We start from the raw sequence: 115343 nt of genomic DNA, 5'->3' as shown, positions 1-115343 counted from the left end.
CTTCGGTAAATGATTTCAACATTGCCTCTTTTAAAGACATTCCATCACTGACGCGGATGACGATTTTAGCTGCTAAACATTCATCAATAATATCTTCCCCAATACCGGTACAACTTACCCCCGCATATTGAGTAGCATAGTTACCCGCTGGCATAGCAGAATCACTAACTCTACCAATTCTTTCAAAACCCTTACCACCAGTGGAAGTACCAGCAGCTAACTGACCAGAACTATCTAAAGCAACAACACCAATTGTACCCCGTCCGGCTTCGGAACTTTCCGCCATTTCCGGTTCTGCGACTACCCCAGCCATAGTGCTTTTAAAGTTGTCATCTCTTTCCTGCATCCATTCTTTGAGACGTAAGTCTGTTAAAGCATTGTAGCTAGGAACTTGCAATTCTCTGGCTAATTCCGCTGCACCATAGTCAGACAATACCCGATCTGGTGATTTTTGGAGAAAGAAAGCCATTTCAATCGGGTTTTTTACCCGTGCTACATTAATCACACCGCTAAACTTGCCTGATGTGCCATCCATTAGTGAAGCACTCATACGAATTTGACCATCAGACTGTAATACAGAACCAGTACCAGCATTAAAACGGGGATTATCTTCCAATAATTGACAACCCCTAACTACTGCATCAGCAGCACTGACACCATTAAGTAGTAGGGAATAAACTTCTTCAACTATTTTATTTAAGGAATTACGGACTGCGGCTAAACCTCCTTTACCTTGGAGAGAACTACCAGCGCCACCATGAATAATTAACTTAGGTTGTATTTGTAAGGTCATGTGATTTGGGATTTTACTATGATGAATGATTTTATCAGGAGAATTTAGAATTTAGAATTTAGAATGGGGAACGAAGAATTTAGAACTAACTTTTTACCTCTTCACCCTGTCACCTGTCACCTGTCACCTGTCACCTGTCACCTATTTCCAGGTACAATATTCTTCTATTTGTGAATCTGTAGTTAAAGGAATTGAGGGAATTATGGCGCGTCTAGCATTGCTGAGTGTATCTAATAAAACTGGTATCGTTGATTTAGCCCGGACTTTAGTAGAAGAGTTTGGCTTTGATATTATCAGCAGTGGGGGAACGGCTAAAACCCTCAAGGATGCGGGAATTCCTGTGACTAAGGTTTCTGACTATACAGGTTCACCGGAAATTTTAGGAGGTCGGGTAAAAACACTCCATCCCCGTATTCATGGCGGTATTTTAGCACAACGGGATTTAGATCAGCATATCCAAGATTTAGCAGATAATGATATTCGTCCTATTGATTTAGTGGTGGTGAATTTGTATCCTTTTGAGGAAACTATCGCTAAACCTGGTGTGACGTTGGCTGATGCGGTGGAAAATATTGATATCGGTGGCCCAGCAATGTTAAGGGCTTCTTCTAAGAATTTTGCTCATTTGACGGTGTTGTGTAATCCTGATCAGTATGATGAGTATTTACAAGAATTACGCCAAAATGGGTTAGCTTCTTTGGAGTTTCGTCAAAAATGTGCTTTGAAGGGATTTTTACACACTGCTAGTTATGATAATGCGATCGCAGCTTATTTAGCTGGTGCAGAAACTGAGAGTTTACCAGAAAATTACACTGTTTCGGGGACACAACTTCAATCTTTGCGTTATGGTGAAAACCCCCATCAACCTGCTGCTTGGTATCAAACCGGAACTAAACCTACTGGTTGGCCAGGGGCGAAGAAATTACAGGGTAAGGAACTCAGTTATAATAATTTGGTAGATTTGGAAGCTGCACGCCGCATTATTGCTGAGTTTACGGGATGTCCCGCAGCGACAGTTATTAAACACACTAACCCCTGTGGAACTGCGGAAGCGGATACCATTTTTGATGCTTATCAAAAGGCTTTTAATGCTGATTCTGTATCGGCTTTTGGTGGGATTGTGGCTTTAAACCGGGCGATTGATGCAGCGACAGCGACTGAGTTAACGAAGACATTTTTAGAATGCGTGGTTGCACCTGGTTGTGATCAGGAAGCACAGGAAATTTTAACTAAGAAGGGTAATGTCAGGGTTTTAACTTTGCCAGATTTGTTAACTGGACCCAAGGAAACTGTCAGGGCGATCGCCGGTGGGTTTTTAGTGCAAACTGCGGATGATATTGTTGCTGATACCAGTAAATGGCAAGTGGTTACAGAACGTCAACCCACACCTAGCGAATTAGCTGAGTTATTGTTTGCCTGGAAAGTTTGTAAACACGTAAAATCTAATGCTATTGTCCTCAGTAAAAACCGCACAACTTTGGGGGTAGGTGCTGGACAAATGAACCGTGTGGGTGCTGCGAAAATTGCCCTGGAACAAGCGGGAGAGAAAACCCAAGGGGCGTTTTTAGCTAGTGATGGATTTTTCCCCTTTGATGATACGGTGAGAACTGCTGCTGCTGCGGGAATTACAGCTATTGTGCAACCAGGTGGAAGTCTGCGAGATAAAGATTCTATCAAGGCTGCAAATGAACTGGGTTTATTGATGGTTTTGACTGGTGTAAGGCATTTCTTACATTAATTTAGGAGTCAGGAGTCAGGAGTCAGGAGTCAGAAGAATAAAGAACTAATTTTTCTCCCACTCTCCCACTCTCCCCAGGGTGTATTTATTAAATGTTTATTTTTTGATGACTTGATCAACTTGTTTTAGTAATGATTCTAAAGTGGAGGAATTGTCTAAAACTAAATCAGCACGGTTGATTTTTTCGGAAATAGATAACTGACTTTTAATTCTTGCTGCTGCTTGTTCACTTGTTAAGTTATTTCGCTGCATTAATCTTGTTTTTTGTTGTTCTTCTGAACAAGAAACCACCCAAATTTCGGTGACTAAATTTTCTAATTTGGCTTCAAATAATAAGGGAATTACTAATACTAAAGTATTTGCAGATGACTGTTCAATGGCTTGGGAAAAACGGTTTCTGACATAGGGATGAATTAAGTTTTCTAACCGTTGCTTTTCTTTTGGGTTGTTAAAAATAATTTCTCCCAGTTGAACACGATTGAGATTACCATCTGCTAGTAAAATTTCTTGTCCATAGTGTTGTGCTATTTGTGCCAAAATTGGTGAACCAAAGGATACTGCATCTCTAGCATAAATATCTGCATCTAAAATTGGTAATTTGTAAGCAGTTGCTAAATAATTTGCTACTGTACTTTTACCTGTAGCAATACCTCCAGTTAAACCAATTAGATATTTTTTCGCTTTAACCATGCGACCATTTTATAATTGCTTCAGTTAAACCATCTGCGGTGTATTCTTCTGCTTCTATATCAACACGGCCAAATAACCCTAAACAAGTTTTAGAAGTTTGGGGACCGATGGAAGCAATGCAGGTTTTATCTAAATAATTAATAATGCCTTCTGGAAATTTATTTGCTGTTAATAAACAGAAAAATTGTACAGTTTTAGAACTGGCAAAGGTAATCATATCTAAAGTATGATTTTTTAAGGCCATTTCTGCTTCTAGAGGAATATTTTGAGGACAGGAAGATTCATAAGCGGGAACTTCGATAACTTTTGCACCTTGATGTGTTAAGTCTTCAACTAAAACTTGTCTTCCTCCAGTTTCTACCCGTGGAAATAGAATCTTTTTACCTACTAATTTTTCAGGAAAATGAGCAACTAAAGAGTCAGCAATAAAATGGGGAGGAATAAAATCAGCTTTGATGTTATATTTGCTGAGAAATTGCGCCGTTTTTTTACCAACTACTGCAATTTTGATATGATTTAAAACAGTTCTATCTTTTCCTTGATTATCCAACCTATTTAAAAAATATTGTACGGCATTACTGGAGGTGAGAATTAACCAATTGAAGGTTGATAAATTGGAAATTGCTTGATCTAAAGGTTTCCAACTAGAAGGAGGTGTAATTTCTAAAGCTGGTAGTTCTATGACTGTAGCACCTGCTGCTATGAGGCGATCGCTAAATTGGCTAGACTGTCCAACTGAACGAGTAACTAATATGGTTTTACCTGCTAGGGGAGATTTAGAAGGATGGTAAGATTGGGAAACAGGAATATTGCTATGCACGATTTTATATTGACAAGAGATTTTACAACGAGAGTAATTGATATGATTTTATATTTTTCTATATTATAGGAACTTCCGTAATCCTACAACTCCACCGATAACAATTACCGCAGGGGAAAGGGATAAACCCTGAGTTTTTGTTAAAATATTACTTAGTTCACCTATCCATATTTCTTGATTTGGTGTTCCTGTCCAACGAATAATTGCTATAGGTGTAGAATGTAACTTTCCATATCTTAACAGCTGATGGACTATATGTTCTAAGTTTTTTGCTCCCATTAAAATTACTAAAGTTTCTAATCTTGACAGTGCTTCCCAGTTTAAAGCGTCTAATTCATGACCAGTAAATACTGCAAAGCAGCGACTCAGAACTGTATCTGTGAGGGGGATTCCTGCTAATAAAGGTGCAGCTAAAGCTGAAGATATTCCCGGTATAACTTCAAATTCACAACCTGCTGCTTTTAAGGCTTCTATTTCTGAAAGACAACGCCCAAAAATAAATGGATCTCCTGATTTTAGTCTGACAACTTGTTGGTTTTTTCGGCAATATTTTACCAATAAACTGTTAATTTCTCCTTGGGGTGTGCTGGGTTTACCACCACGTTTACCTACGTTTATTTTTAGACAGTTTCCAGGTACTAAATCTAGTAATTCAGCATCTACTAAGGCATCATAGATTAATACTTCGGCAGACGCTAAAAGACGATAGGCTTTAACTGTTAAATATTCTACATCTCCAGGCCCTGCACCAACCAAGTAAGCTTTTTTAGTCATTAGTTATTCACCTGTCAGCTATATCTTGGAGAATTTTGTCTATTGTTTGTACTTTTTGGGGTTGACGTTGTTTTTGAAATAGGGCTTTTGAAGTTTGTAGGTTTTTAATTGCTTCTGGTTTATTTTCTTCGATGAGTAAAATATTTGCTAATCTTAAATAAGCGTCGGCATTTTTGGAACTACGGTTAATTACATCAGTAAATAATTCTTTAGCTTCTTCTATTTTACCTTGATGGTTTAAAAGATCGCCTAATAATAGTCTGACTACGTCGTTAGTAGAATTAATGGCAATTACTTGGCGAAAAGCTGCTTCTGCACCTTGATAATCTTTAGCTTTAAATAGGTCAATACCTTTCTGAAATAAATTAGCAGTTATCAGTGTTTTCCAAGCTAAATAAATTAAAAATCCGATGGATGTAACTACTAAAATGATGGCGATGATGTTACTAATGGGTAAGTTTTCTGACATGATTTTTTGTCTTTTTTGAACTTTATTTCAACTAACTAAACCAAAATACAAGCGAGGGGAAAAATCACATATTCGATAAAAAATAGTTTCCAAATGAATTGATAAAAACCCGCGATAGCACTTTTATCTTGTAAATCTATTTTTCTACTTTCTCTCCACATTAAAATTAAGGGGATGATATGACTAATGAACAAAAATGTTTTGTTTGCTGCAACTAAATTTAACAAACCTGCAAAAATTATCCCTGAATAACAAACTGTTAACACCAACAGGGCCAGGTTAAACACTTTTTGTTGACCTAGTTGGAGAGTAAAAGTAGTAATATTATAAAGTTGATCGCCTTCCATATCAGGGATATCTTTAAAAATGGCGATCGCAAAGGTAAATACTAAAATGAATGCGGTTAAAACCCACATTGTATCGGGAATTTCTTGGCTGCTTTGGAATAACCAACTAAAATGTAAAAACAGTCCTAAATTAACAATTGTTCCCCGCACAGAAAAAATACATAAAGCTGCCCAAAATGGAAACTGTTTTAACCGTACAGGTGGCAATGAATAAGCAGTACCAATTATCAAACTTATTCCCACCATTCCTAATAAGTAAGGACTGTTAAACCAAGCAATAACTAAAGCTAAAATCCCAGTGATGATAACTATTAATTTTCCTTGTTCTCTGGTAAATTCTCCTGAAGCAAGGGGTAAGCTAGGTTTATTAATTTTGTCAATTTCTACATCTTCTAATTGATTTAAACCAACAATGTAAATATTACCAGATATACAGGCGAACCAAGTACCCAGAATTTGAGTAATATGTGTTATGGAAAAACTTGTAGAAGTTACGCCAAGAGTCAGTAAATATAAACCTAAGACACTTAAACTTGTACCAATAATTGTATGAGGTCGAGAAAACTTCCAAAAAGCATAAAGCCAATTCCTCTCAGAAATTGGAGAATTTTGTGGCAAAAAATGATTCATTGATTTTTAGGTAGATGGTTGTTAGAGTTGATCGCTAATGTTATGTTAAAAAGAATCTAAGAGGCAAAGGTTGTTTAATAAACGAAATTAGAAATTTCTATTTAAACCGACTCCTGACTCCTAGAACTCCTAAAAATTACTTTTTTCCACGCAATAACCCAAACCGAATTAAACCCCGTTCATAGCCTCTACGCATCAAACCAAGAGAAAGCGCCCCTTGAATTGTAGTCCAACCAGAGAATATTAACCCTAGAAATGCCTGGGGAGTAAAAGCCGAGTCAATAACTACATTCCAGAAAGGAGCGACAGCGGTTGACCAATCAGTGGTGCGAATGTTGTTTAATGGTAATTGGTGGGCGATCGCCTCATATTCAGGCAAAGAAATCACGTAAGGTAAACAGTAAACCCGATAGATGTCTTGTAAATGCCTTTGTTCATCTGGCGTGAGTGGTGATTGATCCGTAGGACGATGACACCATGTCACCATAATCAATGTACCACCAGGCTTTAAAACCCGATAACACTCTTGTAGAAACTTGGTTTTATCTGGCATATGTTCACCACTTTCTAAAGACCACACCAGATCAAAAGAATTGTCAGCAAAAGGCATTTCTTGGGCATTAGCTACCTGAAACTGACTACTTGCACTCAAATTAGCCTCCGCAGCCCTTTGGGTTGCTCTAGCAGCTTGTACAGGGCTGAGTGTGATTCCTGTAGACTTAGCATTAAACTTTTCAGCTAGGTATAAAGAACTGCCACCAATTCCACAACCGACATCAAGGATATTTTCTGCATCCCTTACCCCTGACCAGTTTAGTACCTCTTCAATTAAATCAATTTGTGCTTGACGACGTTCTTTTTGCTGTTTACCATCTGCACCGTAATAGCCGTGGTGCATATGTTCTCCCCAGACTTGTTCCCACAAACCAGAGGAAGTATCGTAAAATTCTTGAATTTGCTGATAAAGTGTTGTACTCATAAATCCATTAGATAAAGGCCAAGTAAAATTTTCAAAAACATATCGTTAGGCTACCATCTGTGTATTTAATTAGATAAGGCAATTTTGTGTTTTCAGAAAAATTTTTGAATTACTTATGACTGTTGCTCGCACAATATGTTTAGGATTTCTGGCTGTAATTCTGGCGGGAACATTCCTGTTAATGATGCCTTTTTCCACTAGCAATGGTACGTGGAATGACCCGATTGTAGCACTATTCACCTCAACTTCCGCTGTTTGCGTAACTGGGTTAGCGGTAGTTGATACTGGTAGTGATTTTTCCTTTGTTGGTCAGTTACTGATTTTGATGTTGGCTCAAATTGGTGGTTTAGGTTATATGACAACCACTACATTTTTAATTTTGTTAATTGGGAGAAGATTTGATCTGCGTCAAAAAATAGCTATTCAACAGGCTTTAGATCGTCCAGGGATGAGTGGTAGTACACAAATGATTCGCTCAATTGTGGCCACAACTTTGATATTTGAAATTACAGGAATATTTTTATTACTACCAACTTTTGTTAAAGATTTTGGTTGGAATCAAGGACTATGGTTAGCAATTTTTCATAGTATCAGTGCTTGGAATAATGCTGGTTTTAGTTTATTTAGTGATAGTTTAGTAAGTTATCAAAATTCTAGAATCGTAGTTTTCACAATTGCTGGATTAATTATCTTTGGCGGCATTGGTTATCAGGTAATATTAGATATATTCCTATGGGCGCGGGATAAACTTTTAAGAAAACCTAGTGTTATAGTCTTTTCATTAGATTTTAAAGTGGCAATAAGTACAACTTTAATGCTGTTATTGTTGGGAATAATCGCCTTCTTTTTGATAGAAGTTAGAAATCCGCAAACCTTTGGAAATTCAACTTTCTCCGATCAGTTATTGTTAGCTTGGTTTCAGTCTGTAACTACTAGAACTGCTGGCTTTAATAGTGTTGATATTGGCAGTATGACTGATGCTGGCTTATTTATCACGATTGCGATGATGTTTATTGGTGCTAGTCCCGGAGGAACTGGAGGCGGCATAAAAACCACCACATTAAGAGTTCTTACCAGTTGTACAAAAGCAATCTTACAAGGGAAAGAGGACGTTTTACTTTATGATCGTAAAATAGCTATATCACTAATTTTGAAAGCTGTAGGAGTAGTGATTGGTTCTTTAGCTACCGTGATTTTAGCAACTGTTTTAATTAGTTTGACTGACCCACAATTAGAGTTTATTCAAATTTTATTTGAAGTGGTATCAGCTTTTGCTACAGTTGGTTTATCTACAGGTATTACTAGTAGTGTTTCTATCGCTGCAAAATTAATTTTAATTGTCATTATGTACATTGGTAGGGTTGGCATTTTATTATTAATGTCGGCAGTATTAGGAGATCCTCGTCCTAGTAGAGTTCACTATCCTGAAGAAAATTTACTGGTTGGGTGATTGGTGATTGGTGATTGGGTAAAAATGACTAATGACTAATGACTAATAACTAATAACTAATAACTAATGACAAATTTATGAACCTTTCATCCTTAAAGTTTTTTCGCAGTTTACGTAAAGATAACAACCAATTTGCTGTTATTGGTTTGGGTCGTTTTGGTCGTTCTGTTTGTTCAACATTACATAGTTTAGGTTATCAAGTCCTAGCGACAGATGTTGATGAGAAACTGGTGTCTGAGGCTTTAAATGACGAAATTGTTAGTCATGCTGTACAGTTAGATTCTACTGAACCTGCTGCTCTTAAAGAAGCTGGTATTTTTGAATTTGATACGGTAATTGTGGCAATTGGTAACTATATTCAAGAAAGTATTATTACTACGTTGAATGTTAAGGAAGCGGGTGTTCCTCATGTAGTTGCTAAAGCTTCTAGTGAAGTTCACAGGAAGTTATTAAAAAGAGTGGGTGCAGATCATGTTGTGTTTCCAGAATATGAAGCTGGTTGTGCTTTAGCGAGAACATTAACTAAACCTTCTATTTTAGATAGGTTTGATCTTGATCCAGATCATAGTATTGTTGAGGTAATTGTCCCGGATGAATTTCATGGTAAAACTGTGGCAGAAATTCAACTGAGAAATCGTTATGGTTTAAATTTATTAGCTGTTAGTCAAAATGGCAAATTTAAAATTAATCCTGATGCTACTAAACGTTTAGAACGGGGTTCTGCAATGGTGGTTATTGGTTGTAATAAAGATATTAATCGTCTACCAATTTAAAATTTGGTAATTGGTAGTATAGCAGGTGACAGTTGACATCTGATAGAGTTGAGAATCTTTTGCTGTCTAGATTTCATCATCTGTTGTTGTATGAACTTACCCAATTACCAAATTTTCACTGATCATTAATAATCTACTTATCTGTAGTTTCAGTTAGTGTTTTTTCCTCTGTCTCCGAGTTATCTGTGGGGTTAATTGGTACTGCTGTTTCTGGTGGTGGTAACATTACATCACCATTATTTGTAGGAGTTGTTGCGGGTGCAACTGTGGGCGTTTTAGGTTCTGGTTTAGGTTCTAAAGATTGAGCAATTTTTTGGTTAATTTCATCAATTTTTGCCGCTTGCTCAGTGTTACCTTGTTGATTGTATTCTTGACGAGCGCGGTTTAATATTTGATTAGCTTGTTTTAGGTCTCCCTGATTATATAAAGTGACTCCTAAATTGTAGTAAGCTATGGCATTTTTAGGATTTTGGCGAATAGCTTCTTGGTAAACTTCTATAGCTTCTGAAGGTTGATCTTGAATAATTAATAAAACACCCAAATTGTTGTAGGCTAAGGTATTTTCTGGAGCAAGTTTGATGACTTGACGATAGTTAGAAATTGCCGATTCTATTTGTCCTTCTTGTTGAAAAACCAGTGCCAAATTTAAGTAAGCATTGGCATTACTATTATCTAATTTTATTGCTTCTTGGTAAGCGGCGATCGCCTCATCACGCAATTCCTGCTTATATAATGCTAGACCTAGATTATAATGGGCAACTGACATTTCTGGATTAATTACCAAAGCTTGTCTGTAAGCGGCGATCGCCTCTTCTGGTTTTTCTTGCTTTTGCAGTGCTAACCCTAAATTATAATAAGCTTCGGCAAAATTTGGATTAATTCTGACGGCTTCTCCGTATTCTTGTACAGCTAAATCTAAGCGATTTTGCTCCATCAAGATATTACCTAAATAATTATGTGCTAATCCAATATTTGGATCTCGTTGCAAAGCCTGACGAAAAGCAGATTCAGCCTTTTGTAAATCTTTGCGGTTATAACGTGTCACCCCCATTTGGTAAAACATCGCTGCATCCAAATCCTGAGAAACCACGCTTTCTTGAGCTAATACTTGAGTTAATAATCTATTACCTGGTAACTCAATAAATGTCGGTAAAGCCAACAATAAAAACGTCGAAACAGCAAACATAAATCCTAATCGCTGTCCAGAATTTTTGTAAATTTTGTCGAAACTTACATTAGCTAGACTGTGTAAACACTGATAAGAATGCAGCTTTTTAGACATAATTTGCAGCCCTGTATTTATAATTGATTTCCTTACTCAGTCATAGTACCCATAACTACATCAAAAATTCACAATTTGTCATTGGGCATTACCCATTATCAACATTGATAGTGGCTTCAGGTAAGATCAGCATGGCATCACCGAAGGAATAAAAGCGATATTGAGATGCGATCGCCTGTTGGTAAATTTTTAACAGTCGTTCTCTGCCAATTAAAGCACTAACTAGCATCAGTAAGCTAGAACGGGGTAAGTGAAAATTCGTAATTAATCCCTCTACCACTTGCCATTGATAACCAGGATAGATAAATAAATTTACCTTACCAACGTAAGGTTGTAAATCCCCAAATTGTGCCGCACCTTCCAAAGCCCGCACAACCGTAGTCCCAACGGCAATAATTCTCCCCCCAGCGGCTTTCGTAGCGCGGATTTGCTCTACTGTGGTATTACTGACTTCAATCCATTCTGCGTGCATTTCGTGGGTAGTTACATCTTCCACTTCTACTGGTCGAAAAGTACCGACACCGACGTGTAAAGTTACAAAAGCTTGATCAATACCGCGATCGCTTAATTTTTGTAAAAGTTCTGGTGTAAAATGTAATCCTGCGGTTGGTGCGGCGATCGCTCCCTGTGCTTGAGCATAAACAGTTTGATATTGTTCATCTGTAGAACTAGAAGCATTGATATAAGGAGGTAAGGGAATTTCTCCAAATTTCTCCAACACCTGCACCAAGGATTGATTTTCCGGTACATCAAACTGCAACAACCTTCCTCCAGTTGCTTCATCCCTTTCTATCACCGTAGCTACCAGTTCAGTCCCGAGAGTTTTATCCCCATCAAAAATAATCTCAGTTCCTAATTTGAAGTGTTTACCCGGTTTCACCAAAGCTAACCAACAATTATCCTGTCTTTCCTCTAACAGCAATACTTCCACTTCCGCACCCGTAGACTTGTGTCCATACAACCTAGCAGGGATAACTTTTGTGTTATTCATCACTAATAAGTCACCAGGTTTAAGTATATTCAACAAATCCCGGAAAATGTGGTTAAGTGCTGGTTTTTCCTCACCTGTATTGGGACTATCTATCACCAATAAACGAGAACTATCTCTAGGAACAGCCGGATTTTGGGCAATTAATTCCGGTGGCAGTTCGTAATCATAACCAGACAATGAACGGTCTAAATCTACACCTTGTATCTCTAAGTCAGACATTTCCTTAAAAGCTCAGTTAGAAACCACATATACACAGCAAAAACCCACCCAGGTGCCTTGGAAATCGTAAATTTTCCATGTTTTTTCGTAAAAAATAAGGGTTGAGCATTGCTAAACCCCTAGCTGATTTGTTTGTTAATCATTTTTACTTAATCCTATTATAGAATCTAGCTGCACAATAGCTTAACTCATGCACAGGCGCAAAGTTTAAGACTGAACATTTTGGCAATTTATATCCTCATTCGCTAATGCTAAAATTTCTTCCCACTGAGCATCAGAAAACGGTTCTACTGCCAACTGCATATTAAAACTATCACAAGCCGCATCAGTTAAAGCGTTGATGATAGTTTCTTGGTCTAAATTCTCAGGTAATTCAACGGCTTCAAGAGTATTTTCCCCGAAAACTTGCTCAAATAAGTCTGCATTTGACTGTAAAATTATCGAACCATGTTGTAATATCGCCTTTCCTCTTCGCAGTTGGGCGCTACCAATTAATTTACTACCATCTTCTAAAACTAAGTCTGCACCTGTAGCTGTTCCAAAACAGTTGGGGTTGTGAATATAACCACGGCCAGCTTGTCCATAATTTAACTCTACACCGAGCGATCGCCAGCCGGAAATCAAAAACTCACAAATTTTTGTATAAGCTTGTAAACGATTTTCCGCTATTCCTGAAGTAACCACAGCATAGGTTAAATCTCCTTGGTGTAAAACCGCTCTCCCACCACTAGGACGACGGACTAAATCTAGTTTATCACCTTGATAACTGAGATTTTGCCAATATTCTGGGTATTTTTTTTGATGATAACCCAGAGAAATCGCAGGTGGCGACCAAGTATAAAACCGCAGGGTGGAAGGATGTTTTCCTAACTCATGCTGTTTTAATAACCATCTGTCAACTGCCATTTGGATGTTACCAGCAGCCGCAAAACTAGGAATTAGTCGCCAAACCTGTTTTACCACAAATCCTCAAATCCTAAATTATAGTCACAGACAAGGCGATTAGGACATTAATTAACGGTAAAATCTATAAACAGACTTTCAACCCTGTCACCTGTCACCTGCTGTACCTACGCTACACCAAATTCTTCAATTAGCACGTCATCATTATCATCGGCGATGGTAGCAACAATGGTAATAATCCGAGAAATTTCTCCTGGTGATAATTCTGCGACTGTGCGTGTGGATATGACAACTACTTGATTATCAGTGATCCCAAAGCGAGCTTCAAAGGTGCTAGTACAGTTTAGTTCCAATAGATAACGCATTAATCTGGGTTCATCTTTGGCAGGTAGTTTTAATACCGATGACCACACTGTGATAGTATCTTCATCACTTAAACCAGTGAGTCTAATAAATACTTGCACACTCCCATATTTAAACTTCCACAGATAAACACCATCTGTGTGGCTCACCATCGCACTGTCATCTTGTTCTAAGGTGCTAATCACACTTTCAATTAATTCTACATGATTAGGTGCTGATGTTTCGCTAATGAGTTCATCAATAAATTCATCAGGGGTGAGAGTTTCTTGGTTACTTGTCATACAGATTTATTCCTGAATATAGTGACTGCTTTAATTTATAACTACTTTATCGTGAGAAGTTAAAGGAATGGATAACAGGGAATAAAACATAAAGGTTTATACCTAGCTTTACAAAAATCAAATATTATTTCTATACAACACCTTTAAATATACTTAATTTTTCACAAATCATGCAACAAATAATACCTGAGTCTAATTCTTCTCTAAACCAATTTGGACAAAAAAGTGTCCGTAAATTAGGAATTAATCCTCATCATTGGTATGTGGTAGCACGGAGTGATGAAGTTATCAATAAACCTTTATCAGTGACAATTTGGAAACAGGCGATCGCACTTTATCGAGACAGTAGCGGAAAAGTTCACGCTTTGGAAGATAGATGTCCCCATCGTCAAGTTAAGCTTAGTCATGGACAAGTAGTTGCTAATGAATTAGAATGTGCTTATCACGGTTGGCAGTTTAATAGTCAAGGTGAATGTGCAAAAGTTCCCTATTTAGCAGCAAATCAAAAATTACCAAGTTGTCAAATTCGCCATTATCCAGTCAAAGAACAAGATGGTTTTATTTGGTTATTTCCAGGAAATGAAACACCAAAAATAGAACCAATGGGTTTACCAGAATGGGATCATCTTAATTATATTGCCACAGTTTCTGTGATTAATACTCACGCCCATTATTCCTACTTAATAGAAAATTTGATGGATATGTATCACGGACATTTACATCAAGATTTACAAGCTTGGGCAGAAGCATCACTACAAAATATTGATGAAGATGAAAATAGCGTTCATGCCCATTATACAGCCCAAAGTTATTATAAAATAGATAAAATTTGGTCAATATCGCAATTATTTTTTCCGGCTTTGCGTCGCTTACATTCTGAACCTTTAGATGTGAGTTATGTTTATCCTCATTGGGTATCCACTCTGGGCCAAGACTTTAAAATTTACTGTTTATTGTGTCCCATCAATGAAACAGAAACCAAAGCATATTTAATTCATTTTACTTCCCTTAATGCTTTTTGGAGACTGCACAAATTACCTGTATGGTTTCGGAAATTTATCAAAGATAGCTTATTTGGTGCGGCCCAGAAATTACTTGATGGTTTAGTTATCCAAGACATAAAAATGATTGAAGAAGAACAACAAGCTTATTTACACAACCAAGAAATCAAAAACTATGAATTAAACCGAGCCTTAGTGAGTGTGCAAAAATTAATGAAAACACAAATTGAAAAATAGGGCATTGGCTGATTAATCTTCCCTTACTTTTAGTTGTCAATATCACATTCGGTTGGAGAACAGATGACAGGTTGTTGATAAAGAGGAACAGTAAAAGTGACAGTCGAACCAAGTCCTTCACCCAAACTATAAAAATGCACCTCACCACCCATGGCCTCAATCAGCTTTTGGGATATGGTTAATCCTAAACCCGTACCTCCATAATGACGAGTACGAGAACCATCAACCTGGGAGAATAATTGAAACAGCTTGTCTTGTTTATCTAGAGAAACACCAATACCAGTATCTGCCACTCTCACCTTCACCATACCCGGTGCTTGTGGCTTACTAGATTTACCTTTAGCCTTTTTGATCACTAAATCAGCACTAATGGTAACTCCACCTTCATGGGTAAACTTAATAGCATTACCAACCAAATTCAACATCACTTGTAACAACCGCTGATAGTTACCTTGAACGATAATTTCATCCGAAGTGACAGGCATTTGCATTTGTAAGCTTAGATGTTTCATTTCTGCCTGGGGACGGGTAAAGTTTTCTACGTCCGCAAATAACTCCTGGAGTTTAACTGGTGAACAGTCTAACTCCATTTTTCCGGCTTCAATTTTGGCAATATCTAAAATGTCATTGAGAATATTTAACAGATGAATTGATAATTGATGAGCTTCAGAGACAAACTGATTTTGTTCTTCGGGATCATCTGCCATTCCCTCTAAAATCAGCTTTAAGAAGCCGATCATCCCGTTTAAAGGAGTACGAATTTCATGGGATACATTGGCGAGAAATTCACTTTTTAACCGGGATGCTTCCTCAGCCTTTAGTCGTGCATCTTCTAACTCTTTGTACAGAGTTGCATGGGCGATCGCTGTACCTAACTGATCTGCCAACTCTTTAGTTAATTCTAATTCAGTTTCTGTTAATAATTTGTATTCTGGACTTAAACTTAAAGCCACTAAACCATTGGGTTTATCTTGATAATTAGTAGCAAACAGTAAGAACTTTTGGGGCTGAGAGTCATTTAAGATAGATATCTCTGTCACTATTGGTTTTAAAGTTTTCACAGCCTGAGCAAAGGCAGGTGTAGCAGATATATCTATTTCTAGCCCTAGTAATGGCTTTAATTCGGGCTGATGATATTCTGCAATTACCTGGACTTTTTCATTTTTAGACTGATAAGGAAAAATAATACAACGCTTCAGTTTGAGAATTTTGCCTAAACTATCAACTGTACATTGCCAAATAATATCTATATCCAGAGTCCGTCGGATATTTCTGGTAATTCTATTTAACAGTTTTTGATATCGTAGTGATACTTGCTGGACACTGCGACCACCCAAACTCAACTCTATTTTAGAAGCTGTTTTAACCGCTTGATTTGTTTCTTGACCATTTACTGGAGATGGCAACAACCTACCCATTACCAAAACAGTAGTTGCAAGTTGACCCCATCGCGGCATAATGGGGGTAATTGTCAACTCCAACTCTATTAACTGCTGACTGCATTTAAACCAGCACTGCAACTTTTCTGGGACTAACGTTGTTAAAATTCGCTGCAAGCTTTCCAGATAAGCAACCTTATCTACTGGCACAAAAATTTCACGTTGATTGAGATCATCAACTATTTTCTCGGTCTCCAAATCTAGGAGTTCATCATACTGCCAATCAAACGTCAGATAACGCCCTGTTTCATCCTGGGTGTATATTAACTCACAACCAATAGTTGGTAACGAGTCATCTGTACTGCGGTTGGTAGACTCCAAGTTTTGAGAAAATAAATTTGGGAATTGGTTTTTCGCAGTAATAGTCATTAATCGAGTTGGATAGACAAATTGCTTTCCACCGTGCTTATACTAAAGCTGTTTAAATTTTGGCATAAACTTTTACAGCTTTCACACTTTCGATTATGTATTTTTGACTTTTCTGCGATTGAGAGCCTGAAAATTTACATTTTGTATCATTAAGGAAGGAACAGCAGTTCAGAAGGAAGAAAAAAGCAAGGGACAAGAATTATTAATTTTGACTTTTAATTTTTAACTTTTAACTTTTCCCCTTGCCTTTTAATCTCAATCATTCCATTCTCCTCTAGGGGGAACAGGTATGCGTCTTGGCGTGCGTGTTAACTCATCATCTCTGGGTACATCACCCCGCAACCACTGACGGATGGCAACTTCAATTACTTTACTGGGATCGTTGGTCAGATGCTGAATTTGATCCATTAACTCAGGATCGAGACTGACAGAGACTTCTACCTTTTTAGTGTGTACTGTCTCACTATTGTTGGGTTCTGGTTGCATATTCATAGGTTTAGATTTTCTAAAATGTTTTTATCCAAAAGTTTGTCAAGCAGTTAGATTAACGGTTGGAGCTATTTCGCTGATAAATGAAAAAGTGCAGTTAGATAGCTATGGCAAATAGTAGCAAACTAAGAGGAGCAAGTCTTAAATGTCTCTTTGAATATAACTGGCTAGACACTAGCTCCCTCTCTAGAAGTTATGTTGAGTAAAATTTATCTTGATTGTATGCCTCCTAATTTATCAATACCAATACCGATAGATATAAATAGAGTTGCATGATCTTATCAAATATTCACCTGTCCATAGAATCAGTAAATTACCGTCTTGGCTGAGAAAGCATTAAAATACATGAAGTAAATAGTTTTAACTTTTGGTTGCTGCTCAAGCAAAGATAGTATATGACTGACGTTCCCGCAGTTCGCATTCGTAATTTCTGTATTATTGCTCACATTGACCACGGGAAATCTACTCTCGCTGATCGCTTACTACAAGCCACTGGAACTGTAGAAAACCGACAGATGAAAGAGCAGTTTCTTGACAACATGGATCTGGAACGGGAGCGCGGTATTACAATTAAGCTGCAAGCTGCCCGGATGAACTATACCGCTAAAGATGGTCAGCAATATGTTCTCAACCTAATTGATACTCCCGGACACGTGGATTTTTCCTATGAAGTGTCCCGTAGTTTGGCAGCTTGTGAAGGTGCTTTATTGGTTGTGGATGCCTCCCAAGGTGTAGAAGCCCAAACCTTGGCCAATGTGTACTTGGCACTGGAGCATGATTTAGAAATTATTCCAGTGTTAAATAAAATTGATTTACCAGGAGCAGAACCAGATCGAGTAGTTGGTGAAATTGAAGAAATTATCGGTTTAGATTGCAGTGGGGCAATTTTGGCTTCTGCTAAGGAAGGAATTGGAATTCCTGAAATTTTAGAGGCGATCGTCGAGCGAGTACCCCCAGCAGCTAATACGGTTGATGAACGCTTACGAGCATTAATTTTTGATAGTTATTATGACAGCTACCGGGGAGTAATTGTTTATTTCCGGGTGATGGATGGAACGGTTAAAAAAGGCGATCGCGTTTATTTAATGGCATCGGGTAAAGAATACGAAATTGATGAGTTAGGTGTTCTCTCTCCTAACCAGAAACAAGTAGAAGAACTCCACGCTGGAGAGGTAGGTTATTTCGCCGCATCTATTAAAGCTGTAGCTGATGCCAGGGTAGGTGATACTATCACCTTATCTAAAGCCAAAGCCGCTGAACCTTTACCTGGCTACACCGAAGCTAACCCCATGGTATTTTGTGGGATGTTTCCCATAGATGCAGATCAGTTTGAAGATTTGCGGGAAGCATTGGAAAAGTTGAGTCTTAATGATGCAGCTTTACATTATGAACCAGAAACTTCTAGCGCTATGGGTTTTGGTTTCCGTTGCGGTTTCTTGGGTTTACTGCACATGGAAATCGTCCAAGAACGCTTGGAACGAGAATATAACCTGGATTTAATTATTACCGCCCCTTCCGTGGTTTATAAGGTGATTACGAACAAGGGTGAAGAACTGTACATAGATAATCCTAGTCATTTACCCGCACCTAATGACCGGGAAAGAATAGAAGAACCCTATGTCAAGGTAGAAATGATTACTCCAGAAACCTACGTTGGGACTTTGATGGAGTTGTCTCAAACTCGTCGGGGTGTGTTCAAAGATATGAAATATCTCACCCAAGGACGGACTACCCTTACCTATGAATTACCTTTGGCAGAGGTTGTTACGGACTTTTTTGACCAAATGAAATCCCGTTCTCGTGGTTATGCGAGTATGGAATATCATCTGATTGGCTATCGTGAGAATCATTTGGTGAAGTTGGATATTATGATTAACGGTGATCCGGTAGATTCTTTAGCAATGATTGTCCATCGAGATAAAGCTTACAATGTTGGCAGGGCAATGGCTGAAAAGCTCAAAGAACTAATTCCTCGGCATCAATTTAAAGTTCCCATTCAAGCTTCCATTGGTAGTAAAGTTATTGCCAGTGAACATATTCCAGCTTTACGGAAGGATGTACTTGCAAAGTGTTACGGTGGTGATATTAGCCGGAAGAAGAAATTGTTGCAGAAACAAGCCAAAGGTAAAAAGCGGATGAAATCTGTAGGTACGGTGGATGTACCCCAAGAGGCTTTTATGGCGGTGTTGAAGTTAGATCAGAATTAGTGCAGGAGGTGCAGGTGAAAACTCATTCTTGATCCTGCACGCCATCAAATAGGAATTTTCACAGAATAAATATGAAAGCATTACAGGGAAAAGATTTGAGCTTATTTAAAGTTGAAAAAGTGCCAGATTTGATGAGGTGAGAACTGAAAAACCTTACATTTAATTCCTGCTGAAAGGAAAATATCATTCTCATTCAACTCTTGAAACTGTCACCTGTCACCTGTCTTCACGACAACACTTTTTCCGCAAACCCTAGTTAACTACTGAGAGCTAGAAATGATCAACCCGGTTTCATCAAGAAATCGGGTTTTTTATGCAGCTATTAATCATAAGTCAATATGATAAGCTTGATGCAAAAAACTCTTAAAAAATTATAAAGTTTTTCTGATCTCTCTGATGGGAATGATCTTAGTTCATTATTTTGAGATAAAAATAGTCTTTTCTGGTGTTTTTAAATTTTTGTAATTGGGGAGTCAAGTTCATGAAAATACTGGTGCTGTGTTGGGAATTTCCACCAAGGATAGTAGGGGGAATTGCCCGTCATGTAGCGGAATTATACCCTGAACTGGTAAAGCTAGGACATGACATTCACTTGATTACACCAGAAGTTCCATCTGCATCTTTATATGAAGTTGTTGAAGGTATTCATGTACATCGAGTACCAGTAGCCCAGAGTAATGACTTTTTTCATTGGGTAGTTAATTTAAATGAAAGTATGGGAGATCACGGAGGAAAATTAATTCAGGAAGAAGGAGATTTTGATCTGATTCATGCCCATGATTGGTTAGTGGGTGATGGGGCGATCGCCCTGAAGCATACTTTTAAAATTCCCTTAATTGCTACCCTTCACGCCACAGAACATGGGCGATGTAATGGCATCCATAATGATACCCAACGCTACATTTATGGTAAGGAAAATTTACTAGCTTATAATGCTTGGCGTGTCATTGTTTGTACTGAATATATGCGGAGTGAAGTAGTTCGCACTTTACATATTCCTGGGAATAAAATTGATGTTATTTATAATGGTATTCGGCCTGAAAAAAAACAGCATCACCAAGATTTTCATGCTCAAGATTTTCGTCGTCAATTTGCCACCGATCATGAAAAAATTGTTTATTATGTGGGCAGAATGGCCTATGAAAAAGGTGTCCAAGTATTAATTAATGCTGCTCCCAGGGTACTGTGGGAAATGGGAGATGATGTTAAATTTGTCATTGTTGGTGGTGGTAATACTGACCATTTAAAACAACAAGTTTGGGATTTAGGACTTTGGCATAAATTTTATTTTACTGGTTTCCTCTCTGATGAATACTTAGACAAATTTCAAACAGTTGCTGACTGTGCAGTTTTTCCTAGTCTTTATGAACCTTTTGGTATCGTGGCTTTAGAAAGTTTTGCTTCGAGAGTTCCTGTAGTGGTTTCCGACTCCTGTGGTTTACCGGAAGTGGTACAACATACAAAAACAGGGATTGTCACTAAAGTCAATAATTCTGATTCTTTAGCCTGGGGAATTTTGGAAGTTTTAAAAAATCCAGGTTATCGGCAATGGTTGATAGATAACGCCTATCAAGATTTAGAACGCAGGTTTAGATGGCCAAAATTAGCTAAAAGAACGGAAACTGTCTATGCCAGAGTTATAAAAGAGCGATCGCTAATTGATTGGTAAAATAAAACCTCCTAAAAATGTGGTTTTTGCAGATAAGTTCAGAGAATGATTAATTACTCTGGGTTTTTGGCGTAAAAAAACAGTACAAAGCTTATACGCTGGGAATTTTACCCCTATTGATGCGAGAGTTAGGGTGATTGCTGTTTGCGCCAAAAGATAACTATGACAAAGGCATTCCCCCATCTAGCCAGGCGTTTAAAGAATGCAAAAACTCTCCTCTCCAGGATAGTAAACCGGATTATCAACCATCTGAAAACCAACTTGAGGCGATTCTTTACAGATATCACTAGGGATGTTCGTCCTTCCTCACCGAAAACTGTCTATAAATATAAACTGCCTACCTTAGCTGGCCCTGTCCATAATTTAGGCGGTGGCGGTCCAGATGTTGATGACGCTATTCAGTGGATGATCGATCAAGTTAGAGGTGGTTACAATTCAGACAAAAAAATTAATGTTTTAGTAATTCGTGCTGCTGGTAATGATGATTACAACCAATTAATTTATCGGATGAGAGGTGTAAATTATGTGGAAACTTTAATCATCAGAAACAAACAAGAAGCAAACAGAACTGATATCTTTGATAAGGTCAGAAATGCTGGGGTAATTTTCTTTGCTGGTGGTGATCAATGTCAATATATCCGCAACTGGAAAAATACTAAGTTAGAAGCTGCAATTAAATCAGTTTATGATAAAGGGGGAGCTATTGGTGGTACAAGTGCAGGGGCAATGATTCAAAGTGAATTTGTTTATGATTCCTGTGCCTGTGAGGATAGTATTGAAACCAATGAAGCAGTAGAAGATCCCTATCGGAATATTACCTTTACCTATAACTTTTTTCAGTGGAAACATTTACGGAGAACTGTAATTGATACCCATTTTGATGAACGCAAACGAATGGGGAGAATTATGGTTTTTATTGCTAGGCAAATTCAAGATGGTGTGTCTCCAACTGCTTTGGGTATAGCTATTAGTGAAGAAACTTCTTTACTGGTTGATAAATATGGTATTGCTAAGGTTATGGGTCGGGGTTCTGTCTATTTTGTATTTGGAGATCACCCCCCAGAAGTTTGCAAACCTGGTCAACCTCTTACATATTATGACTATAAAATTTGGCGCGTTCCTAGAGGTGATTCTTTTGATTTGAATAAATTACCTGCACGGGGTTATTATCTCAGAAGTATCAAGCGAGGTAGATTTGATTCTGATCCTTATTGAAAAATTTCTCACAAACCAAATCCTAGTCCCCCTTTTCAAGGGGGTTGGGGTGAGCATTTCTTTAATTTTTACCTAGTAAAGATTCAAATTCTGCTTGTAACGATTTGATGTCTGCTAATCTCGCTACTAATAAGTTATCTTCACCTGCATCTTGTAATCTAGTTTTCCAATATTGGATAGTCTCTGCATTGTTTAACCAAAATTCAATTACGGTGTCTACAACTTTATCTAAATGCCAGTTTCCAGTGTCAGGAACTGATTCTACAGACGCTAAAAACGCATCTAGAGTACAAATTTGAGTACCTAAATATTCTACACCTTGCGATTGGGGTTTTTGTAGGTTTTCCTGTTCATGATTGAAAAAATGCAATACTGGAGATACTCCGACAATATCAAAAGTATATTTCATTCCAATCCTCCAAGTTAGTTATTACTGATTAGCCATTGGTCATTACTCATTAGTTTTTAAGTTAATTAAGTTAATAATTATGAGTTTTGATTTTTGGCTTTCTATTTCGTGGTCAGCTATTTAATTTGTCATGGATAATTGCAGAATTAATGATTATTCCTATGTATTTCACTATAACCACAAAAACACATAAATTACAACTCTATTTACTGGTTTTAAAATTTCTTAAAAATTTAGCACTTGTTTTGTTAGAGTGCTAATTTTAATTCGCCTAATTTGATGTATTATGAAATAGTTTTTATCCCAAAGTAAGGAGAATCAATAATTTTTAATAGTTTATTAATTGTTCCCTTTAGCAATGCAGGAGGAGAACTAGCAGCCTTGTCTGCGGCTGGTTTGTGGGCGATCGCCTCTGTAGTATATGGAGTATTAGGGCAACGTATCCCCCCATTACAGCTAAACTTAATCAAAGGTGTAATTGCGATCGCTCTCTTACTAATTACCATTGTCATAACTGGGGATTTTTTACCTACCCTTGCACCTTTACCTTTATTATTGATTTTCCTCAGTGGTGCAGTAGGTATTGGTTTTGGAGATACAGCTTTTTTCGCAGTTATTAACAAACTTGGACCCCGTCGCGCTTTGCTGATAGAAACTTTAGCACCACCCATGAGTGCGATCGCTGCTAATATTTTTCTAGGTGAAATTCTCAATCCTAGTGCATGGTGTGGTATTTTACTCACTATTTTAGGTGTTGCTTGGGTAGTAACAGAAAGGGTTAGCGGTGGTAACAATACTTCTACAACCCAGCTATGGAAGGGAATTAGTTTAGGGGTATTAGCCGCAGCAGCTAATTCTACTGGTGCGATTTTATCTCGCGCTGCATTTAGTCAGATCAACATTTCCCCCTTATGGGCAGCATTATTAAGATTAACTGCGGGATTTTTTGTAACCATAATTTGGGCATTGTTACCCAATCAAAGCAATCATATTTTTATAAATGTTGTTAAGCTGTCAAAACGAGTTATTTTTTATTGTTTTTTAGCCGCCTTTTTAGGTACATATTTAGCGATTTGGTTACAGCAGACAGCAATCAAATTAACTGATGTCGGTATTGCTGCCACTCTCATGCAAACAAGCCCAATTTTTATTATTCCCCTAGCTGTTCTCATGGGTGAAAAGGTCACGAGGAGAGCAATAATTGGGGTAATAGTAGCAATTTTGGGGATTAGTTTATTATTTTATGGTAGGTAAAATAAGGTAAGGGAAATAGGGGGAAAATTAATAATAATAACCTCATGCCTAATAACTAATCACCAATTAAAAAATAAGTAGTCATCATCCCTCTACCCTTAACTTTTATTTCTCCTCGCTTTTCTAATTTATAATCCTCTTTAATGTGTAAATAAGTAGTTTCAGAAACCTGAATTTTACCAACAACTCCATGAGATTCCATGCGACTAGCGACATTAACCGCATCACCCCATAAATCATAACTAAACTTTTTTAAACCAATTACCCCAGCCACAACAGAACCTGTATTAATCCCAATTCTTAATTGAAATGATTTCCCTGTAGGTGTTTTAAATTGAGATATACTTTTTTGCATATCTAAAGCCATTTTTGCCACTGCACTAGCATGATCCGATCTAGCAGTAGGTAAACCACCAACCAACATATAAGCATCACCAATAGTCTTAATTTTTTCTAATCCATAAAATTCCGCTAATCTATCAAAATTAGAAAAGATTTCATTGAGAGAGTTGACTAATTCTATCGGGGATATTTGAGCAGATAAACCAGTAAAATTAACAATGTCAGCAAATAGAATTGTTACTTCATCAAAACGATTAGCGATCGCACTTTCTTCTTGCTTTAATTGTTGGGCAATTTCTGCTGGTAAAATATTCAGTAATAAACGATCTGATTTTTGCTTTTCATCCCGCAAACAAGCTTCTACTTTTTGGCGCTCGCGGATTTCTTTTCTCACTCTTGCAAACATTTGTCGAAAAGCTGCAATTACCTCTCCCATTTCATCCTGTTTAGACATAGATAAAGTAGCAAAAATTGGATCATCCCAATCTTCACTAATAGCTTCACCCGCAGCTAATAAATCATCTCTTAATAACAAAATTGGTCTAATAACGGTTACTCCCAAAGTTAACATTGTGGTGAAAGTAACAAAAATAGATATTAATAAAACCAATCCTGCAATTCTTACTGAAAAAGCGTATAATTCTCCTTGCACATTAGCAGAATTATGACGGACAATTAGGATATATTTTGTTTGCTGTTTAGGCATAAACCAAACAACATCGTAATATTGTTTATCTTTGCTTCTTAGCCGTGAAATCTGAGACTTAGCTACATCATTATAGGAAATATCAGGTTTTTCACCGAATTTTTTGATTAACTGACCATCAGCTTGGTAAAGCACTCCTCCGCGAATTGCAGAATCTGGTTTGAGTTTTCTAGTGGTCATATTCAACATTTCTTGAGGATTTTCTCCCTGTTCAACTTTGTAAACAAGAGCAGAAAACACTTCATTGGAAACATTTTCTAGTTTTGATAGTAGTTCATTTTCACGTCGCCAATAAGATGGAATTAATATTGCTATTTCTACAGCTACAATGCTAGTAAATACCCAAGTGACAATATACCTCGATAGTTTGGCTTGAAAAAGCTCTATCCAGACCTGAAAATGGGTGAACATCTGGTTTTATGCCCAAGAAAAATTATACAATTATTTCTAAGTATAGAGTTTAAACAGAAGAATTGTCATTCACTCAGTATTATAAGCTACGAAATTTTTTATAGATAAGCTTTTCCTCAAATCCCTGACTTTTCAATTTAGTCAGGGAGATTACGGTTTATCCTGTATAATCTAATTTTCTGTTAAGGGCAAAATAAAGACTCTCTGGTATCTCTACCAGTAATAGGATTAGTACCCTGAGCTACTTTACATAATTTAGCCTGTTCATCCCGACGCAATAATACATCGGTAAAATCTGCACCATCAATGATAGCACCGTCAAATTTGGCATTGGCCGCAAATGCACCTTCTAAAACAGCGTTAGTTAAGTTAGTCTTGATTAAACGTGAAGAATCTAGAGTGGCATTTGTTAAATCCGCACCTGTTAAATTTGCAGATTCGAGATTTGCTGCAAAAAACCTTACACCACGCAAGTTAGCATGACTAAAATTGCTATAACGAAGATTAGCATGATCAAAGCTAGAATCTGTGAGATCCCTACCAGAAAAGTCTGCTTCAATTAAGTTTTGTTTATTGTATTCTAGTGCTAAAGCCGTTGATGTTAAACCAAATAATGCTGTTAAGGGAATAATTGCCCAAAGCAGTCCACTGAGTATGAGTGAGAAAATACGATACTTGATATTCATGGTATTTTTGGAGTATTTTGAGTATTTTTAATTCATGCCTAAACTGCCTCCATTTCATTATGCTGATATTGGTGACTTAGGTGAAGACCTAGTTACCCAATGGCTAAAATCCACAGGTTGGAAAATTCTGCATCGTCGCTTTTCTTGTCGCTGGGGAGAAATAGATATTATTGCGGAATATGTTGATCAAAAAGTTACTGATGTTAGTCAGCAACCTCAAAATCCTGAAAATTCAATATTGGCATTTATAGAAGTAAAAACCCGTAGCACTGGAAACTGGGATGCAGGAGGTAGAAATTCTATTACTATCAAAAAGCAAAAAAAGCTCTGTCAAACAGCAGGGATATTTTTAGCTAAGTATCCCGAAAAAGCTCATTACTCCTGTCGTTTTGATGTAGCTTTGGTTTTTTCTCAACCTCTGTCAAAACAACTTGAGCAAAAAACTGCCTTACCATATCTTGCTAAGGTATCAACAGGCACGTATTATTTAACGCTACTAGAATATATTCCAGCAGCTTTTGATGTGCCAACTGAGTTATAATTCCTACTCATCTCCTTTTAACTTTCACCTGTTGTTAAGCAAGAGTTTCGGGACAATAGCCTAAACCCCGGACAAATTGTTGTTTAAATGCTTCAATTTCTTCTTGTTCTGGGCTACCATGAGATACAATTGCTACTTGATAGCGACGCATTACATCTACGGGAGACTGTCCAGCTTCTAAACTCCACAGTGCCATTTGTACTCTCATGGGTGGTTCGTAACTAATTCCTAGTTCATTCAAAAACGCTCGAAAGTCTCCGTCATCTTGTGTTGAAATAGGTTCTCTAAATTTTATTCTCACTATCCAACCATCAATTTGATGAATTACTGTGATAAAGGCAAGAGGGTTTTGAGGCTGATGATGCAGGTGTTGAACCACCCTAAGCGTTAAACTAGCATTGGCCAGGTAATATAAATATTCCATAATAGTCTTGGGATCACATTTAGTCTTACATTTATATTTTCCTCAATCAAGGATAGTTCCCGCTAGGGTAAAAGTCCCCGTTTTTGTATGGGGAGATTTACCCAATTTTGTGATTAGTCATTAGTGACAAGTAAGTTCACAAGGCAGTTATAAAGCGCATTGCCACAAAAGCTGTATCTAAAAGCGAACGCAAATCATAACTGATAAATCCCAATGATCCAAAAAATGTTAAATTAATATATCTGTATTAGTCCAACATCAGCAGAAATGACTCACTTACTTATTAAAGTTCTATCAACATCTTTGGTGGAACAAGATTTTTGGTTGGAATCACCGACTGAATAACTTACGGTTGCTGCTCCAACCATACATTTATTATTGCTTAATTAAACCTTGGATAACACTATTCCACAATCGCTATTTACAACTAGGATTTCAATGGCTAATTCAGATTATGAATGAGTTCATTGGGTGTGTTTTTTATGATGTACAACTTGAGGATTTATTTTTTCTTCTGCCTAGAGTCATGGAAGAGGGTTATTTGCACTAAAATTTGATTTCTTTATTTCATGCAAAAAGCGTCTGGGAGTGTTGCCGTGTTTCCACCCCAAACGCTTTTTGAACTTTGCTCCTCACACACTATTAGACTATATCACTGGTTAAATAGAATGGCAATAGTTTTCCTGTGAATCTTATATTAGTAAATTAAATATATCGTTTACAGCCAGAATAAAAAACGCTTGGGAGTGTTGCCGTGTTTCCACCCCAAGCGTTTTTTAGCTTAAACTTACTCCTCACACAATAGTAATTTTATCAACAAGGGTTAAAAATTCAGTGTCTTGAGTGCCACTTTCTTGACTGTACTAAAGCAAAATTACAGATAAGTATAAAAAAAGTTTTTTGTATAAAACCAATCAAGACTAAATACTGACAATAAAATATTTAATCTTATCCGGCTAATTACTGATAAAATTTATAATTATGTATAATGCAATTATTTACACTGACATAAATTAATGATTGTTATTTTTAGCGGTGCAGGACTTTCGGCTGAAAGTGGTATTCCCACTTACAGAGATACTGGAGGAGTTTGGGAAAAATATAACATGGAAGAAGTAGCCACTCCTTTGGCTTGGATGCAAAATCGAAAATTAGTTTTAGATTTCCACGCTGAAGATTTTGAATATATGCAGAAATGTCAACCAAACGCGGCACATTTAGCCATTGCTGAATTAGCTAATCATGTTGATGTGGTTTGTATTACTCAAAATATTGATACTCTGTTAGAAAAAGCAGGAGTAAAAGATATTTGGCATATTCATGGGAGAATAGATTATCAAAAATGTGAATGGCATTTTGATATTCCTCCTATGTATTCTGACTGGCAATGTGATTATAAATCACTAATAAATGAACCTGTAAAATTAGGTGATTTATGTCCTAAATGTGGTAAACATTTACGTCCTGATGTAGTGTGGTTTGGTGAAGCGGTAGATATGCACGTTGATGATTTATATAGAATTCAAAATCAGGTAGATGTGTTTATTGTTGTTGGTACTTCTGCCCAAGTTTATCCCGCTGCGAATTTATTAAAGTTCTTTCAAAATGTACCGAGAAAATATTTTATAGATCCTGATCCTAATACTGAGTTATTAGATGGCTTTACTCTCCTTAAAGGTAAGGCTACAAAATATTTACCTGCATTAGTAGAATCTTTGAAGGAGGAACTTGCTTAATTCCCGAAAATATATCTAAAAATAGTTACTCATGACATTTGTGTTTTCACAAATTAATAGATATTTTAAGGAAGTGCCAACGTACTACCAGAGAAATATCTATGAACATAGATGTGATGAATTTTTTCTTGCCAGCGGTTGTTTCTGCCCCCATTAAAGAACCTGTACCCGTATTTTTGACGATTTTAGGGATAATGCTGGTTGCACCCCTTCTATTTGAAAAAATCCGCTTACCGGGGATTGTGGGCTTAATTCTGGCTGGGGTGATAGTTGGACCAAATGGTTTAGGACTGTTAGCTAGAGATAGCACTATCGAGCTTTTAGGTACTGTTGGCTTGTTGTTTTTGATGTTTATGGCTGGTTTAGAAACTAGCCTAGATGATATGAAATATAACGCTGATAAGGCGTTAATTTTTGGGGTTCTCACATTTGCTGTACCGATGGTTTTGGGTACGGGGGCAATGTTGGCTATAGGTTACGAGTTTCTACCTTCTGTGTTGGTAGCTTCTTGTTTTGCTTCCCATACATTATTAGCTTTACCTGTGGTGAGTAAATTGGGAATAATGCGATCGCAAGTTTTAACTACGACTCTGGGTGGGACATTAATTACTAATATTTTGGCACTGTTAGTATTAGCTGTAGTTGTAAGAGCGCATCAAGGTAATTTAACCTTACAATTCTGGTTATTTTTAATCCCTTCTTTGATTATTTATACCTTCCTGACTCTTTGGGGTGTTCCCCGTGTAGGTAAGTGGTTTTTTCGGAAGTTTGGACATGACGAAGGGGCAGAATTTACTTTTGTTTTAGCTACTTTATTTGTAGTTTCCTATGGTGCTGATGTAGTCCAAATTGAACCAATTATTGGGGCATTTTTAGCAGGAGTTGCCATTACTCAAATAATTCCCCAACTTAGCCCTTTAATGAACAGAATTCAATTTATTGGCAATACTTTATTTGTGCCATTTTTCCTGATTTCTGTGGGAATGTTAGTCAACCCCATGATTTTAATTCAAGAACCAAAGTCATTAATAGTATCTGGGGTAATGGTGACAGTTGCTATTATTTCTAAGTATATACCTGCTTGGGGTGCGGGTAAATTATTTGGTTTTAATAAAAATAGAATTATGGTCATGTTTGGGTTATCTGTTGCCCAAGCTGCTTCTACTTTGGCGGCAATTACTGTTGCTTATAACATCAAATTGGTAGATCAATTAACAGTTAATGGTACAATTGCTATGATTTTAGTTACCTGCATTGCTTCCCCTTGGGTGACAGCAAGATGGGGAGAAAAAATGAAACCGGAAGATGCTAATACTCAAAAAACAGAAGTTGGAAAATTAGGCGATCGCGTGTTAATTCCTGTTGCTAATCCTAACACAGAAGATAATCTTTTACAATTAGCAATTATCCTGACTAAATCATCAGCCGGAACTTTATTACCTCTACATATTTTAATAGAAGAAGGTGAACCAATTTCTCCCGCTGATAAAACCAGACAAAATCAATTATTAGATAATGCCGAAATGATCGCTCATGCTGCTGTCACCAAAGTTTTACCAATTGGGAGAATAGATGAATCCATTGATAAAGGCATTGCTAGGGTAGCAGCAGAACAACAAGCTAGTGTGATAGTTTGTGGTTGGAAAGGTTACTCAACTTATGAAGAAAATTTATTTGGTGGTGTAATTGACAAAATTGTTCAGCGCAGTTCTGTACCTGTTTTAGTCAGTCGTTTTCCCCTACCTATTGAACACACATCAAGAGTATTTTTAGCTTTCACCGCACAACAAGCTAAAGCTAGTACCTTTCCTCAAAGTATTAAATTAGCGAAAACTTTAGCCATAGAATTAAAAGCATCTTTGCAACTTTTACAGGTGGTTTCTAATAAAAGATTAGATGTTGATTTAATTGCAGCAGGTTTAATTCCAGAGGATATGTCAATTCAAAAACTGCGGGGAAACTTTGTTAAAGAAGTTTCAAGATTACTACAAAGCAATGATTTATTGTTATTAAATGGTTCTGTAGTCCAAAAAGGTCAAATGTTTTCACTTTTAGGTCATGTTCCTGAAGCGATCGCTCATAATCATCCCAAAGTTGCGATGATGATTGTTTATTTTCCCCAATCTTAGGACATTGAGAATACTTTCATGATTTTTTCACGCAGAGGCGCAGAGAGTAAGAATTTATGTTTCTTATATATAAATTATAAGATTTCTATCTGCGTCCATCCGCGTTTATCTGCGTTCCCTTATTTCGAGTGATTTTAAATTTTAGACATATAACCCCCTTGGATTATTTTCAAACCTATCATAACATGACCCGGAAAGAAGTCAAGACCCTTGAAATTGCGTTGAGCTATTCTCAGCTATTCTCAATAATTTGGGGTGAAAAATGCTTGGTTAAACTTTTTTGGGGAAATTGAGTTAAGAATTGTTAAGGTAACTGACGCAAAGGTGAAGAGAACAAGAAATATGAGATAGTTTATTCCCTTACCTAGTTGCGTAATTAGCAAGTATATTTATTCTTCATTTGTCTGAATCAGGATGTCCAGGATTCGAGGATTTACAGGATGATTGTTTTGTTTGAGTTGGATAAACAAGAAAATAGACCTGAATTTCTCTTCATTACCCCAAAGTTGCTATGATGATTCTTTATTTATCAAAGTAAAATCAAACTTACACAAAATATATCTCAAACCCTAATTCCTCCGTGTTCTCTGTGTCTCTGTGGTTCGTTTACGTAAGTTCCATAAAAGATGGGGAGGATGAATAACCCAATCACCAATCACCAAATTATGCTTTATCCCGTTGTTTGGCAAAATAACTCAGTATTACTCATAGATCAGACTCGTTTACCCGGTGAATATGCTGTGGTGGAAATTCATCGCAGTGCAGACATGGCCGAAGCAATTAGAACTATGATTGTCAGAGGTGCGCCGGCTATTGGTGTCGCTGCTGCTTATGGAATGTATTTGGGTGCAAGAGAAATTGAAACTAGCGATCGCACAGAATTTTTAAACGGTTTAGAAAAGGTTGCCCAATTATTACGTTCTACCCGTCCCACTGCGGTAAACTTATTTTGGGCAATTGGCAGAATGATGCAAACTGCCTATGAAACTTTAGGGACAATCACAGAAATTCAACAGACTCTATTAGAAACCGCCCAAACTATCAACGCCGAAGATATCCAAACCTGTCAAGCTATCGGTGATCACGGTTTCAGAGCTTTACCCAAAACCCCAGAAAAATTAATCATCCTTACCCACTGTAACGCTGGTGCTTTAGCTACAGCTGGTTATGGTACAGCATTAGGTGTAGTTCGTTCTGCTTGGAGAGAAGGAAGATTAGCCAGAGTATTTGCAGACGAAACCCGTCCTCGTTTACAAGGTGCAAAACTCACCGCTTGGGAATGTGTTCAAGAAGGTATCCCCGTCACAGTCATTACTGATAATATGGCTGCTCACTGCATGAAACAAGGTTTAATTGATGCAGTAGTAGTTGGTGCAGATAGGATAGCCGCAAATGGTGATACTGCTAATAAAATCGGTACTTACAGTTTAGCAATTGTTGCTAAAGCCCATAATGTTCCTTTCTTTGTGGCTGCACCAGTTTCTACCATTGATTTTACCCTCGCTGAAGGTAGTCAAATTCCCATTGAAGAACGTCATCCCTCAGAAATTTATCAAGTTGGGGAGACTATTATTACACCTTCAGGTGTGGAGTATTATAATCCTGCTTTTGATGTGACTCCTGCGAATTTAATCACTGCAATTATCACAGAAAATGGTGCTTTTTCTCCCGGTGATTTAGTCAAATGTCAAAATAATTCGTAATTCGTAGTTATTCAATATTGCCATGAAAAAAGTAGTCCCCAGCATATCTTTAATTTTTTGTTGTCTTTCTCTAATTAGTTGTAGCAATACACCTACAAATACAACAACAGAAATAGCAAATAATCCTACTCCACAATCTCAACCAACAACTTCACCAATTACAACACCGACAACTTTTGAAAGTACCAATGAAAGTACCAAAAATATAACCCAACAACCAAAAATAGGTACAGTTAAAGAATTAGTTAATGGCGATTTACTTTGTTATCTTACCTTGGTAGATGAACAAGGTAAAGAACATCAAGTTGGTGCAAGTTTTGATATTTGTGCAGAAGAAGGAAAATATTTAAATAAAAAAGTCCGCGCTACTTATACCATCGAATCAATTAATGATTGTGAAAGTGCTGAACCTTGCGGTAAAACTCGTCAAGAATCTATAATTACTAAAATGGAACTTGTCGAAAATCAAAAATCATCCAATTCTCAAAATAATAAATCCCCATCTACTAAGAATAATAACCAAACTATTAGTAATGGTGAATGGACAATTACCACGTCTAATCACAACTCTTGGACAGGTGTTAACAACACAGGAAACCTCAGTTACAAAGGATGTGATAGCAAAGGTCAATGTCTTGAATTAACCGGTGGTAAAATCTCCTGTCGTGATGGTAAATGTGTAACAGGATGGACTAACGGAGATTATATTTACATTTTAGAACAACCTATCACCGAAGATGGAAATGACTTCCCTACTTTGATAGTGAGAAAAGGTACAGAAGAAATCCTCAAAGCTACAGGATTTAAACTTATCAGTACAAATTAAATTATTTAGGGTTTGCTTAAATCAAAATAAGGCTTGATGGTTACTAACCAACAAACCCTGTTTACTATACGCAGAAGAGTTTGGATCAAATATCGAAAAAATTTATGTATCTTGATATTTCTTCCTGATTGAGCATACTCCCAGATGGAAGTACATATACCTTAATTGATCAACAGCCCTCAGGTGGAACTGGGGGTTTAACTAAAAAACATTTTTCGATTATACACAAAAAAATATTGAGATAACCTAAGCCTTCCGGATCTGGTGATAAACCAAGCGGATAGGAAAATAGTAGATGCACCTTAATTAGATTATTTCCCTCAGTTTCTAGCTGGGGGTTTTATTTCTATAGGAGTTCAGTTTAGATACTCAACTGTTGTTTTGATGCTTGGCTTACTATTTTTAAGTTTGGAACTAAATTATAACACTGACTTTCGAGAATTGCCTGGATTTTTATAAAAAATTCCAATTTTTCCACAATATTATTCTATCGCCCTATTTTCCTATTTTATCCCCATTCATGCAAGTATGGCCATTGTCCTGTGGATGGGTATTGTTATCGTTGTCCAAAGTTTCACCGCTACACCCTCTCACCACGCGCCAGCGGTAGTTGTAGGCCTTTTACCGGGAATTGCGGGATGGGGGGCATTAATAGCCAAAAACGCCTTGAGAGCAGCAGGTTTAGGCACACCAGAACAGCCATTTACACCTGCATTAATTGAGAAATCCGGGTTAAGTGATACCTTTATTGATGGTGCATTTGCCTTAGGGCAGGGGTTTATTTTTTCGGCGATGATCTTAGCAGCTATCACCGTTTTTATCATCGAAAGAGATTTTTAAAAAGCCGCATTTTGGTCATTAGGTGGTGCTGTTTTATCGTGGGTTGGTTTAATGCACAGTTATCAATGGACAATAGCCGATACTGTGGTTAATTTAGGTTGGGGAACTGGTGGTAGTTGGGCAGTGGGTTATGTATGATTAGGAATTTTATGCTTTTATGTTGCTTGGCAAGAAAGATATAAAAAAGAATAATTTGGTAATTGATGATTGGTGAAAAATAAGATAAATTCAAGTGACATCAATACCAATTTTATGTGAATAATTTTGGTATTATAACTTAAATAAAAAAGAATGACAACTTTCCGTAAAAATACCATTGGTTTTTGGATAAACTAAAAAGCTCAGTCCATCCCCAGGATAAAATCAAAGAGCTTATTTGATGTCAAACTTATTTTTTAACCTCTGAGGAAATTAGTAAAATGACCCAAGTCAACGGCGTAATGATGCAATATTTCCACTGGTATATTGATCCAAATTTAATCCTGTGGAATGATCTAAAAAACAAAGCCCAAGAAATAGCAAAAGCAGGTTTTACAGCATTGTGGTTACCACCAGCATACAAAGGAATGTCCGGTGGTTATGATGTGGGATATGGCGTATATGATATGTACGACTTGGGAGAATTTGATCAAAAAGGTTCGATTCGTACCAAATATGGCGATCGCCAACAGTATCTAGATGCAATTAAAGAAGTACAAAAAAACGGTTTACAAGTCTACGCCGATGCAGTCCTCAACCACAGAATGGGAGGAGATGAAAAAGAAATTGCCAAAGCCACGCCATACTCCCAAAATGATCGTTTAAACCCCGTTGGTTGGCAACAGGATATTAATGCCTATACCCATTTTAAATTTCCTGGTCGTCAAGGTAAACATTCAGATTTTCAATGGCATTGGTGGCACTTTGACGCTGTAGATTATGATGATTATTCCCAAGCAAGAAATACGATCTATTTATTTGATGGTAAACGTTTTGATGATTATGTAGCCTTAGAAAAAGGCAACTTTGCTTATTTAATGGGATGTGATTTAGACTTTCAAAATGCTGAAGTTAGAGAAGAAGTAACCCGTTGGGGTGAATGGTATCTTGAAAATACGGAAGTTAATGGTTTTCGGATAGATGCTGTAAAACATATTTCTACTTGGTTCTTTCCTCAATGGTTAGATCAAATGGAAAGATATGTTGAAAAAGATTTATTTATGGTAGGAGAATATTGGTATAACGACATTAACACCTTACATTGGTATCTTGATGCTGTACAAGGCAAAATGTCTTTATTTGATGTTCCCTTACATTACAACTTCCACTATGCCAGTAAAGCAGGTGGTAATTATGATATGCGACGTATTTTAGATGGAACATTAATGCAGCAACGACCAACTCATGCTGTTACCTTTGTAGAAAATCACGATTCCCAACCATTACAAGCCTTAGAAGCACCGGTTGAACCTTGGTTTAAACCCCTAGCTTATGCCTTAATTTTGCTGCGTGCAGAAGGTTATCCCTGTGTATTTTATGCCGATTATTATGGTGCAGAATATGAAGATTGGGGAAGAGATGGCAACCGATATAATATTTATCTTCCTTCCCATCGTTGGTTAATTGACAAGTTCCTCTATGCCCGTCAAAATTTTGCCTATGGTTCTCAATATGATTATTTTGATCATTGGAATATCATCGGTTGGACGAGGTTAGGAAATGCAGAACATCCCCAAGCAATGGCTGTATTAATGAGTGATGGGCCCGGTGGTAGTAAATGGATGGAAGTTGGTAAACCTAACGCCAAATTTTACGATTTAACAGAACATATTCAAGAACCAGTTTACAGCAATGAATGGGGCTGGGCTGAGTTCCGTTGTCAAGGTGGTTCGGTTTCTGTTTGGATTCAGGAGTAAGCATAAAAACAGCGTAACGCACCAAACCTTTGATCATGGTGTGTTACGTGTTATTCTGTAGCTGGTGGTCAATTAAGTATTTAATCTAGATATCATATAAAATAAATTACCTGTAATTATTTTAAAATCGTGTTTTACTTCCTGCTCTGCTTTTTAATAAAATCCCCAACTTCTAGGATAAAGTATCAAATAAATTGGGGACATGGATATTATAAATAAACCTTAATTAAGATTTATTTTTATTTTTAGAAACTAATCCAGCACTTCAAACTTATCTACATTCAGATATAATTCCTCATCTGCTTGCTGTTGACTATAGTCAATACTAATTTGCGTTGGATAACCCGCCTTGGGTTCATAATTGACATTCAGGCTGTCTGCTTTACGCGCAATACCATCACGAATTAGACTAAAAAGTTTAGGTACTCTATCATATTGATTGAATAACTCTCTATCCACAGGTTGACCGGTTTCTACAGAGGTGACAGAAACTGTTTTCCCATTGCGGACTTCAATCAATACTGGTTGTCTAGCTGATGGTATACAAAAGCAACTTCTAGTTAGTTGATAACGATAGTTTGCTATGTTTGCTTTCTTCCATAAAACAGTATTCTTTTTCAAAATTTTGAGATTTGATTGATTAGATTTTACTTGTGAAGCTGGAGTAGGAGGTTTTGCAATTAGTTGTGATTGCATCCCTAAAGCAATTATTAGTCCTGTTCCAACGGTCAAAAATAAACGACGCATAAACATTATTTAAACATTATTGAAGTCACTGCATTTTGGTAGACGATATTAATAGACATTTGGTTTCCTGATCAGAGTTAGGAAATAGGATTTCTAGAATTGCATTTATGAAAATATTGCTTTACTCTGAAATAAGTGCGTTCTGGAGTTATTAAATAATGGACATAGATACTGGTACTTTGGATTTGATAACGGGAATTTTAGGAGTTTCAATTCTTGTTGGTGGGATGGTGATGATGTTTACTACTGTTTTTACTACGAAAAGATAGATTATTTCACCCAGAAAACTGGGTGTTTTTTGATTTTTATAAATTACCTACGAGTTCTTGAATAACGAACCACAGAGACACAGAGTACACAGAGTTAAGATTGTTTTTTATGCACGCCATTTTAAAAGTATACTTTTGACAGGGTTGATAAATTCTCTTTTTTCTGATGTGGCTTTGGCAAATTCCCGTTTTAATTGATAATACCATTGTGCTTGCATATCTGAATCTTTGATTAGTCGTAAAATAGGATTGTATTTAAGTCCTATTTGTTGTTTTTCTACTACTGCTCGATCTTGTCCTAAAAATTGTCTGGCGAGAATATGAATTAATGGTTTAAATATTTTAATCCAATTCGGCATTCCATAGAGAACAAAGTTGACTTCTGTTTCGGTTTCCGAAATTGGTGTGACTGCGGTTAAGTTAGTAACTCGATGTTTACCAAATTCAATTTCTTCTATTCTTACTCCTGGTAAACGAAAGGATATTTCTACTTCGGGAATACCACCACCGACTAACCAATATAGACGACTCATATTTTCATCATTACTTGATATTTTATGTTTCCTCACTGTAAACCCTAAATATGAAGGATCAAATTGTTTGACTTCTTCGTGTAATTCTCCGGTTCTCCACCACCAAACCCTGTGTACATAGGGAGAATGAGCAGGATCCATTAATCCTGTAACTGCATGATCTATGAAACAAGAAAAGGGTATTATTTCCACTAAATCCGGTTGCTTTTCGGTAAAACTTTTAACTATAGGAACTTGTTTTTTTATCTCTTCTAAATCATAATTATTACCATCACTCATGTAAATCCAAATGTTTCCTTGAATTTCATAAATTGGATAGGATTTGACATCGTAACGACTTAAATCTGTGTTTTGTTCTGGTAATAATGAGGGGATTTCTACACAGTTCCCTTGGGGGTTGAAACGCCATCCATGATAACAACATTCTACTTCTTGACCATTAAATCTACCACAACTTAAAGGTACTGCTCGATGGGGACAAATATCATGAACTGCGGAAACTTCACCCTGTTTGTTTCTCATCAGTAATACGGGTTCATCAAGGATAGTTTTTGCTACCATTTTACTGGGTTTGAGTAGGTGACTAGGTAGAGCATAGTACCAAAGATTACGCAGTAATAAATTATCTTTATCTATCATATCTATTTAATTTATGGTTGATGGAGATATCCGAAAAATATCATAAACAAATTAGTGTCATTATGAACTAACTCGGTATTTTAGGGTAGGAATTTTCACAGGGGGAAGCATTGAAGATATGAACGGTAAATTAATTGTTTTTGAGGGTGTGGAAGGTTGCGGTAAAACTACCCAAATGCAACTATGTAGTCAATGGTTAGAAAGTTTGGGTGTATCGGTGGTGTTGACGCGTGAACCGGGGGGAACTGAGTTAGGAAAGGATTTAAGAAGGTTGTTATTAGAAAAGTCTGAGGATAAGCCTGTTGGTGAGGTTACAGAGTTGTTGCTATATGCTGCTGATCGAGCGCAACACATTGAACAGGAATTAAAGCCGAATTTAGCATTGGGTAAATATATTTTATGCGATCGCTACACTGATTCTACTATTGCTTATCAAGGTTATGGTAGGGGTTTAAATATGAGTTTAATTAATCAATTAAATGATATTGCTACTGGTGGTTTGCAAAGTGATTTAACTATTTGGTTAGATGTTGATGTGGAGGTGGGACTTGCGCGAAAACGTGGTCAAAGTAAGTTAGATAGAATTGAACAGGAAAAGATTGATTTTCATCGTCGTGTACAACAAGGATATACGGAATTAGCTGCTAATTTTCCATCTCGAATTTTTCGGGTTGATGGGAGTTTGAGTCAGGAATTGGTACATGAAAATATTAGAGAAATTTTAATTCGTAATTCTGTGATTTTTAAAGATAATTAAAAATGAGTAGTAAGGATTTTTTTGTATCGAACCGCAGAGACGCAGAGGACGCAGAGGAATATGATTTGATGATATTTTTGTAACTTTTTATTATTCTGATTCCTGTACGGGTGAACGGCCGTTCACCCCTCCTGACTCCTTATAAATTATGTTTCAAGAATTAGTAGGACAACAACAAGCAATAGATTTATTAACTCAGTCTGTTAAACAAAACCGTATCGCACCAGCTTATTTGTTTGTCGGTGCTGATGGTGTGGGTAGGAGTTTAGCAGCTAAATGTTTTATTGAGTTGGTTTTTTCTATTTCTGTAAAACCTGAACAATTATCTATTTTAAAAAATCGTATTCGTCAAGGAAACCACCCCGCTTTATTGTGGGTTGAACCAACTTATCAATATCAAGGACAAAGGTTAACCGCAGCGGAAGCAGCAGAGAAAGGTGTTAAAAGGAAAGCACCGCCGGTAATTCGGTTGGAACAAGTTCGAGAAATTACTCAATTTTTATCCCGTCCACCGTTAGAAGCTCCTAGAAATATGGTAGTTTTAGAACAGGCTGAAACTATGGCGGAATCTGCTGCAAATGCTTTATTGAAAACTTTAGAAGAACCAGGTAAAGCAACTTTAATTTTAATTGCTCCTTCCCCAGATGCGATTTTACCTACTTTGGTTTCTCGCTGTCAAAAAATACCTTTTTATCGTCTAGATACTGCTGCTGTAACTCAGGTTTTAACTAACACAGGTAATGCAGAAATTTTACAACATCCAGAAGTTTTAAGTTTAGCTGCTGGAAGTCCAGGAAGTGCAATTTCAGCTTATCAACAATTACAAAATATTAATAGTGAATTATTGCAAGATGTGAGAAAAAAACCTACATCTTTTCGTCATGCTTTGGAATTAGCTAAGAAAATTAATAAGGAATTAGATACAGAAGCACAATTATGGTTAATTGATTATTTACAACAATATTACTGGCAACAAATACAAAATCCTAGTATAATTAAACAATTAGAAAAAACTCGCAAGAATTTATTATCTTATGCTCAACCTCGTCTAGTTTGGGAATGTACATTTTTGGCAATATTACAAATTAGGTAATGGGTAATGGGTAATAATATTTTTGATAACTTATTGATAATTACTATATTTTATCGGCATCTAATTTACAATAATTCTTAATTACATCCAATTACTAACATATAAATTTGGGCATATAGCATAAATTATCTAGGTTTTCTGTTATTTAAAAAACAAAGTAATAATTCGTAAATGTACACTACTAGACATCAAAATCTTTTCATTTTATTTCATAATATCTACAGAAAGCCGGGGTAGTCAGATTCTTATATTTCCCCGCTTGCTATCTACTATTCTAAAAGTTCTACTTTTAGTTTTTTTGACAATTAATAAAAATTTACTTAGCCTCAAATCATCGGTCTAGTAAATAAAAGCCTCAACAGCACCCCAGCGGCAATTTAATTTACCTACATCACAAATTGCTGTGTACTGCTGTTTTCATGAGTATATGAATTGCACTCAAATCATTTCCTATAAATCGCTGACAAATCATCTATTAATCTGATGCCATATTAACAGAATAATATCACAAAAATGTTCTACAAAATATGGTTAGACGTGATTGATATTTGTAATGTCAAGGAAGATATTGAGTAATTATGCAAGTTTGTCTGAGGAGTAGTAAATAAATCTAGGAGAACTAAATCTAGGAGAACTAAATGCTAGAATCTTTAACCAAGTTGAATGATCATAATTTACCATATCCAGATCCATTGCATCCCATCATCGTCCACTTTGTAATTGCGATGATATTGTTTGCATTTGTCTGTGATTTAATTGGCTTTTTAACTGGTAAAACTCGCTTCTTTGAAGTAGGTTTTTGGAATTTATTTGTAGCTACTGTTTCCATTTTTATTGCCATTATTTTTGGTCAATTTGAAGCAGGTTTAGCCAAACCTTACAACATCGTTAAATCTGTCTTAAATTACCATACCTTAATTGGTTGGTCATTGTCAGGAATTCTCGCTGCCATAACAGCTTGGCGGTATGTACTCCGCAGTCGTGACCCCCAAAGATTACCAATTCATTATTTAGCAATTGGGTTAATTGTCACCATAATTGTTGGTTTTCAAGTTTATCTTGGTGATGAATTAGTGTGGGTTTATGGAATACACACAGTACCAGTTGTGGAAGCCGTAAAGGATGGACTTTTACCATGAATTCAGAATTAATTGATCAAGTCAGTTCCCACATGGGAGCAAATGGACTACCTTATACAATTCCCATTCATCCTAACTTAGTTCACCTCACATTAGGATTATTCATTATTGGGATTATTTTCGATTTAGTTGCTGTACTTTTTCCCATAGAAGAATGGTTGTTTAAATCTTTGGGTTTAACAGTAGAACGCGCCCAATTATTTGAAGTTGGTTGGTACAACATGGTAGCTGCGGCAGTAGTTACATTCTTCACAGTTGCGGCTGGTTTTTATGAAATGTTGTTAGCAACTCCCCCAGCAAACTTAAAAAGTTCTTGGGGTTTGCAAGCAATGGAAACCATGATGTGGCATGGTGTAGGCGGTGTTTTCCTCTTAGCTTTAATGATAGGAATGACATTTTGGCGAGGATGGCAGCGTTATATTTCTTGTAAAGAATCAGATATGCAAGTGCGCTGGAGTTATATCTTTGCCGGAGTTTTTATCATGGCATTGTTATATTTACACGGCACATTAGGAGCGCAATTAGCAGCAGAATTTGGTGTACATAACACAGCAGATAATTTGCTGAGAATGGGACAAGATATCAATGAGGTATTGAAGTAGGTGATTGGTAATAGGTAATGGGTAAGAGCTTTTCACCCATAACTAATAACCAATAACTAATAACCAATGACTAATGAATAACTATGAACATTCGGTTGATTTTTAATCTTTTCTTGTTGATGATAGGGGGATTTGTCATCACCATTACAAGTATTTTCATTGGTAAACAGGCTTATTTCTGGCTTCCCCCCCAAGCTGCGGCTGAATCACATTTGATTGATGATTTGTTTAGCTTTTTAGTAACAATTGGGGCATTTATTTTCTTAGGTGTCACCGCTGTTATTTTGTATTCTGTTCTCTTCCACCGTGCCAACAATTATGACTTTAGTGATGGACCACACATTGAAGGTAACATCACCTTAGAAGTTATTTGGACTGCTATTCCTATCATGTTGGTATTGTGGATAGCTAGTTACAGTTATGAAGTGTATGAACAAATGGGAATTCAAGGGCCATCCCATTTACTACATTTACATAACCCCATTCATATTCAAGCTGCTTTTGCAGAAGCAACAGAAACACCAGCAGCAACAGAAATAGAAATAGAAACAGAAAACGAACCCATAGAACTAGAAAAAATTAACGTTATTGCCAAACAATGGGCGTGGGTATTCCAATATCCCGAAACAGGAATTAGCAGTACAGAATTGCACTTACCAAGCGATCGCCGAGTGCATTTAGCCCTACAATCAGAAGATGTACTCCACGGATTTTACATCCCTGCATTTCGCCTCAAACAAGACATCGTACCTGGTAAAACCATAGACTTTGAATTTACCCCCATTCGTCCCGGTAAATATAGCCTCACCGACTCCCAATACAGCGGCACATACTTTGCAACCATGCAAGCCGACGTAGTAGTAGAAACCCCAGAAGAATATCACACCTGGTTAGAAACCGCAGCAACTCAAACCCCTAGTCCCGCCAAGAATCAAGCCGCTACCGAATACGCCCAAAACCATAACGAAAAAATCCAAACTGGTTGGGAAACCGTCAAACCCGCAGCACCACCAATAGTCAACTTTTCCGGTTAACAGGTGACTGGGAATAGACAATAAACTTTCCTTTCTTCCTTTGCGCCTTTGCTTCTTTGCCTCTTTGCGCGAAACTTCCATTTTCTCTGAATCAGGATGTCCAGGATTTCAGGATTTACAGGATTTTTTAAATCTAAAACCTAAAATCTAAAATCCAAAATCTAAAATCTAAAATCCCATGACAAACATTTCTCTAAACATTGGCAGTGAATCACATCACGAACCGCCAACCAACTGGAAAACATATTTTACCTTCAGTACAGACCACAAAGTAATCGGTATTCAATACCTCGTTACTTCCTTTATGTTCTTCCTCGTTGGTGGCATTTTCGCCATGATACTACGGGGAGAACTCATCACCCCCGAATCTGACTTAGTAGACCGCACATTTTATAACGGAATGTTCACCATGCACGGAACAGTCATGTTGTTCCTGTGGACATTTCCCTCCCTCGTTGGTTTAGCCAACTACCTCGTACCCATCATGATAGGGGCGCGAGACATGGCATTTCCTCGCCTCAACGCCGCCGCCTTTTGGATGGTGCCAGTGGTGGGAATTCTCCTCATGTCCAGCTTTTTCGTCCCCGGTGGCCCCGCACAAGCAGGTTGGTGGGCTTACCCTCCCGTCAGTACCCAAAACCCCACAGGTAACTTAATTAACGGGCAAGTTCTCTGGTTATTAGCAGTAGCTATTTCCGGTGTTTCCTCCATCATGGGTGCAGTTAACTTTGTTACCACCATCGTCAAAATGCGAGCGCCCGGCATGGGCTTTTTCAGAATGCCCCTATTTGTCTGGGCAGTATTCAGCGCTCAAATTATCCAATTATTTGGACTTCCTGCCTTAACCGCTGGTGCGGTCATGTTGCTGTTGGACATCACAGTGGGAACAGCATTTTTTGACCCCACCCAAGGCGGAAACCCCGTCATGTTCCAGCATTATTTCTGGTTTTATTCCCACCCGGCAGTTTACGTAATTATCCTGCCCATCTTCGGAATTTTCTCGGAAATCTTCCCAGTTTATGCCCGTAAACCATTTTTTGGTTATAAAGTAGTTGCAGTTTCTTCCATGTTAATTGCTATGGTGAGTGCCATTGTTTGGGTACACCATATGTATGTGAGTGGAACACCTGGTTGGATGCGCTTACTATTCATGGTAACAACCATGTTTGTATCAGTTCCCACAGGCATTAAAGTCTTCGCTTGGGTAGCCACAATTTGGGGTGGAAAAATCCGATTAACTACACCAATGTTATTTGCATTAGGTGCTTTAATCATGTTTGTTTTTGCTGGAATTACAGGAATAATGCTTTCCTCTGTCCCAGTAGATGTTCATGTTAATAACACCTATTTTGTCGTCGGACATTTCCATTATGTTCTCTACGGAACAGTAACAATGGGAATGTATGCAGCTATCTATCATTGGTTTCCCAAAATGACAGGGAGAATGTTTAACGAAGGTTGGGGAAAAGTACACTTTTGGTTAGCATTCATCGGTACAAACTTAAACTTTTTACCCATGCACCCATTAGGTTTGCAAGGGATGTTACGCCGAGTCGCTTCCTATGCACCAGAATATACCTTCTGGAATGTACTAGCAAGCTTAGGTTCATTCTTATTAGGAATGTCCACCTTACCCTTCATTTTCAACATCTTAATTTCCTGGATGCAAGGTGAAAAAGCCCCTGCAAATCCTTGGCGGGCAATTGGTTTAGAATGGTTAATTTCTTCACCACCTCCTGTAGAAAACTTTGAAGAAATTCCCATCATTATTAACGGACCCTACGGTTACGGACAATCTGAACCATTAACAGCCAACCTCGAAAACCAAGCCATAAAAACAGCCGAATAAAAACAATACAGTTCAGTTAAGAAAATACATTTTTTTCTTACCTCAGCGTCCTCTGCGCCTCTGCGGTTCGTTTAAAAAACCATCCTTAACTGAACAGTATTGCCCAATCAAAAGGAGAAAAACACCAATGGATAGTTCCATTAAACCAGAAGAATTACATCATGTTTCCCATGAACATGAACACGACGAAGAAGGCAATAAAATGTTTGGTTTTATTGTCTTTCTCTTATCAGAAAGCGTCATCTTTTTAAGTTTCTTCGCTGGTTATATCGTCTACAAAACCACCAGTGAAAATTGGCTACCTGCTGGTGTGGAAGGATTAGAAGTATTAGCACCATCAATAAATACAGTAATTCTGGTTGCTAGTAGTTTTGTAATTTACTTTGCCGAAAAGAACCTAGAACAGAAAAATCTAGTAGGATTTCGCATATTTTTGTTAGCTACAATGTTAATGGGTAGCTACTTTTTATATGGTCAAGCTGTGGAATGGAGTCAATTAGAATTTGGCTTTACTTCCGGTACTTATGGCGGGATGTTTTACCTGTTAACTGGTTTTCACGGTTTGCACGTTTTTACCGGAATTTTATTACAGTTAATCATTTTCATTCGTTCTTTTCTGCCCGGTAATTACGATAATGGTCACTTTGGTGTTAATTCAACTTCGTTGTTTTGGCACTTTGTTGATGTTATCTGGATTATTTTGTTTATCCTTATCTACGTTTGGCAGTAGGTTTTTTAGTCTGCAAAAATCAATCAATTTTGTAGGGTGCGTTAGCGACAGTTTAACGCATCTTTATCAATGATTTACTAAGATTTTGTTTCACGCAAAGGCGCAAAGGAGCAAAGGAAGAAAAGATAATAATTGATTTATTTAAAGTTTGATATTTGACTTGATTAAACTTCCTATGTTAATTAGGATCACATCTAATTTCTACCATAAACCCATCGGGATCATAAAAGTAAATTCCTCTACCTGTGGGACGGGTAACGGGGCCATGTGCAATGACTAAGTTATTATTTTTAATTACATTTACAGCTTGTTCAAATAATTGTGGATCAATATCAAATGCTAAATGATATGCTCTTGTAAATGATTTACTGGGGTCTGAGTCTGGTGGTAATAATTCCGGTTCTCCAAATAAGTCTAATATTGTTCCATCTGGGGTAATGAAATTAGCGACTTTTCCCTTAGCAACGAGTTCTTTTAATGTTTCTGGTATTTCTTCTCCTTGGAGTTCGTGTAAGCCTAAAATATGACCATAAAAATGGCGAGAAGTTTGCATATCGGCGACGTTTAAAGCGATATGATGAATTTTGCGGAGGTAGCCGGTGGGGATTGTTTTTTGGGAAGTCATGAGGTTTGAATTTATAATCTATGGATTTAAAATTATTTGTAAGTCTAGTATAAAACCTGGTAAGATTTCTTCTCCAGAAAGTTTTGGTGGGTTGTGAAAATCAAAGTTGATAATTTCTACATTTTTTCCGGGACGGTAAATTTCTACTAAGGGTGTTTGGGGGTCAATTAACCATCCTAAAAGTGCGCCATTATTTTGATATTCTTGCATTTTAATTTTTAATTTTTCTAAGTTGTCGGTTTCAGAACGCAATTCAATTACAAAGTCAGGACAAAGGGGAGGAAAACGTTTTTTATCTTTTGGACTTAAAGCCTCCCAACGTGATAATTTCACCCAAGCTGCATCAGGACAGCGATAAGCACCATTGGGTAATTTAAATTCGGTGGAGGAGTCAAATACTTTACCTAGTTTCGTTTGCCGATTCCATACACCCAGTTCTATGTTAATATCTGAGTTTCTAATCCCACTTTCTCCTCCTGTGGGGGACATAATTATTAATTCTCCTGTTTGAGAAAGTTCTAATTGCCAAGGTTCGTTAGCGATGCAAAGTTGATAAAACTGTTCATCTGTTAAACCTACTGCGGGAGGTATGTTTAAGGTGAGGGTTTCCATAGGGTTTATTCAAATAGGTTAGTTTTATTATCAGCTAATTTTAGCTAAAGTCTAAATCTTCGTATTTCACGCTAATATGACTCTATATAATAAATGGGAAGCACTGGCAAATGTTCATCATTCTCAAGAAATAACTTATGATCAACTGTACCGGGGTTTATTATTTAATCGTTGTATTTTACAATATCATTATCTAGAATCAAATGGAGAAAGTAGAGTTTGGTATGATATTCATCATCTGATTAAAGGAATAACAACATTTCAGGATAACTATAATCAATTATATCCTGGATAAAAATAGCCTTAGAAAATTGATTGTAGGTTGGGTAGAACGCAGTGAAACCCAACAGAATGACAGAAATTTTGGGTTTCGTATCTCAACCCAACCTACATTATTATCTAAATAAAATTATGCCTCTTAAATTAAGTAATTGGGATCAAGATTTACCAAGAGAACAAGATGAAGAATATCAAGTATTTCTTCGTACACTCCAGTTTACAGAAGGCTTTGGTATATTATTTGTGCGCTGTTCTCCCGCTGGAGGTGAACAATTAATTAGTAAAGTAAAAACAGATATTCATGATCAAAATATAGAAGTTCTCAATTTAGATAAAAACGTTACTAACTTATATAAAAAAGTTGAAAACTTAGAATATAAAAACCAGATAAATATTTTATTTATTACAGGTTTAGAGTCCACTTTATATGAATATGAAGAATCTAAAAAATTAGCAGGTTGGAGTAGTCGAGAAACCCATCACTACAGTGGGGAAGATGTACCACCGATTTTAATTAATATCAACCAACAGCGAGAACAGTTTCGGGATAGTTTTAATATTTGTTTTGTTTTCTTATTACCGCAGTTTGCTATTAAATATTTTATTCACCTCGCCCCCGATTTCTTTGATTGGCGGTCTGGTTTATTTGATTTGCCTTTAGATTCCACAACTCTAGAACCAGAAGCAACACGGATTATTCAGGAAGGAACTTATGAACAATATGTAAGTTTAACGAATGAAGAAATAAATCAGGAAATTTTAGAACTTGTAGATATTATTGAACATGAAATAGATGATGAACAAAAAGCTGAATTATTTTTTAGATTAGGTTATTTACAAAGAGTTATAAAAAATCATGAAGAAGCGATATCTTCCTACGATAAAGCTCTGGAATTTAAACCTGATTACCACTACGCTTGGTACAATCGGGGTATTTCCCTACATGATTTAGGCAGGGATGAAGAAGCAATATCTTCTTACGATAAAGCTCTGGAATTAACAACTGTCAACATAGATACTTTGTCCAAAGAATATGAACAGGTTTTAGAAACATATCCTTTAACTCAACGAGAATTAGAAATTTTAGAGTTAATCGTGAATGGTAATAGTAATAGACAAATTGCGGAGAAACTATATATTACAGTGGGAACTGTCCTAACTCATGTTCGTAATATTTTAGATAAACTCTGTGCTGATGATAAGAAACAAGCTGCGATTCTTGCTTTGAGAATGAAAGATAATAAAACAAAAGCTGTGATTCTTCATTTAAAATTTCAACTTAATCAACATGAAATTTGGAATAAGCGGGGGATTTCCCTAGATAATTTAGGCAAGTATGAAGAAGCGATATCTTCTTACGATAAAGCTGTGGAAATTAAATCTGATTTTCACCAAGTTTGGAACAACCGTGGCATTTCCCTCAATAATTTAGGCAAGTATGAAGAAGCAATATCTTCTTACGACAAAGCTGTGGAAATTAAACCTGATTTACACCTAGCTTGGTACAACCGTGGCATTTCCCTACACAAATTAGGCAGGTATGAAGAAGCTATATTTTCCTACGACAAAGCTGTGGAAATTAAACCTAATTTACACCTAGTTTGGTACAATTTAGGCAGGGATAAAGAAGCCATATCTTCCTTCGGCAAAGCTGTGGAAATTAAACCTGATTTACACCTAGCTTGGAACAACCGTGGCATTTCCCTCAATAATTTAGGCAAGTATGAAGAAGCAATATCTTCTTACGACAAAGCTGTGGAAATTAAACCTGATTATCACCTAGCTTGGTACAATAAATCCCGTATTTATGCCCTACAAAGTAATCTTAAACAAGCAATTAAAAATCTACAAACAGCAATTAATATACATCCTGAAGAAGTTAAAGAATGGGCAAAAACTAACTCTGATTTTGATGCTATTCGGGAAGATGAAAGTTTTCAAGCATTAATTAATTGAATAAATTAGGTATCAGAAGCATATACTTTATTTTCTTAATTATGAGGCAATAAATATGCAACAAATTAATATAATTGAACATTTAAAATATTTTAGTTAATTAGTATAGTTATTTATTTGGCGAAATCTACACAGCAAAACACAATTTCCAGTAGACTACTTGATGTAGCATTAATAAACCAATAGTGGAAGTACAACCAAGAGAAATACAAAACTACATCACACCAAAAGGTAAAATTTCTTTTGAAGAATGGCTTAATTCTTTGCGAGACAGAACCGCAAGAGCTAAAATAAGGAATAGATTAAAAAGAGTTGAATTAGGTAATTTAGGAAACTACCGCGCAGTTGGTCAAGGAGTCTGTGAACTAAAAATAGACTATAGACCTGGATACCGGATTTATTTTGGACAAATTGGGTTAGAAATAATACTTTTGTTCTGTGGTGGAAATAAAAGTACGCAAGAACAAGATATATTGACAGCTAAAGAATATTGGAGAGATTATGACAGAAGTAAAAGCAGAAGTTACCATGATTATTTGATTTCGTCTCTCATAGACATAGAAGAAGCTACAGCTTATCTAGAAACATTTTTAGAATTAAATGAAGAAGGACGTGAACCAGAAATACTGCTTTCAGCATTAAAAGATATTATTGAAGCAAGAATATTAAGTAATAATCTCTCAGAAAGAGCAAAACAAAGTTATGACCAACTTGATAAATTATTATCAGAAAATGCTGGTAATGAAATTTACACCTTAATTGAATTTTTAGATGCTTTGGGTTATCGAATTGCTTTATTACCCAAAAAGTAAAACCCTATATCCCCGACTTCTAATATCAATTCATAATTTATTTACTAAATAACAAAGAAGTTGAGGATATTGATTATTCAATTACTTTCTATACTCATCTCCACAATCACCAATTACCTCATATAAATTCCGCGACTGCTGACAAACCCCATCAATTTTATCCACATCTTCAGCATCCAAACTAAACCCAAACACCCGCGCATTATCTTGTAAATGTTCTGCAATTCCTAACCTTGCACCCACAATTACACCTCCTACCGCTGGCTGATTTAAAATGTAATTTACAGCCACATTTGCCATACTGACTTGATGTTTATCAGCAATTGTTTTTAAAGTGTTTAGTAACTCTTGAAATAATCTCCAACCACCCCAAGCATTAATCATATTTTTGTATTTCTTCAAACTGGTAGTATTCAAATCAAAACCCCGTGGTTCATCTTGACCTAAATATTTCTCTGACAACAAACCACCGCACAAACTACCATAACTAAACAATTTAATATCATGTTCCTGACAGAAATTCACCATATTTACCTGTGGTCTTCTATCTACCAAAGAAAACTGCACCTGGTTAGAAACAATCTTAATTCCCGCTTCCGTGATAATTTGCAAATGTTCCGTATCAAAATTAGTCAAAGCTAAATGTTTGATTTTCCCTTCCGTTTGCAATTCTGCCATATATTTGAGAGCATCTAAATAATTAGAGTCTTTATATTCCCACCAATGAAACTGCATCAAATCCAAAGATTTAACATCCATTCTTCTCAAAGAAATGTTGATGTTTTCCTCCACAATTTGTTTTGTCATCTTCCCAGGACGGGGAACCCATTTTGTCAAAGCTTGAATATTATTAACAGCTTCCTCACCACGAGTTGCAATTAACTGACGACGAAATTCACCAATAAAATCCTCCGCAGGGCCATAATGGTCTGCTAAATCCCAAGTAGTAAAACCCGCATCCACATAATTAAACATAGACTCAATTGCAGGTTTTTGATTTATCCGTCCATGTCCTCCAGAAACCTGCCACATACCATTTAAAATTCGGCAAATTTTTAAATCAGGAGTAAATTGTAAATAACTTGATTCAGGTAACATGATATTTTTGATATTATTATTACTTTGATTATTTCCAGTTGTTTTCCGCTTGTTCCAAAACATAAGCTGCGACATTTTCAATTTCTTCATTTGTCAACCTTTCTTGATAAGCCGACATATTATTTTTACCATTAGTGACAATATTTATAATCGCATCCAAAGAATCCATTTTATATCTTTTCAAAGCATTCTTTCTTAAATTCTTACCTCTTCTAATAATGTTACCACCATTAATATGACATCCAGCACAATTAGCACTAAAAACTTCTGCCCCATTTTGCGTATCTAAAGCATGAACAGGAGAAGTAAAATTAATTATCCACAAACAAAAAGTGAATAATATCAAAGTCATGAGTTTTTTCATAATTACAAAGCTTCAAAATCAGCTGTAAACCCAGAGAAATTAGCGCATCTTTCTTGAAATTCCTCCGCATCACTAACATCTTCAATTTTATAAGCCATGATGCGAGTTCCATCCGGCAATTTTTTAGAAGATATCACCTCAGTTTGATAATTTTCTGCCATTGCTTTAAATTCAGCACCGTGAATTTTCCAAGCATCTCCAGAACAAGTAATATTAACACACCACATAGATAATTTCCAATTACTAACATTACTAACAGTAGGAGTTGAGAATTTCTGAACCCCTAACTATTCATCATCTCACAAATTGGTAATTTTACACAAATCTAACCTTTGATTCTGTACTTTATATCTAAAGTTAGTGGATGGATAAAAAAACTACTTCATAATAGAGATGTAGCATTATGATTATTCTCAAGGTTAACAATGACTAACAATATTAAAGAAAAAATCACTGTAGATTTACAAGAAGCTAGAGATGCAGGAAGATTAAGAACTGAAACTATTAGGGAAATTGTTAAAACCGCAGTTTCCGAAGTTGCTGATGAATTTCAAGCAGGTTCTAGTGATTTAAATAACTTAGTTAAAGATGCTGTTTCCGCTGTAGTTGAAAATTGCCAAGATAAAGGTGGTGAAATTAAAGAAGAAGTAACAGTTGCTATTGAAGGTGCATTAGAAGCAGTGAATAGTAAAAGACATGAAATGATTGTTAAAACTCAATCAGAACTCAAACAAATTCAAGTAAAACTAGAGCATGAAGAGGAAGAACTACAACAAGAAGTTGATGGGATTTTAGCAGACATCAAACAAACAAGTCAAGAAAAATCTGACTTCATTAAAGATGCGATATCCTCAGCAATTAATACTATCCAAAATAGTGAAGAAGTCACTTTATTAAAAAAAAGATATGCTCAATTGCAAGCACAAGTAGCTGTCATTCGCGCTAATTTAGCTGCACGTTATGGTGGACGTTCGGGAGAAATTCAAGATTATTTAGATGAGGCTAAAACCTGGTATAATCAAGCTTTACCGCAACCTGAAACCGTAGTTACACAAGTAAAAGAAAAACATTCACAAATCGAAAATAAACTCAGTGCAGCAGGTGTAGCAATAGCTAAAAAAGAAGATGAACTAAGACAAAGTTTGAGAGAGCTATTATTAGCAACTGCTGATTTATTTAAAAATCAGGAATCAGCAAGTAAAGAAACCGAAGTTAAATAAATTTTTTGGCTCTGTTTTATGGGTTAAATCCCAACTACTAGCTTTTATTTATGGGTGGTAAAATCTGAATTAATTGATAGTCTTTAATACTACCAATCACATGATATTTTTGATTTAATTCACCAGCATTAGGCGTATAAATCCAAGCATAACTCAATGCTGGTAATTCAGAAATTTCATTGACATTTTGACCAGAAATAGGAGTATAAAAATAAATTAATTCAGCGTATTTACTAGCCCATCTGACAAAATTAATAGGATGATTTTGGATAATGCTTGCAATTGATTCTTGTCTAAAAAATGTCATAAATCCAGGATTAAAATCACTCAATAATCCCAAATTTCCAGCCGTAGCTATAGATATCCACGCAGAAATTAACCAAGCACCTATCCAGTAGGAAGCAGTCAAATATTGTTGATGAAAATGATCACGACTAATCCAAACTACAGGGATAATTAAACAGCTTAAACCAGCAGTCATACCTAAAATAACATACTTTTGAATATTTTGAATATCTAAGAATAAAGCGATTAACCCAGCCAGGAAAAATATTAAGCCTAAAATACCAAAGCCATAACTAATATTTCTGGGTAAATGTGCTGGAAAATTGACTGATTTTCTAGATTGATAAATTTTCCCTAACCAGTCTAAACCCACAGATGCAAACATAGCAATAAAAGGATAAATTCCTAGAGCATAGTGAGAAAACCGAGTTGAAAATAAACTAATTTCTACAAATAGAGTTATAGGAAAACCAACCAAAAGTAATTGATAGCGAGAAATAGGTTTACGAATAATAAGAAATAGTCCTAAAATACTGAAAAAAGACCAAGGGAAAGATTTTAAGGGAATATTCCAAAAATAGAACAGGATATTATTTCCATGTTGTTCACGACTACCAAGATTGACAACAAATTGTAACAACTGTTCTACACTATTACCACCATAACTTAGCCAACTAAACCACAACCAGACAAAAGTAGGAATCAACCCAACTAAAAAACCTACATATAACATTGGGTTTGTGAGATGATGATGACGACGATGTTCTCCGATTAAATAAGGTAATAAAGCCACCATTGGCAAAAAAATCATAAAGCTTCTCATCAAGAAACCGAAACCAAACATTGCACCAATAAAAAAACCATAAGCAAGGCGATATTGAGATTTTTTTTCAGATTTTAATAAACATAAAATCGCCGTAAATACTAATAAAAATGTAGGTATATCGGGAGCAACTAAACGACTATATTGTAACCAGAGAAATTCTACGCTTAAAATAGCAACTGAAAGGTAAGCTAATCTTTTACCTAATAAAATTTTGCCTAATTCATAGACAACCAATGTCATCAAAATTCCTGCTATCATCCCCGGTATTCTAGCAGTGATCTCACTAACGCCAAAAAACCGATAAAAAATAGCAATTAGCCAATAAAAACCGGGGGTTTTATGATGGGCATTTTCCCAAGGTGCTACCCAATTTCCAGAATCAAACATCAACCTCGCTCTAGCTGCATAAAGAGATTCATCATGGGCCATTAAGCTATTTTCTCCAGAATTAAATAGCAATAAAGGAATTAGCCAAACTAACAAACTAACTTGAGGAAATTTAATAATCTGCCGTTGAATATTGAGAAATAAAGGTGATTTATAAAGCATTGTTTTACTAAAAAAATCCTAATTTATCTGTGTATTTTTTGTTGGGAGTGGTTTATTTTTTCATCTTCATACATAAAATTTATTGACATCTAAAGCCTCAGTTTACTTTTATAGGCAAAATAACTTAGATTAGTATACAAAATGAGTACCAGTTAGTGAATAATTGTTTCCATTAGATACCTATGCTATTACGTGCAGATCACAGAATCAAGTTAGATGACACAGATGATAAATTATTTTATGACTATCCCCGCTTTGTCACTCATGTTGATGAAGGTTTTATTCAACAGTTAACAGATTTATATCTTCAGCGACTAAAACCCAATACCCGCATTTTTGATATGATGAGTAGTTGGGTGTCTCATCTACCAGAGATGGAATTTGATCATGTAGAGGGACATGGGTTAAATGCAGAAGAATTAGCACGAAACCCGCGATTAAACCATTATTTTGTCCAAAATATCAATACAAAACCGCAACTACCCTTAGCGGATCAAAGTTTTGATGCAGTTATCAACTGTGTTTCCGTTCAATACATCCAATATCCAGAAGCTGTATTTTCGGAAATTCACCGCATTCTTAAACCAGGTGGTGTAGCTATAATCAGCTTTTCCAACCGGATGTTTTATCAAAAAGCTATTCAAATTTGGCGGGATGCCTCAGAATCGTCTAGAGTCGAGTTAGTCAAGGGTTACTTTGCTTCCATGAATGGTTTTACAACTCCTGAAGTTGTTGTTAATCGTCCAACAGCACCAAATTTTTTACAGTGGTTGGGTTTACCAGGGGGAGATCCTTTTTATGCGGTGATAGCTCATCGTCTTGAATGATACATTTACTAAAAAGTTAGTAACTCTTAATACCAATCATGATCAAAAGGTAAATTTTCCAGTTGAAAGACTCAAGTCTCAAGTATTGAAGGAGAAAAAAGAAGTGATTTTATTTCGTGGACGTAGAGTTTTAGCGAGTTTATTACTGTGTATTTTATTACTGACCACTGCTTGTGCGACAAAACCACCTAGTCGTTTTGATCAAGTACAACAGGAAAGCACAAAGCAAAAAACAGGTCAGGCCGTTGCTAAAAATGCTACACAGGGTAGTAAATTAAACAAGTTCTTTCCAGAGGGAGATGATGGTTATGATCGAGTTTACACCCAAGAGAAAAAAGGCTTCTCAGAAGCTAATTTAAAAAAAGACGGTAAAGTTGTGGCTCAGTTGGCTATTTCCGATACAACTAGCACCCCAACAGTAGCTTCTAAGTATTCTAACAGCACCAAGGAAATTGATGGTTATCCAGCGGTAGAACTAGGTAAAACCCAAACTTCTATTTTGGTGGGTAAATATCAAGTGAAGGTGATTTCTAAAGATCCTTTATTTAACGCCAGCGATCGCGAAGATTGGATTGAAAAGTTTGATCTTGATGGTTTAGAAAAGTTGAAGTAATTGGCACTTTAAACTGCAAGTAACAAAATATTGATGGAGAGAATTTTATGAGTAAACCCATTTTTGAGTTAGTTGATGAACTACCAACCAGCGGTTTAACAGTGTCTATGTTAAACGCCTTAGATTTTATCGTTCCCGGTGAATGGCAAAATACAGTTGGTTTTGTCAATACTATTAAAACTGTCACTGGTGAAGATGATGAAGATTTAATTCAGCAAATTGGGGAACGGGCAATTTACCTTTTTAATGATAAATCCCAAGGTTATCAAACCGCCTTATGGTTATATCAAACTGTTGATAGTGCAGATTATGCTTTAGGTGCAGCAGCTTTAGCTAATAAAGTTGGTGACACTATCCCCCTGTTAGGTTTCTTAAATAATCTCACTCCCAAACCCGATAAAGCTCAAACCATTGATTTAAGCTTAAAAGTAGTAGCTGAATTAGTGGCTTTTTGTCAAATTAATGGTATTCCTGGTGATAGTATTGGGGATTTTGTCAGTGCTTTGGGTGAATACAGCGGAGAATCAATCATTCGCATGGCAGCATTAATTTCTGTTGATGGTTTAATTCCCCTCGGCCCCGATTTTATCGAAAAATCTCTATCCATGATCAGTAATATGAATCCTGGAGAATTAGAGGGAAATTCCACTTTTAGAACCATGCAAGATGCAATTCCTGGTGATAATACAGGTGGAAAACTTGACTTTATTGGCAATAGCTTGGATGGTGTTAAAGGTTGGATGAATGGCATGATTGCTGCTAATGCTTTAACTGCTGAAAAAGTCCTGAATCATTTGAGCGGGTTTCTGGAATTTACCGATGACAAATTAGACTATGTAGCCGCATTTATAGATGTTTCCACCAATTACTATGAACACACTGGCACTCAAACTTTAGCGAAACGACTCATAGAACGAGCTATCGCCGAAATATAATCCATTTATATTGACACTCCCCCTGGCTTCTGGCTGTGGGGAGTCTCCACCCCTACATCATTAAAAGTCAAATTGAGATTGTCTAATTACAGTAAGCTATTTGAGTGCGTTTCTTCAAAATCTCAGATGGCTACTGTTAACGACAACTATCTCAAACTCAAAGCTGGTTATTTATTCCCCGAAATTGCCAGAAGGGTAAACGCTTTTGTAGAAGCTAACCCCGATGCGAAAATCATTAAATTGGGTATTGGTGATGTTACCGAACCCTTGCCAGAAGCTTGCCGGACTGCGATGATTAAGGCAGTAGAAGATATGGGCGATCGCTCATCTTTTAAAGGATATGGCCCAGAACAAGGTTATGCTTGGTTAAGGGAAAAAATCGCCACTCAAGATTTCCAAGCCAGAGGCGCAAAAATAGAAGCCGATGAAATCTTTATTTCCGATGGTTCTAAGTGCGATACAGGCAACATTTTAGAGATTTTTGGTAAAAATAACAAAATTGCGGTTACTGACCCTGTATACCCGGTTTACGTTGATACTAACGTTATGGCGGGTAACACCGGAGATGCTAACGAAAAAGGCGAATATGGTGGTTTAGTTTATCTCCCTGTCACTGCTGAAAACAACTTTACCGCAGAAATACCTAAAGAAAAAGTAGATTTAATTTATCTCTGCTTCCCCAACAACCCCACCGGTGCAACCGCAACCGAAGAACATTTACAAGAGTGGGTAAACTACGCAAAAGCTAACGGTTCAATTATTTTCTTTGATGCTGCTTACGAAGCATTTATTACAGATCCCAGCTTACCTCGTTCTATCTATGAAATTGAAGGTGCTAGAGACTGTGCGATCGAGTTTCGTTCCTTCTCCAAAAATGCGGGTTTCACCGGTACACGTTGCGCGTTAACCGTCGTTCCCAAAAACCTGACCGCAAAAGCCGCAGATGGTACTGATGTAGAATTGTGGAAATTATGGAATCGTCGTCAGTCTACCAAATTTAACGGTGTTTCCTACATTGTCCAAAAAGGTGCGGAAGCGGTTTATTCCGAAGAAGGAAAAGCACAAACCAAAGCTTTAGTCAGTTTCTACTTAGAAAACGCCAAAATTATCCGTGAACAACTCAGCAATGCCGGTTTACAGGTTTATGGTGGAGTTAATGCACCTTACGTATGGGTGAAAACACCTCATGGTTTAAGCAGTTGGGAATTTTTCGATAAGTTGCTGCAAACTGTGAATGTTGTGGGAACACCTGGTTCTGGTTTTGGTGCTGCGGGTGAGGGTTATTTCCGTATTTCTGCATTTAACAGTCGGGAAAATGTGGAAGAAGCAATGAAACGGATCACTGAGAAATTTAAGGTTTAGTAGGTTGTAAAAACCTTTAAAATCTGATGGTGGGCAATGCCCACCTTTCATAAGGTATGCTAGAAATTAGCAACAATTCGCTATTAATAAAGTAATTCTAAGATGTAATCTTTATCAAGGAAGTAAACTCAAATGAAGTTACTAAGAATTAGAGTACCAGATTTCCGAATTTTAAAAGATGTTGATATTCAGTTTGATAAAAATTTCTCACCTAATATTTTTCCTTTAGGAAGTCAAAATGGCGGCGGCAAAAGTACACTTTTACAATTGATTTTTATTTTATTACATTGCTGTACAAATCCAGAAAGAAAGGTTTTTATCAAAAACTTACTTCAAGGTTTTGTTGTTAATGATGATAGTAGTGAAAGAGAATTAGCAACTATAAATATCTGGGATGATGAGAAGGAAGTTGAACTCAGATTTTTAGTTTGTAAAAATAATTATATTGAAAAACAGCAAGATAACGGCTATAAAGATAATGATGATTTGGGATTATCTAATTTTCAGGAAATAGAAAATATTATAAATAAAATATACAAAACAGAACAAGATATAGAACAAATCGAAAAAGCAATTAACAAACTAGAAATTGACCAAAAAATTGCCAGTGATTCCATTAAGGATAAGCGACTAATGGAAGTTATGAGTGATTTAATTAGTGCTGATATTATTAAGCCAAGAAAATTCTCAACTATTGAAGAATTGAAACAAAGATTGGAAAATATACTAGAAATATATAAAATTAACCTTGATGAATTTTATAAAAATATAGCGAAATTAAAAGTTGTAATTCAAAAACTATCTGGTCTTTTATCTGATAAAAATTTGTTATATATCTGTAATTATTCTTCAGGTTTAAGTAAAGATGAAGATGAAGTTTTACTTTGTCAAATAAATAATAACTTAGATATAAAACAAGCAAAGCAATGGTTAAGGAAACTTGAGCAAAAAATATTTTTAGCTGCTCCTATTAGTCAAGTATTTTTATTTACTTCTCAAACATCAAGAAGATTATTATTTGAACAAAATAGTCATAGAGATTACGATTTAGATTTACAAAATTCTAAATCTAAATTACCAGGACTTTTCACTTATGATTTTTTTCCAGTAGATTTATTAATTAAAGCATTTACAACCGCTAGAGATGAAGATTTTAGAGATGCTATTGATACGGAAGGTCATTATGGTAATAGATACAAAAACTTATTAAATGAGCTAAATTTAATTTTAGTTAATAAGAAAGTCACTATTGCCAAAGACTTTTCTAAGGTAAAATTTAAACTAGATAAAGGTGATAGTAGTATAGAAATTTATCCCGAAGATTTAAGTCATGGTGAATTGAAAAGATTAAGTATTTATATGTGGATAAAATATAATAAAATCGAAGATGCTATTGTTTTAATGGATGAAATTGAAATTGCATTACATCCAGATTGGCAGTATCAAATAATAGCAGATTTAGAACAATGGTCTCCTAATAATCAATATATTCTAGCAACTCATTCTTATGAATTATGTCAAGCTCTTACACCTGCTCATGTTAGAGAACTTGAACCAAAACTAATTAAATCAAATAATCAATAATATATCAGATTTGCTCAGGTTGATCTATGAATAGTTATCAAGAAATACTTGTAAAACACTGTAATAAAATCCTCACAGACAGGAGAATTTTTAATAAAATCGTTGTGCTTTGTGAAGGTCAAGGTAGTATTTTAGATAATAAAACAGTGGTAAATTATGGGAAGATGGAAAGAATGCCAGATGCCAATTTTTACAGAAAATGCGTTCCTAGAAGTTGGAGTCAGGGTATACCAGTATTTTTTAACTGTAAAGGTCGGACAGGAGTTATAGATACTTATTTTAAACTTTTAGAATTAAATGAAGAAGATAGTAAAAATTCATATTTAACTCCTGATAAGTTATTTGCTATTGTTGATTTAGATTTACAGTCACAGAATATTGAGAATTATCTGTTTTCTAACACAGAAGAAATATTTTCTAATCTTTATCAGCAAGGTCAAGTAAATGAAGAAAATGTCAATAATCATCGTATTTGGGTAACAGGGTTAATTCATAAAGAAGCATATTTTATCATCCCAGAACTACAAGATACATTTCATAATCATATCAATATTCCTATGTATAATGGTCAACCAATTGTTTTAGAAGATATATATATTACTATGGCAGACGCTATGATTAATAGTGAAGAATTAAAAAATCTATTACCAGCATTATCTAATCGCATTAGTTATTGTACTGGTTTAGATTGTTCTGATTTAGAAAAATTACATGATTCTTGGAAAGCAGAGTTTGAAAATGCTCAAGATGAGAACCGGAAGAATGAATTAATTAGAGCTTTATTAATGATTAAAAAAGTTAAAAATAAAACGACTCAAGAGGATTACTGGCAACAAATTAAACCACCTATTGATTGGACAAACTCAGAAGAATCTTTTAGAGATGAATTGTTATTGCAAATAGCTCAATTTTATTCAGAACAGAGCAATTACGCCAAATATCATATTCCTTATTTCATCCAATTTCTTAGGCAATTTATATGAAAAAATTCACCAGATTGATGTAAAAAAAATCAAACTAAATTGAAGGCCTATATTGGGGTTGTAAATATTTCCCCCCATCACCCCACCTTCTCACTTACTTCCCCTCAATACCTGCAAACTACCACCAGCATATAAACTGGGTGTATCCACCACAAAACCATACTCCCTTAACAAACCAGGTAAATCAGTTTTCAACAACTCCCAAGCAGTTTCCGTTTCAAACAACCAGAAAAACACCGCAATACCAGGCCAAAAAATCGGATTTGTGGGAGGATGAAAATCTACCAACGTAAATACACCACCAGGTTTCAACACCCGATAAACCTCTGCAATGATTTTTCGTAATTGTTGCGGCTGCATTTCATGTAAAGCCGCGCTAGTATGGACTATATCAAAGGAATTATCTGCAAACGGCATATCCTCCGCAAAAGCTTCCACATAATTAGCACTAGGTACATTTTTTTTCGCCCTTTTGAGAGATAAAGGCGAAGCATCCAATCCTGTAACATAGTGTGATAATTTCACCAAAAATTCCGTAGTTTGACCACTACCACAACATAAATCCAGAATTTTACTCTCTGAATTTAGTGTTAAACCTTGTAGAGCAAGTTGGCGAAAACGTCCTTCACCACCGACGCTTACAGCAGCTAAACGAGAAATACCATCATATAACCACTGGTAGCGGTAACTCAAATCTCTAAAAATTGTTGCCATTGTATCTTTACCTGGACATTAAGCTTTATATTTAATTAAGGATATATTGTTAACATTAGTAAAAAAATTGTAAGGATTGGGGGAAAGTAACTGCTATGGGTCGTGTAGGCGTATTATTACTCAATCTTGGTGGACCAGACAAATTAGAAGATGTGGGTCCATTCTTATATAACCTATTTTCTGATCCTGAAATTATCCGTCTACCATTTCGTTGGATGCAAAAACCATTAGCTTGGTTTATTGCCACACGGCGAGAAAAAACTTCTCAGGAGAATTATAAACATATTGGTGGTGGTTCTCCACTACGGCGCATTACCGAAGAACAGGGAGATGCTTTAAAAGCCAAACTGGAAGAGATGGGGAAAGCAGCGGATATCTATGTAGGAATGCGTTATTGGCATCCTTACACAGAAGAGGCGATCGCTCAACTAGCAGAAGATAAAATTGACAAGTTGGTAATTTTGCCACTTTATCCCCAATTTTCTATTAGTACCAGTGGTTCTAGTTTTCGACTGTTAGAAAAACTGTGGCAAGAAACCCCCAAACTTCAGCCTTTGGAATACACCGTTATTCCTTCCTGGTACAAACAACCAGGTTATCTGCAAGCAATGGCAGAACTCATAATTGAGCAACTAAATAAATTCCCTCACCCAGATCAAGCACACATCTTTTTTAGCGCCCACGGTGTCCCAAAAAGCTATGTTATCGAAGCTGGTGATCCCTATCAGCAGGAAATTGAGGAATGTACTCAATTAATTATGCAAACCCTCAATCGTCCCAATGATCACACCTTAGCTTATCAAAGTCGGGTTGGGCCTGTGGAATGGTTGCAACCTTACACTGAGGATGCTCTCAAAGAACTAGGTGCAAAAGGTGTAAAAGACTTGGTAGTTGTGCCAATAAGTTTTGTTTCCGAACACATCGAAACCCTGCAAGAAATTGACATTGAATATCGGGAAATAGCCGAAGAAGCCGGAATTGAAAACTTTCGTCGTGCTGCTGCACCCAACACCCATCCGGTATTTATTCAAGCCCTAGCAGACTTAGTAGTTGAATCTTTAGAAAAACCTGATTTGAAACTCTCTCAAGTTACCCAGATGAAAAAAAGGGTAAGAATGTATCCCCAAGAACGTTGGGAATGGGGAATGACAACTAGCGCTGAAGTCTGGAATGGCCGTATAGCTATGCTAGGTTTTATCGCCTTAGTGATCGAAATGCTGACCGGCAGAGGTTTACTCCACGCCATAGGGCTTTTATAGTAGGTGAGAGGTGAGAGGTGAGAGGTGAGAGGTTACAGGTAGTAATTTATTCTCCCCATCACCTTACTCCCTCTGTTGGCTATTTTCCCAGTACCACTGATACCATTGTTTAGCACTGTGAATGGCAAACCAAAGTAATACTAAAGCAATTAGTCCACCTTGTTGGGGAGCGTCAACAGCAAAAAGTACCAAAATTACACATAAACTATCTTGTAGGAATACAGCCCACATTGGTAAACCGCGCAAGCGATAAAACCAACCTAACTGAACAAGTTGTAGTACCAAAGCCAATAAACCACCAACACAGGCAATAATCCAACTTGGTAATTCTGCGGCTGATGCTACAGCTAACCCCATAATAGCCCCTACAATGGGAGATAAAAATAACTGGATCATTTGTATGATTCTTTGCCCACGTAGCCTTTTGGAAGCAAATAGTTCAAATAGTGACCAACTGGTTAATAGTCCAACTAAAACATAAGGTGAAATACGCGATAAAACTGGCACTTGAGACCATAGGTTTGCGCCTTGTAGTAAACCAATAATCAACAAGGGTATACCTAATCTTAGTCCTGCCGCTGCTCCGGCAGATAGTGTGGCGAGAATTTCAATCATATAAATATCCTCCCAGTTACTACACTACGAAAGGAAGATTATAAACACTGGGTATATTGAAAAACTGTGGTTTGACAAAATTAATATTAATTATTTTGTTCATAAGACTGAACGCTGTATTTATGTTTTATATGAACAGTTGTAATATATTTTTTTCGTATTTGCATCGGTATCATAATCACTTTCTATAGGCAATTTTTGGTAACAAGTAATTTATATCTTGTCCGGTGAAATACTTATAATTCAGGTAATAAAAGGATGTTTTCTAATTAGTAATAATGTAACGCACCATTTAAAATATAAATTTTTGGTGCGGTTTTGGTGCGGTTTTGGTGCGGGTTTTCCGCTACTTGTTTACCTCTGACTGCTGACTGTTGAAAACTACGTTTCTTCAATCATTGCGAACGATAAGCAACCCGCAAACTCTGTACTAAGATCACTAAAGAAAGTACAGCCATCAAACCACCCCAAAACCAATAAGGTAAAAATAAATATCTTTGCATTTGTGCTGTATCGGAAAGTCCCAACGGTCCAGCACGATAACTAAATAAATAATTTAATTGATGGTAGGTACTCACACAAGCTTGCACCCCTAAAAATTGAATTGTAAAACCTTGTACCCCACGAGAAGTTTTCAAAGCTACTGCCAAAATAGCGATACCCAACAAGGGAACTGCGATCAATCCAAATCCAGAACGTACCCAAACCAAGGTAGAAAATAATAAAAAACCTCCCAAAATTTTCAAACTCAGGGAAGCGGTTTTAAAACTACGAGAGGCCAGAATTAAGGCTGCACCAGCAATAGGTGGACCCATTGGCCCAGCAGCAGCAACTAAAGCCGGACCTATTGGGCCTAAACCTGAGCGCATAGTATAGCTGGCTACACCAGAACCATTACTGAAAATCAGTAACTTCTGAAAATTTCCCCCTAACATCAAGGCCATCAAACCATGTCCCATTTCATGAAACCAAGTCGCTAGGATGGTAAATGGGTATAAAATATAATCACCAGCGGGAAATTGCCAGAGAATAGCAGTAGCAACTGCTGCTCCCACCAGCCAGTTTAAACCCATCTTTTCAAATTCTGGGGGTGCTTCTGCAAAAGGTGGAAAATCTTTTAGATTCTTGGGGTCTCTCATAGATAAAATTCTTGATAATATAATTCGTAACCCGTAATTTATAACTACCCATTATGAATTACGAATTACGAATTATCAATTACGAATTATCGGAAATTATTTCTCTAAGAGAGTTGAAATAAGAAAGTTACCAAATCTCCCTTACCTAAACTGATGCGATCGCCAGGACGCAAACGGTGTCTATTTCCTGGTAACAGCGGTAGATTATTAATGTAAGTACCGTTGGAACTACCCACATCTTCTATATAGTGAGAACCCCCTTCAATCCGAATATCTGCATGAACCCGTGAGACAATTTCTGAATTAGAAAATCCCGCCACATCAATATCTGGAGGAATACGATCATTAGGCTTGCCTATATGAATTACAGACAGGTTTTGTGGTAATTCAATTTCTTGATTACTTTGTACATGGAATAACCGTGCTACAACTTGTTGTAATTGGGTTCTAGATGCACCTACTGGTTCTGCTTCTGATACAGGTGTAGGTACTGGAGGTGGTGGAGGTGTAACTGCTTCCGGTGCAGGTGTAGGTACTGGAGGTGGTGGAGGTGTAACTGCTTCCGGTGCAGGTGTAGGTACTGGAGGTGGTGGAGGTGTAACTGCTTCCGGTGCAGGTATAGGTACTGGAGGTGGTGGAGGTGCAACCGCTTCCGGTGCAGGTGTAGGTACTGGAGGTGGTGGAGTTTGTATAGGTTGTGGTGCTGGTGAGACTACTGTGGGTGGTAGATTAGAAGCAGCGGCAGGAGTAGCAGGAGCAGCTACCCCTAAAGGATCAGATTGTAAAAGTTCTAACATTGGATCAGGTGCAACCAAAGGTGGTACTTCCACGGGAGCATTAGCAGTAATTGTTTCTGCCACCACTGTTGGTTCTACTGAGGCTGGGGCTGCATGAGAATGTAAATTGTAGCCACACTGACCACAAAAAGCAGCATCTGCCTGTACAGTTGCCCCACAACTAGGGCAGCTAGTAGTTGCTGGTAAAGGCGTGTAACAAGCTTCGCATTGCACAGCGCCATCTGGATTAGGATGATTGCAATTTGGGCAGACGATCATGAATCTAAGCCTTTTTCAAGATTATTGTAAAATATATCACTCACAAGAAAGGGTCAGTTGTCAGTTCTTAGACTCTTCACTGTCACCTGTTTCCTGTGAACTAATTTATGGTTTGAGTTCCAAACCTGCTGCTTGATCTAGCAGCCATATCAATTCTCCTTGAGGTTTAATCAAGCGGGATGGATAGGCAAAATCATCAGCTGCTGGAGCAAAAACTTGGGCTAACGCAGGTCTTTTATTTGCACCAGCTGCCAAAAAAATTACACTTCTGGCAGCATTGATAAATGGGTAGGTGAAAGTAATGCGGGGATTACCATCTTTGTTACCTACAGTAACCAAGCGATCGCTTACACTTAAAGCTTCTGTGTGGGGAAAAAGAGATGCAGTGTGAGCATCATCACCCATTCCCAATAAAACTACATCTAATTGAGGAAATTTTCCTGGAGCAGAACCGAAAAATGCTTGCAGATGCTTTTCATGTTCAGCCGCATCTACTGTTGGATTTCCTGATAAAGTTGGCACGGCATGAATATTAGCTGCTGGAATAGCAACCCGATCTAACCATGCACGACGTGCCATTAGTTCATTGCTATCAGGGTGATCTGCTGGAACATAACGTTCATCACCCCAAAAAACATGAATTTTATCCCAAGGTAGGTTTTGATTACCTATTGCTTCATATAAAGGTTTAGGTGTGCTACCACCAGATAAAGCAATGCTAAATTGCCCCCTTTCTTGAATGGCAGTTGCCAACTTGGATAGAATTAAATCTAGTCCCCGTGCTACTAATGCCGGTAAATCCGGTAAAATTTCAACCGTTTTGTTCATGACTTTATCATTACATAGCCTACTTCCAGCAATAGAATATCTAACTTCTGACAATTTATCTTTTTAGTTTTTGAAACTTTTAACATCATCAGGAGTCAGTAGGCGAAAGTTGTTTTTCTTCCTCACATCCTCAGCCTCTTTCTTGCTTATCACTGTTATAACCAGTAACTTGGTTTATTATCTAATAACTGTTATCTGATAACTGTTATCTGATAACCGTCTTGGGAGAGTAGGATATTCAGAAATCAGGATATCAAGGATATCGGGGAACTAGAAGAAATTTCAGTATTTTCCAGAGTGATCAACAACCCAAAAAAGTATTAAATTTTTCCGAGTACCACTATTTCTTATTTTTATTTTATCCCCTGCTGATAACTCTCAATTCCTTGATTTATAAAGGTTCTCGGTTGATTCAGTCACCCCTACTTAATCTCAGATATCTTGTTCTAAACTTAATAAAAATTTTTATTTTTTCAAATTACATAACGTTAAGATTTTGGATACAACTTTTTGGGTGAGTATGATTATATGCACTTTGATTTACTACAATTAATTAAATCACTGGGTTATTTTGGAATCTGGGGAATTATTTTTGCAGAATCGGGCTTACTATTTGGTTTTTTTCTGCCTGGTGACAGTCTACTTTTTACGGCTGGATTTGTTGCTTCTCAGCATTTATTGAATATTTGGATTTTAATTGTTGGTGCTTTTATCTGTGCTGTTTTAGGCGATACGGTTGGCTATATCACTGGCAACAAATTGGGTAAAAAACTATTTCAAAAAGAAGATTCATTATTTTTTCATAAAAAACATATTATTAAAACACAAAATTTTTATCAAAAACATGGTATAAAAACTATCGTTTTCGCCAGATTTGTTCCTATTGTTCGGACTTTTGCACCCATTGTTGCTGGTATTGGTTCTATGAACTACCGCCAATTTTTTTCTTACAACCTCATTGGCGGTTTTTTCTGGACATTTGGCATAACTTTTTTAGGTTTTTTCCTGGGTAGATATTTACCCGCAGAACAGCTAGATAAGTATCTGTTACCAATAATAGGTTTAATTATTGTGATTTCTTTATTGCCGTCAATTCTGCATCTAATCAAAGAAAATAGAGTTAAAAAAGGTTAGAATTTCTGTCTTAGTAATCAACAAAATCATTAAAATCATTTATGGCTAAACTTTCCCAGGAATTACAACGCTATTTTTTTGAAGAAGAAAGACCAGAAAAGGTAAGTTTAGCAGATATTTTACTGCTGGCTAAGGAGAGAATTTTTGGGTTTTTGTTAATTATTCTGTCTCTACCTTCGGCTTTACCAGTCCCTGCACCTGGTTATTCTATTCCTTTTGGGATTCTCATTTTTATTTTAGCAGTACAGTTAATTGCAGGTGCAAAAACTCCCTGGCTACCGTCAAAAATGCTTAATCATCAAATGCAACTTTCTACTGTACAGGGGTTTATGAAAGCGGGACTTCCTTGGTTGCGAAGAATTGAAGGGATCGCTCGTCCTCGTTTATCCTACATTTGTACTGGTTTAGCCGGTAGAATCATTATTGGCTGTATGATTGCTCTGATGGCTATTTCTATGATGATTCCTATCCCTGGGACTAATACTTTACCAGCAATAGGTGTTTTTGTGACTGCCTTTGGCTTGTCGGAGGATGATGGTGCTATTAGTTTGGGTGGTTTAGTTCTATGTTTAATAGGTGGAATTTTAACTACATCAATTTTATTCGCTTTTATCTGGGGTGGTTCTAGTCTGCTAGATATAATCAAGACTTGGTTAGGTAGGTAGAAGATGGGAAGATGGGGAGGTAAATAACCCAATGACTAATAACTAATGACTAATAACTAATGATTAATAACTAATAAAATAACTAATGACTAATGACTCTTTGAAAACACGTTCTAATTATTGGTTACTATTACCCTACATCCGTAAGCAGTGGGAAAATGTCGCTAAGGGGTTTGTTGGTATTATTGGCTATGTGCTGGCTACCTTAACGCTGATTAATGTGGCGGGTAAATTGGCTGTTCCCTTTGGTGAGGGGAATGTGGTGGCGATCGCCCAATTAACGGGTATCTGTGCTTTAGTATTTCTTGTCCGTGGTTTTTTTCAATCTGTACAAGATTTATATATGGCACGGACAGCTTTAAGGGTTGCTTTTTATCTCCGTCAACAGGTTTACGCACATTTACAAAAACTCAATCTTAGCTATTTTGAAACTGCAAAAGCTGGTGATTTATCCTATCGTCTCACGGAAGATGTAGACAGAGTTGGGGAAGTTGTCAATAAGCTTTTTCATGATTTTATTCCCTGTGTTTTGCAGTTAATAGCAATTCCCATTTACATGATTTATTTAAATTGGCAACTAACCTTAGCTACTGTGATTGTTGCCCCAATTATGGGAGTTTTAATTGGTTGGTTTGGGGAACGTTTACGGAAATATTCGCTCAAAAGTCAAAATCGAATTTCTGATTTATCTGCTATTTTAACAGAAGTTTTTAGTGGCATTCGTTTAATTCAAGCTTTTGCCGCCGAAAATTATGAAATTGCTAGATTTAGTCATGAAGCAGAAAGAACTTTAAAGGCTAAATATTCAGCCGAAAAATTAAAAGCCATTCAAATTCCCATTGTGGGATTTTTAGAAGCTGTGAGTGCTTTATCTTTATTAATGGTGGGAACTTGGCAGATTTCCCAAAATAATTTAACCGTAGGAGAATTTTTTAGTTATTTAGCAGCAGCAGCCTTGTTAATTGATCCGATCGGTCATACTACCAATAATTATAATGAATTTAAACAAGGTGAAGCTTCCGTTGATCGGGTATTTGAATTATTAGCTATTCAGCCAACAGTATTAGAAAATCCTATTGCCATTACTCTCCCATCTGTGAATGGTAAAGTGGAATATCGTCATGTTACCTTTGCTTATAAACCAGGAGAGTTAGTATTAAATAATATTAGTTTAGTAGTAAATCCTGGAGAAGCGATCGCCTTAGTTGGTGCTTCCGGTGCTGGTAAAACCACATTTGTGAATCTGTTACCCAGATTTTATGATCCCGAAATTGGCGAGATTTTTATAGATGATGTCAATATTCGGGATGTCACCTTAAATAGCTTAAGAAAAAACATTGGTATAGTTCCCCAAGAAACAATTATGTTTTCCGGAACTATTGCCCAAAATATTGCCTTTGGACAAAATACTTTTGAGATGGCCGCAGTGGAAGCAGCGGCTGAAATTGCTAACGCCCATAAATTTATTATGGAACTACCAGAAGGTTATCAAACTTGGGTAGGTGAGCGTGGTGTCAACTTATCAGGAGGACAAAGACAAAGAATAGCGATCGCCCGTGCTGTACTATTAAACCCACAAATTTTAATACTTGATGAAGCAACATCAGCCTTAGATTCAGAATCAGAAGCCTTAGTACAAGAGGCTTTAGAAAGATTAATGGCAAATCGAACCGTGTTAATTATCGCACATAGATTATCCACAGTCAGAAAATGCGATCGCATTTTAGTCTTAGAAAAAGGGCAAATAGTCGAATCAGGAAATCACCAAGAATTATTAAATCTAGCAGGGAGATATGCACGATTTTATGCCCAACAATTTAGTTAATTTAACTATGACAAACTCGTAAATGATTAGGGACTTCTGCCAGAGTTTGCATCCAATTTTCTCAAGCTATCACCATATGTTAAACTAAAGCAGCATTGTGGGAAAAATATTCAAAAAAAGAATAAATAAACTAAACGCAACTTCTGGGTTTGATCATGAAATCTGCAAATCCTCTACCAAATCAGCACGTTAACAAATTTATTCAGCGTCATTTTGCAACAGTCGGCCCCAATGCCAGTTTACTGGAAGTATTACAAATTATGAGTTTAGTGGTTGACGCTGCTACCAGTGGATCCCCACGCCCTACTTGCGTTTTAGTCGTGGACAACCAGCAACTTGTTGGTCTGTTAACAGAACGAGATTTAGTGAAATTATCAGCACAACAACGTAATTTTCGAGAAACGAAAGTTCACGAAGTCATGACTAGGGAGTTGATCACCTGTCAAGAATCAGCAGTGCAAGAAATAATGACAGCGCTTAACCTCCTACATAAACATAAAATTCGTCATTTACCAGTTATCAACTCACAGAAGCAACCAGTAGGTTTAGTCACACCATCAAGTATTCACAGTGTCCTACAACCAGCAGATTTACTCAAGTGTTGTTATGTCAGAGAAGTAATGGCAGAAAATGTCATTCATGCTCCTCCCACAGCTACGGTACTGGAATTAGCACAAATTATGGCTTCTCATCATGTAAGTTGTGTAGTTATTGGTAATGAATGTAAACCTGGAAATAAACCTGGAAACATCCAGCCTGTAGGAATTATTACAGAACAGGATATTGTTAAATTCCAACATTTACAAATTAACTTGAGGGAACTAAAAGCCGGACAAGTAATGAGTTCCCCTGTGCTTTTTGTTAATCTTGATGATTCTCTCTGGGAAACCCATCAAAAAATGCAGCAACAAAATGTGCGGCAATTGGTAGTGACTAACAAAGAGGGTAATTTAGTCGGAATTTTAACCCAGACAAATATTTTACGGGCTGTAGATATTAAAGAACTACACCAAATTATTGACATCTTGCAACAGCAGGTAGAAAGACTAGAAAATGAAAAAATACATTTACTTCAACGCCTCAATTCTGATTTGCAAGCACAAGTAAGCGACAATAACAGCAAATTACAAACCCAAAGTCAAAGTAACCAACTTTTAGCCGATAGTGAACAACAGTACAGAATTTTAGTCACTCATGCACCCGTCGGTATTTTCCAAGCAGACGAACAGAGTAAATGCTTATATGTTAATCCTCATTGGTCAGAATTAACTGGAATTTCTGCCCTAGAAGCCATGGATGAAGGATGGGAAAAAACACTTCATCCCGATGATCGGGAAAACATTTTGACTGAGTGGAATAATTCTACTCAAAAAAGTGGTTATTTCTCAATGGAATACCGTGTCTGTAGGCCTGATGGAGAAATAGTTTGGGTATCTGCTCAAGCAGTGGCTGCACAAAATCCAGCAGGTGAAGTTGTTCATTACTTCGGGACTTTGATGGATATCACAGCGCGCAAACAAGCTGAACAGGAACTAAACTTGAAAAATTTAGCTCTAGAGCAGGCAAAACAGGAAGCGGAAACAGCTAACCAAGCTAAAAGCGAATTTCTGGCTAATATGAGTCACGAAATCCGCACACCGATGAATGCTATTTTGGGTTTTGCCGATTTATTAAAATCGGAGGTCATAAAACCGGATATAGTTTCTTATATTCAAGCTATTACCTCCAGTGGTAAAACTTTACTGGCATTAATTAATGATATTCTTGACCTATCTAAAATTGAAGCAGGTAAACTAGAACTTTACTATGAACCTGTTAATTTACGAGAATTAATTGCAGAAATATTACAAATATTTAGTCTCAATGCTATAGAAAAAAATATCATTTTGCAATCAAATATTGAGGAGGAAATCCCTCAATTTATTTATATTGATCAAGTCCGTTTACGACAGATTCTCTTTAATGTTGTTGGGAATGCTATCAAATTTACAGAATCAGGCTATATTAAAATACATATTCGTTGCCAATTTTATTTGACAGACACAGAAGAAAAAGTTTGGTTAGAAATTGCTGTTGAGGATACAGGTATTGGTATTGCTCGTGAACAACAACAAAGTATTTTTGAGGCATTTTTTCAAAGTTCAAGTAAGAGCAATCGCAAATATGGGGGTACAGGTTTAGGACTAGCGATAACTAAGCGATTAATGAATATGATGGGGGGAATAATTACACTCCAAAGTGAATTAGGACAAGGTAGTATTTTCACTTTTGTTTTTCCCGCAGTTTCACCTACCACTGAGTTAAAAGAAATAGTTACACAATCATCACTTGACTATGATTTAAACCAGTTTACCCCCAGTACAATTTTAGCTGTAGATGATGTGGTATCAAATCGGAACTTAATTCAGGCATATTTTCATCAAACACATCACCAAATTTTATTAGCAGAAGATGGAAAACAAGCCATTGATTTATTAGAAATATATAATCCAGATTTGATTTTACTAGATTTAAGAATGCCTGTAATAGATGGAAAAGAAGCTGCACAGTATCTCAAGCAAAATGAAAAAACTAAACGTATTCCTATCATTATTTTGACTGCTTCCTCTCAACCTGAAGATAAATATGAACTTGAGCAAATTTGCGAAGGATTTTTATATAAACCTGTTAGTTGTGTCCAACTTGTTAAAGAACTCAAGAAACATTTAGCACCGATAGTAAATATTGAAACTGAGCATCACTTCAATAGCTTAAATAATAGTCAGAAAAAATTACAATCATTAAATATTTATGTGAATGTAGATGAATTATTACTCAAGTTAAAACAGCAAGAAGAAACAACATGGCAGAATGTACGTAAAACCTTTAAAATCCGTGAAATGAAGCAGTTTATCCAGTTGCTAAAAACTTGGGGAAAAGAACATCAGTGTGATTTATTATCAGATTATGCAGAGAATTTGCAAACTAAGTTAGATACTTTTGATATAGACGAAATACCTGGGATTGTAGAGCAGTTTCCATCAGTACGACAAGCCATAGAATCTCTGATATAGCAGTCAGCAATTTGTAAGAATTCAGGAGTCAGCATATTTGATTAACTAGTAGATTATCATCTAATAGATTTTCGTATAATTGCTCAAAAGCTAACAGTAATTTAATCAATATGATGTATAATTACTCGGTTACGTCCTTGATTTTTTGCTTGATAAAGTGCCTGATCTGCTCGTTGAATCATAGTGTCAATGGTCTTATCTCCCAAATGATAACCAGACACACCAATACTGATCGTTATTGACACTTGTTTATCTTCAACAGTGATAGATTGATTTTGAATACTGGTTCTAATTCTTTCAGCTACTATTAAAGCTTCATCTGTATCTGTTTCTGGTAGTAATACGACAAATTCCTCACCACCAAATCTGCCAAAACAATCTGGTTTACGTAAATTATTAATGACTATTTGAGTCATAAAAATAATTACTTCATCACCTACATTATGTCCGTAGGTATCATTGATTTTTTTAAACTTATCAATATCTATTAAGAGTACGGAAAAGGAAAAATTATATCTCTGACTACGTTTTATTTCTTGTTCTGCTACTATTAAAAGATAACGACGATTCCAAATTCCTGTTAACGTATCTGTATTAGCTAACTTCTCTAATTGTTGAACTAATGCTACTTGTTCTTCTAGTAGTTTTTTTAATTTTTGTCGCGAATATTTTAATTCCAAGTGCATTTTTACCCTAGCCAAAAGTTCGCCAGTATTAAAAGGTTTTGTCAGATAATCAACTGCTCCTTTCTCAAAGGCTTTAAGTAAATGATCTTGCTCTTGACTTGCAGAAAGAAAAATAATGGGAATATCTGCTAATTCTGGATTACATTGAATTTTTTCACATACTTCTAAACCATTTATTTCTGGCATCATCAAATCTAGTAAAATTAAATCTGGTTGGGCCGAATAAACACGCTCTAAGGCTTGATAACCATTAGAAGCTAAAGTTACCTCATAACCTTCTTTATCTAAAATGTTGGCCATGATTTGTAAATTCATTTTCACATCATCAACTACTAAAATTAAGCAGTCTTCCGGATTAAAAAGCTTCATCAATTAATCAATCCTATTCAAAGATTACCGGAGATTAAACCTATCATTATTCCAGGTTTGGGTAATATTCCCGTAATTAGTAATATTTTATTTCAGTAAGATATTCTATTTTATTTATTGTTGTTACTAATTGTATTAACTACATACACAATATTTAACACCAGCTTGAATATGGATTTATGGGATGGAATTATGGGCTGATTTAGCTCTGAACTTAATCAATCTCAAGCCTCATAAACGCCTATTTTTTTAACCCGGCTTTCAGGCTCTATCCCTTATGAAAGAACCTGTTTAGCACCCTTGTCACCCCCTGAACTTTTTTAGTAAGCCCGAATTATGAATCATCAACCTCTTCATGTTTACATTCAAGGTCGAGGATTTCCTATACTTGCTTTACATGGTCATCCTGGCAGTGGACGTAATGTTTCTGTTTTTACTGATCATTTATCAAAACGCTTTCAAACCCTTGCTCCAGATTTGCGTGGCTATGGCAAAAGTCACTGTAACGAAGATTTTAATATGCACGACCATTTAGAGGACTTAGAAGCCCTCCTAGATAGCTTGGAGATAGAAAAATGTTTAGTGGTTGGTTGGTCATTGGGGGGAATTTTGGCAATGGAATTAGCATTGCGTTTACCCGAACGAGTCACAGGGCTAATTTTAGTTGCAACCTCCGCTAAACCCTGGGGAAGTCATCCGCCTATCTCTTGGCAGGATAATGTTTATACTGGTGTGGCAGGAATATTAAACTATATTAAACCTGGTTGGTTTTGGAATATTGAAACCTTTGGCAAGCGATCGCTATTTCGTTATTTGATTCAACAGCATACACCCACAGCTTACAGTTATATTGCTAAGGAAGCTGTACCAGCTTATTTACAAACTTCTAACTATGCCACTCGCGCTCTCTACAGTGCCATTAAAACCGGATATAACCGATTACCAGACCTAGAAAAAATCCCATGTCCGAGTTTGGTACTAGCTGGGGATGAAGATCGTCACATTACAGCTGCTTCTAGTTTAGAAACAGCAAAACATCTAAAAAACTCCCAATGGCAATCTTACCCCAACACAGCCCATCTCTTCCCTTGGGAAATACCCCAACAGTTACTAGGCGATATTGACCATTGGTTAGAAGCACATCCAGAAGTAATTTTTGACATACCTCCTCGTCCTAAAGGAGCGAGGATTCCTTGACACTTCGCTGGGATGCGCCACAAGTGGTCTTACCGTCCCTCCATGTCCGTTTAGAGTCTCCCAATGCCCTATGGCGACTATACCTAAATTTTACCATAAAGCCGTCCTAGAAGGACGGGGCTTGTATCCCATTCTTTTGGTCATTCGTAATTAGGCTTCTTGTTACCTGTCACTTAAAAATTTGGGAAAAATTTGGGATGTTGTTTATCGTTCCCAGAATTAACTAAAAATCAACCCAGGAACGATGACAGCCTATGGATTTATCTTACATTTGACCGCTAAAGGCAGGCTTTACTTTACGGTCAATCCTTTCCCCCAGGTCTTCAGCAATTGTTAAAACATAAGGTTTACAACGCTTGACATTGACTATAATGCCTTGCGCTCCTTCAGTTTCTAAATCCTCCACATACCCTTTGCTAGCCAAGTTTGCATCTACCGAGCTGATAAATGGGCCAAAGTAGTATGTGCAACTAGGACTTTGGGTGACAATCTCCACCCACCAAGCGAAGCCAAGACCGTTAGATAAGCTAATTAGCCCTTCTTTAAGATTATGCCAAATAGTTTGCATGGTTTTCACCAATTTATAAACGTTTTCTGGGTGTTAAAGAATATGTGAAATTGATTCTGTTTTACCTTCTTTATACTCTTTTAGGTTTATTTTTTGCAGGAAAATGTGTGTAATCTATCAAGATAATGAGTATTTAGCAACCTTTGGCGATAAATTTCATAAAGAGCCATACCTGATGCTACGGAGGCATTAAGGCTAGGAGTCTTACCCTGTAAGGGAATGGAGACTAAAACATCACAGGAACGTTGTGTCAACATACTCAGACCTTCGCCTTCACCACCGATGACTAAAACAATCGGCCCACTAAATTTGACTGTATGTATGGGTTCACTACCTGTAACCGCTGTTCCATAAATCCAAAAACCAGCTTCTTTGAGTTGTTCTAAAGAACGGCTAAGATTTACGACTCTAGAAACAGAAAAGTTTTCTAAAGCACCTGCTGCCACTTTGACAACAGAAGAAGTGATTCCCGCAGCCCTTCTTTGGGGAATTACTAATCCTTGCGCGCCTATTGCTTCGGCGGTGCGGATAATTGCCCCCAAGTTATGAGGATCAGTGATCCCATCAGCAACTACAATCACGGGATCAGTGACGGTTTTTGCTTGTGTAATTAAATCTTCTAATTCTAAATAAGCATAGGGAGCAACCTGAGCTGCTATACCTTGATGATTTGCCCCATCAGTAATTTGATCTAAACGCTTAGGTTCAACTTCATCAATGACTGTGCCATTATCCTTAGCTTGGAGAATCAAATGATGAAAGCGAGGATCATAACGCAGACGAGAAGTAATCCAAATTCGGTTGAGATTACGTTGATTTTCTAGGGCTGTTAAGACCGGGTGACGGCCATAAATCATATCATTATCTTCAGGGGGTTTAATTTCTGAAGATGGTTGGGAGGAATGGTGAGATAGCCGAGGTTTGCGAGAAATCGGCTTGACTTCGGCGTTACTGTGATTACGAATGGGATTGATAACGCGCTTACCTTTGATTTTTATAGGTTGGCTACGTTTTGGTTTGTCTGGGTGATTGATTTTTTTCGGTTGGTTAGTCATGGGATTATTGAATTGATAAAATTGGTGAGCATCACAATTACCTCAATTTAGTGAACCACTACAGATGATTTTCCTATCGGGAGATTGAGCTACTGACTATTTCTCTAGATGGAGTTTTTGTAATAGTTCTTGTAAACGGGGATAATCGGTGAGATATAGATAGCCAACTAAGGTTTCTAGACTTGTGGCTTGTTGGTAAATTTCAGGATTAAGTCGCTTAGGGCGGCCTGTGGCAGCATTACGACCACGGCGGATAATTTCTAGCTCGTTACTCCTTAAATGGGGAGTTAGCAATCGCAATTGTAGGGCTTGTGTTTCTGCTCTGACCTGGGCTACTACCAATTTGTGGTATATTTCTGGCCTTTGCTGTGGCCACAGAAAAAACATTCTAACATATAGTTCATAAATTGCATCCCCCAAATAAGCTAGGGCAGAAGGAGAGATTTGTCGTACTTGTGCCTGTGATAAAGATTGGGGTGGTTGATTTATGTTTACCAACAATGCTGGAATGTCTGATGAATTCTGAATGGCAGTTTCATCTCCTACATTCTTAGGTTCTTCCTCCTTGGGGTTCACCAGTTCATCATTCCTTAACCTAATAATAATGGCAAGATTATTTGTAAGCATTCAGCTATCAGCTTGCAGCAGTCAGCTTTTTAACAATTACGTCAAAAACCAGTATTTGATTATCTACTGATTGATTAAATATTCTAACTAACTTTTGTGCGGGGAAAATGGGCAAGGTTTATTGCTAAACTCTTACTGTTTCCTGACTTCTGAATTCTTACGATTAATTTTACGAACATTTATTTTTTGTGCAGCATTTTAGTATATCATACCTAGCACATTCAACACTAATAAATATTACTTAAACTAAACTATATATTCTACCTTTGGAGTAAAAGTTATGATTTCACAGAGATGAGGGAGGATGAAGAAGTAATACGATACTTTGCTCTCATCTTCCCCTTTCTCATCAGAATAGTCGCATTGATTTTCTTTGCTCAAGCAATCAAGACGACTTTACGTTGTCCAGAGCCGTTTCTACTGTGTTTTGCAGGGAGAGAAATTTCTCCAAGCGAACAAGCTTAACTGTTTGTGTTACACGGGCGTTTGTGACAATTTGCAAAGAGCCACTTGCGGTTTGAGCTTGCTTGGCTAGTTGTACCAGCGCACCTAAACCAGAGCTATCAATAAAGTCTATTTGAGAGAGATCCAAAATAATATTTTTTGGGCCTTCATCAATTTTATTGCTCAGTACCTTACGAAATGTCGGCTCTGAAAAAGCGTCTAACAAACCTGTGAGGCGGAATAGTTGACAGTTATCCCGGACTTCGCGAGTACCTCTCAGGCTCACGGTGATATTCAGTGGTTCAGCAATAACTCCCTCCTCATCCTCTTAACTGAAAGTAAACGCTCAAGTATATATGGTTTTGACATAAGTTGTCTAGGTTGGTAATCGGTGACTGGTGACTGGTGATTGGAAAAGACTTTTACCCATTACCCATTACCCATTACCCATTACCCATTACCCATTACCCATTACCCATTTTTTCTGTGATTAACTTAAGTGATCGCTGTTTGACGTGCTGTTTGCATTTCTAGCACAAATTGCTCAAATAAGTAATCAGCATCATGGGGTCCCGGACTAGCCTCTGGGTGATACTGTACTGAAAATACAGGTAGAGACTTGTGACGTACCCCAGCGACAGTATGATCATTTAAGTTCAGATGACTAACCTCTACAACTGTAGATGGTAATGAATCCGGATCAATAGCAAAACTGTGATTTTGGCTGGTGATTTCTACCCTTTGTTGTAAACCTGCCGGTTGATTTAAACCGCGATGTCCAAATTTAAGTTTAAAGGTTTTTGCTCCTAAAGCGTGACCCAAAATTTGGTGTCCCATGCAAATACCAAACATGGGTTTTTTGCTTTCTAATAATGCTTTGGCGGTGTTAATTCCTGCTGTTACTGCGGCGGGATCACCAGGCCCATTGGAAAGAAATATTCCGTCTGGATTATATTTAAGAATTTCCTCCGCTGGTGTATTGGCAGGAACAACTATCACCCGACAACCATAACTAGCTAAACGCTTGAGAATATTCCGTTTCACACCAAAGTCTAAAGCAACAACGGTGAAACTTGCGCCGATTTTAGCTATAGCTTCTGGGTTAAATTCCCAATCATTTGTGGTAGCCTCTGACCATTCATACATACTTGGGGTAGTGACTTCCTGGACAAGATTCAAACCTTTCATGTTGGGGGCAGCTTGTACCATTGCCAGTAATTCATTTTCATCTAAAATAGATGTGGAAATACCACCATTCATAGCTCCGTACATCCGAATTTTCCGGGTGAGAGCGCGGGTATCAATACCAAAAATACCAGGAATTTCATACTGCTTGAGGTAATCTGGTAAGGATTGTGTAGAGCGCCAGTTACTGGGCTGATGACAGATATTTCGAGCGATCGCACCTTTCACATGGGGTTTAACTGACTCTTCGTCTTCTGGATTAACTCCCGTATTTCCCAATTCTGGATAGGTAAAAATAACAATTTGACCTGTATAACTAGGATCTGTTAATACTTCTTGATATCCAGTCATTCCAGTATTAAATACCACTTCGCCAATGGTCGTTCCCAAAGCACCAAATGACCATCCACGATAAGCAGTGCCATCTGCTAATACAAGTAAAGCTGGTATTGCGTTAGATAGAGACATAAATTATAGGAGTTAGGGATTTTGGCAGTTTCAGGATTTGAGAAGTCAGAAGTTATTCAATTTCAACTTTTGACTGGATTTATCTGCTACTGTGACTGTTCATTATCCCACGATTTTCAATTCTTTGAAAGGAGTTCAGAAGACAGGAGAGTTGACACTCCATCATGAATTACATCTCCACTCTACACCCGATGAAATTTGCTCAGGTTATTGGCTGACTGATGATAGCTGATTACTAATAATTACTGCTTCTTCACCAAAATGCTTATCTACTAAAATAGCAACTTGTGAAGGTTTAACCTGCGTATAACGGGTTTTATCAGGCATAACTATATTTGGTCCAGCCTTGCATTTTTTCATACAACCAGTCCCTTTGATATCAACTGTATCTTGTAAACCGCGATCGCTTAACTCAGATGCCAATACCTGGCACAATGTCTTCCCACCACGCTTCATACAATCTGACTTTTGACACATTAATATGGTCTGCTTTTTCTGTACTTTAGATTGGTTTGGAGATGGTGCAGCTACTGTTACCTGAGAACTGGCAGCCATGATTCGTTCAGCTTTAAGCGTTACCTGATCCTTTTTGTAGTGATGCTTTTTTGTACCTATAACTTGTAACCAAGTCCCACGGGGTAAACGCAAATCAAAAGCTGTCCGTAAATGTTTAGCTAATTTTATATAGTGTTCACCATCCGCAGTGGATAGTAACAAGCCTTTTAACTTATAACCATCTTTGATCACAAAATCTAAAAATCTACCTTCAAGGCAAAATTCGGATACTTCTACACTGGGATACATACTCATTGTTTCACCACAGATAAACTAACCGCAAAGAAAGAAAACAACATTATAAATCAAAACGTTTGGTAACGAATACGCCAACAATGTTCCAATCTGCAAATTAAGTCTTGACGAGAAGCTGTAAAATGTCGCATCACACTCCAAAATTGAACAGCTATTTGAGGGTTTGTAACTTCTACTTGCAATGGCTGGTTAGTTTCACAGCAACAAGGAATATCTAACTCGTTTAAGCGTTGATAAACTTGCCAACGGTCTGCCCAATTCACCTCAACAATTTGCCTGATTCCTGTTTCTGAACCCCAAGATTTCAAGATAATTAACCCCAAAGTGCAACAAAATTGCAGTAAGCACAACAAACTTACCTCTGTAATTCAGGAGCTTGTCGGACTTGAACCTTACAAATCAGGATAGCGCAAGTGCAAATTATTGTCATTAAATTTGCAAAAGATTTGCAGGAAAGTTTTACCAGTTCTGCTTCATATTTTGTAGATATAGTCAAGATATAAAGAATACCAATACAGATAAATTGTCAGGATTGAGGAGTTTTAAGATTCAAAAAGAACACTCATAACAATTAAAATTTTCAAATTGTCTCAAATTTAATTGTGTTGCATAGAATTTTTTAAATGTTAAGATATAAAAAATTAGCAGCTAAAAATCACAACTGCTAAAAAACGAGGAGAACCATGTCTGATACTCAAACTATTTTACAAAACTTCGGTCAAGTATATGACAATCCTGTATTACTAGATCATAGTGTTACTGCGCCAGTAGTAGAAGGATTTAACGTTGCATTGGCTAGTTTTCAAGCACTATATTTACAGTACCAAAAGCATCATTTTGTAGTTGAAGGTGCGGAATTTTATTCACTCCATGAATTTTTTAACGCCAGTTACCAAGAAATTCAAGATCACATCCATGAAATTGGCGAACGTTTAAATGGTTTAGGCGGTGTACCCGTAGCCAGTTTCAGCAAATTAGCCGAATTATGCTGCTTTGAACCAGAAGTAGATGGTACATTTTCTTCCCGGAAGATGGTAGAAAATGACCTAGTAGCAGAACAAGCCATGATTCAATTAATTCGTCGTCAAGCCACTCAAGCTGAGAGTTTAGGCGACCGTGGTACAAGATATCTTTATGAAAAAATCCTGCTAAAGACTGAAGAAAGAGCGTACCATTTAGCACATTTCTTGGCTAAAGATAGTTTAACATTGGGTTTTGTTCAACCTGCCACAAACTAAACTTAACCTAAGCTTAAATTACTGCTTTTAGAAAGATGCAAAATTTAGCTTAATTAGCTATCAGAAAATAATTTTTTTACTTAGGCGGATAGGATTTTTTATACCTATCTGCCGTTTTTAATTTTTGGGCAAAAAGATAACTTGTGATTAAGTAAAATTCCCAATAATTACTAACTGAAAATCTTGAGCATTTTTGGATGAGAAAAAATTGCAATAACAATCTGTCCAGATTTTATAAATAGGTCTAAATTCAAACATCAAAAAATCCAATCAAGCTCTTATTAAGAATAAATTCCCAAAAAACTTATCACCCAGAACCCAGATAGAAATAATTGCTAAAAAACAGCCAATAAATATGATGATTATGAAATAAACATTCGTATAATTGCAAAACAATCAGGAAAAATATCATCCTCTAACATCTGCGTTTAATTGCGTGCATCTGCGTTTAATTACTTAAACCTAATTTTTGCGTGATTTGCATACTTGAGTGGTTCATTCCTTCACACCCAGTGATTAGAACCCAGAACACTGGATAATAAATAGAAAGACTAGGTGAAAGACCCGTAAAATAGTCAAGATTTGTATTGTCTTAATCTAAAGTAAAAACTATGCCTCGTCGCCAAGATATCCGCAAAATTCTCCTGTTAGGTTCTGGTCCAATTGTCATTGGCCAAGCCTGTGAATTCGACTACTCTGGAACTCAAGCCTGTAAAGCCTTACGGGAAGAAGGCTATGAAGTGGTGCTGGTTAACTCTAACCCAGCCACAATTATGACTGATCCAGAAACAGCTGATCGCACCTATATTGAACCACTGACACCAGAAATAGTTGCAAAAGTTATTGCTAAAGAACGTCCTGATGCCCTTTTACCGACAATGGGTGGACAAACCGCTTTAAATATTGCCGTAGCTTTAGCAAAAAACGGCGTTTTAGATGAGTATAACGTTGAGTTAATTGGTGCGAAATTACCGGCTATTGAAAAAGCCGAAGACAGGAAACTGTTTAACGAAGCGATGGAGAAAATCGGGGTGAACGTCTGTCCTAGTGGTACAGCTTCCACCTTAGCAGAAGCCAAAGCGATCGCAGATCGGATCGGATCATATCCTTTAATTATCCGTCCAGCCTTCACTATGGGTGGTACAGGAGGCGGTATTGCCTATAACAAAGAAGAATTTGAAATCATGTCCCAAGTGGGGATTGATGCTAGTCCTGTTTCTCAAATTCTCATAGATCAATCTTTGTTAGGTTGGAAAGAATATGAATTAGAAGTAATGCGGGACTTAGCAGATAACGTCGTCATTATCTGTTCCATCGAAAACTTAGATCCGATGGGCATACATACAGGAGATTCTATCACCGTTGCCCCTGCCCAAACCCTCACCGATAAAGAATATCAACGGTTGCGGGATATGGCGATTAAAATTATCCGAGAAATTGGGGTAGAAACCGGCGGTTCTAATATTCAGTTTGCGGTTAATCCCACCAACGGGGATGTGGTAGTAATTGAAATGAACCCCCGTGTGTCTCGTAGTTCGGCTTTAGCTTCTAAAGCAACAGGTTTTCCGATAGCGAAAATAGCCGCTAAATTAGCCGTGGGTTATACCTTAGATGAAATTAAAAACGACATCACCAAAAAAACCCCCGCTTCCTTTGAACCAACTATTGACTATGTAGTCACCAAAATTCCCCGCTTTGCCTTTGAAAAATTCCCTGGTTCTGATCCGGTGTTGACAACACAGATGAAGTCTGTAGGGGAAGCTATGGCTATTGGTAGGACTTTTAATGAGTCTTTCCAAAAAGCCCTGCGTTCCTTAGAAACAGGACGTGCTGGCTGGGGTGCAGACAAACCGGAAAAATTACCCAGTGGTGAACAAATTCGCGCCCAGTTACGGACACCAAACCCAGAACGGATCTTTGCGTTGCGTCATGCGATGCAGTTGGGAATTACAAATGATGAGATTTACGAACTGACAGCTATTGATCCTTGGTTTTTGGATAAGTTACAGCAAATTTTGGAAATTGAGAAGTTCTTAAAACGCACTCCTTTACAGGAGTTGACAAAAGAACAAATGTATGAGGTGAAGCGGAATGGATTTAGCGATCGCCAAATTGCCTACTGTGCCAAAACCAAGGAAGATGAAGTTAGAGCCTATCGTCAACAATTAAGTGTGATCCCTGTTTACAAAACTGTGGATACCTGCGCGGCGGAGTTTGAAGCCTTCACACCTTACTATTATTCTACCTACGAAGAGGAAACGGAAGTTTTACCCACCGATAAACCCAAGGTGATGATTTTGGGTGGTGGTCCCAACCGCATCGGTCAGGGGATTGAGTTTGACTATTGTTGCTGTCATGCGGCCTATGCTTTAAAAGCTGCTGGTTATGAGACGATCATGGTGAACTCTAACCCAGAGACAGTTTCTACAGATTACGATACCAGCGATCGCCTCTATTTTGAACCCCTAACTAAAGAAGACGTTCTCAACATCATTGAAGCCGAAAACCCTGTTGGTATCATCATCCAATTTGGTGGACAAACCCCTTTAAAATTAGCCGTTCCCCTACAACAGTATTTACAAGAATTAGGGAACAGGGAACAGGGAACAGGGAACAGAAGTACCCAAATTTGGGGTACATCTCCCGATTCTATTGATATGGCAGAAAACCGGGAACGGTTTGAGAAGATTTTGCAAAAGTTGAATATTGCCCAACCGCCTAATGGTATTGCTAGAAGTTATGAAGATGCGTTAATAGTGGCTAAACGGATTGGTTATCCTGTGGTTGTGCGTCCTAGCTATGTGTTAGGTGGTCGGGCCATGGAAATTGTCTATTCTGACGCAGATTTAGAAAGATACATGACCTTTGCCGTACAGGTAGAACCAGAACACCCAATTTTAATTGATAAGTTCCTAGAAAATGCCATTGAAGTTGATGTAGATGCGATCGCTGACCATACGGGTAAAGTTGTGATTGGTGGCATTATGGAACACATCGAGCAAGCGGGTATTCACTCAGGAGATTCGGCCTGTTCGTTACCTTCTATTTCCCTCTCCCCAGCCGTACTTAGTCAAATTAGAACTTGGACAGTAGAACTAGCACAGGCTTTATCTGTCGTCGGTTTAATGAATATTCAATTTGCCGTCGTCGGTGCCAGTAGTTATTCTCCCCAAGTCTACATTTTAGAAGCTAATCCCCGTGCCTCTCGTACCGTTCCCTTTGTTTCTAAAGCTACAGGTGTACCTCTGGCAAAATTGGCATCCCTAATTATGTCTGGTAAAACCTTGGAGGAATTAAACTTTACCCAAGAAGTCATCCCTAGCCATATTGCAGTCAAAGAAGCTGTTTTACCTTTTAATAAATTCTCTGGTACAGATACTATTCTGGGGCCGGAAATGCGTTCTACTGGGGAAGTAATGGGTATTGATGCTGATTTTGGTCGGGCGTTTGCAAAAGCAGAAATGGGCGCTGGGGAAAAATTACCCCTGCAAGGAACTGTATTTGTATCTATGAGTGATAGAGATAAAGCCCTGTGTGTAGATGTAGTCAGAGAGTTTATCAAGCTTGGTTTTAAAGTTATTGCCACCCAAGGTACACGCCAATTCCTGCATGAACAAGGTTTACAGATTGAGTCTATCCTTAAACTTCATGAAGGCCGTCCCCATGTTCTGGATGCGATCAAAAATCAACAAATTCAACTAATCATTAATACACCGTCTGGGGAAGAAGCCCAAACTGATGCCCGGTTAATTCGTCGTACAGCTTTAGCGTACAAAATCCCCATTATTACTACTATCGCCGGTGCTAGAGCAACTGTAGCCGCTATCCGTTCTCTACAGAATACAACTTTGGATGTCAAGGTGATCCAGGAATATTGTCCTATGGGGTAATGGGTAATGGGTAACGGGTGATGGGGAGGCAGGGGAGGTAGGGGAAGAAAAAATTTTTACCAATTAATTCCCCATTCTTCATTCTTCATGCCCCATGCCCCATAACTAAAACATTAAGCAATTATTATGGAAGGAATATTATAGTTATCGTTGAGATATTTTAACAAATATGAGGAATTAATTATCTGCTCTAAGAATTTGGTCTAAAAACAGCAAATATATAATTTCAAATATGATTATCCCATGATCTGACCCAGTAGAACTAGGAAATTTTGGGTCGGTGGGTGGTCAAATCTTTTCATAAATGTTACAATTGTTTACAATCTCATAGATGATCAATATTGAACAATGCTTAATGTGCTACCTCATACTTAGAGCAAAGTATTTTTAGCCACCTAAATTAACTGTACCGTCTAGCAGTTAAGAAGCCTAAATTAACTAAATATCAATACCCCTGTTAGTTGGGTATGTAAATTGTAAACCCTAGTATGGTTGCCCAGTTTACCTGGATAGAACTCTCCCAAGGCATCAACTAATGACACTACCAACAAAATTATCATCCCCAAAAAGTAGCGCCATGAAGACGGCTCAGAAACCCACAGACCTCGTGAGGACTTACCTACGGGAGATTGGCCGTGTCCCACTTCTCACCCATGAGGAGGAAATTCGTTATGGTAAGCAAGTACAAAGATGTACAGCTTTGTATGAAGTGAGAAACAATCTCACAGAACAGTTAGATCGTCAGCCAAGCTTAGAAGAGTGGGCAGCATCTGTACACCTAGATGAAAAGGAATTAAAACAGGCGATCGCTGAAGGTGAAACTGCTAAACGCAAAATGGTAGAAGCCAATCTACGCTTAGTAGTATCTGTTGCTAAAAAATATATTAAACGTAATGTTGACCTGCTTGATTTAATTCAAGAGGGCAGTATTGGAATGCAACGGGGTGTAGAAAAATTTGACCCCACAAAAGGTTATAGATTTTCCACCTATGCTTACTGGTGGATACGCCAAGCTATTACTCGTGCCATAGCTGAAAAAGCGCGTACTATTCGCTTACCTATTCATATTACTGAAAAACTCAATAAAATTAAAAAGGCACAGCGTCAATTATCCCAAGAATTTGGACGCGCGCCTACAGTGGTGGAACTAGCGGAAGAATTAAACCTCACGACGAAACAGGTACGAGAGTGTTTAGATAAATCTCGCTTACCCTTATCCTTGGATTTAAGGTTAGGGGATAATTATGACACTGAACTGGGAGAGATGCTAGAAGATACAGGTGCATCACCAGAGGATTTTGTGGTTCAAGATTCTTTGTCTCACGACTTGGAACGACTGATGTCAGATTTAACACCACAACAAAAGGAAGTTATTAAGTTACGTTTTGGGTTGTTAGATGGTCAGTCCATGACTCTAGCAAAAATAGGTGAAGTTCTGAATATCAGTCGGGAGAGAGTTCGACAAATTGAAAGAGAAGCCTTAACAAAACTTCGTAAGTCCAAACACAGTATTAATGAGTATTTAGCGAGTTAGTAAGTTGTCAGTGATCAGTGGTCATTGTATCCGTTATATAAAACCTACTACTAACTTCGCAAAACTACGCTGCTTTTGGTACGGTTAAACCGACTCCCACGACTACAATAACCTGTTACATTGGTTGACATAGAGACAAAGTTAAGTTTTCTTCGTCATCCAATACAAAACAGGTTATAGATTATTTCAGCCACTATTACCATACTTAGTAGTTGTATTAAAGGAGATCAAAAGTGAGTAACCAATCTAATCGAGTATCAGAATTTTTTAATGGTGAATCTGAAAATAGCAATTTGTTATGGCAGTATGTTAAATCTTTAAGTCCAGAAACTGTCACTAATTTATCTAAACCCACATCTTCGGAAGTATTTCAAGTCATGGAACGGAATATTGTGGGACTTTTGGGAAATCTGCCATCAGAACACTTTGGCGTTACTATTACTACTAACCGAGAAAATTTAGGTAGATTATTAGCTTCTGCAATGATCAGTGGTTATTTTATCCGTAATGCAGAACAGAGAATGAATTTTGATATGACTATTCAAGGATCAGAAACAAGCGATAGTGATGTTGCTGAGTAAAGAATAGAATTAACACCAGTTACAAATAATTGGTGTTTTTTCTTTTAGATATTTTCATATTGCTTAAATATAAAATTAGCTCCCTAACTTTTAAAATAAGTTGGGGATTTATTATTGTAAAATATGATTTTGGTTGGTAGTGGTGATCTATCGCTATAGCAGAATTTAAAACTTCGATGTTAATTTAACAATCATAACTATGAACGAAATAGCTACAATTCCTCATAAAATTATTGGTGTTGCTGTGATTTGGAATGACAAAAAACAGATTTTAATTGATCGTCGTCTTCCTAAGGGAACAATGGCTAATTTATGGGAGTTTCCTGGGGGAAAAATTGAACCAGGTGAGACTATAGAAGAATGTATAGAAAGGGAAATTTTAGAAGAGTTAGGAATTAAAATAACAGTCGGGAAACATTTGATTACTATTGATCATACGTATCCCCATTTACGGGTGACTTTAACTGTACATCATTGTCATCATTTAGATGGTGTTCCCCAAGCTATTGAATGTGCAGAAATTCGCTGGGTTAGTTTAGATGAGTTGGATGATTTTGATTTTCCTGAAGCAAATGTAGAAATTATTGCTGCGTTGAGGAATAATTAGGGTTTGCTGATAAAGTCTTGTCGTGGAGACAGGTGACAGGTGACAGTTTCAAGAGTTGGATGGGAACTATTTTTCCTTGAAGCAGGAATTAAATGCAAGGTTTTTCAGTTCTCACCTCATCAAAGCTTGCATTTTTTGAAAGTCAAAATCGCTAAAATCGTTTACCTGTAATGTTTTGAGATTTATTCAGCAAGCCCTAATTAAATTGTTGCTATTATTTCCGGTTGAAATTGATGATTTTCATCTAATAAAAAGCTATTTAGTTCACTTGCTTTCCCATTTTCAACAGCAACTATGATATAAGAATATTCTGGCCAAGCATAGATTCTATCCCATTCTGAGGGTGTAGCGGGATGATCTGGATGGGAATGAAATATACCGATGATGTTTAAGTTGCGATCTCTTGCTGCTTTTTGGGTTGCTAAAATGACTTGAGGTGCGATCGCATATCTTCTGTTTTTACTATGTTTTTCTTCTGTAAAAGTAGCTGCTTCTGTATTCCAGGCGTTTTCTGTGGGTATGATTTCTACTACTGTTTTTGATTCCTGATTTAGAACACCTAAAATTAGTCCACAACATTCTTCTGGGTAGGTGTTTTGGGCATGGTTTTTGATAATTTCTAGGTGATTTGTTTTAAGTTTTAGTTTCATGGAGATTTTTAAATGTAGATGCAAATAAATTAGCATGAAAACGAACCGCAGAGACGCAGAGAACGCAGAGAGAAGAGGTTTTGAGAGATATTAGTTTGGGATATATCAATTTAAAAATTGCACTCTACCTGTTTCGGTATCATAAAAAGCACCAATTATTCTTAATCTACCATTACTGACGAGTTGACCTAAAATGTTGGAGTTTTTGAATAATCTTTCTGTTTGATATTGAATGTTATTAATAATTGCATTTTCACTAATCTCTAGACCATTATTTTGTAGTTGATTTTGATTTAATCCTGGTTTGATATTATCAGCAATAAAGCCCATTCTACCAGGATTTGGTTGATTGTTTACTGCTGCTGCTACTGCACCACATTTTTTATGACCTAATACTACAATTAATTGTGTACCTAAAGCAGCAGCTGTATATTCCAAGCTCCCTATTGTCATGTTACTGGCAACATTACCAGCTACGCGGACAACAAATAAATCTCCTAATCCTTGATCAAAAATTAATTCTGGTGGTACACGAGAATCTGCACATCCTAATATTGCTGCGTAAGGATATTGTGTTCTAGATAGAGATTGTAATCGTCTTTTTGATTGGTTGGGATATTGACGATTTTGATTATAAAATCTTCTGTTTCCTGTTTCTAATCTGCGGATTGCTTCTTCTGCACTAACTGGGTTGGGATTGGGGTTTGTGGTAGGAATTGTGATTGTTCTTGAGTTGGTCATTATGCTATTACAAGCAGTAATTCCACTCATACTTAAAGTAGTTAAACCTGCAAATTTTAAAAAGTTACGACGACCGATAAAACCGTTAATTCTACTCATGATTTTACCTGAAATTCTGTCATTGGCTTCCAGGAAGATACCAGATTTAACTAAACTCTGAGAGTACCTAATTACACGGTTTAAGGGTTATTTAATCTTTGGCTTAAATACCAAATAATATATTGACAATATGGACTATATTTACCTTCTGTATCTTTGCTACTCAGTTCTATTAATTTCTTTAGGAAGTTTCAACTTCAGTTCTTGAAAACCCCGAAAATTCCGTAAATGCAATTTTTCAATGTGCATATTTATAAATCCTCAATTACGAATTACGAATTATCCTAATGTCCCCCTGCACCTAAATATAATTCTCCCACCTTGGGGTCATTCAATAATTCTCTACCAGAACCAGAAATCTCATCTTTTCCAGACACTAAAACATAACCAGTATCAGCCATTTCTAATGCTTTTCTAGCATTTTGTTCTACTAAAACAATTGCAGTTCCAGATTGATTAATTTGTTTAATTTGTTCAAATACTTGTGTTACCAAAATCGGAGATAAAGCAGCAGAAGGTTCATCTAATAATAACAAACTGGGTTCTAACATCAATGCTTTACCCATAGCTAACATTTGTCTTTCTCCACCGGAAAGAGTACCAGCACGTTGACGACGGCGATCGCTTAATCTGGGAAACATCGTAAATATATGATCTTTTAAAGGTTTCAGAGGAACATTCTTGACAAAAGCACCCATTTCTAAGTTGTCTTCTACTGTTAAAGATGGAAAAACATTAGCAATTTGGGGAACATAACACATTCCCTTTTTGACAATTTGATCCGATTTTAAACCATTAATTTTTTCACCTTTAAAGGTAATTGTACCTGTGTGGGGTGTCAAAAGTCCAAAAATGGTTTTTGCTAAAGTTGACTTACCTGCACCGTTTGGTCCAATTACAGTTACTAATTCTCCTGGTGCAACTTGAAAGTTTATCCCTTGCAAGATATCCACATCTTTAATGTATCCTGCATGAACATTTTCAACTTTTAATAAATATTCGCTGGTCATTTTTCTATTATTAATTACTAAATTTTAACTCTCTAATCACTTACTAACTACTTTTACAAAATCACAAAATCCATACAATCATTTATATTTTATCTGCGTTTATCTGCGTGCATCTGTGTTCAATAATATTCAATAAATAACAAATAACATTAACTATTTTACTATGATTTGGGTTGATGTTAGAAAAACTAATTTTTCCAGAGTTGTGTTGGGTTGCACTGTCGCTTAACCCAACCTACAAACTAAACCCTGATAAATTACTTACTAAAAAGCTGATTAATTGCTAATTTTGGATCTGGTTGTTTTACCAAAGATTCACCAACAAGTACAGCGGATGCACCGGCTGTTTCTACGGTGATTAAATCTGCTGGTTGATGAATTCCCGATTCACTAACTACGAGTATTCCTTTCTCTTTTAATTGATTTCCTCGCTCTTTTAATAATTGACAAGTTGTTTGTAAATCAACGGTAAAATCTTCTAGGTTACGGTTATTTATCCCAATTAAAGCTACTCCATCTAAGGCTAAAACTCGATCTAATTCCTCTAAACTATGCACTTCTATTAAAGCTGCCATTTTTAGACTGTTGGCAATTTTAACAAAATATTGTAAATCTTGATCACTAAGAATTGCTGCTATTAACAAAACTGCATCCGCGCCACTAACTCGCGCTAAATACATTTGATAAGGATAAATAATAAATTCCTTACATAATAAAGGTAAATCTACGGCAGTACGAACTAAAGATAAGTTTTCAAAACCACCTTGAAAAAACTTTTTATCTGTGAGAACAGAAAGACAACTAGCACCACCTTCTTGATAGGCTTTTGCTATTTCTACAGGGTTAAAATCTTCCCGTAAAATACCTTTACTCGGAGAAGCTTTTTTCACTTCTGCGATTAATGCAGGTTTAGTTTTACCTTGTTTTAATGCAGCTATAAAATCACGGGTTGGTGGTGCAGAAAGGGCTTTTTTCTGCAATTCTTGCAAAGGCTGCTTTTCCCGCATTTGCTCAACTTCAATTTCTTTATGCCAAACAATTTCTTCTAAAATATTATTTGGTTCAATATCTTCTAAAACTGCTTGGAAGCGAATAATAGAAACATCAATAGCTCGACTAGGGTGACGACGACGAATTTGCATTTTTTTAGGAGTCAGGGGTGAGTGGGTGAGTGGGTGAGTGGGTGAGTGGGTGAGTGGGTGAGTGGGTGAGTGAGGGGAAAAATCTTTTTACCTGTAACCTGTCACCTGTCACCTGTCACCTGTCACCTTCTTCTAACTAGCGATCGCCCGTTTGTAAGCTTCATCTAACACTTCTGATAGTGTAGGATGGGCGTGAACTAAGTAAGCTAAGTCTTTTACCGATTGACGGTTTGCAACTGCGGCGGATGCTTCGTGAATTATACTGGAAGCGTGTGCGCCAAAAATATGCACACCTAAAACCTCACCTGTATCTTGACGATAAATCACTTTGGCAATGCCGTCAGCTTCGTTTTCTGCTAAGGCTTTGGAATTACCTTTAAAGTAACTTCTGCTGGTGGCAACTTCAAAACCTTCTGCTAAACCTAATTCTTGGGCTGCTGTTTCTGTTAAACCCACATAACTAACTTCTGGATGGGTAAAAGCTGCGGCGGGAATGCTACGGTAATCTATTTTTTTACCTTTCTCCAAAATATTCTCTACAGCTACAATACCTTGGGCAGAGGCGGCATGGGCTAACATCATTTTCCCGTTAGCATCACCTATGGCATAGAGATGGGGAACGATTTCACCACCTGATAAAACAGCCATGCCATCATTTACGGGGATAAAGTTGCGTTTATCCAGTTCCACACCTACCGATTCTAAACCGATATTTTTGGTAGCGGGGATGCGGCCTGTAGCGACTAAACAAGCATCAACTTCTAAAACTTCTACATCTTCTTTGGTTTGGAAGTCTGCTAACTCAATAACTACGGGATAACCAGGAGTGATTTTTTTCGCATATATGCCAACTCTGGTTTCAATGGGGCGGGGTTTAATTAATACCCGTTCTGCTAGTTTAGCAATATCATCATCAAATCCTGGCATTAATTTATCCAGGGCTTCTATCATGGTGACTTCGCAACCTAAAGCGGTGTAAATATCGGAAAATTCTAAACCGATGTAACCACTACCAATAATAGCAATCCAATCTGGTAAGGTTTCTAATTTTACGCCTTGGTCGCTGGTAAATACTGTTTTACAGTCTATTTCAATGCCGGGAGGAACGAAGGGAACTGAACCGGGACAAAGGATGATATCTTGGGCGGTGATGGTTTTATCACCGTTTTCTGTGGAGACGTTAACTTTTTGTGAACCTGCGACTTTTCCCCAACCGCGAATAATATCTACACCTAAGCGTTTGAGGCTGTTGGTTAAGTCGCCTTGAATTTTGTTAACAAGATTAGTAGCATGATCAGCGATCGCTTGTTGATCAAATTCTACATTACCAATTTGAATACCCAAAGATTTGAGATGATGGGCATTGCGTAATTCGCGTACCTTTCCTGAAGCGGCCAGCAATGCTTTAGAGGGAATACAACCCCGGTTGACACAAGTTCCACCCATGTCTGCTGCTTCTATAATCGCCGTTTTTAACCCGTAATTAACAGCGTGTAGGGCTGCGCCATGACCGCCTACACCTGCGCCAATAATCACTAAATCGTAATCAAATTCAGAACTCACTTTAGTTTCCCCGTTTCTTTAGCCTACTTATTTTTAACTTGATTTCTCCCCGTTAAAACAGTTCACCTGGTGCGTTAGTGTTCAGAATGGGGATGACTGGGTAAAATTATAGTTATATCTAGTTATGTTTGGATAATGGGTTTTTGTTGACATTTTGCCATTTTACCTGATTTCTGGATGATTGAGAATTTCGGTTATGAATTACGTAATATGGAGTAACAAACTACTCCAGACTAAAGGATACGGAGAAATAAGGGTTTGAGAGATATTTTACATAGAAAGGTAAGCTGAGAAAATGAAGAATGATCTAGAAAAATACATTGCTAAATGTAAACATAATGATTTAGCACAGCAGTTAAAATTAGATGAATCTATGATCTTCAATATTGAAAATAATCCTGAAAATATAGGGATTTTGACTTTATAAAAATATGCAAATCCTGTAGGAAAGCAACTGTTTATAGAACTTAAATATTTCTCAAATATTTTTAAATCCACTTTTTACAGATTCACTTAATGCTGTAGTTGAATGAATGTCTGAATCAGGATATCCAGGATTGAAGGATTTAGAGGATGTAGTTTTTCTCTGTGTCCTCTGCGGTTCGTTAAAAAAAAGATATTTTTCATTATCAAAATTTACAGGATGTGATAATTCGTAATTCTATTGATATCAAAGTCTCCCAAAATTGCGTTAAGCTGGTATAGGGTAGCAATTTATAACCCTATCTATGATGAAAATATCAGTTTCTGTTAATTTAAGATTTTCACTGTCTAAGAAATTGGAATGCTAGATCAAATATTTAATTACCTACACTTTGATTTCAGCTTTGAAGCCTCTATAGTTCTGCTGATATTGGTCTTTCTGGAAGCTGTACTATCAGCGGATAATGCGATCGCCTTGGCTGCGATCGCCCAAGGATTAGAAGACAAAAAACTAGAAAATCAAGCCTTAAACATTGGTTTAGTATTTGCCTATGTGCTGCGAATTACCCTACTGTTAACAGCTACCTGGGTACAAAAATTCTGGCAATTTGAACTACTCGGTGCAGCTTACCTACTGTGGTTAGTATTTCAGCATTTCACATCCCAAGAGGACGAAGATAACCAACATCACGGACCCCGATTTAAATCTCTATTGCAAGCCATACCTGTGATCGCTTTTACAGACCTAGCCTTTTCCTTAGATAGTGTCACAACTGCGATCGCCGTATCTCAAGAAGCATGGTTAGTAATTACCGGTACAACCATCGGTATCGTCACCCTGAGATTTATGGCCGGGTTATTTATTCGCTGGTTAGATGAGTATTTACATTTAGAAGATGCAGGTTATATCACTGTAGCTTTCGTTGGTTTGCGTTTGTTGTTAAAAGTGATTAATGAAGACTTAGTTCCACCCCAATGGATCACGGTTAGTGCAATCGGTATTATCCTAGCCTGGGGATTTTCCAAACGCACAGAAATAGAAATAAAAGTCGAAGAACCTGAAAAAACCGAAGTTACAAAATAGGTCATGGGTAATTGGTAATGGGTAATTGGTAAGAATAAACTCTTACCAATCACCAGTCACCAGTCACCAATCACCAACTTACTCGTATAACCAAGGAGTTAGAGTAGGTTGCCAACTAGCTAACTCTTCTTCCTTAAACCAAAGCTTGATTTCAGTTTGGGCTGTTTCTATAGCATCAGAACCGTGGATTAAGTTACGACCAACAGTCACACCAAAATCACCACGAATTGTACCTGGTTCTGCACTTAAAGGATTGGTTGCACCAATAATTTTTCTTGCAGATGCAACAACACCATCACCTTCCCAAACCATAGCCACAACCGGACCAGAGGTAATAAATTGAATTAAACCAGGAAAGAAAGGTCTTTCCTTGTGAACATCATAGTGTTTTTCAGCTAATTCTTTGCTGACGTTCATCAACTTCAAACCCACGAGGGTAAAGCCTTTTGTTTCAAAACGACGGATAATTTCACCTACCAACCCGCGTTGGACTCCATCAGGCTTAATTGCTAAAAATGTGCGTTCCAAGTCTGTCTCCCAAAGCATAAAAATTATCTGCGTTAATTGTCAATTGTATGTACGTCTTTTGTCTAGTAGTTCCAGGAAGAAATGAGGAGATGGAGAGATGGGGAGAATATTTTTGCTAATGACTAATATTCTTAACCAGTTATTAACCCAGAAAAAATCTTGCTTTTTGTATATCTGTGAGTATACTAATTTGCTAAATTGTTAGTTCGTGGGTGAAACACAGAGGTCAGAAATGGGTGTCGAGTCAACTACCGATGAGATGGTGAAAATGTCTAAAAATGGGTATAAATTAGAACAAAAAAACCAGAAGCAGAAAAAATTGCTACCACCTAGTGCCACGTCAGGAGAATTATCTCGGACTTGGAAAATTGAAGATAGTGAAGATTTATACCGGATAGAAGGTTGGGGTAAGCCTTATTTTTCCATTAATGCTGCTGGTCATGTGACAGTTTCCCCCAAAGGCGATCGCGGAGGTTCTCTAGACTTATTTGAATTAGTCAAAGCCTTAAAGCAGCGAAATTTGGGACTGCCTCTGTTAATTCGCTTTTCCGATATTTTAGAAGATCGGATTGAACGATTAAATGCTTGTTTTGCCAAAGCGATCGCTCGATATAACTATCCCGGTGTTTATCGTGGTGTATTCCCCGTTAAATGTAACCAGGAAAGGCACTTAATTGAAGACCTAGTACGATTTGGCAAACCCCATCAATTTGGGCTAGAAGCCGGTTCTAAGCCAGAATTAATGATTGCCCTAGCCTTATTGGATACCCCCGGTGCATTCTTAATTTGCAACGGCTACAAAGACCGAGAATACATTGAAACCGCAATGTTAGCCCAAAGACTCGGACAAACCCCAATCATTGTTCTAGAACAAATTGAAGAAGTAGATTTAGTCATTGCCGCTAACCGTCAACTAGGAATTAAACCCATAGTTGGAGTCAGAGCCAAATTAAGTACCCAAGGCATGGGCAGATGGGGAACATCCACAGGCGATCGCGCTAAATTTGGATTAACCATCCCCGAAATCACCGAAGCAGTAGAAAAGCTCAAAGAAGCTAACTTACTCGACTCCCTCAAATTGTTACACTTCCATATCGGCTCACAAATCTCCGCTATTAACGTCATCAAAGATGCCATCCAAGAAGCCAGCCGCATCTATGTAGAATTAGCAATGTTAGGCGCAGACATGAAATATCTGGATGTAGGTGGAGGCTTAGGGGTGGACTACGACGGCTCTCAAACCAACTTCTACGCCTCTAAAAACTACAATATGCAGAACTACGCCAATGATATTGTAGCCGAATTAAAAGATACCTGTGCCGAACATCAAATACCCGTACCAACACTGATTAGCGAAAGTGGCAGAGCGATCGCCTCCCATCAATCAGTTCTCATCTTTGATGTCCTCAGCACCAGTGAAATACCCATCGATCCTCCAGAACCTCCCCAAGAAGGAGAATCACCAATCATCAATTACCTTTGGGAAACATACCAATCTATTAACCAGGAGAACTACCAAGAGTTTTACCACGATGCGGCACAATTCAAAGAAGAAGCCATCAGCCGATTTAACTTAGGAATTTTACGCCTCAAAGAACGAGCAAAAGCCGAGCGTCTTTACTGGGCTTGTTGTAAAAAAGTCCTTGATATCACCAGACAACAGGAATATGTACCTGACGAATTGGAAGACCTAGAAAAAATCATGGCTTCCATTTATTACATCAATTTATCAGTATTTCAATCAGCACCAGATTGTTGGGCCATAGATCAACTATTCCCCATCATGCCCATCCATTGCCTAGACAAAGAACCAACACAACGAGGAATATTAGCAGACCTCACCTGTGACAGCGATGGCAAAATAGACCATTTTATAGACTTGCGTGATGTCAAATCAGTATTAGAACTGCACAAATTTGACCGCAACGAACCCTACTATTTGGGAATGTTCCTGAATGGAGCTTACCAAGAAATCATGGGTAACTTACATAACCTCTTTGGCGACACCAACGCTGTTCACATTCAACTTACACCTAAAGGCTACCAAATTGAACACGTTGTCAAAGGTGACACAATGGGAGAAGTAGTCAAATATGTGCAATACGATTCCGAAGACATGGTAGAAAAAATCCGTCAGCGTTGCGAAAAAGCCTTAGAAGAAAATCAGATTTCCCTGAGCGAATCTCAACTACTTCTACAAACCTACGAGCAAAGTTTCATGAGATACACTTATCTGAATAGTTAGGGTTTGCTGATAAAGTCTTGTCGTGGAGACAGGTGACAGGTGACAGGTGACAGGTGACAGTTTCAAGAGTTGGATGGGAACTATTTTTCCTTGAAGCAGGAATTAAATGCAAGGTTTTTCAGTTCTCACCTCATCAAAGCTTGCATTTTTTGAAAGTCAAAATCGCTAAAATCGTTTACCTGTAATGTTTTGAGATTTATATGCCTGACGGCACGCTCCGCGAACAGCAAGCCCTAGTTAAGATGATGGGGTGATGGGGTGATGGGGTGATTAATAACCAATTCCCAATTCCCAATTCCCAATTCCCAATTCCCAATTCCCCATTATCTAAATTGAATTTGTTCCTAATAACTCCTCAATAGCTTGGCGTTCTAGAGGAGTATAAGATGGAGGATCTTGACGGGCATCAGTAATTAACCAATCTAAAGCCGCTGCTTGAACATCAATAGATGCGCCAGTTTTATCCACACAATAGCGTCCAAACACCAGCTTATCCACTAAACGGACTCCTGGCCCCAAACGCGACCATTCAAAAATCACACTATTATCTACCGTTGCCCCGTCACAAATCCAGCAATTAGGTCCAATCATCGCCGGACCAACAATTTTTGCCCCGTCCTCAATTCTAGTCATGCCACCAATGTAAACTGGTCCAGTAATATCAACTTTGTCCCAGTTAACTGCTACATTTAAACCAGTGTAAATACCAGGTGCTACTTCATGACCAGGGATTTGCACATTTTTAATTTCTCCCAACAGTACACCACGAATAGCCCGCCAATAATCTGGCACTTTACCAATATCTACCCATTCAAAATCCATGGGAATGGCATAAAAAGGGGCATTGATTTTTACCAGTTCGGGAAATAATTGACTACCGATATCAAACTCAACTTCAGAGGGAATATACTTAAACACCTCTGGCTCAAAGATATAAATACCTGTATTGATATTGGTACTTAATGCTTCCTCCATTGAAGGTTTTTCTTGGAAGGCTTTAATCCGGTTATCTTCATCTGTGACAACCACACCATAGCTAGAAACTTCTTCCTTGGGTACGGATTTGGTAATAATGGTGGCAATTGAACCCTTGGATTTATGCCACTTTACTGCCGCAGTCAAGTCCAAATCAATTAGCGCATCACCACACAGCACCACAAAGGTATCATCAAAAAAGGGTGAGAAGTCTTGAATGCGCCGCATCCCCCCCGCAGAACCAACTGCTTGTCCTACCAATTTACCGTCATCATCAATTTTTCCTTCAAAGGAGTAAGCAATCTGCACACCAAACCTTTGACCATCACGGAAATAATTTTCTATTTCTTCCGCCAAATGGCTAACATTGACCATAATTTCGTCAAAACCGTGTTGACGTAATAGTTCTAACAAAAATTCCATTACTGGCTTTTGCAGAATAGGAATCATCGGTTTGGGAATGGTATATGTAATAGGACGTACACGAGTACCTTTACCCGCTGCCAGAATCATTGCTTTCATAGGTTTAAATTTTTTTCCTCAAACTCAAGCAAATTTACTTTTTTATCCAGTGATACTTAATCATCTAATGATATGGATATATCATTAAGAATCAGTGATTATGACTGTTTTCCGTTAATATGGCATTTACTCAGACAAAAATCACTAACTGCTTTAGTTTACAACTTGACAGTCTTTGACTGAATCTGTAGGCAGACGAATTTTTACTTCTTGGTAAAATTCTTCCTGATATAATTCGACCTTAGATTGAGCCGATAACAATAACAACGCCCAAAAAATACTCACCAATTGACCGTTTTCCGAATCATGGTGAGAACTATTTTTTTCAGGTTGTTTAGTCTGTTTCCACAGCTTTACTAACTGTTCCAGATTTAAACTGTTTTCTTCTAACTTTAGCTCTTTTGCAGAAAGCTGTAGTAACTGTTCTAGTTCTAAAGCTACTTCTGTGAGATTTTCTTGGTGAGCTAGTTCTAGCGCCTCCCGCATCTTTTGCATAGTGGGTTGACGTTTAGTGCGTGGAGGTTTGCTAACTTTCTCTACCCGTTTTAACTGGTTAGCCATAATCTGCAATTGCTCAATTAGCTCTTGCAGGGTGACACGGCGTTTTGGTGGTGGCATTGCTGCTGGACGACGGCGCAACTGTCGTTCTAGTTGCAACCTTTGAATGGGATATAATTCCCCATCTTCACCTTCCCACATTGCATTATCGGACACATTGTCTATAATAGTATCTACAGAAGATAATTGCATTAAAGTATTAGCTTTAAATAATACAAGCATAGATGCTGATAAAAAAGCCTGTCCAGATTGAGATAAATCCGCTTCATAACTTCTGACTGTTGTTTCTGGTGACATAAGTTCCAGATATCTATCAATTACTTCAATTACCTGCACATCCCAAGGATCTATTTCTCCTTTTTCTGCTTGTTCAATTAAATTTGTAATGGCTTCTAACAGATTATCAGCATCCATAATTTTATTAGTTATTGGGCATTGGGCATTGGGCATTGGGTTATTCATCTTCCCCCCCATCTTCCCACTTCCCTATTTTTCAAATTCTGTATCATCAACAACTGTGTAATTAGATACATAATCTCCATGTTTAGTTTTTTTAATAGCGTCAAAAGTGCCTTTAATCGTACCAGCAATGGGTACAGCTACGAGTGTTCCCAATAACCCAGCGATTTCAAATCCCATGAGAATGGAGATAAAAATCCATAGGGGATTAAGTCCTGTAAAGTTACCAAGTAGTTTGGGTGCTAGAAGATTATCTTTGATTTGCTGCATGATTATTGCTGCCATTGCCACTGGAAATGCTAACCACCAGTTTTGTAATAAAACCAGCATGGTCACTAAGCCTATACCTAAAGCTGCCCCAACAAAAGGTATCAGTTCAGAAATACCGATGATAATGGCAAATAAGAGGGCAAATGGTACTCTCATAAATAAAAAGATGGGTGTGAGAGCGAGAACCATAAATACGCCTAGTAACAATTGACTCAGAAAAAAGTTCTGGAAGTTTAATTGTAGAGATTTGCTAAAAGGGATGCCAATATTAGATGGAAGAAGATTAATTAGGCTGTACCACACGCGATCGCCATAGAGTAACATATAAAAAGCAAGTACAACTACTAAGACCATATTCAGTATTCCTGACAATAGAGTTCCAGCAAATCCCACCGCCCCAGAAGCTATCTGTTGTAACAAATTTTCAACACCAGCATTAATTTGATTAGTTACTAAACTTAAATCAATTTGTATGCGCCTCTTTTGTGCTAAAATTTGCAATTTTGCTAGATTGTCTTGACTAGAAGCTAACCAATCAGGAATTTTATTTAAAAGTTGGATTGTTTGGTCAATTAGCAGCGGTACAAGGGTGACACCCAAAATAGCAAATACAGCTAATGTGATTATTAAGACAATAATTACAGATTTAGTCCGATCAATCCTGATTGTTTCAAATAACTGGACTGGGTAGTTAAGCAAAAATGCCAGGATAGCTGCAATACTAAGAATTGTGATGGGATGTTGAAAATAACGAAACAAAAGAGATAGTAGCCAGACATTAAGAGCAATAATCGGGCCACTCAGTCCATAAATTAGTAAACTTTGCAGAGAGGCTGAACGGCGCATCTGTTTTTTTTAATGTGTGGGATGGAGAGAAAAGATTTTTACCAATGCCCAATGATTAATTACGAATTAGCAAGTTGAGGTAGTGTTTATAATCATAAATATTTTATTTTTCCAGCGCAGGTATTTTCAATCATCAGGAAATCAGGAAATAAAACAATGGATAAAAATATAGCTGACCTCCGCAAAGACTACGCTCTACAAGAATTGAGCGAGGCTGAAATTAACCATAATCCTTTTATACAATTTAAATTCTGGTTTGATCAAGCTGTAGCAGCACAGTTACCCGAACCTAATGCCATGACTTTAGCTACATCTACACCCGATGGTAAACCCTCGGCGAGAATGGTTTTATTAAAAAACTTTGATGAAAGGGGTTTTGTTTTATTTACTAATTATAATAGTCACAAAGGCAAAGAAATAACTGCAAACCCTCATGCAGCACTGGTTTTTTGGTGGGCTGAGTTAGAACGTCAAGTCAGAATTGCAGGAACTGTAGAAAAGATTTCTGATGAGGAGTCAGATGACTATTTTGAGGTACGCCCCCATAATAGCCGTTTAGGTGCTTGGGCTTCTAATCAAAGTGAAGTCATAGCTAATAGGGAAGTTTTGGAAGCACAATTACAAGCATTCCAAGACAAGTATGAAAATAAGGAAGTTCCCAGACCTCCTCACTGGGGAGGTTTTCGGATTATTCCCCAAGAAATAGAATTTTGGCAAGGGCGTTCTAGTCGTTTACATGACAGATTACTTTATACTCGGTTAAATGATGGGGGTTGGAAGATAGAACGTTTGTCACCTTAATATCACGTTTGTTTGTTTGCGTAATTCCTTTTTTCTATTTAGCTATTACGCAGCTAAACTTTATTATCCTCATATATGCAAATCCTGTGATGTGGCTATCTTTCCCGCTAAATTTATACAAGTAAAATACACAACAGCATCCCTAAAAAAATGATTAAACTCGATCAGTTTTTAAAGTTAGTAGGTATTGCTTCAACAGGAGGACAAGCTAAAATAATGATTACTAATGGTGAAGTCAAAGTTAATGGCATAGTTGAAACTAGACGTGGGCGTAAACTATTAGAAAATGACACTGTGGTGGTTATTGAAGAAACTTTTCAAGTAGGGGATATCATTTCTTAATATTTTAATTTAGATGTTTTAACTGATAGGAGCATTTTGCCGACTTTGCTTCTACTCGCTTTGTTTAAAAATGTACATTTTTGATTAAATAGTGATAGGTAATATAAAAAATTTTTGGGTATAACACTCCTATTAATACTCAATTTGTTGTATTCTAGTTTTCCCAAGGTATTTTTGTACAACCAAACTTCATCAAAGCTTTTTGCGGATCTTTGATCAGATGATTGAAAGACTATCCTAGTCTGTTTAAAAATCAACAACAAGATTCTCAAATTGTGATGTGAAATTTTCAAAACTTTCAATGGATAAAATATGAAACTAATTAAAAAATCTGAAAAACTAATCCTCGATAAAATAAAAAGCATGGAGTTAGAAGCAGAAAATCTTCACACCGAAATTAATGATAATCCAGAAACTGTAATTGATGAGATACAAGAGGAGGAAACAAGAAAAATTGATATAAATAATCAATTATCTAATTATATTCCTGTCCGAGATAATCCGATAGTTTATTCTGTAGGTAATACAGGATGGCAAGTTTCTGAGATTTGGAAGGAAATTAGATTAGATGATTTTTGCAATAGTTAGAGAATGTATAAAGACTATTTTATATAGCATCTAATGCTTATAAATCTGTTTGCGGCTACATTATTAGCTGGAAATGGGGAGACAATCAGACACTGTTTCTCCCCTAACAATTATCATCTATTCCACTGTTACAGACTTCGCCAAATTCCTTGGTTGATCTACATCTAAACCCTTCCTAGCTGCAATATGATAAGCTAACAATTGCAAGGGAATAACTGTCAAAATAGGTGACAAAATTTCCTCCACATCAGCAACAGGAATTAAATCATTAAATATTTCTGCTGCTTCCCCATCATTAACAGAAGTTACACCTATTAACCGAGAATCTCTAGCTTTTGCTTCCTGGGAGTTAGAAATCACCTTTTCATATACATTACCAGGCATAGCGATCGCCACTACCGGAACTTTAGAATCTAATAAAGCAATCGGTCCGTGTTTCATCTCTCCGGCTGGATATCCTTCAGCGTGAATATAGCTAATTTCTTTTAATTTTAAAGCCCCTTCTAAAGCAATAGGAAAATTAATTCCCCTCCCCACAAAAATGAAATCTTTTGTTTCTACAAAATCATGAACTAACTGTTCAATATATTTTTCTTGAGTTTCTAAAATTGCTTCAATGTCCGCTGGTAATTGTCGTAAACCTGTGATAATTTCTGTTAACCTATCCTGAGTAATTGCTTGCCGACGATAGGCTAAATCTAAAGCTAAACCATAAAACGCCATCAATTGAGCAATAAAAGTTTTTGTAGCTGCTACGCCAATTTCAATTCCCCCATGAGTATTAATAATATTATCTACCATTTGCCCCAAAGTGCTTTCTGGGCGGTTGGTAATACCTAACAGTCTGGCTTCATACTTAAATTCTTTACCTTGTCTGCGTTCTTTTTCCATCCCTAAAGCTGCTAAAGTATCCGCAGTTTCACCTGATTGTGTGACACCAATAGTTAAAGTATTAGCTGTTAAAGGTGTAGGTGCATAACGAAATTCAGAACCATATTGTACTTGAGTAGGAATTCCTGCTAATTGTTCTAATAAATACTTACCCACTAAAGCCGCGTGCCAACTCGTACCGCAAGCGACAATTTGAATTTGTTCTAAATCTGCGTAAAAATCCGCTGGTAAACCCAAGGTCACAGGTATTTCGGCACTGTTGGGAAAATAAGCTTCTAAGCAAGCCCTAACTACACCCGGTTGCTCATAGATTTCCTTGAGCATAAAGTGTTTGAATCCCTGTTTTTCTACCATGATGGGATTCCAATTCAAAGTGCGGGGATGCTTCTTTAAACGATGTCCAGCAAAGTTGTAAATTTCAACGCCCAAGGGGGTCAAACGACCAATTTCGCCATTTTCTAGGGGCAATACAGCGCGGGTATAGGGGACAATTGCCGGGGTATCGGAAGCACAGAAAAATTCACCTTGGCCAAAGCCAATGACTAAAGGCGCTTGTTGACGAACTACAATTAATTCATCGGGGAAGTCCGCAGAAATGACGGCGATCGCATAAGCACCTTCTAACTTACCCACAGCTTCTCGTACCGCATCTAAAAGCACAGAAGGGGAAGTCAGATTTTTTACGGTATTTTTTAAGCACTCTGCAATCAAATGAGGAATTACCTCTGTATCCGTTTCTGAACGAAATTCATGTCCTAATTTTTTGAGTTGTTCCCGCAGTTCGCGGTAATTCTCAATAATCCCATTCTGTACCACCGCTATTCGCAGAGCCGTATCCATATGTGGATGGGCATTATGCTCTTCTGGTTTACCGTGGGTTGCCCAGCGAGTATGACCAATACCAATTTGGGCAGGATTTTCAATTTGTTCCAATTTAGAACGTAAATTCAGCAATTTACCCTTGGCCCGGACACAACTAATATCACCTTCCCAAATAGTGGCAATTCCTGCCGAATCATAACCTCTGTACTCCAGCTTTTCCAGTCCAGATAATAATATTTCTGTCGCTGCTTGAGTTCCTATATATCCAACAATTCCACACATTTTTTATACCGCTCCAATTATCAGTTAACAGTTATCACAATAAAGCGGTAATTATATCAAATCAAAGAAAATATAAAAGACTTTGGGCATTGAGATATTTATCTTCCCTTACTGCCAAAAAATCTTGAAAGCTGACTGCTGAAAGCTAACAACTAAAAAGTGCTGAAGTCTGAGGGACGAAGCAAGAATCATGTAGTTGATAGATTTCTTGTTTCTTCCTGGCTCATTCTTCAGCACTTTTTTACTGAGTATTTTAAAATCTCAGTTTTTTAGTAGGCTAAACCCATGCTGCGAGTTGTTTCAGCACCCAAATAAACGCGGATGCTCAAAAAGTCGGTGGGGCAAGCTGTTTCACAGCGTTTGCAGCCTACACAGTCTTCTGTACGAGGTGAAGAAGCAACTTGAGCAGCTTTACAGCCATCCCAAGGCACCATTTCAAGAACGTCTGTAGGACAAGCGCGAACGCATTGGGTGCAACCGATGCAGGTATCGTAGATTTTTACAGTATGAGACATTGAAAAAACTGCTCCTTTCGGGTATTCTTCTCGGCAAAAGAATCATAATCAAGGCATAGTTTACCGCAGTGCTTGATGGGCTGTAAGTAAAAGGCTACATAACTTTAAACAATTTAATAGGCAATTTGGACAATTTATCGCTGCGAGTCGTCCCTATCTGCCTAAAAGTCAGGAAAATAGCCCTTTGGCATCAACTGCATTGACTCCCCCAAATGAAGACAAATTGTAAAGGTTTGTAAAGCCCAGGTCAATTCCCCATGGTTAAATCTATAGTACCTATTGAATTAGGGCTATGCAATAGCGGTTGTTAGGTTACACAAAGTAAAGAGCGATCGCACGGATATTTATTTGTTGATATAAATAATACATTTTAAAGTTGAGTGGAAAAGTTACAGATTTTCAATCAAAATTTGATTGCTTCCAAAATCAATACCAGTAACACTACGACTAATCTCACACACACTTTGTTTAATTAATCACATTTGTTTAAAATAAACGCTTAAAATCCAGTAGTTGATAGTATCTTCTTGCGATACCATTTTTAATAACATGAATCACATCAAATCAACTTATTATGGAGTCAGACTCTTTAGCAACTGAGGTAATTCTCACAAATTCCCGTCAGTCTCTTGGTAAATTAAAACTTGATTGGACACCTCAACCTGGTAATTATCTTGACGTTGAAGGTAAAACCTATGCAGTATTAGAGCGTCGTCATAGGTATCAATTTAAAGCGGGACGTTACCACTTACATACTATTGCTATTTATGTACAAAAAGCTCAAAGACCTTCAGAAAAAAGCTTAGTAGCAGGACGTTGGGTCATAGGTGACGCTAGTTGTGATTATAACGCTCATTCAGAAATTATCCGCTGTGCTGTTAACCCTGAAGGCCCATGTGAGTCTTGTCGTTCTTACGAAAATTCAGAGCATAGGTGACAGGGAAGAGTCTTTCTTAGTTACCCATTACTTCCCCTACTGTTAAACGAGTACCATTCACAAAGTCCCATCCTGACTGAAGACGTTTACCAATTGGTTGTACTTCTCTTAACCACAACAAACCTGATCCTGTTTGTACAATTGCTCCGATACCTTTAGTTATATTTATGACTTCTCCTGGTTGAGTGGATACGGTTGACAAATCAGGGATTTTATTAATTTTATCTTGTATTTCTTTGGGTAATTCTTGAGTATAAGCAGGATCTAAGGGTACAGTGGCAGTAACTTTTAGTTGTTGTTGTCGGAAGGTAGTAACGCAGTGAGGATAAAAACCTCTCACCTGATTATGTATTTCTACAGCAGGTTTTGACCAGTCTAAATTATAATCTTCCTTTTGAATCAAAGACGCATAGGTTGCTTGAGAATTATCCTGGGGAATGGGTTTAATTTCTTGATTTTCCAACTTGCTCAAAGTTTCTAATAATAAATCTGCACCGATGACAGCTAACTGATCACCTAAAATCTGAGCGTTATCTAATAATTTGATAGGTGTATTTGCCTTCAGAAGCATATCTCCTGTATCCATACCTGCATCCATTAACATGGTTGTAATACCAGTTTCTTTTTCACCTTTATGTATACACCACTGAATAGGAGCAGCACCTCGATATTGGGGTAAAATAGAGCCATGTACGTTAATGCAGCCAAATTTGGGCATATTCAAGATTTTTTGCGACAAAATTTGTCCATAGGCAACTACTACAAATACATCTGCTGCTAAGTTTTGTAGTTTAGTGAGTGTATCAGTATCTTTTTTGATCTTTTCTGGTTGCCAGACTGCTAAGTTATGAGTAATGGCTAAGGTTTTTACGGGAGAGGGTGTTAATTTATTCCCCCGTCCTCTGCGTTTATCCGGTTGAGTAACAACTGCTAAAACTTCGTATTTTGGATGATTTAGTAATTTTTCTAGGGTGGGAACAGCAAATTCGGGAGTACCAAAAAATACAATTTTCATTATTGACGATTGACTGATGATTAGTTACTAATAAATGGTAAATGCGTCAGGAATCACTGACAAGCAATAGCCCACAAACCACTAACTTACAAAAAAACAAAAAAAGCTATATCAATTTTTTCTGGAGGATATTAAATTTTCGCTATTTGATGGTAAAGTGTTTATTAACGGTGCAAAGAAAGTTCCTTAACTGAATAAAATACCTTAGCAAGTGAATCAAGTAATATCTACTTAGACAATATCTTGATATTGCTAATATGTATATATACCTTTCGTCTCATATTGAGGCACTCCAACGTATATTCGCCTAGCTTATTTAAAATTTAGCCAAATTCAGTTTTATAGCACTTGTACAACGCAATAGATATCCTATTTTTTGTGTTGGGACTGTGTTTTGTGGATTTGGATAGGTGTGGTGATATTAGATACAACCAACTAGGCGATCGCTATTTGATCCCACAGATATTAGTTGTTAAGGAATTAACATATCAACTTTCAATAGTTTGTTTGAAATTGTAATTGTTATTGCTCATTACAAGTAACTTCCACTAAACCAAACAAACATGACAGCTGGATTTGATAGAAAGATTTGCTTAATGCTAGTTCATAGTACCACCCTTTTGCCAAGAATAAATCAATTGTAGTTAGACAGACAGAGTTTATTTTCTTAACTGTGTTGTAAAGCCAAAATATCAATAGGTTCATCTCAACAAAATAAATGATTTCTTGTTAAACATACTTTGACAGGAAACTTAGTTATAGATTCTGGATTTAGTTGTGTATATTCTCAATGTTTTAAGTATAAACGAAGTCTGATTGGTAATAAACAGTAGTAAGTAAGTATTTACTGCCGTTAAAACTTATCGAAAAGTTAGGGAACTTAAAAATTGTCAGGGTATGAGCAATATGTAAACAACTTTTGTAAAGTGATGCAAAATTTAGTGAGATTATATCGTCATAACTTCTAGTTTGTTGTTATACATATAATTATAGCTTTTCCTCCTCCTGCATAAACATTGCACCTCACATAGCAACTGCCCCTTAGAGAGTCCACCCATGCTAAAATCCCTTTTGCTGTCAGGATGGTTTCGCGTACAACCGTTTTCTAAGTACGTTATCGTTGTTATGCTAGTTGCTCCTTTTCTTGGGGTATCAATCCACTCTAGCGTAGCTAAACAATCACAATTAAAACAAGGAAAAATTACTTCGGAATTTAGCAAATCTGATTCTAAATCACCAGTAGCAGCTATTGTTGAGGAACAGGATTTAAGTATAGGTAAAGTCAATCCCTTAAAAATAAAAACTGAACCTGTTGTACCATTAAATAATCCAGCGAGTGAAGACAGACTATTACTGAATAATAACAGCAATAAAATTAATTCAGGGACTGTCAATAAATCTCAAAATTCAACTAACGAAATAGTTGTTGGTGATAAATTGGCTGTAGTAGAAGATGGAAATCTAGCTAAAATTCCTGTTACAAGTAAAACTGTTGATTTGATTCAAAAATTAAAAGAAGCTAAACTCCAAGCCTTAGCAGGTAAAGGGAACAGTTTAGAAATTGAGAACCTGGAAAAAGAATTATTCACAACAGCAGCTAACACATCTAAGATCAGAAAAATAGAACCTGCGGCAATCACAGAAATACCTGTAGAAGAACCACAGCAGCAACCAGATACAGTACCAGATGATCCCATGGGTAGTCCTCATCCCATACCTTGGAAATGGATCATGACAACCCAAGAAGCTATCGGAGGGAATGGGGGTTCTGGAGTTCGTCACTATCGCAGTATACCGGTGATTTCTCCTGATGGTAGATATGCTGTGTACAGTAGAGTGCAACTGGAGGTAAAACCAGCAATGCACAATAGCCGAGTTTCTAGCTTGTTGTTTTTAGAAGACCGCCAAACTAAAAGACTGCGGGTGATGTCGAAAACCGCTGAAATTAATGACCCACTGTTAGATCAGGCATTTATACCTCAAAAAACTGATCAGGCTGGAAAAATAGGGGTTTTAGTTCCTGTTAGCTGGTCTCAAAAAGGCGATCGCTTTTTAGCTCGGAAATTTGTCGGTATTTTCAACACAGCGGATGTAACTGATCATGCTGTAGTTTGGGATCGGCAACAAAACCAGACTAGAACAGTTGCACCAGCCCAAAGAGAAGATGATCACGAGAAAATATCCATTTTGTTAGGTTGGAGTCAAAAACAACCGGATCATGTGTTGTTCCGTACTGGTGAATTAGGGGAAGAAAACTGGCCTTTGGTACAGGTTGCTAGTGATGGTACAGGTGTCAATATTACTACTGAAGATGATCAACCTGTAACTTTTGGTGAAAGAGATAACAAAATCTGGTCAGAACCTCAAGTTGCTTCCAAATAACAAATACAATTTATATGATTGCAAATCAAATCCCGTTGTTGCTCAAAGTGAAAACGGGTATTTTTTGTGGTTCGTGATTTTATGAAAAAAAAAATTTGGCAATAAAGGGGGGTATTTTCTCAAGATTATTGAGAATGGTGTCAACAATTTAACGATTTTTGGTGATTTCAGCTAGGGGGGTTGACAGGTTTCTGAGTTTTCGGTATGCTGATGCTATATCTAGAAATATGTGCGCTCCATATATAGGATTTTGAATCATCTGAGTTGTCAGAATCAGGATATCCAGGATTTGAGGATGTACAGGATAGTTATTTTTCACTTTAGTTAGTTTGGCGAAGTCTGTGGATTGACAGATATTATCTCAGAAATTGGATATTTTGGACAAATAAGCGATCGCTTGGATCAAATCAAAATACTGGATGCGATCGCCAAATTATCAAACATCCTAAAAATCCTCAAATCCTGATTTAGACATCCTTTAAACCTTCAAAACCTTCTCTGCTTGGAAATACAACAACAAGCCATATTCTAAACCTTCAACTACAGCTTGATAGGAAGCCTCCAAAATATTATCAGAAACTCCAATAGTAGTCCAACGTTGTTGACCATTTCCTGACTCAACCAAAGCGCGGGTTATAGCTGCTGTACCTGTATTTCCATTCAGGATTCTTACCTTATAATCTGTCAATTCAAAATCAGCAATTTGTGGATAAAAATTAATTAAAGCCTTACGTAAAGCAGCATCCAAAGCCGCTACAGGCCCATTACCTTCCGCTGCTTCCAGAATATTTTTACCATTTACAGCCACCTTAATTGTAGCTAAAGAGTTAGTAGTTTCCTTCCCCTCAACCAAATCACAATTTACCTGAAAACCCTTTACCTCAAAAAACTGTTTTCGCAGTTTCAAAGCCTCATACATTAACAATGCAAAACTCGCTTCTGCGGCTTCAAATTGATAACCTTCACTCTCCAATTTTTTCATTTTTTGGAGAATTTGTTTAGCCTGGGGATCATTTTTATTCAACTCCATTCCCAAACTTTTCGCCTTAGCTAAAACATTACTTAAACCAGACTGTTCAGAAATCACAATTCGACGACGGTTTCCCACCTGTTCTGGCTGAATATGTTCATAGGTTAAAGGGTTACGTTCTACCGCAGAGACATGAATCCCACCCTTATGAGCAAAAGCCGAACGTCCCACAAAAGGTGCGTGTTCATCAGGTGCGAGATTGACAACTTCACTAACAAAGCGACTGGTTTCTGTAAGTTGATTTAGCTGGTGTTCACCGATACAGCTATAACCAAGCTTTAATTGTAAATTAGGAATCAGAGAACACAGGTTAGCATTACCGCAACGTTCACCATAACCATTTATAGTACCCTGTACCATTTTTGCACCTGCCATAACTGCTGCTAAAGCATTAGCCACAGCCATTTCTGAATCATTATGAGTGTGAATACCTATTTGGGGAATTGGTGATTGGGTAAGAGTTGTTTCTTCATTGCCGATTTCCTGAATAACCACTGAGACAATTTCAGTAATTTCATGGGGTAAAGTTCCGCCATTAGTATCACATAAAACTAACCATTTTGCCCCGGCTGTTGCTGCTGTTTTGATTGTCTGTAAAGCATAATCAGGGTTTTGTTTATAACCATCAAACCAATGTTCAGCATCATAAATCACACTTCGTCCTTGAGAGCGTAAATACTCAATTGTGTCGCGGATCATGGCTAAATTTTCATCGAGACTGGTTTTAAGTCCTTCTGTAACGTGCAAATCCCAGGATTTCCCGAAAATTGTCACCCAGCGCGTACCTGCGGCTAAAATCGCCTGTAACATGGGTTCATCACTGGCTTGGGTGTGGGGACGACGGGTGGAACAAAAAGGAACTATTTCCGCTTGTTTAAGGGGGTTTTCTTGGAGTTGCCAGAAGAATTGGACATCTTTAGGGTTTGCCCCTGGCCAACCGCCTTCAATAAATGGTATACCTAGTTCATCTAGTCTGTGGGCAATGCGTAATTTATCTTCTATGGACACTGATAAACCTTCCCGTTGAGTGCCATCTCGGAGAGTAGTGTCATACAGCCAAAGTTGGGAAGATGGAGTTATGCTCATAAAACTAAGACCTAAGAGTTAAAGGAGTCATGAGTCAGGATATCAAGGAGTCAGGAGTCAGAAGAATAAATTACTACTAATGACCAATGCCCTATACCCTATGCCCAATAACAAATTTAGTTTGCTAATTTAACTATGCCCAAGGTTATAGCTCAAGGTAAATTAATTGAGTGTGAAATCCAAGCCAATTTAAGACAGGTACTGCAAAAAAATGGTGTTGATCTACATAACGGTGGTTCTCAAGTTATAAATTGTCGAGGACTTGGCAGTTGTGGTACTTGTGCGGTTAAGGTAGAAGGCGAAGTATCCGCAGCAAATTGGCGTGATCAAACCAGACGTTCGCTTCCTCCCCATTCTCCTACATCAGACTTGCGTTTAGCTTGTCAAACGAAGATATTAGGTGATGTGAAGGTAACAAAATATGATGGTTTTTGGGGTCAAGGTTCTCAAATAGTTTGGACACCAGAAGGTTAAAAAGGAGATAAAACAAGATGGGTAGATGGACACCCTTAATTTTGATGGCTGGAGGAGTAGCGATTTTATTAGGCACGCTACTAGGAATTAACTTTCCTATGGGTGGACAACAAAGCGCTAATGCTCCTACGGGAAGGAGAGAGTCTAGCGTTTTACCAGCTAATATTAACGTTAATAGCGCTGCTACTAGAAACGATCCAGAAGTCACTAACACAAATAATCCTCAAACTACGGAGAGAAATAATTCTCAACTTAGCAACAGCAACAGCAACAGTAACGGTAGTGATTTTAATAGAGATACACGCGGCACAAGTGTAGCTCAAAATAATGCTAGTACAACAACTGAGACTGCACAAAATACCAATACTACTGATACTTCTACTTCCGACATAGATACCAGATCAAATTCCAATAATACTAATCAAGATAAACAACCTATTCGTGCTTTGTGGTAATGGGTAATTGGTAATGGGTAATAGGTAAGAACTATCTACCAGTCACCAATCACCAGTCACCAGTCACCAGTCACCAGTCACCAGTCACCAATGACCAATCAACCAATTAACTATCCTGATAGGTTATTAGTTATATAGTTCCAAAAAACATAGACAAATATCTCATGGCTTTCGTTTGCCGGGAATAACCCCGACTTTCTCGGACTACAACGCCACGCCACTTGCTACAAGTCGGGAAACCCGCCCAACGCAGTGGCTCCTCTATCCCTAGACTAAATGCTGTCGGGACTACTTTTCGTAAAATATTCAAACTACCATTGACATCAGCATGAATCAATAAACCATTACCTGTTTGATAAAACTTAGTTCTGATTCTGCGACCACTAAATTTAACTTCTTTCGAGTCAACTTTGCCATAAGTAGGAATCACATCTTGGTCTAAAAAAGAAGCTACAGAAGTGTAGGACTCCTCAGAAACCGCTGTATGACTATATTTGTCGATAAATTCGGCGAAGTTTTACAATACTCAAAGACTAATAACTATTAACTGATGACTAGCGACGTTTTAATTATTGGTGGTGGTATTACCGGGTTGGCTTGTGCTGTTGAATTGAAGTTACGGGGTGCAAATGTTACTGTGCTTTGCCGTGATTTTACAGCCGCAGCCAGCCACGCCGCCGCAGGAATGTTAGCACCTGATGCTGAGAATATCACTGATGCAGCAATGCTTTCTTTGTGTCAGCGATCGCTCACTTTATACCCAGAGTGGATTAGTAAATTAGAAGAAATTACAGGTTTAAATGCAGGTTATTGGCCTTCTGGCATTCTTGCCCCAGTATATCAGAAGGCAGGAGTTAATCTACCTATTTCCCAGTCTCCAAGCTTGTGGTTAGATCAAGCAACCATTAACCAATATCAGCCCGGTTTGAGTACAGATGTAGTTGGCGGCTGGTGGTATCCTGATAATGGTCAAGTTGATAATCGGTATTTAGTGAAGGTTTTACGCAATGCTGCTGAGTCTTTGGGTGTAATATTTAAGGATGGGGTAGCGGTTGAGGCGATCGCCCAACAACAAGGACAGGTGATCGGTGTGCAAACTAATACAGGTTTCCTCAAAGCAGATCATTATCTTTTAGCCGCTGGTGCTTGGTCAAATCAAATCTTACCTTTGCCAGTGCGTCCCTGCAAAGGACAAATGTTACGGTTGCGAGTACCGGAATTTTTAACAGAATTACCTTTAACAAGGGTTTTATTTGGTGAAAATATTTACATTGTTCCCCGGAGAGATCGTTCAATTATTTTAGGTGCAACCGTTGAAGATGTAGGTTTTACCCCCGATAATACACCAGCAGGAATACACTCTTTACTGGCAGCCGCAACCCGTCTTTATCCCCCATTAGCAGATTATCCTATCCAAGAAATGTGGTGGGGTTTTCGTCCTGCAACCCCCGATGAATTACCGATTTTAGGTGAAAGTCATTGTAGTAATTTAACTATAGCTACAGGTCATTATCGGAATGGAGTGTTACTTGCACCAGTCACAGCAAATTTAATTGCTGACATGATATTGTCACAAAAAACCGATCCTCTGTTAACCAATTTCCATTATTCCCGCTTTCAAAATATACCCTTTAAAACCCAGTCATCTACAACATCAATGCTTACCCATCCCGCTAATTTTACTAACGGACATAGTAAAACTTTATCCCTACAACCTACAGAATTTAATCTCCAAGATCCAGGTTTAGTCATTGCTGGTAAAACCTTTCAATCTCGCTTGATGACAGGAACAGGGAAATATCGCAGCATTGAAGAAATGCAAAAAAGCGTCGCCGCTAGTGGTTGTCAAATTGTTACCGTAGCTGTCAGAAGGGTACAAAACAATGCCCCAGGCCATGAAGGTTTAGCAGAAGCCTTAGATTGGGGTAAAATCTGGATGTTGCCTAATACTGCTGGTTGTCAAACTGCCGAAGAAGCTATCAGAGTGGCACGGTTAGGAAGGGAAATGGCCAAGTTATTGGGACAGGAAGATAACAACTTTGTCAAGTTAGAAGTTATACCAGATGCCAAGTATTTACTTCCAGATCCTATAGGAACTTTGCAAGCTGCGGAACAGTTGGTAAAAGAAGGCTTTGCCGTATTGCCTTATATTAACGCTGATCCAATGTTAGCAAAGCGGTTAGAAGAAGTAGGTTGTGCTACAGTGATGCCTTTAGCCGCACCTATTGGTTCAGGACAAGGGTTACAAACTACTGCCAATATTCAGATTATTATTGAAAATGCCCAAGTACCGGTAGTAGTTGATGCGGGTATTGGTGCGCCTTCAGAAGCTGCACAAGCAATGGAATTAGGCGCAGATGCGTTGTTAATTAATAGTGCGATCGCATTAGCTGAAAATGCCCCAGCAATGGCTTATGCAATGGGGTTAGCCGCAGTAGCTGGTCGAATGGCTTATTTAGCGGGGAGAATGCCGATGAAGAGTTACGCTAGTGCTAGTTCTCCTTTGACGGGTACTATTACTGGTTAACTTAACGGGTGACAAGGTGGCTAAACAGGTTGTTTCATAAGGGATAGAGCCTGAAAGCCGCGTTGAAAAAATAGGCGTTTTTGAGGATGAGCTTTATAGTGTATTACAGGTACTGAAGCGTTTAGGAATGGAAGCGATAGCGTTCAGCGCGATATAGGAATCGCCTATGTTTGATAATGTCTG

General features: G+C 37.3%; 104 protein-coding genes and 2 pseudogenes (1 of these 106 cut by a window edge). 54 read left to right on the top strand and 52 right to left on the bottom strand.

Features of this window, described 5'->3' with window-relative positions; all coding sequences use genetic code 11:
• Positions 1-793, bottom strand: the 5' portion of a protein-coding gene (locus WJM97_RS19200; protein WP_353930372.1) for an isoaspartyl peptidase/L-asparaginase. It extends 161 nt beyond the left edge of the window; the window shows 793 of its 954 coding nt (coding positions 1-793); it begins with the start codon at positions 791-793; its stop codon lies off the left edge, out of view.
• A 202-nt stretch (positions 794-995) separates the two neighbouring features.
• On the opposite strand from WJM97_RS19200, the gene purH reads away from it, so the two are divergent.
• Positions 996-2531 carry a bifunctional phosphoribosylaminoimidazolecarboxamide formyltransferase/IMP cyclohydrolase gene (gene purH / locus WJM97_RS19195; RefSeq protein WP_353930371.1) on the top strand — a complete coding sequence of 512 codons (1536 nt, stop codon included), beginning with the start codon at positions 996-998 and terminating at the stop codon, positions 2529-2531.
• A gap of 96 nt (positions 2532-2627) precedes the next feature.
• Here the strand turns inward: purH and coaE are convergent, their stop codons facing one another.
• From coaE to WJM97_RS19165, 6 genes are all read right to left on the bottom strand, one after another.
• Positions 2628-3221: a dephospho-CoA kinase gene (coaE, locus tag WJM97_RS19190; RefSeq protein ID WP_353930370.1), complete on the bottom strand. Its 594-nt coding sequence runs from the start codon at positions 3219-3221 to the stop codon at positions 2628-2630.
• Positions 3214-4041, bottom strand: coding sequence for a uroporphyrinogen-III synthase (locus WJM97_RS19185; RefSeq protein WP_353930369.1), 828 nt, complete (start codon positions 4039-4041; stop codon positions 3214-3216). Before WJM97_RS19185 ends, coaE begins: the two co-directional genes overlap by 8 nt.
• 63 nt (positions 4042-4104) lie before the next feature.
• Entirely contained in the window at positions 4105-4815 is a 711-nt protein-coding gene (cobA, locus tag WJM97_RS19180; protein ID WP_353930368.1) for a uroporphyrinogen-III C-methyltransferase, read from the bottom strand.
• A gap of 7 nt (positions 4816-4822) precedes the next feature.
• Positions 4823-5284 carry a tetratricopeptide repeat protein gene (locus tag WJM97_RS19175; protein WP_353930367.1) on the bottom strand — a complete coding sequence of 154 codons (462 nt, stop codon included), beginning with the start codon at positions 5282-5284 and terminating at the stop codon, positions 4823-4825.
• Positions 5285-5319: 35 nt separating this feature from the next.
• The gene (locus tag WJM97_RS19170) at positions 5320-6261 is read right to left on the bottom strand and encodes a homogentisate phytyltransferase (protein WP_353930366.1); all 942 of its coding nucleotides are present in this window, start codon (positions 6259-6261) and stop codon (positions 5320-5322) included.
• Positions 6262-6397: 136 nt separating this feature from the next.
• Positions 6398-7240 carry a methyltransferase domain-containing protein gene (locus tag WJM97_RS19165; RefSeq protein WP_353930365.1) on the bottom strand — a complete coding sequence of 281 codons (843 nt, stop codon included), beginning with the start codon at positions 7238-7240 and terminating at the stop codon, positions 6398-6400.
• Between the two features lie 115 nt (positions 7241-7355).
• On the opposite strand from WJM97_RS19165, the gene WJM97_RS19160 reads away from it, so the two are divergent.
• A complete protein-coding gene (locus WJM97_RS19160) occupies positions 7356-8690 on the top strand; it encodes a TrkH family potassium uptake protein (RefSeq protein WP_353930364.1) in 1335 nt (444 codons plus the stop codon).
• A gap of 77 nt (positions 8691-8767) precedes the next feature.
• Positions 8768-9463, top strand: a complete 696-nt coding sequence (locus WJM97_RS19155) for a TrkA family potassium uptake protein (protein ID WP_353930363.1) — start codon at positions 8768-8770, stop codon at positions 9461-9463.
• Between the two features lie 133 nt (positions 9464-9596).
• Here the strand turns inward: WJM97_RS19155 and WJM97_RS19150 are convergent, their stop codons facing one another.
• The 4 genes from WJM97_RS19150 to WJM97_RS19135 all read right to left on the bottom strand — a co-directional run bounded on the left by WJM97_RS19150 (position 9597) and on the right by WJM97_RS19135 (position 13502).
• Positions 9597-10745, bottom strand: a complete 1149-nt coding sequence (locus WJM97_RS19150) for a tetratricopeptide repeat protein (RefSeq protein ID WP_353930362.1) — start codon at positions 10743-10745, stop codon at positions 9597-9599.
• An 88-nt stretch (positions 10746-10833) separates the two neighbouring features.
• The gene (queA, locus tag WJM97_RS19145; RefSeq protein WP_353930361.1) at positions 10834-11955 is read right to left on the bottom strand and encodes a tRNA preQ1(34) S-adenosylmethionine ribosyltransferase-isomerase QueA; all 1122 of its coding nucleotides are present in this window, start codon (positions 11953-11955) and stop codon (positions 10834-10836) included.
• Positions 11956-12162: 207 nt separating this feature from the next.
• A complete protein-coding gene (locus tag WJM97_RS19140; RefSeq protein WP_353933218.1) occupies positions 12163-12861 on the bottom strand; it encodes a biotin/lipoate A/B protein ligase family protein in 699 nt (232 codons plus the stop codon).
• A 164-nt stretch (positions 12862-13025) separates the two neighbouring features.
• Positions 13026-13502 (bottom strand): YbjN domain-containing protein, encoded by a 477-nt coding sequence (locus WJM97_RS19135; protein WP_353930360.1) that lies wholly within the window; start codon positions 13500-13502, stop codon positions 13026-13028.
• Between the two features lie 170 nt (positions 13503-13672).
• Here WJM97_RS19135 and WJM97_RS19130 point away from each other — a divergent pair, with 170 nt between their 5' ends.
• Entirely contained in the window at positions 13673-14740 is a 1068-nt protein-coding gene (locus tag WJM97_RS19130; protein ID WP_353930359.1) for an aromatic ring-hydroxylating dioxygenase subunit alpha, read from the top strand.
• 29 nt (positions 14741-14769) lie between these two features.
• Here WJM97_RS19130 and WJM97_RS19125 read toward each other — a convergent pair whose 3' ends face one another.
• Positions 14770-16548 (bottom strand): ATP-binding protein, encoded by a 1779-nt coding sequence (locus WJM97_RS19125; protein WP_353930358.1) that lies wholly within the window; start codon positions 16546-16548, stop codon positions 14770-14772.
• 255 nt (positions 16549-16803) lie between these two features.
• Positions 16804-17040: a ribbon-helix-helix domain-containing protein gene (locus WJM97_RS19120; protein ID WP_353930357.1), complete on the bottom strand. Its 237-nt coding sequence runs from the start codon at positions 17038-17040 to the stop codon at positions 16804-16806.
• 392 nt (positions 17041-17432) lie between these two features.
• On the opposite strand from WJM97_RS19120, the gene lepA reads away from it, so the two are divergent.
• The 3 genes from lepA to WJM97_RS19105 all read left to right on the top strand — a co-directional run bounded on the left by lepA (position 17433) and on the right by WJM97_RS19105 (position 22128).
• Positions 17433-19244 carry a translation elongation factor 4 gene (lepA, locus tag WJM97_RS19115; RefSeq protein WP_353930356.1) on the top strand — a complete coding sequence of 604 codons (1812 nt, stop codon included), beginning with the start codon at positions 17433-17435 and terminating at the stop codon, positions 19242-19244.
• A 481-nt stretch (positions 19245-19725) separates the two neighbouring features.
• Positions 19726-20913 (top strand): glycosyltransferase family 4 protein, encoded by a 1188-nt coding sequence (locus tag WJM97_RS19110; protein WP_353930355.1) that lies wholly within the window; start codon positions 19726-19728, stop codon positions 20911-20913.
• Positions 20914-21075: 162 nt separating this feature from the next.
• Positions 21076-22128 (top strand): Type 1 glutamine amidotransferase-like domain-containing protein, encoded by a 1053-nt coding sequence (locus WJM97_RS19105; protein WP_353930354.1) that lies wholly within the window; start codon positions 21076-21078, stop codon positions 22126-22128.
• Positions 22129-22189: 61 nt separating this feature from the next.
• On the opposite strand, the gene WJM97_RS19100 is transcribed toward WJM97_RS19105, so the two are convergent.
• Positions 22190-22537, bottom strand: a complete 348-nt coding sequence (locus WJM97_RS19100; RefSeq protein WP_353930353.1) for a hypothetical protein — start codon at positions 22535-22537, stop codon at positions 22190-22192.
• Between the two features lie 381 nt (positions 22538-22918).
• Here WJM97_RS19100 and WJM97_RS19095 point away from each other — a divergent pair, with 381 nt between their 5' ends.
• The gene (locus WJM97_RS19095; protein ID WP_353930352.1) at positions 22919-23791 is read left to right on the top strand and encodes a DMT family transporter; all 873 of its coding nucleotides are present in this window, start codon (positions 22919-22921) and stop codon (positions 23789-23791) included.
• Positions 23792-23846: 55 nt separating this feature from the next.
• Here WJM97_RS19095 and WJM97_RS19090 read toward each other — a convergent pair whose 3' ends face one another.
• Positions 23847-25250 (bottom strand): adenylate/guanylate cyclase domain-containing protein, encoded by a 1404-nt coding sequence (locus tag WJM97_RS19090; RefSeq protein ID WP_353930351.1) that lies wholly within the window; start codon positions 25248-25250, stop codon positions 23847-23849.
• A gap of 182 nt (positions 25251-25432) precedes the next feature.
• Positions 25433-25936: a pentapeptide repeat-containing protein gene (locus WJM97_RS19085; protein ID WP_353930350.1), complete on the bottom strand. Its 504-nt coding sequence runs from the start codon at positions 25934-25936 to the stop codon at positions 25433-25435.
• Positions 25937-25970: 34 nt separating this feature from the next.
• On the opposite strand from WJM97_RS19085, the gene WJM97_RS19080 reads away from it, so the two are divergent.
• Positions 25971-26477: a YraN family protein gene (locus tag WJM97_RS19080; protein ID WP_353930349.1), complete on the top strand. Its 507-nt coding sequence runs from the start codon at positions 25971-25973 to the stop codon at positions 26475-26477.
• Positions 26478-26511: 34 nt separating this feature from the next.
• Here WJM97_RS19080 and WJM97_RS19075 read toward each other — a convergent pair whose 3' ends face one another.
• Entirely contained in the window at positions 26512-26901 is a 390-nt protein-coding gene (locus WJM97_RS19075; RefSeq protein ID WP_353930348.1) for a hypothetical protein, read from the bottom strand.
• Between the two features lie 1016 nt (positions 26902-27917).
• Between WJM97_RS19075 and WJM97_RS19070 the strand changes: the two genes are divergently transcribed.
• The 6 genes and pseudogenes from WJM97_RS19070 to WJM97_RS19045 all read left to right on the top strand — a co-directional run bounded on the left by WJM97_RS19070 (position 27918) and on the right by WJM97_RS19045 (position 36030).
• Positions 27918-28637, top strand: a complete 720-nt coding sequence (locus WJM97_RS19070; RefSeq protein ID WP_353930347.1) for a Sir2 family NAD-dependent protein deacetylase — start codon at positions 27918-27920, stop codon at positions 28635-28637.
• A 101-nt stretch (positions 28638-28738) separates the two neighbouring features.
• Positions 28739-30766, top strand: coding sequence for a cation:proton antiporter (locus WJM97_RS19065; RefSeq protein ID WP_353930346.1), 2028 nt, complete (start codon positions 28739-28741; stop codon positions 30764-30766).
• A 665-nt stretch (positions 30767-31431) separates the two neighbouring features.
• Positions 31432-32469: an S-methyl-5-thioribose-1-phosphate isomerase gene (mtnA, locus tag WJM97_RS19060; RefSeq protein ID WP_353933217.1), complete on the top strand. Its 1038-nt coding sequence runs from the start codon at positions 31432-31434 to the stop codon at positions 32467-32469.
• A 22-nt stretch (positions 32470-32491) separates the two neighbouring features.
• The gene (locus WJM97_RS19055) at positions 32492-33295 is read left to right on the top strand and encodes a hypothetical protein (protein ID WP_353930345.1); all 804 of its coding nucleotides are present in this window, start codon (positions 32492-32494) and stop codon (positions 33293-33295) included.
• Between the two features lie 486 nt (positions 33296-33781).
• A pseudogene (locus WJM97_RS19050) lies at positions 33782-34273 on the top strand (NCS2 family permease); the annotation flags it as partial.
• 281 nt (positions 34274-34554) lie between these two features.
• On the top strand, positions 34555-36030 hold the full coding sequence (locus WJM97_RS19045) for an alpha-amylase (RefSeq protein ID WP_353930344.1): 1476 nt from the start codon (positions 34555-34557) through the stop codon (positions 36028-36030).
• 252 nt (positions 36031-36282) lie between these two features.
• Here WJM97_RS19045 and WJM97_RS19040 read toward each other — a convergent pair whose 3' ends face one another.
• Positions 36283-36777 (bottom strand): DUF6174 domain-containing protein, encoded by a 495-nt coding sequence (locus WJM97_RS19040; RefSeq protein WP_353930343.1) that lies wholly within the window; start codon positions 36775-36777, stop codon positions 36283-36285.
• 376 nt (positions 36778-37153) lie between these two features.
• Positions 37154-38218, bottom strand: coding sequence for an aromatic ring-hydroxylating dioxygenase subunit alpha (locus WJM97_RS19035; protein ID WP_353930342.1), 1065 nt, complete (start codon positions 38216-38218; stop codon positions 37154-37156).
• A gap of 118 nt (positions 38219-38336) precedes the next feature.
• Here WJM97_RS19035 and tmk point away from each other — a divergent pair, with 118 nt between their 5' ends.
• The 7 genes from tmk to WJM97_RS19000 all read left to right on the top strand — a co-directional run bounded on the left by tmk (position 38337) and on the right by WJM97_RS19000 (position 45422).
• Positions 38337-38975, top strand: a complete 639-nt coding sequence (gene tmk / locus WJM97_RS19030; RefSeq protein ID WP_353930341.1) for a dTMP kinase — start codon at positions 38337-38339, stop codon at positions 38973-38975.
• Between the two features lie 148 nt (positions 38976-39123).
• Positions 39124-40068 (top strand): DNA polymerase III subunit delta', encoded by a 945-nt coding sequence (locus WJM97_RS19025; protein ID WP_353930340.1) that lies wholly within the window; start codon positions 39124-39126, stop codon positions 40066-40068.
• A gap of 638 nt (positions 40069-40706) precedes the next feature.
• On the top strand, positions 40707-41207 hold the full coding sequence (locus tag WJM97_RS19020; protein WP_353930339.1) for a DUF2231 domain-containing protein: 501 nt from the start codon (positions 40707-40709) through the stop codon (positions 41205-41207).
• Entirely contained in the window at positions 41204-41809 is a 606-nt protein-coding gene (locus tag WJM97_RS19015) for a DUF2231 domain-containing protein (RefSeq protein ID WP_353930338.1), read from the top strand. Before WJM97_RS19020 ends, WJM97_RS19015 begins: the two co-directional genes overlap by 4 nt.
• 83 nt (positions 41810-41892) lie before the next feature.
• Positions 41893-42843 (top strand): cytochrome c oxidase subunit II, encoded by a 951-nt coding sequence (locus WJM97_RS19010; RefSeq protein ID WP_353930337.1) that lies wholly within the window; start codon positions 41893-41895, stop codon positions 42841-42843.
• A gap of 178 nt (positions 42844-43021) precedes the next feature.
• Entirely contained in the window at positions 43022-44692 is a 1671-nt protein-coding gene (gene ctaD / locus WJM97_RS19005) for a cytochrome c oxidase subunit I (RefSeq protein ID WP_353930336.1), read from the top strand.
• Positions 44693-44819: 127 nt separating this feature from the next.
• Positions 44820-45422, top strand: coding sequence for a heme-copper oxidase subunit III (locus WJM97_RS19000; RefSeq protein ID WP_353930335.1), 603 nt, complete (start codon positions 44820-44822; stop codon positions 45420-45422).
• 178 nt (positions 45423-45600) lie between these two features.
• On the opposite strand, the gene WJM97_RS18995 is transcribed toward WJM97_RS19000, so the two are convergent.
• Complete coding sequence (locus tag WJM97_RS18995; RefSeq protein ID WP_353930334.1) at positions 45601-46047, bottom strand: VOC family protein; 447 nt, start codon at positions 46045-46047, stop codon at positions 45601-45603.
• Positions 46048-46065: 18 nt separating this feature from the next.
• Positions 46066-46659 carry a Uma2 family endonuclease gene (locus WJM97_RS18990; RefSeq protein ID WP_353930333.1) on the bottom strand — a complete coding sequence of 198 codons (594 nt, stop codon included), beginning with the start codon at positions 46657-46659 and terminating at the stop codon, positions 46066-46068.
• Positions 46660-46735: 76 nt separating this feature from the next.
• On the opposite strand from WJM97_RS18990, the gene WJM97_RS18985 reads away from it, so the two are divergent.
• The 3 genes and pseudogenes from WJM97_RS18985 to WJM97_RS18975 form a co-directional block, all read left to right on the top strand.
• Entirely contained in the window at positions 46736-46954 is a 219-nt protein-coding gene (locus WJM97_RS18985; RefSeq protein ID WP_353930332.1) for a hypothetical protein, read from the top strand.
• Positions 46955-47070: 116 nt separating this feature from the next.
• Entirely contained in the window at positions 47071-48894 is a 1824-nt protein-coding gene (locus tag WJM97_RS18980) for a tetratricopeptide repeat protein (protein WP_353930331.1), read from the top strand.
• 185 nt (positions 48895-49079) lie between these two features.
• Positions 49080-49412, top strand: a pseudogene (locus WJM97_RS18975) (type II toxin-antitoxin system RelE/ParE family toxin); the annotation flags it as partial.
• Positions 49413-49787: 375 nt separating this feature from the next.
• Here WJM97_RS18975 and WJM97_RS18970 read toward each other — a convergent pair.
• Genes WJM97_RS18970 through WJM97_RS18960 form a run of 3 tightly spaced genes read right to left on the bottom strand, consistent with a single transcriptional unit; the run spans position 49788 to position 51395 of the window.
• Positions 49788-50807, bottom strand: a complete 1020-nt coding sequence (locus WJM97_RS18970; protein ID WP_353933216.1) for an aldo/keto reductase — start codon at positions 50805-50807, stop codon at positions 49788-49790.
• 25 nt (positions 50808-50832) lie between these two features.
• The gene (petJ, locus tag WJM97_RS18965; protein WP_353930330.1) at positions 50833-51168 is read right to left on the bottom strand and encodes a cytochrome c6 PetJ; all 336 of its coding nucleotides are present in this window, start codon (positions 51166-51168) and stop codon (positions 50833-50835) included.
• A 2-nt stretch (positions 51169-51170) separates the two neighbouring features.
• Positions 51171-51395, bottom strand: coding sequence for a hypothetical protein (locus WJM97_RS18960; RefSeq protein ID WP_353930329.1), 225 nt, complete (start codon positions 51393-51395; stop codon positions 51171-51173).
• A 198-nt stretch (positions 51396-51593) separates the two neighbouring features.
• On the opposite strand from WJM97_RS18960, the gene WJM97_RS18955 reads away from it, so the two are divergent.
• Positions 51594-52388, top strand: a complete 795-nt coding sequence (locus WJM97_RS18955; protein ID WP_353930328.1) for a histidine kinase — start codon at positions 51594-51596, stop codon at positions 52386-52388.
• 37 nt (positions 52389-52425) lie between these two features.
• Here WJM97_RS18955 and WJM97_RS18950 read toward each other — a convergent pair whose 3' ends face one another.
• Complete coding sequence (locus WJM97_RS18950; RefSeq protein WP_353930327.1) at positions 52426-54048, bottom strand: glycosyltransferase family 39 protein; 1623 nt, start codon at positions 54046-54048, stop codon at positions 52426-52428.
• A gap of 182 nt (positions 54049-54230) precedes the next feature.
• Here WJM97_RS18950 and WJM97_RS18945 point away from each other — a divergent pair, with 182 nt between their 5' ends.
• The 6 genes from WJM97_RS18945 to WJM97_RS18920 all read left to right on the top strand — a co-directional run bounded on the left by WJM97_RS18945 (position 54231) and on the right by WJM97_RS18920 (position 60352).
• Positions 54231-54875, top strand: a complete 645-nt coding sequence (locus WJM97_RS18945) for a class I SAM-dependent methyltransferase (RefSeq protein ID WP_353930326.1) — start codon at positions 54231-54233, stop codon at positions 54873-54875.
• 103 nt (positions 54876-54978) lie between these two features.
• A complete protein-coding gene (locus tag WJM97_RS18940) occupies positions 54979-55488 on the top strand; it encodes a hypothetical protein (protein ID WP_353933215.1) in 510 nt (169 codons plus the stop codon).
• A gap of 47 nt (positions 55489-55535) precedes the next feature.
• A complete protein-coding gene (locus WJM97_RS18935; RefSeq protein WP_353930325.1) occupies positions 55536-56423 on the top strand; it encodes a hypothetical protein in 888 nt (295 codons plus the stop codon).
• A 126-nt stretch (positions 56424-56549) separates the two neighbouring features.
• Entirely contained in the window at positions 56550-57785 is a 1236-nt protein-coding gene (locus tag WJM97_RS18930; RefSeq protein ID WP_353930324.1) for an LL-diaminopimelate aminotransferase, read from the top strand.
• 132 nt (positions 57786-57917) lie between these two features.
• Complete coding sequence (locus WJM97_RS18925; RefSeq protein ID WP_353930323.1) at positions 57918-59369, top strand: AAA family ATPase; 1452 nt, start codon at positions 57918-57920, stop codon at positions 59367-59369.
• Positions 59370-59395: 26 nt separating this feature from the next.
• Positions 59396-60352, top strand: coding sequence for a hypothetical protein (locus WJM97_RS18920; RefSeq protein ID WP_353930322.1), 957 nt, complete (start codon positions 59396-59398; stop codon positions 60350-60352).
• 90 nt (positions 60353-60442) lie between these two features.
• On the opposite strand, the gene WJM97_RS18915 is transcribed toward WJM97_RS18920, so the two are convergent.
• Positions 60443-61066, bottom strand: coding sequence for a class I SAM-dependent methyltransferase (locus tag WJM97_RS18915; protein ID WP_353930321.1), 624 nt, complete (start codon positions 61064-61066; stop codon positions 60443-60445).
• 95 nt (positions 61067-61161) lie between these two features.
• Here WJM97_RS18915 and hemH point away from each other — a divergent pair, with 95 nt between their 5' ends.
• A complete protein-coding gene (gene hemH, locus WJM97_RS18910) occupies positions 61162-62325 on the top strand; it encodes a ferrochelatase (RefSeq protein WP_353930320.1) in 1164 nt (387 codons plus the stop codon).
• Positions 62326-62388: 63 nt separating this feature from the next.
• On the opposite strand, the gene WJM97_RS18905 is transcribed toward hemH, so the two are convergent.
• The 4 genes from WJM97_RS18905 to pgl all read right to left on the bottom strand — a co-directional run bounded on the left by WJM97_RS18905 (position 62389) and on the right by pgl (position 65962).
• Positions 62389-62940 (bottom strand): DUF4126 domain-containing protein, encoded by a 552-nt coding sequence (locus WJM97_RS18905; protein WP_353930319.1) that lies wholly within the window; start codon positions 62938-62940, stop codon positions 62389-62391.
• Between the two features lie 395 nt (positions 62941-63335).
• The gene (locus WJM97_RS18900; RefSeq protein ID WP_353930318.1) at positions 63336-64079 is read right to left on the bottom strand and encodes a M50 family metallopeptidase; all 744 of its coding nucleotides are present in this window, start codon (positions 64077-64079) and stop codon (positions 63336-63338) included.
• A gap of 104 nt (positions 64080-64183) precedes the next feature.
• Positions 64184-65134: an FHA domain-containing protein gene (locus tag WJM97_RS18895; protein ID WP_353930317.1), complete on the bottom strand. Its 951-nt coding sequence runs from the start codon at positions 65132-65134 to the stop codon at positions 64184-64186.
• A 105-nt stretch (positions 65135-65239) separates the two neighbouring features.
• Positions 65240-65962 carry a 6-phosphogluconolactonase gene (gene pgl / locus WJM97_RS18890; RefSeq protein WP_353930316.1) on the bottom strand — a complete coding sequence of 241 codons (723 nt, stop codon included), beginning with the start codon at positions 65960-65962 and terminating at the stop codon, positions 65240-65242.
• Positions 65963-66490: 528 nt separating this feature from the next.
• On the opposite strand from pgl, the gene WJM97_RS18885 reads away from it, so the two are divergent.
• The 4 genes from WJM97_RS18885 (at position 66491) to WJM97_RS18870 (ending at position 72639) form a co-directional block, all read left to right on the top strand.
• Positions 66491-67096 carry a VTT domain-containing protein gene (locus WJM97_RS18885; protein ID WP_353930315.1) on the top strand — a complete coding sequence of 202 codons (606 nt, stop codon included), beginning with the start codon at positions 66491-66493 and terminating at the stop codon, positions 67094-67096.
• Positions 67097-67137: 41 nt separating this feature from the next.
• Positions 67138-67761 (top strand): exopolysaccharide biosynthesis protein, encoded by a 624-nt coding sequence (locus tag WJM97_RS18880; protein ID WP_353930314.1) that lies wholly within the window; start codon positions 67138-67140, stop codon positions 67759-67761.
• Positions 67762-67861: 100 nt separating this feature from the next.
• Positions 67862-69586, top strand: coding sequence for an ABC transporter ATP-binding protein (locus tag WJM97_RS18875; RefSeq protein WP_353933214.1), 1725 nt, complete (start codon positions 67862-67864; stop codon positions 69584-69586).
• A 155-nt stretch (positions 69587-69741) separates the two neighbouring features.
• On the top strand, positions 69742-72639 hold the full coding sequence (locus WJM97_RS18870) for a CBS domain-containing protein (RefSeq protein WP_353930313.1): 2898 nt from the start codon (positions 69742-69744) through the stop codon (positions 72637-72639).
• Between the two features lie 101 nt (positions 72640-72740).
• On the opposite strand, the gene WJM97_RS18865 is transcribed toward WJM97_RS18870, so the two are convergent.
• Positions 72741-73694, bottom strand: coding sequence for a diguanylate cyclase (locus WJM97_RS18865; protein WP_353930312.1), 954 nt, complete (start codon positions 73692-73694; stop codon positions 72741-72743).
• 336 nt (positions 73695-74030) lie between these two features.
• Between WJM97_RS18865 and WJM97_RS18860 the strand changes: the two genes are divergently transcribed.
• Positions 74031-74891 carry an alpha/beta hydrolase gene (locus WJM97_RS18860; protein WP_353930311.1) on the top strand — a complete coding sequence of 287 codons (861 nt, stop codon included), beginning with the start codon at positions 74031-74033 and terminating at the stop codon, positions 74889-74891.
• Positions 74892-75156: 265 nt separating this feature from the next.
• Here the strand turns inward: WJM97_RS18860 and WJM97_RS18855 are convergent, their stop codons facing one another.
• The 7 genes from WJM97_RS18855 to WJM97_RS18825 form a co-directional block, all read right to left on the bottom strand.
• Positions 75157-75459, bottom strand: coding sequence for a DUF1816 domain-containing protein (locus tag WJM97_RS18855; protein ID WP_353930310.1), 303 nt, complete (start codon positions 75457-75459; stop codon positions 75157-75159).
• Positions 75460-75545: 86 nt separating this feature from the next.
• Entirely contained in the window at positions 75546-76514 is a 969-nt protein-coding gene (gene rlmB, locus WJM97_RS18850) for a 23S rRNA (guanosine(2251)-2'-O)-methyltransferase RlmB (protein WP_353930309.1), read from the bottom strand.
• A gap of 96 nt (positions 76515-76610) precedes the next feature.
• Positions 76611-77090 (bottom strand): ribonuclease III domain-containing protein, encoded by a 480-nt coding sequence (locus WJM97_RS18845; RefSeq protein WP_353933213.1) that lies wholly within the window; start codon positions 77088-77090, stop codon positions 76611-76613.
• 436 nt (positions 77091-77526) lie between these two features.
• On the bottom strand, positions 77527-77871 hold the full coding sequence (locus WJM97_RS18840; protein WP_353930308.1) for an STAS domain-containing protein: 345 nt from the start codon (positions 77869-77871) through the stop codon (positions 77527-77529).
• A 209-nt stretch (positions 77872-78080) separates the two neighbouring features.
• Positions 78081-79238, bottom strand: a complete 1158-nt coding sequence (gene carA / locus WJM97_RS18835) for a glutamine-hydrolyzing carbamoyl-phosphate synthase small subunit (RefSeq protein ID WP_353930307.1) — start codon at positions 79236-79238, stop codon at positions 78081-78083.
• A 207-nt stretch (positions 79239-79445) separates the two neighbouring features.
• Positions 79446-80048: a (2Fe-2S) ferredoxin domain-containing protein gene (locus tag WJM97_RS18830; RefSeq protein ID WP_353930306.1), complete on the bottom strand. Its 603-nt coding sequence runs from the start codon at positions 80046-80048 to the stop codon at positions 79446-79448.
• Positions 80049-80098: 50 nt separating this feature from the next.
• Positions 80099-80356 (bottom strand): Asr1405/Asl0597 family protein, encoded by a 258-nt coding sequence (locus WJM97_RS18825; RefSeq protein WP_353930305.1) that lies wholly within the window; start codon positions 80354-80356, stop codon positions 80099-80101.
• Positions 80357-80731: 375 nt separating this feature from the next.
• Here WJM97_RS18825 and WJM97_RS18820 point away from each other — a divergent pair, with 375 nt between their 5' ends.
• The 5 genes from WJM97_RS18820 to mutT all read left to right on the top strand — a co-directional run bounded on the left by WJM97_RS18820 (position 80732) and on the right by mutT (position 87898).
• Complete coding sequence (locus WJM97_RS18820; protein ID WP_353930304.1) at positions 80732-81286, top strand: Dps family protein; 555 nt, start codon at positions 80732-80734, stop codon at positions 81284-81286.
• 611 nt (positions 81287-81897) lie between these two features.
• Positions 81898-85176, top strand: a complete 3279-nt coding sequence (gene carB, locus WJM97_RS18815; RefSeq protein WP_353930303.1) for a carbamoyl-phosphate synthase large subunit — start codon at positions 81898-81900, stop codon at positions 85174-85176.
• A 577-nt stretch (positions 85177-85753) separates the two neighbouring features.
• The gene (locus tag WJM97_RS18810) at positions 85754-86710 is read left to right on the top strand and encodes an RNA polymerase sigma factor, RpoD/SigA family (protein ID WP_353933212.1); all 957 of its coding nucleotides are present in this window, start codon (positions 85754-85756) and stop codon (positions 86708-86710) included.
• A 233-nt stretch (positions 86711-86943) separates the two neighbouring features.
• Complete coding sequence (locus tag WJM97_RS18805; RefSeq protein ID WP_353930302.1) at positions 86944-87291, top strand: DUF760 domain-containing protein; 348 nt, start codon at positions 86944-86946, stop codon at positions 87289-87291.
• A gap of 199 nt (positions 87292-87490) precedes the next feature.
• A complete protein-coding gene (gene mutT, locus WJM97_RS18800; RefSeq protein WP_353930301.1) occupies positions 87491-87898 on the top strand; it encodes an 8-oxo-dGTP diphosphatase MutT in 408 nt (135 codons plus the stop codon).
• Positions 87899-88098: 200 nt separating this feature from the next.
• Here the strand turns inward: mutT and WJM97_RS18795 are convergent, their stop codons facing one another.
• The 5 genes from WJM97_RS18795 to lpdA form a co-directional block, all read right to left on the bottom strand.
• Positions 88099-88548: a M67 family metallopeptidase gene (locus tag WJM97_RS18795; RefSeq protein WP_353930300.1), complete on the bottom strand. Its 450-nt coding sequence runs from the start codon at positions 88546-88548 to the stop codon at positions 88099-88101.
• Between the two features lie 105 nt (positions 88549-88653).
• Positions 88654-89388 carry a carbonic anhydrase gene (locus tag WJM97_RS18790; RefSeq protein ID WP_353930299.1) on the bottom strand — a complete coding sequence of 245 codons (735 nt, stop codon included), beginning with the start codon at positions 89386-89388 and terminating at the stop codon, positions 88654-88656.
• Positions 89389-89672: 284 nt separating this feature from the next.
• Positions 89673-90398: an ABC transporter ATP-binding protein gene (locus tag WJM97_RS18785; RefSeq protein WP_353930298.1), complete on the bottom strand. Its 726-nt coding sequence runs from the start codon at positions 90396-90398 to the stop codon at positions 89673-89675.
• Positions 90399-90655: 257 nt separating this feature from the next.
• Positions 90656-91540 carry an indole-3-glycerol phosphate synthase TrpC gene (trpC, locus tag WJM97_RS18780; protein ID WP_353930297.1) on the bottom strand — a complete coding sequence of 295 codons (885 nt, stop codon included), beginning with the start codon at positions 91538-91540 and terminating at the stop codon, positions 90656-90658.
• Between the two features lie 132 nt (positions 91541-91672).
• On the bottom strand, positions 91673-93103 hold the full coding sequence (gene lpdA, locus WJM97_RS18775) for a dihydrolipoyl dehydrogenase (RefSeq protein ID WP_353930296.1): 1431 nt from the start codon (positions 93101-93103) through the stop codon (positions 91673-91675).
• A gap of 295 nt (positions 93104-93398) precedes the next feature.
• Between lpdA and WJM97_RS18770 the strand changes: the two genes are divergently transcribed.
• Positions 93399-93530 carry a hypothetical protein gene (locus WJM97_RS18770; RefSeq protein ID WP_353930295.1) on the top strand — a complete coding sequence of 44 codons (132 nt, stop codon included), beginning with the start codon at positions 93399-93401 and terminating at the stop codon, positions 93528-93530.
• A 357-nt stretch (positions 93531-93887) separates the two neighbouring features.
• Positions 93888-94610, top strand: coding sequence for a TerC family protein (locus WJM97_RS18765; protein ID WP_353930294.1), 723 nt, complete (start codon positions 93888-93890; stop codon positions 94608-94610).
• Positions 94611-94688: 78 nt separating this feature from the next.
• Here the strand turns inward: WJM97_RS18765 and ndk are convergent, their stop codons facing one another.
• On the bottom strand, positions 94689-95138 hold the full coding sequence (gene ndk, locus WJM97_RS18760; RefSeq protein ID WP_353933211.1) for a nucleoside-diphosphate kinase: 450 nt from the start codon (positions 95136-95138) through the stop codon (positions 94689-94691).
• Positions 95139-95370: 232 nt separating this feature from the next.
• On the opposite strand from ndk, the gene speA reads away from it, so the two are divergent.
• On the top strand, positions 95371-97383 hold the full coding sequence (speA, locus tag WJM97_RS18755) for a biosynthetic arginine decarboxylase (RefSeq protein WP_353930293.1): 2013 nt from the start codon (positions 95371-95373) through the stop codon (positions 97381-97383).
• Positions 97384-97710: 327 nt separating this feature from the next.
• Here speA and WJM97_RS18750 read toward each other — a convergent pair whose 3' ends face one another.
• From WJM97_RS18750 to WJM97_RS18740, 3 genes are all read right to left on the bottom strand, one after another.
• Complete coding sequence (locus tag WJM97_RS18750; protein WP_353930292.1) at positions 97711-98880, bottom strand: NDP-sugar synthase; 1170 nt, start codon at positions 98878-98880, stop codon at positions 97711-97713.
• A 153-nt stretch (positions 98881-99033) separates the two neighbouring features.
• Positions 99034-99852 (bottom strand): ScpA family protein, encoded by an 819-nt coding sequence (locus tag WJM97_RS18745; protein ID WP_353933210.1) that lies wholly within the window; start codon positions 99850-99852, stop codon positions 99034-99036.
• Positions 99853-99924: 72 nt separating this feature from the next.
• Positions 99925-101013: an AI-2E family transporter gene (locus WJM97_RS18740; RefSeq protein ID WP_353930291.1), complete on the bottom strand. Its 1089-nt coding sequence runs from the start codon at positions 101011-101013 to the stop codon at positions 99925-99927.
• A 156-nt stretch (positions 101014-101169) separates the two neighbouring features.
• Between WJM97_RS18740 and pdxH the strand changes: the two genes are divergently transcribed.
• From pdxH to WJM97_RS18725, 3 genes are all read left to right on the top strand, one after another.
• A complete protein-coding gene (pdxH, locus tag WJM97_RS18735) occupies positions 101170-101814 on the top strand; it encodes a pyridoxamine 5'-phosphate oxidase (protein WP_353930290.1) in 645 nt (214 codons plus the stop codon).
• Between the two features lie 150 nt (positions 101815-101964).
• Entirely contained in the window at positions 101965-102156 is a 192-nt protein-coding gene (locus tag WJM97_RS18730; RefSeq protein WP_353930289.1) for an RNA-binding S4 domain-containing protein, read from the top strand.
• Positions 102157-102468: 312 nt separating this feature from the next.
• Positions 102469-102744 carry a hypothetical protein gene (locus WJM97_RS18725; protein WP_353930288.1) on the top strand — a complete coding sequence of 92 codons (276 nt, stop codon included), beginning with the start codon at positions 102469-102471 and terminating at the stop codon, positions 102742-102744.
• A 117-nt stretch (positions 102745-102861) separates the two neighbouring features.
• Here the strand turns inward: WJM97_RS18725 and glmS are convergent, their stop codons facing one another.
• Together glmS and psaC are read right to left on the bottom strand one after the other, a co-directional pair.
• Positions 102862-104739 carry a glutamine--fructose-6-phosphate transaminase (isomerizing) gene (gene glmS, locus WJM97_RS18720; protein ID WP_353930287.1) on the bottom strand — a complete coding sequence of 626 codons (1878 nt, stop codon included), beginning with the start codon at positions 104737-104739 and terminating at the stop codon, positions 102862-102864.
• Positions 104740-105008: 269 nt separating this feature from the next.
• A complete protein-coding gene (psaC, locus tag WJM97_RS18715) occupies positions 105009-105254 on the bottom strand; it encodes a photosystem I iron-sulfur center protein PsaC (RefSeq protein ID WP_010997613.1) in 246 nt (81 codons plus the stop codon).
• A gap of 574 nt (positions 105255-105828) precedes the next feature.
• On the opposite strand from psaC, the gene WJM97_RS18710 reads away from it, so the two are divergent.
• Complete coding sequence (locus WJM97_RS18710) at positions 105829-106191, top strand: DUF6464 family protein (RefSeq protein WP_353930286.1); 363 nt, start codon at positions 105829-105831, stop codon at positions 106189-106191.
• Positions 106192-106207: 16 nt separating this feature from the next.
• Here WJM97_RS18710 and fmt read toward each other — a convergent pair whose 3' ends face one another.
• Positions 106208-107206 carry a methionyl-tRNA formyltransferase gene (gene fmt, locus WJM97_RS18705; RefSeq protein ID WP_353930285.1) on the bottom strand — a complete coding sequence of 333 codons (999 nt, stop codon included), beginning with the start codon at positions 107204-107206 and terminating at the stop codon, positions 106208-106210.
• Positions 107207-108262: 1056 nt separating this feature from the next.
• Between fmt and WJM97_RS18700 the strand changes: the two genes are divergently transcribed.
• Positions 108263-109588: a hypothetical protein gene (locus WJM97_RS18700; RefSeq protein ID WP_353930284.1), complete on the top strand. Its 1326-nt coding sequence runs from the start codon at positions 108263-108265 to the stop codon at positions 109586-109588.
• 478 nt (positions 109589-110066) lie between these two features.
• On the opposite strand, the gene cimA is transcribed toward WJM97_RS18700, so the two are convergent.
• Positions 110067-111704, bottom strand: a complete 1638-nt coding sequence (gene cimA, locus WJM97_RS18695) for a citramalate synthase (RefSeq protein WP_353930283.1) — start codon at positions 111702-111704, stop codon at positions 110067-110069.
• A 135-nt stretch (positions 111705-111839) separates the two neighbouring features.
• Here cimA and WJM97_RS18690 point away from each other — a divergent pair, with 135 nt between their 5' ends.
• Positions 111840-112178 (top strand): 2Fe-2S iron-sulfur cluster-binding protein, encoded by a 339-nt coding sequence (locus tag WJM97_RS18690; RefSeq protein ID WP_353930282.1) that lies wholly within the window; start codon positions 111840-111842, stop codon positions 112176-112178.
• A gap of 17 nt (positions 112179-112195) precedes the next feature.
• Positions 112196-112633 carry a hypothetical protein gene (locus WJM97_RS18685; RefSeq protein ID WP_353930281.1) on the top strand — a complete coding sequence of 146 codons (438 nt, stop codon included), beginning with the start codon at positions 112196-112198 and terminating at the stop codon, positions 112631-112633.
• 130 nt (positions 112634-112763) lie between these two features.
• On the opposite strand, the gene WJM97_RS18680 is transcribed toward WJM97_RS18685, so the two are convergent.
• Positions 112764-113063, bottom strand: coding sequence for a hypothetical protein (locus WJM97_RS18680; RefSeq protein WP_353930280.1), 300 nt, complete (start codon positions 113061-113063; stop codon positions 112764-112766).
• A 120-nt stretch (positions 113064-113183) separates the two neighbouring features.
• On the opposite strand from WJM97_RS18680, the gene thiO reads away from it, so the two are divergent.
• Positions 113184-115160, top strand: a complete 1977-nt coding sequence (thiO, locus tag WJM97_RS18675; RefSeq protein WP_353930279.1) for a glycine oxidase ThiO — start codon at positions 113184-113186, stop codon at positions 115158-115160.
• Positions 115161-115343: the final 183 nt, after the last annotated feature.

It is taken from the genome of Okeanomitos corallinicola TIOX110 (assembly GCF_038050375.1).
GTDB classification, from domain to species: Bacteria; Cyanobacteriota; Cyanobacteriia; order Cyanobacteriales; family Nostocaceae; genus Okeanomitos; species Okeanomitos corallinicola.
The sequence above is the reverse complement of the archived record's forward strand: the minus strand, read 5'-3'. Positions and strand labels throughout refer to the sequence as shown.

Excerpts from the sequence above, each read along its gene's own strand:
- purH (WP_353930371.1), top strand. The coding sequence starts at position 996 with ATGGCGCGTCTAGCATTGCTGAGTGTATCTAATAAAACTGGTATCGTT.
- coaE (WP_353930370.1), bottom strand. The coding sequence starts at position 3,221 with ATGGTTAAAGCGAAAAAATATCTAATTGGTTTAACTGGAGGTATTGCT.
- cobA (WP_353930368.1), bottom strand. The coding sequence starts at position 4,815 with ATGACTAAAAAAGCTTACTTGGTTGGTGCAGGGCCTGGAGATGTAGAA.
- WJM97_RS19175 (WP_353930367.1), bottom strand. The coding sequence starts at position 5,284 with ATGTCAGAAAACTTACCCATTAGTAACATCATCGCCATCATTTTAGTA.
- WJM97_RS19170 (WP_353930366.1), bottom strand. The coding sequence starts at position 6,261 with ATGAATCATTTTTTGCCACAAAATTCTCCAATTTCTGAGAGGAATTGG.
- WJM97_RS19165 (WP_353930365.1), bottom strand. The coding sequence starts at position 7,240 with ATGAGTACAACACTTTATCAGCAAATTCAAGAATTTTACGATACTTCC.
- WJM97_RS19160 (WP_353930364.1), top strand. The coding sequence starts at position 7,356 with ATGACTGTTGCTCGCACAATATGTTTAGGATTTCTGGCTGTAATTCTG.
- WJM97_RS19155 (WP_353930363.1), top strand. The coding sequence starts at position 8,768 with ATGAACCTTTCATCCTTAAAGTTTTTTCGCAGTTTACGTAAAGATAAC.
- WJM97_RS19150 (WP_353930362.1), bottom strand. The coding sequence starts at position 10,745 with ATGTCTAAAAAGCTGCATTCTTATCAGTGTTTACACAGTCTAGCTAAT.
- queA (WP_353930361.1), bottom strand. The coding sequence starts at position 11,955 with ATGTCTGACTTAGAGATACAAGGTGTAGATTTAGACCGTTCATTGTCT.
- WJM97_RS19140 (WP_353933218.1), bottom strand. The coding sequence starts at position 12,861 with ATGGCAGTTGACAGATGGTTATTAAAACAGCATGAGTTAGGAAAACAT.
- WJM97_RS19135 (WP_353930360.1), bottom strand. The coding sequence starts at position 13,502 with ATGACAAGTAACCAAGAAACTCTCACCCCTGATGAATTTATTGATGAA.
- WJM97_RS19130 (WP_353930359.1), top strand. The coding sequence starts at position 13,673 with ATGCAACAAATAATACCTGAGTCTAATTCTTCTCTAAACCAATTTGGA.
- WJM97_RS19125 (WP_353930358.1), bottom strand. The coding sequence starts at position 16,548 with ATGACTATTACTGCGAAAAACCAATTCCCAAATTTATTTTCTCAAAAC.
- WJM97_RS19120 (WP_353930357.1), bottom strand. The coding sequence starts at position 17,040 with ATGAATATGCAACCAGAACCCAACAATAGTGAGACAGTACACACTAAA.
- lepA (WP_353930356.1), top strand. The coding sequence starts at position 17,433 with ATGACTGACGTTCCCGCAGTTCGCATTCGTAATTTCTGTATTATTGCT.
- WJM97_RS19110 (WP_353930355.1), top strand. The coding sequence starts at position 19,726 with ATGAAAATACTGGTGCTGTGTTGGGAATTTCCACCAAGGATAGTAGGG.
- WJM97_RS19105 (WP_353930354.1), top strand. The coding sequence starts at position 21,076 with ATGACAAAGGCATTCCCCCATCTAGCCAGGCGTTTAAAGAATGCAAAA.
- WJM97_RS19100 (WP_353930353.1), bottom strand. The coding sequence starts at position 22,537 with ATGAAATATACTTTTGATATTGTCGGAGTATCTCCAGTATTGCATTTT.
- WJM97_RS19090 (WP_353930351.1), bottom strand. The coding sequence starts at position 25,250 with ATGTTCACCCATTTTCAGGTCTGGATAGAGCTTTTTCAAGCCAAACTA.
- WJM97_RS19085 (WP_353930350.1), bottom strand. The coding sequence starts at position 25,936 with ATGAATATCAAGTATCGTATTTTCTCACTCATACTCAGTGGACTGCTT.
- WJM97_RS19080 (WP_353930349.1), top strand. The coding sequence starts at position 25,971 with ATGCCTAAACTGCCTCCATTTCATTATGCTGATATTGGTGACTTAGGT.
- WJM97_RS19075 (WP_353930348.1), bottom strand. The coding sequence starts at position 26,901 with ATGGAATATTTATATTACCTGGCCAATGCTAGTTTAACGCTTAGGGTG.
- WJM97_RS19070 (WP_353930347.1), top strand. The coding sequence starts at position 27,918 with ATGATTGTTATTTTTAGCGGTGCAGGACTTTCGGCTGAAAGTGGTATT.
- WJM97_RS19065 (WP_353930346.1), top strand. The coding sequence starts at position 28,739 with ATGAACATAGATGTGATGAATTTTTTCTTGCCAGCGGTTGTTTCTGCC.
- mtnA (WP_353933217.1), top strand. The coding sequence starts at position 31,432 with ATGCTTTATCCCGTTGTTTGGCAAAATAACTCAGTATTACTCATAGAT.
- WJM97_RS19055 (WP_353930345.1), top strand. The coding sequence starts at position 32,492 with ATGAAAAAAGTAGTCCCCAGCATATCTTTAATTTTTTGTTGTCTTTCT.
- WJM97_RS19045 (WP_353930344.1), top strand. The coding sequence starts at position 34,555 with ATGACCCAAGTCAACGGCGTAATGATGCAATATTTCCACTGGTATATT.
- WJM97_RS19040 (WP_353930343.1), bottom strand. The coding sequence starts at position 36,777 with ATGCGTCGTTTATTTTTGACCGTTGGAACAGGACTAATAATTGCTTTA.
- WJM97_RS19035 (WP_353930342.1), bottom strand. The coding sequence starts at position 38,218 with ATGATAGATAAAGATAATTTATTACTGCGTAATCTTTGGTACTATGCT.
- tmk (WP_353930341.1), top strand. The coding sequence starts at position 38,337 with ATGAACGGTAAATTAATTGTTTTTGAGGGTGTGGAAGGTTGCGGTAAA.
- WJM97_RS19025 (WP_353930340.1), top strand. The coding sequence starts at position 39,124 with ATGTTTCAAGAATTAGTAGGACAACAACAAGCAATAGATTTATTAACT.
- WJM97_RS19020 (WP_353930339.1), top strand. The coding sequence starts at position 40,707 with ATGCTAGAATCTTTAACCAAGTTGAATGATCATAATTTACCATATCCA.
- WJM97_RS19015 (WP_353930338.1), top strand. The coding sequence starts at position 41,204 with ATGAATTCAGAATTAATTGATCAAGTCAGTTCCCACATGGGAGCAAAT.
- WJM97_RS19010 (WP_353930337.1), top strand. The coding sequence starts at position 41,893 with ATGAACATTCGGTTGATTTTTAATCTTTTCTTGTTGATGATAGGGGGA.
- ctaD (WP_353930336.1), top strand. The coding sequence starts at position 43,022 with ATGACAAACATTTCTCTAAACATTGGCAGTGAATCACATCACGAACCG.
- WJM97_RS19000 (WP_353930335.1), top strand. The coding sequence starts at position 44,820 with ATGGATAGTTCCATTAAACCAGAAGAATTACATCATGTTTCCCATGAA.
- WJM97_RS18995 (WP_353930334.1), bottom strand. The coding sequence starts at position 46,047 with ATGACTTCCCAAAAAACAATCCCCACCGGCTACCTCCGCAAAATTCAT.
- WJM97_RS18990 (WP_353930333.1), bottom strand. The coding sequence starts at position 46,659 with ATGGAAACCCTCACCTTAAACATACCTCCCGCAGTAGGTTTAACAGAT.
- WJM97_RS18985 (WP_353930332.1), top strand. The coding sequence starts at position 46,736 with ATGACTCTATATAATAAATGGGAAGCACTGGCAAATGTTCATCATTCT.
- WJM97_RS18980 (WP_353930331.1), top strand. The coding sequence starts at position 47,071 with ATGCCTCTTAAATTAAGTAATTGGGATCAAGATTTACCAAGAGAACAA.
- petJ (WP_353930330.1), bottom strand. The coding sequence starts at position 51,168 with ATGAAAAAACTCATGACTTTGATATTATTCACTTTTTGTTTGTGGATA.
- WJM97_RS18960 (WP_353930329.1), bottom strand. The coding sequence starts at position 51,395 with ATGTGGTGTGTTAATATTACTTGTTCTGGAGATGCTTGGAAAATTCAC.
- WJM97_RS18955 (WP_353930328.1), top strand. The coding sequence starts at position 51,594 with ATGACTAACAATATTAAAGAAAAAATCACTGTAGATTTACAAGAAGCT.
- WJM97_RS18950 (WP_353930327.1), bottom strand. The coding sequence starts at position 54,048 with ATGCTTTATAAATCACCTTTATTTCTCAATATTCAACGGCAGATTATT.
- WJM97_RS18945 (WP_353930326.1), top strand. The coding sequence starts at position 54,231 with ATGCTATTACGTGCAGATCACAGAATCAAGTTAGATGACACAGATGAT.
- WJM97_RS18935 (WP_353930325.1), top strand. The coding sequence starts at position 55,536 with ATGAGTAAACCCATTTTTGAGTTAGTTGATGAACTACCAACCAGCGGT.
- WJM97_RS18930 (WP_353930324.1), top strand. The coding sequence starts at position 56,550 with ATGGCTACTGTTAACGACAACTATCTCAAACTCAAAGCTGGTTATTTA.
- WJM97_RS18925 (WP_353930323.1), top strand. The coding sequence starts at position 57,918 with ATGAAGTTACTAAGAATTAGAGTACCAGATTTCCGAATTTTAAAAGAT.
- WJM97_RS18920 (WP_353930322.1), top strand. The coding sequence starts at position 59,396 with ATGAATAGTTATCAAGAAATACTTGTAAAACACTGTAATAAAATCCTC.
- WJM97_RS18915 (WP_353930321.1), bottom strand. The coding sequence starts at position 61,066 with ATGGCAACAATTTTTAGAGATTTGAGTTACCGCTACCAGTGGTTATAT.
- hemH (WP_353930320.1), top strand. The coding sequence starts at position 61,162 with ATGGGTCGTGTAGGCGTATTATTACTCAATCTTGGTGGACCAGACAAA.
- WJM97_RS18905 (WP_353930319.1), bottom strand. The coding sequence starts at position 62,940 with ATGATTGAAATTCTCGCCACACTATCTGCCGGAGCAGCGGCAGGACTA.
- WJM97_RS18900 (WP_353930318.1), bottom strand. The coding sequence starts at position 64,079 with ATGAGAGACCCCAAGAATCTAAAAGATTTTCCACCTTTTGCAGAAGCA.
- WJM97_RS18895 (WP_353930317.1), bottom strand. The coding sequence starts at position 65,134 with ATGATCGTCTGCCCAAATTGCAATCATCCTAATCCAGATGGCGCTGTG.
- pgl (WP_353930316.1), bottom strand. The coding sequence starts at position 65,962 with ATGAACAAAACGGTTGAAATTTTACCGGATTTACCGGCATTAGTAGCA.
- WJM97_RS18885 (WP_353930315.1), top strand. The coding sequence starts at position 66,491 with ATGCACTTTGATTTACTACAATTAATTAAATCACTGGGTTATTTTGGA.
- WJM97_RS18880 (WP_353930314.1), top strand. The coding sequence starts at position 67,138 with ATGGCTAAACTTTCCCAGGAATTACAACGCTATTTTTTTGAAGAAGAA.
- WJM97_RS18870 (WP_353930313.1), top strand. The coding sequence starts at position 69,742 with ATGAAATCTGCAAATCCTCTACCAAATCAGCACGTTAACAAATTTATT.
- WJM97_RS18865 (WP_353930312.1), bottom strand. The coding sequence starts at position 73,694 with ATGAAGCTTTTTAATCCGGAAGACTGCTTAATTTTAGTAGTTGATGAT.
- WJM97_RS18860 (WP_353930311.1), top strand. The coding sequence starts at position 74,031 with ATGAATCATCAACCTCTTCATGTTTACATTCAAGGTCGAGGATTTCCT.
- WJM97_RS18855 (WP_353930310.1), bottom strand. The coding sequence starts at position 75,459 with ATGCAAACTATTTGGCATAATCTTAAAGAAGGGCTAATTAGCTTATCT.
- rlmB (WP_353930309.1), bottom strand. The coding sequence starts at position 76,514 with ATGACTAACCAACCGAAAAAAATCAATCACCCAGACAAACCAAAACGT.
- carA (WP_353930307.1), bottom strand. The coding sequence starts at position 79,238 with ATGTCTCTATCTAACGCAATACCAGCTTTACTTGTATTAGCAGATGGC.
- WJM97_RS18830 (WP_353930306.1), bottom strand. The coding sequence starts at position 80,048 with ATGAGTATGTATCCCAGTGTAGAAGTATCCGAATTTTGCCTTGAAGGT.
- WJM97_RS18820 (WP_353930304.1), top strand. The coding sequence starts at position 80,732 with ATGTCTGATACTCAAACTATTTTACAAAACTTCGGTCAAGTATATGAC.
- carB (WP_353930303.1), top strand. The coding sequence starts at position 81,898 with ATGCCTCGTCGCCAAGATATCCGCAAAATTCTCCTGTTAGGTTCTGGT.
- WJM97_RS18810 (WP_353933212.1), top strand. The coding sequence starts at position 85,754 with ATGAAGACGGCTCAGAAACCCACAGACCTCGTGAGGACTTACCTACGG.
- mutT (WP_353930301.1), top strand. The coding sequence starts at position 87,491 with ATGAACGAAATAGCTACAATTCCTCATAAAATTATTGGTGTTGCTGTG.
- WJM97_RS18795 (WP_353930300.1), bottom strand. The coding sequence starts at position 88,548 with ATGAAACTAAAACTTAAAACAAATCACCTAGAAATTATCAAAAACCAT.
- WJM97_RS18790 (WP_353930299.1), bottom strand. The coding sequence starts at position 89,388 with ATGAGTAGAATTAACGGTTTTATCGGTCGTCGTAACTTTTTAAAATTT.
- WJM97_RS18785 (WP_353930298.1), bottom strand. The coding sequence starts at position 90,398 with ATGACCAGCGAATATTTATTAAAAGTTGAAAATGTTCATGCAGGATAC.
- trpC (WP_353930297.1), bottom strand. The coding sequence starts at position 91,540 with ATGCAAATTCGTCGTCGTCACCCTAGTCGAGCTATTGATGTTTCTATT.
- WJM97_RS18770 (WP_353930295.1), top strand. The coding sequence starts at position 93,399 with ATGAAGAATGATCTAGAAAAATACATTGCTAAATGTAAACATAATGAT.
- WJM97_RS18765 (WP_353930294.1), top strand. The coding sequence starts at position 93,888 with ATGCTAGATCAAATATTTAATTACCTACACTTTGATTTCAGCTTTGAA.
- speA (WP_353930293.1), top strand. The coding sequence starts at position 95,371 with ATGGGTGTCGAGTCAACTACCGATGAGATGGTGAAAATGTCTAAAAAT.
- WJM97_RS18750 (WP_353930292.1), bottom strand. The coding sequence starts at position 98,880 with ATGAAAGCAATGATTCTGGCAGCGGGTAAAGGTACTCGTGTACGTCCT.
- WJM97_RS18745 (WP_353933210.1), bottom strand. The coding sequence starts at position 99,852 with ATGGATGCTGATAATCTGTTAGAAGCCATTACAAATTTAATTGAACAA.
- WJM97_RS18740 (WP_353930291.1), bottom strand. The coding sequence starts at position 101,013 with ATGCGCCGTTCAGCCTCTCTGCAAAGTTTACTAATTTATGGACTGAGT.
- pdxH (WP_353930290.1), top strand. The coding sequence starts at position 101,170 with ATGGATAAAAATATAGCTGACCTCCGCAAAGACTACGCTCTACAAGAA.
- WJM97_RS18730 (WP_353930289.1), top strand. The coding sequence starts at position 101,965 with ATGATTAAACTCGATCAGTTTTTAAAGTTAGTAGGTATTGCTTCAACA.
- WJM97_RS18725 (WP_353930288.1), top strand. The coding sequence starts at position 102,469 with ATGAAACTAATTAAAAAATCTGAAAAACTAATCCTCGATAAAATAAAA.
- glmS (WP_353930287.1), bottom strand. The coding sequence starts at position 104,739 with ATGTGTGGAATTGTTGGATATATAGGAACTCAAGCAGCGACAGAAATA.
- psaC (WP_010997613.1), bottom strand. The coding sequence starts at position 105,254 with ATGTCTCATACTGTAAAAATCTACGATACCTGCATCGGTTGCACCCAA.
- WJM97_RS18710 (WP_353930286.1), top strand. The coding sequence starts at position 105,829 with ATGGAGTCAGACTCTTTAGCAACTGAGGTAATTCTCACAAATTCCCGT.
- fmt (WP_353930285.1), bottom strand. The coding sequence starts at position 107,206 with ATGAAAATTGTATTTTTTGGTACTCCCGAATTTGCTGTTCCCACCCTA.
- WJM97_RS18700 (WP_353930284.1), top strand. The coding sequence starts at position 108,263 with ATGCTAAAATCCCTTTTGCTGTCAGGATGGTTTCGCGTACAACCGTTT.
- cimA (WP_353930283.1), bottom strand. The coding sequence starts at position 111,704 with ATGAGCATAACTCCATCTTCCCAACTTTGGCTGTATGACACTACTCTC.
- WJM97_RS18690 (WP_353930282.1), top strand. The coding sequence starts at position 111,840 with ATGCCCAAGGTTATAGCTCAAGGTAAATTAATTGAGTGTGAAATCCAA.
- WJM97_RS18685 (WP_353930281.1), top strand. The coding sequence starts at position 112,196 with ATGGGTAGATGGACACCCTTAATTTTGATGGCTGGAGGAGTAGCGATT.
- thiO (WP_353930279.1), top strand. The coding sequence starts at position 113,184 with ATGACTAGCGACGTTTTAATTATTGGTGGTGGTATTACCGGGTTGGCT.